Below are 115,343 nucleotides of genomic sequence, written 5' to 3' on the forward strand. Positions count from 1 at the left end.
CATTATAGGAGGATTCTAAAAATGGGTGTACTGAAAAGATTGGTTGATATGTCTAGAGCCGCGGCGAATGAAGCGTTGGACAAATGGGAGCAGCCGGTGATGATGCTGAATCAATATCTCCGCGATATGGAGGAGGAGATTCATTCATTGGAGCAGGCGCTTGTTAAGCAGACGGTTACTGAGCGGAGACTGGAGCAGCAAAGAACCGAAAGCGAGCGAGGGGCCGAGCTCAGCGAGCAAAAAGCGGCCGAAGCCATAGCGGCTGACCGTTCAGTGGAGGCGCGGCAAGCGGTAGAGGCTAAACTGGCCTATCTGGATAAAGCTGCACAGTATGCGGAAGCCTACGAGGCTTCGAGACAGCATTCTGCTGAACTAGCCCACCAGCTGGCTCAAGCCAAAGAGGAATACGCGAACATGCAGGCCAAACGCAATGACCTGGCTGCCCGTGCCAGGAAGGTGGAGGCTAGAACCCCGAGCCCTGTATTCAGCAGCGGAGTCCAGACGGGAAGTGCAGCAAGAGGCTTCCAACGAATCGAAGAAACCATCCTTCAAAAGGAAGCTTTTGTGGAGCTGGCGAGCTTGAAAAAGGCGGAGGCTGCTGCTTCCAGAGAAGCTCTGATTGAAGAGCAGCTGAACCGGATCAAGAGCACCGTTGTTCCATCCTAATAGGAAAACGAACTGGTTGCGCATATCCAATAACGAACGGCCTGGAATGATTTCCGGGCCTTTTTGGGTTTCCGGGGCAAAAGGCTTAACCAAACTTGATACATTCATCCACAGAGTTATTCACACAGTACACAGCCTATTATGATATACTGTGCATAAGTTTACCGCTCGCTATTAACATATCCACAGAGTGAGATGTCCACATGGCTTCATCAGATGGGGCTCATTTTGCAGCCATTGAATGGTTCGCCTGCAAGAGCGAGCAATCATTCTTAGTTAAGAAGATGTAAAGTTGCTTATTGACTAAGTTTTTTGTATTTTGTATGATGTATACATAGAACCAAATTGAATTGTCGACTTGATGAAAGGTGTAGGTTGAAATGGCTCCATCCAAGTTTAATTTGAAACCGATTGATAAACCAACAACCACAAAAGAGAGAGCGTACAACGAAATCAAACATGTCATTTTAAGCGGTTACATCACATCGGAGGAAATATTTACGGAGGTTAAGCTGGCTGAGCTGCTGAATACGTCCCGCACTCCGGTGAGAGAAGCTTTGGCCGATCTGATCAAAGAGGGGCTTATCGTATCCATTCCGCGCAAGGGCATGGCTGTTCGCAAGGTCACGGAAAACGAAATGGAGCAGATCTTTTTGCTTCGCGCCTCGATTGAGACCAAGGTCATCCAGAAGCTGGCCGAGACGATCACACCAGAGCAGCTGGAGGAATTAAAGGCCATTTGCAAAGAGCAGGAAGAAGCTATGTCGAACAATGATGACATCGCTTTCATAAAGCTGGATCAGACGTTTCATATTACGCTCACCCGGTTTGTGGAATATGAGCTGATTGAACAAATGCTGCTGAATTTGCATAATCTTTCCCAACTGATCGGGCTTCGAGCCATTAAGAAGATCAACCGGATGAAAGAGGTGCTCGAAGAGCATCTGGACATTATCTCGGCGATTGAAAGAAAGGATGCGGAGCAATCGGCGGAAATGATGGCAAGGCATCTGAATAAAACGAAGGAGTCCGTCATTTTAAAATAACCATGCCGGTTTCCGTAATTGGGAAGACCTCAAATGAGGTTTTTTTCAAGACGAAAAGCAAACGCTTACAACAACGCTGCAAAATCAGACCAAAAGCAGAAACCCTTAGTTTATGTAAGATTTTATAACATCATTCGACAATTTTCAACTAAACTATTGACTCCGATGGCAAAAAGACGTAATATCAAGTCAGTTAATCTAACATGTAAGAAGAAAAGCCGACGCAGAGAATCACCTTTTTTTTGAGAGTTTAATGTATACACAACACATAATACGTAATACAAAACCAAATGAAACATGGAAGGATGATCAGCGATGGTACGTAACGGCAAACAGTATGTAGAGTCTTTGAAGGATAACCGCTGCATTTATATTAACGGAGAAAAAGTGAATGATGTCACGACGCATCCGGCTTTCGCGGGGATTACCGGTTCGTTCGCCAAGCTGTACGATCTGGCCGCAGATCCGAAGAACGATATGACCTATACGACCGAAGACGGAACAGTCGCCAATAAGGTGTTTATGATTCCGCGCAGCCGGGAGGATCTGGCCGTTCGCCGTCGTGCTATCACGCAATGGGCGGAAGCAACCTGCGGCTTTGCAGGACGCAGCCCGGATCACGTGGCAGGGTTTTTGGCCGGCTTTGCCAGCTACCCCGAGGTGTTCGGCGAGTATAAGCAAAACGTACTGGACTTTTACAAATATGCCCGTGATGAAGACTTGTTTGTTACGTATGTCATCATTCCTCCCCAAGTGGACCGCAGCAAGGCGGCTCATGAGCAGGAGGAGAAGTACTTGCCGGTAGGTGTTCTGGAAGAGCGTGAGGACGGAATCGTCGTACGCGGCTCCCAAATGCTCGGGACCAGCTCGGCGGTCTCCAACTACCTATTCGTCAGCTGCATCACGCCGCTCAGACCGGGCGATGAAGACTACGCGATCTCCTTCGTCGTACCTATGAATGCACCGGGCCTGAAGCTGTACCCTCGTCCAAGCTACGCTATGGGCAAGGAAAGCGTCTATGACTATCCGTTATCCACCCAATTCGACGAAAGCGACTCTTTGATGGTGTTCGACGATGTGTTCATTCCTTGGAAGCATGTCTTCGTATACAAGAACATTGAAGCGACAAGAGATCAATTCCACAAAACACCGGCTCACGTGCTGGGGAACAACCAGGCGCAAATCCGGTTGTGTACTAAGGTGAAGTTCCTGATCGGCATTGCCCGCAAAATTACCCAAATGGGCGGAACGGACAAATTCCCGCAGGTGCAAGAACGTTTGGGCGAGCTGGCTTCTTTGGCGGCCACAGTGGAAGGGATGCTGCTGGCCAGCGAATATGAATGTATCATCGACGTCAATGGAGCGGCTCGTCCGCACCACCGCTACTTGTACGGCATTGTAGGGATGCAGGACAAAATCTACGCGAATGTCATCAGCATCCTCCGGGAGCTAGTAGGCGGGGGCGTACTGCAAATGCCATCCTCATATCACGAGATGGTCAATCCTGAGACGAGAGACGATATTCGTCAATACATCCGTGCCACCGGCGTCGACTCCGAAGCAAGAATTCAATTGTACCGGTTGGCCTGGGACGTGATCGGCTCTGAGTTCGCCGGGCGTCATCAGCAGTATGAGATGTTCTATAACGGAGCGCCTTTCGTCGTAAGAGGCCACGCATTCCGCAATTACGGCTATCAGGAGCCGTTAGCTTTGGTCGATCAATTCCTGAGCAGCTATTCCTTGCCGAAGACGGTGACGCAAGAGGTATAAAGCCGGCTTGAATCATACCGGCGAGTTATAAGTAAGGCGGGAGCCATATTTCGATATTCGTTATTCCCAAAGGGAGGAACTCATACCATGTCCAAAGTCATAACAGAGCTTTCAGCGGAAATGATAGAGCAATTACAGGGTCAAACGATCGTTCTTCTGAACGTCGTGAACAAAGAAACCGGAGATATATATTCCACCGCTCTATCCTGGGTCTATGCAATCGATTCTGGAACGATCCGCTTCGCCATCGATGCGAAATCGGATTTTGTACGCATCGTCCAGGAGGATCCGAGAGTACTGCTGAACTTTGTCAGCAAGGAGACGGTTTACTCCGTGAAGGGTGCGGCTTCCGTGAAAGTGGCCCGCACGGAGGAGCTGACGCTTAAGATGGCGCTTATCGAGGTTCAGGTTCAAGAAATTCGCGACATCATCTTCTACGGTGGCAAAATCGTCGCTCAGCCGGCTTTTGTCAAAACCTACAATGCAGATTTGATCAAAAAGCTGGATGACGAGATGAAGCAGGCTCTGACAAGCCTTTGAGTCTACCAGAATCCAGTCATTCAGAAGGAGGGGTTTCCGACCTATGAAGGTTGCATCGATACAGCTAGAAATAAAAGCGCATGAAAGCAAGGCACAGCGGGTGGAGAGAGCGTCGGTCATGGTCGATAAGGCCGCCCAGGATGCGGATTTGATTCTGCTTCCGGAAATTTGGGCGACGGGCTACTTTTCCTTCGATAAATATGTGGAAGAAGCGGAGACGATTGACGGCCCATTGGTCCGGTTATTCTCCGAGAAAGCCCGGCGGCACGGCGTGTACTTGTTCGCGGGCAGCTTCGTGGAGCTGAAGGACGGCAAGTATTACAATACGAGCATTTTATTCGACCGCCAGGGCAAGCTGATAGGCACCTACGCCAAAACCCATCTGTTCCGTTACGGCTCCCAGGAAGGCGAGCTGCTTACGGCGGGGGACGGGGCCAAGGTGTTCGATACCGAATTCGGCAAGGTCGGATTGACGACCTGCTACGATCTAAGGTTCCCGGAGCTGTACCGGCAGCAGGTTGATCTCGGAGCAGAGCTGCTGCTTGTCACGTCGGCTTGGCCGCATCAGCGGCTGGAGCATTGGAAGCTGTTTAACGCGGCCCGTGCTTTGGAGAATCAATGCTTCCTTATTTCATGCAACTGTGTGGGCACTACTCGCAATGTATTGTTAGGAGGTCACAGCTCTATTGTCGATCCATGGGGAGTTACGGTTGCATCCGGAGGCGAGCATGAGACGATTGTCAAAGCGGAAATCGATCCGTCCGAGGTTCAACGGATTCGGGATGTATTTCCCAGCTTGAAGCATCGCGTACTATAGACACCATACGGAAAGGACGTAATCGACTATGGAATTTATATGCAATGGAGAGACTATCCAATGGGTGCCCGAGCGGCTTGTCATCGCCGGATATACGGGAAAGGACCAGGATGCCGTCAAGAAACATATCGATGAACTGAAAGAATTGGGAGTGCCTGCCCCTCCGCAGGTCCCTATGCTGTATGATCTTTCCCCAGAGCTCCTGCAAACGGCCGAAGAGATTACGGTGGTAGGGAACGACGGCAGCGGCGAGGCGGAGGTTGTACTGCTGGATGTAGGAGGACGCTGGTATGTAGGACTCGGCAGCGACCATACGGATAGGGTGCTTGAAGCGATCTCGATACAGAAATCGAAGCAGGTATGTGCGAAGCCGATGACCCGGGAAGTATGGACGCTGGAATCCATTCTCCATCGCTGGGATGACATCGAGATGAACAGCTGGGTGCTGGTCGATGGGGAAGAGAAGCTGTATCAGTCCGGCAAGCTGGGTGAGTTCATGCATCCGAACGATCTGATGCGCCTGGTGAAGGATCGGGGTTACGCTGGCTCCAATATGGCGCTGTACTGCGGAACGCTGCCGCTTCACGGTGGCTTTGTCTTTGGAGGACCCTTCCGGGCGGAGCTCGTGGATAGACAGGAAGGACGCAGGCTGGAGCTTCGATATAGCACTCATATTTTGAAAAATGCCGAGGAGGAATAACACAATGGCTAAACCGGAATTGGAATTTACAGACTACCGTCAATTTGAAGAGGTACCGTTCAGCAAAGTAGAGGGCTTGACTGAAAGAGTCATCGCCAAAGACCCGGAATCGGGGGTAGCTACCCGCATTCTGATCTTCGCTCCCGGAGTGGACACGACGCCTAATGGAGTACAGATCCACGACTTCTGGGAAGAGCTGTACATTATTGAAGGCTCGCTGATCGATTTGACGCTGAATCAGGAATTTACGGCGGGGATGGTTGCTTGCCGCCCTCCGGGCATGAAGCATGGCCCATGGGTTTCTCCGACCGGCTGTAAAACGTTTGAAGTTCGTTACTATTCCAAATAATCCAAAAAGGCGAAATAAAGACTGAACTTTAAGGGGTGGAGTTTATGAAGCATTTGAAAAAAGGTATGGGTTTGCTGTTGTCGTCGTTATTTATGGTATCCGCATTGGCAGGCTGTGGTAACGCCAATGGAGGCGCGGACGGGAAGACTGCTGGAGGAACGGCATCAGGAGATAAGAAAATCGTCTTAAAAATGGCCAACATTACAAAGGCGGACAGCCAGCTGAGCTTAACGCTCAAAAATATCGGCGAAGAGCTGAAGGCCAAAACCAACGGCCGTATTTCGCCCCAATATTTCCCCGGCGGCGAGCTTGGCAATGAAACGGATATGATGCAGCAGCTCAATACCGGCAGCATTCAAATGGCCGTCATTACGACGGCGCAGCTAAGTAACTCCTCCCCTGCGTTCGGTGCCTGGCTCATGCCGTATTTGGTCGATACGCACGAACAAGCCTATAAGCTGTGGACCAGCGATGAGTCGATGAAGCTGTTCGATACGCTGAAGAATGAAAATGTCGTTGGTTTGGGCTATGCTTCCTCCGGTTTCCGTTACATTCTTGGAACGAAGCCGGTGCAAAGCGTGAAGGATTTGGAGGGCTACAAGCTGCGTACCACGCCGAGCCCGACGATTCTCGACTATTGGAACGGCCTGAAGGCAGGTCCAACGCCAATGCCTCTGACCGATGTGTATACGTCCCTGCAAACCGGTGTCATCAAAGGGGTGGACATTGATTCCGAGTCGTTGGCGTCGGAGAAATTGACGGAAATCGCCAAATATTTGAACGCTGACAAGCACATGTACTGGGCCGGAGGTATTCTGATCAATAAAGATTTGTGGAACAGCCTGTCTCCGGAAGACCAGAAGCTGATTAAAGACACGGTACTCGAGAAAACGAAGCAAAACAGTGTAGATATTCAGAAGAATGAAGACAAACTGTTAAGCGAAGCGAAAACGAAAATGGGCTTGACGCTGAACGAGGTTAAGCGCGAGGAGTATGATCCGGTCGTCAAATCGGTTAGAGAAACGTGGAGCAAGAAATCGCCTGAAATTGCAAAATTCCTGGAAAAGGCAGACAAAATCAAACAAGAGAAGTAGGTGCTTGGCATGAGCGACAGACCTTCAGGAAGCAGCCCCCTCTCGTTAATCACCCTCGCGCTGGATAAGTTCTTGGTATGGGTTAGTATTGCGGTTGGAGCTGTATTGGCCATCAATATGATCGTAGCTGTGTTTTTCCGATATGTGCTGAGTTCGCCCATTTTTTGGGCGGACGAACTTTCCTTGTATTTATTTTGCTGGGCTACTTTTCTGGGAGCCTCTCTTGCCGTCAAGCGGTCGGATATGGCTGCGGTCACGTTCCTGCTCAACCGTCTTCCCGAACGGGGGCGAATTCTTGGATCGCTGGTTATCCAGCTCAGCATTCTATTCTTTGCCGTCGTGATGGGATATTACTCCACGGTTTGGATTATGAGCCCCAGTGTGATGAACCTGCTATCACCGGCATTGTCTATGAAAATGTGGAAGCTGTACCTCATCGTACCGATCTCTATGCTCTGCATGGCAATATTTACGGTCGAGCATATGGTTCACCTGCTTCAAGCCTTCTTTAGTGGTAAAAAGGGAGGTGCTGCACAATGAGCTCCGCGGCAGGCTTTGTCATTTTGCTCTTCATCGGCGTACCCGTAGCCTTCGTGCTTGGGATCACGACCCTGATTTACGTTTTTTCCACCGGTAATATCGCTTCGCTGCAGTCCTTGCCCTCGAAGCTGTTCAACGGCCTGCAAAATTTCGGCTTTGTGGCGATTCCGATGTTCGTCCTGCTAGGTGAAATCATGAACCGCGGGGGCATTACGAACCGCTTGATTCACTTTGCCACCGTAATCTTCGGCCATCTTCGCGGAGGGCTTGCCTACGTTAACGTCGTAGCCAATATGTTCCTGGCAGCTATCGTCGGCTCCTCCAATGTGCAAACCGCCATTATGAGTAAAGTGATCGTTCCGGAGATGGAGAAGCAGGGCTACAACAAGGAATTCAGTACGGCGCTTACCGCAAGTGCCTCCATTATGGGGCCGTTGATTCCTCCAAGCATGCCGTTCATTATATACGGGGTAACTTCAGGCGTATCCATCGGGAGCCTGTTCTTCGCCGGGATTATTCCCGGCATCCTGTTCGCCCTTGGCTTTGGCATCATTATTTATGTCACCTTCAGAAAAACAGGCAGCAGCAAGCTGGAGAGAAGCTCGGCCAAAGAAATCGTACAGAGCTTGTTCGGTGTAGTTCCGGCGCTTCTCATTCCCGTTCTGATCATGGTCGGGATTACGACAGGGATTTTTACGGCTACAGAGTCTGCGGCGGTGGCAGTCTTCGTCGCCATCCTGGTCGGTGCATTTCTGTATAAGGAATTGAAGCTTAAGGATATTCCGGGAATTCTCGTCCGTACGATTATTACGACGTCGTCCGTATCGTTCTTGCTTGCGACAACGAATATTTTCGGATGGGTCCTGCATCTTCAAGGCATTCCGCATATGATTGCGGAGGTGTTCCTGAATCTTGCCGGTAATACGTTCATGTTTCTTATTCTGCTTAACATTCTGCTCATTGTTATCGGCACGTTCCTCGAAGGAGTGGCAGGCATCATCTTCCTGACGCCGATTCTGCTTCCGATTGCAGCGCAATTCGGGGTCGATCCGATCCACTTGGGAGCCATTATCGTCATCAACCTGACCATCGGCTTGATGCATCCGCCTTTCGGTACCGTATTGTTTATCGCATCGGCAACGACCGGGGTTAGCGTAGAAAGGCTTACGATCCGGCTGATTCCATTCCTGATCGTCATGTTCGCTATTTTGCTGCTCATTACTTATGTTCCGTGGACGACTACGTTCATTCCAAGCGTGTTTGCCCCTAAGTAAAAAGGATGTTGCTCTGTATGAAGAGAGGCTTAAGCGGTAAAGGCATCCGCAAGTCTGATGAGCAAGTCTATCATTCACTTATGTAACAAGAGGCGAGAGAGCGGGTGATTTCCCTGCCTTCCCGTCTCGATCGTCTCCCTGGCGGATGATTAGCCGCCTGTACGAACACGGATAACGCCCAGCTCGTTAGCGTTGATAGCGAATGCATTGCCTCCCTGATTCACACTAGCGTTAGCCGATTGTTCGGCTTTGAACTTGACTCTGCTTTTATCGACTTGAACGTTATTGATGTTTTTTTGCTTTTTTCTGCCCATCGCAGCCACCTCCCCTGTTTACCTTTGCTATGAATCTAGCAGGGGAGTCGGCGAATGCAGACGGAGGGAAAGTCTATTTTTGTTTCCGATCTGCTTTTTTCAGTCTGATTATGAAAGGGGAAGCTTTACTTTCATGAAGAAAGCAGGTAAGATCGAATTATATCTTCATATGCGGAATTTTAGGAGGAGCCTGTCACCCAAGGGCTCTTTTTGTATTTTTTTATCCATTCACGCAAATTTTGGCGAAAATAATGCAAAATAAAGAGGAGGAAGTATGGAGCATCAAGCGATTTTGGCCATTGCCATCTTTTTAATCATTTATGCACTGATTATTTCTGAGAAAATTCATCGCACCATCCTCGCTATTCTAGGCGCCGTTCTGATGATCGTCCTGGGCATCGTGAATCAAGAGACGGCCATACATCATATCGATTTCAACACGATCGGCTTGCTCGTAGGCATGATGATTATCGTAGGGATAACGGCGGAGACCGGACTCTTCAAATATGTTGCCCTGAAGGCGGCCAAGCTGGCCAAAGGAAAGCCGACCCGAATTTTGATAGCCCTGGTAGCTCTGACAGCCGGGGGCTCCGCATTTCTGGATAATGTGACGACCGTCCTGCTCATGGTTCCGGTCACTTTAAGCATCACAAGGCAGCTTAGAATCAACCCGATCCCGTTTTTGTTCACACAAATTATTGCATCAAATGTGGGGGGGACGGCCACTCTAATCGGCGACCCACCGAACATCATGATCGGCAGCGCAGTCAAGGAACTGACGTTTATGGAATTTATCTATAACCTGACGCCGATTGCCGTTATTATTATGCTGGTGTATACACCTATATTTCTCTTGATGTTCCGTAAACAGATACAGTCGACTCCCGAGCTCCAGCAGAGCATTATGGAAATGGATGAAAACTCGATGATCACCGACAGCAGATTGCTGAGGAAGTGTCTGATTGTCCTTGGAGTTACGATCCTTGGCTTCTTCCTTCACCAAACGCTTCATATGGAATCGGCAACGGTTGCGCTGGCAGGTGCGTTTCTTCTCCTGCTTCTGACGGGAGAACGGATGCTGGAAAAAGCGTTTCACAGCGTGGAATGGGTTACGTTATTTTTCTTCGTGGGGTTGTTCGTTCTCGTCGCGGGCCTGGTAGAAACCGGAGTTATCGCTATGCTGGCTAAGAAGGCGGTTGAGATTACCGGGGGGGACCTGTTTGCCTCGTCCATGCTCATCCTGTGGCTTAGTGCGATAGCCTCTGCCTTTCTCGACAATATCCCGTTCGTAGCTACGATGATTCCTATGATTCAGGAGATGGGGACGATGGGTGTCGATAACCTCGAGCCGTTATGGTGGAGTCTCGCTTTGGGCGCTTGCCTGGGCGGCAACGGAACGCTGATCGGGGCCAGCGCGAATCTGGTCGTCGCCGGGTTGGCCAGCAAGGAAGGGTATCCTATTACCTTCATGAAATATTTGAAATACGGATTTCCTTTAATGATATTATCCATCGTGTTATCCAGCGCGTACATTTACTTGAGGTACTTACTATGAACGAGGGCAGGTGAGGAAGGATGAAGCTGACTTACACCTATGATGAGCAAAATATCGAGCTTAGTGAAACGGCCAATGGGCAAGATGTGGAATTCCGTATTCGAGTCATCGGAGGCGGATCGATAGAGGAGCAGCTGAAGGCGGTCCAGAACGGGTTTGAGCATAATGAAGTATTGACCGACGTGTTTTTCTATGCATTCAAGAATCAAGCGTATCAGTTTATTGTGAGACATGATTTTTATACCGACTTTATTTTATCCTTGATGAAGCACCGAGTCCTTCAAAGGGTGGAGTGGAAGTAAGGGAAGGAGACCGTCCGGAAGCACCGGGCGGTCTTTTGCTGTGCAGATTTATCATTCGGCGTCCTGACAAAGCTTTCGAAACGTTCCGTTCCGCTCAATCAGCTCCTCCCAGGTGCCGGCTTCCGCCAAGGCGCCGTCTTGAAGGACAACAATTTGGTCCGACAGCTTGGCGGCCGACAGGCGATGCGTGATAAAAATAACCGTGGAGTCTTTGAGAACTGCGGTTAAACGGCTCAGAAGCCGCTGTTCCGTTCCCAAATCCAATGCGGAGGTAGATTCATCGAGAATCAGAATGGCCGGTTTTCGCAGCAGGGCACGGGCAATACCGATTCGCTGACGCTCTCCTCCGGATAAGGAGAAGCCCTGCTCGCCTACCTGGGTGTTCAGGCCATCCGGCAGAACGGCCAGCCAATCGCCCAGCTCGGCGAGCTCGACGGCTTCCCGGACTTGATCGGGAGAAGCGTTCTCGCAGCCGTACACGATGTTATCCAGAATCGTGCCGCTTCGGAGCGAGGCGTCTTGGGTTACGCAGAGCAGATGCCGGCGCAGCCAATCCTTGTCCAGCTCGTCCGTCAGGACGCCCCCGATACGCAGCGTTCCTGCGGCAGGCTCGGCAAGGCCGAGCAGCAGATCGGCTAAAGTCGATTTACCGGACCCGCGATGTCCCGCAATGGAAACCACCGAGCCGGAAGGAATATGGAGGCTGATGCCCCGCAAGACAGGGCGCTCTCCGTAGGAATAAGAAAGCTGCTCGGCCCGAATAGAGAAATCACTGACAGGCGCAGCGCAGGTATTTGCTTGTTCCGGGAGGGAGAAGGCTATTTCGGCAACCCGGTCCGCAGCTGACGCTGCTTTTTTGCCGATGACATAAGTGTCCAGCAAAGTGATGGCAAACGGGCGTATCCAATTGTACACAGCAATGAAAGCAACGAGAGAACCAAGCGTAATTTCACCTTGAATGACGGCTCTTCCACCCCCGTAGTACATGACCACAAGGAAGAGGGAGGAAAGGAACATGTTGAACAGCTGCGCCAGATGCTCGTAGAGCATGGTGCGGTTCGTATGACTCCATTCCTCCTGTAAGCAGGAGGCGACGGTACCGAGCGCCTTGGCCTCAATTCCGGCCGACTTAATGAAATGTGCGCCGGTGATGATTTCTCTCATAGATTCAGTTAAGCGGGATGTTTGCTTTGCTGCATCGGCGGTTTTCTGTTTGATATGCTGCCCGATCCGGGTTACCAGCACCGCATGGCCGATCCAGAGGATGAGGATGATAAGAGCCAGCTTCCAGTAAAGGTACAGCATGACGGCGGCCCCGGCCGATATGCTGGCCGTTAATAAGCACATCCATAGGAAGCTGCCTGAGACAAAGTTGGTTATGCTCTGCGTATCATCCAGGCTACGGGTAATAAGATCGCCATGCGACTGCCAGCGAAGCCAGGACAGCGGCTGATGCTGAAGGCCGTTGAACAAATCGGCGCGCCCCAGACCGGCCAGGCGCAGCAGCGCTTTGTCGGCGAACACCTCAAGCACGATCATGGCGCTGCCAACGATAGGTACCAGAGCAATGCCCATGCTGACCCACAGCAGCAGATTCCAGTCCCTTTGGGGGAGCAATTGCTCCAGCACATACTTGGTCATGACCGGAGGGACGAGAAATAAAAGGCTTCGGACGACGACGTTACCTAGATTAAGGGCCAGCATCCACCGGTGAGAGTAGAGCTGCCGTCGAAGATAGGTCCGAATCGCTCTGCGTTTGTTGTCGGTTAGTAGGACTTGCATATCAGACATAGGAAAGGTCACCTCGTTCCTTGGCGGCATCCTGCGTTTCCCGCAATACCTCCTGCCGCTGCTCGCTGTACCATAGCCGGGCATATACGCCGTCTTGATCTGTGAGCAGCTCGTTATGAGTCCCCGCTTGCACGAGCCGGCCCTGATCGATGACAAAGATACGATCCGCCAGCTGCGCTCCCCTCAGGCGATGAGTTACGCTGATGCGTGTGATACCCCGCATATGCCGTTCCAGCGATTGCAGCACCATGGCTTCGCTCGTCTGGTCGAGGGAAGAGGTGGCCTCGTCAAGCAGCAGCAGGTCGGGCTTCTTCAGCAAAATGCGGATCAAACCGACCAGCTGCCGCTGTCCGCCGGATAGCTGGAAGCTGCCATCTCCGACAACAGTGTTATAGCCGTCGGGAAGCATCGCCGCGATATCTTCGGCGTCCAGCGCTTGCATCCATGTCCTGACCTCTGCTTGATCCGCCTGCCTGAGCAGTGTCAGGTTGTTCAGCAGCGTGTCGCGGAACAGAACCGGCTCCTGCGTCATATAACCGGTCCTACTCCTAAGCTGCGTAGCATCGAGCTCGTTCAGCGGGATGTTACCGAACCGTATCTCTCCCTCGGTCGGCTCCTGAAGCCTGGTGAGCAGCTTGAGCAGCGTGCTCTTGCCGGCTCCGCTCGGCCCGACAATAGCGATATGCTCGCCCGGCTGGATCGTGAAGGAAACGCCGCTCAGGCTTGCGCCTCGATCCGTCCGTACCGTTACATTATGAAAGGAGATCGGCAACCCCCGGTAATCTGGCAGCTGACGGAGCCCGTTCCTCTTCCCTGGCTCGACAGGGAGCTCCACATATTCCAGCAGCCCCTGCACACGGAGACGGATATCTGCGAAGACGACGAACAAGCCGAAGAACGTCCGTACCGGGGCATTGAGGGCCGGGATAAACGCAATGACGGTCATCAGCTGACCGAAGGTTACCGTCCCCATCATGACCTGCCAGCCGACGAACATGAAGACGAGCGCAGGAGCCAGCGCATCGGGGATTCGTTGGAGGCCCTTGTAGGTCGCATTGACGATCCCTTCTTGCTGGGATAGCTCGGCCCAGCGCTGCTGTTCTGAATGAAACTGGCGGTATTCGTGCTTCTCGGTTCCGAATATTTTGATTTGCTTGATGGACTCTAATCGTTCCAGCAGGCTTTGCCGCAGGACGGCGTTGTGCACCATAAACTGCTTTCGGGACTGGGTCCGCCGCTTAGCGAAGAAGTAGACCGGCAGGAACAATACGATATAACAGAGGATGATCATGACGGTGATAGGCCAATAGATGTTTGAAATGATGATCGCAGCGGTGCAGGCAAGCAGCCATTCCTGAACGAACCCGGGCAAGGTAAACAGCCCGAATTTCTGAATTGTTCGGATGTCCTGGATGCATCTCTGCAGCATTTCGCCCCTGGGAGTCCGGGTGAAGAAATCGGCCGACGTATTCAAGATAGCGGCTAAAGCATCATGGATCCATTCGTAGGTCAGCCTGATCATAACCTTGGTCGAAACATACTTCCGTAGTACCGAGAGCAGCTCGGTTAGCAGCAGGGAGGCGAGCAGGAGAGCTGTCAGCCTTAGAAGCCCCGGGCTCTGCTGCTTCGTGAGCTCATCAATGACCTGTCCTATATAGACGGGAGTCAGTGCGCTGCATATCGCAACCGCTAGCGTCAGAAGCGATACGAGCAGGAGAGCTCCCTTGGCACGGAGCAGCTGCTTGGTAAAAAAAGTAATCCATTCCGGAAAACGAGCTATAATTAGTATCCACTCCCATTTATTTGAAATGACATTATCTTATCAGGGCTTCTTCAGAAGGGGCAAACTTTAAAAACAAGTGTTCGTACAAAAAGGGAAATGGAGCTCATCAATAGGGATGGCGGATGCGGGGATTTTCAGAAAATGAAAGCTCTTATTTTCTCCTGTTCGCTTATTTTTTCTAGAAATGCGAACAAAAGCATGCTAAAAAGCCCCCAAATGCAGGCTTGCAGGCCGCAATGGAGGCTTAAATTTTTATGGAGCGAAGCCACTTATTAATAGCTCATCTTAACGGTACGTGTTGCATCGATATAGTCTACTTTGGCACCCAATACTTCGGCAAGGAGCCGGACGGGTACCATCGTATTTTCGCCGATCAGACGGGCCGGCGTGTCCGTTTGCTTCAGCTGCCCATTCACTTCATAGGCGTTTTGGGTTGTATACAGCGTCACTTTCATATTGCCCTTCGTATAGACGGCCGCCCGCTTGGAGTTATCCCAATCCACGTCGGCCCCTAGTGCGGCCGCGAGGTCGCGGATGTACAAATAGGAGAAGCCGTCGACAATGGCAGGCTGTCTTTTCATAGGGAAGCTGATGCCGTCAACGGAGTAGCTGCTGTCGTCCAGCCCGAAGCTGGCCGTACGTAAGAACGGAGCCACGGTAACGGCGGCAGTCTTATACTTGCCGGAGTCTTGGTGCAGCTTGGTTTTACCGATTCCAGCCACCGGTTCCGTGGTGAAATCCCACTCCTTGCTGTCATTCACCGTGCTGCCGTCACTTTTGGTGACTTGAACGCTCAGCTTCACACGATACGTTTGGTTGGCCTGCAGCGGCTTGCTGGGCAAGAGGATGAAGGCGTTCGTCAGCTTGTCGTCGTTATCCGGTGTGTTGACGAGCATATCCACCTTTTGCTTAGCGTTATCGGTCAGTTCGGCGCTGACAAGCTTCACCTTGTCGGTCCCTGTTCCGTAATATTGGGCCATGATGGGATAGCCGACCGGATAATTGGCGCTTGAATGAATACGGAGCGGGTCGGGGTCCTCGTTGCCGTTAAAGGTGGTAGGAACATAGCGGTCTCCCGGTACGGGAGATACGACGAGCTGGTTCGTTACCGTAGATGCATAACCGAACTCAATGATCGTATAGTCGCCGACCCTGCCGACACCGATCTCACTCACGTTAGGATCAAGATACGGATTTCTGTGATACGGCGCATCGAATAACAAATCCATTGCTTCGTTGGTACTTCCGGATACATAAGCGGCATCTTCTCCGACCTTGGACGTGTAACCGTAGTAAGCGGCGCGTTCCAGCGGAGTCGCTCCGATGAATTGCTTTTTGCCCGCCTCCTGCAGATGAAGGCTCTCCTGGCTGCTGTTCGTTTGCTTAACCTCGTTAACATTCAAGTAGCTCGCATGCGCGGTGGCGCTGGCATTCAGCCGTTCATTCAGTTTGACCGGAGGAAGCCCGTATAGCGTACGGTAATCATTAAGGGCATTAAATGCCGCCAGCTGCTCCGGTCCTGCGGCCGCGAATTGGCTTTGGGCATTCTGGGCAACCGTGAACGTCCAGGATTCCTCCAGAGGCTGATAGCCCTTGAAGGTTACGGACATGCGGACCGTATAGCTGCCGGGTGTCAAATCCTTGTCCGGGGTATACGTGAAGGCTCCTTGCTCCCTGTCGTAGGATGCGGGAACACTCGTGCCGTTCAAGAACATGGAATAAGCGATCGGCATCAAGTCCGTGTCCGTCTTTAAATAAAAGGTCAGCGTGGGGCGGGTAACCCCGACCGTATTTTGCGGAGCTCCTTGATAGCCGTATTTGAACGCAAACGCGCGGTCTGCGGGCAGTGCCAGACTGCTGAATAAGATAAGAAAGGCCAGAGCCGTCAGCATCATATACTTGCCTAGTCTTTGTGTTGTTAAAACCAATGGAATGCCTCCTTTTCTTGCTGATCTGTTGAAATCCAACTTCCGCTGTTCTAACATTTCGGCAGCTATCCGCCAAACCCTTTAATAAAATGTTTCCAGCTGGCTTGTCCCTATAGTTTCAGCTCATAAGTATAAACGAGGCAGAGGCGAATAAGTTACGGTATGTATGAAGAAAATGCGTTGTCTGCATAGGGAGCGCCATAGGCTTCGCTTTCAGGATTTGGTCCGCGTGAAGCCAAGCCTGGCACATCCGGAAACCCTTGCTGCTGCGGGATGTAGCAAATTTCGCATATCCCCGGAAAGAAACGGCTTATGTACAATCGCCCGGGTTGTTGCTTAAACTTGTTTATTATTTATAGGGTTAAACCAGGGGGAGCGACAAGCGTTGGACGTACAGAAGCAGATGATTTATTACAATCCTCTCGCTGCGGAGAAAGATGTAAGCGGTTTTCGTCTGGAGGGAGAGGCATCCGTATCGTTTCCGAACGGGGCCATGCGCATGGAGAATATGCTGGACCCCGAGGAGGGGCAGGCCTCCAATTTTGTATTTTGGTGTCCGGAGACGTTTCCGGCGGACATTGCCGTTGCCTGGGATTTTCGGCCGATAAGGGAGCCGGGGCTTTGTATGCTGTTCTTTGCCGCAACCGGCCGTCAAGGGGAGGATTTGTTTGCTCCTCATCTGGCCGAGCGGACAGGGCCGTATGAGCATTACCACAGCGGGGATATCAACGCTCTGCATGTGTCGTACTTCCGCCGCAGGTATCCGGAGGAGCGGGCGTTCCACACGTGCAACCTGCGCAAAAGCCGCGGGGCTCATCTCGTCTGCCAGGGAGCGGATCCGATACCGGACGTGGAGGATGCGCAGGGCGTCTACCGGATGGAGCTGATCAAGCAGGGAGCGGACATCGCTTTCTCGGTCAACGGATTGACCGTCCTCCGATGGACGGATGACGGCCACACTTACGGCCCGCGGCTGGGCGGAGGGAAGATCGGCTTCCGGCAGATGGCCCCGCTGGTAGGGGAATATGCGAATTTGACCGTTTATGCGTTGAAATAAAACGTCTATAAGGGTCCGTATGGGCGGATACCAAGGATGGAAGGGAGTAGGATGACAGTGATATACAGCTTTGAGGATGGTGTTCCCGGGAGCTTCGTACCGGACGGACAGTCACGGCTTGCAATCAGCAATCGGCGGTATAAGGACGGAACCCATAGCCTGCAATGGGATTATTCGGGCCAAGCGGTGCTGAAGGTCAGGGGGCCTATCGGGTATCGGCCGTTTCAGGAGGGCTCCAGGAGCCAGGCGAGAGCCTCCTTCGCGGTATGGATTTATAATCCCCGCCCGATACAGGATAAGCTGACCTTCCAGTTTGGCCGCAAGGATGGAGAGCAGGTGGATTGCGGGTTTGATTTTCGGCTTAATTTTCTGGGGTGGCGCACAGCCTGGGTAGCATACGAGCGGGATATGCAGGGAACGCCTCATCCCGAGATGGATTGTCTCATCATCAAGGGGCCGAAATCGGCCGGGGCAGGCACCTTGTACATGGATCAAATGCTGCTGTGCACCCCTATTGATCCCCGGTTTCATACGCGGGATGTTCAGGTCCCGTTCGTCAATCTTCGTGCGGACACGGCAGCGAACGCTCATTGGCTCGGCTTGTATGCCTTCAAACAGCTGGAGCGGAGACTTCCCGTCCCGGAGGAGATAACGCCAGCACAGCTCGACAGCCATCGGAGGATGGAGGACCGGTTCGAGGCATACTTCCTGAAGAAAAGGCCCGTGACAGCGGAGGATATGCAGCGAATCGAAGGCAAATTCGCATCGTATGATATTTCATTTTCCGCTGACGGTATCTCGGGACGGCCGGTGGAGCTTCCCTTCTTCGATCATTTTCCGGAGCCTGAGAAGGACCGTTTGAAGAGGCTTGCAAACAGCGTGCAGCTGCAGGAATACACGAGGCTCATGATGGATATCGCGGTCTGCTACCGTTCTACAGATCATGGGGAGTGGAAGCAACGGCTAAAAGAGATGTTCATGGATTTGACCGACTATCTGGAGGACCAGGGCTGGGCATATGGGAGCTCACAGGGAACGGTGCATCACTTCGGCTATAATTTCCGCTATTTTTACCCGGCCGCTTTTTTAATGAGGCGCGTTTTACGTGAGGAGGAGCGTCTTGACCGGACTCAGCGCACGATGTATTGGTTCAGCGGAGCGGGACGCATTCATACGCCGCTCGAAGAAGTGGAGGGCAATGTCGATATCTTCAATACGACCTTGCACGGAATGCTCGCCAGCCTGCTGATCATGGACGATACGCCGTACAAGGTTCGCGAGCTGACGGCGTTCAAGCTGTGGCTGAGCCAGTCGCTTCTTCCGGCAAGAGGCTTGCGCGCGGCTTATAAGATCGACGGGTCAGCCTATCATCACGTCAATCATTATCCCGCTTATGCCGTCGGAGGGTTTCTGGGCGTGACGCCGGTTATGTACTTTACCAGCGGTACGGAATACCGGGTGACGCCGGAGGCGCACGAGACGGTTCGCAAAGCGCTGCTGGCGATGAGACTCTATTCGAACAAATACGAATGGCTGATCAGCTTGTCGGCGCGACATCCTACCGGCAAATGGGCCCTCGAGCTCGAGCCGTTCGAATATATGACGTTAGCCGGCACGCCGGACGGCACGAAGGAAATTGATGAGGAGGCGGCCGCCGCCTATTTGCGGCTGCTGAAGCCCGGTCAACCGACGGCGACAGGGGAGCGTCTGAAGGCTATGGGTCTGACGCCGGAGCCGGATCCGAACGGCCATTGGACGATGAACTATGCGGCGCTCTCGATTCATCGCAGAGGCTCGTGGCTGGCGGGAGTCCGCGGGCACAGCCGGTACCTGTGGGCTAACGAGACTTATGTCAGCGCCAATTTGTACGGAAGATACATTTCGCACGGGCATTTGCAAATTATGAGTCATGGGGATCCTATTAATCATGAGGACAGCGGCTATCACCATGACGGCTGGGACTGGAACCGCTGGCCGGGAACGACGACGATTTACAAGCCTATCGCCGAGCTGCGTTCCGATGTACGCAACGTGGATACGTTCAGCGGGTTCGAGGAGATGCTGATTTCCGATGAAACCTACGCCGGCGGCTTGCATCTGGAAGGGTGCAACGGGATGTTCGGGATGAAGCTGCATGAGCATCCCAAGTATGAGGGGTCGCATCGGGCAAGAAAATCCTTTTTCTTCTTCGATAACCGGATTATCTGCCTCGGGAGCGATATCGAGAACGAGAATGATGTGCATCCTACCGGGACTACACTGTTTCAAAACCATCTGGCCGATCCTAACGAAGCCCTATGGCTGAATGCGGATAAGGCTGTCCACAGGTTCCCTTATGGCAGGGAATTGGAATTAGACAACCCGGCATGGATGTTAGATAATAAGGGCAATGGATACTACATTCCGGCAGGTCAAACCTTGGGCGTATCGAAGTCGCTTCAGCATTCGAAGCACCTGGCGACGGATGCCGATACGGAGGGCCGGTTTGCGGCTGCGTGGCTTCATCATGGAACGGCTCCCAAAGGCGCAGGCTATGAATACGCGATGCTCGTGCAGACGGATCACGAGGGGATCAAGCGGTTTTACGACGCCATGCTTGTACCGGATCAGGCGGCATATACCGTGCTCCGCAAGGACCGTTCAGTGCATGCAGTGTATGACCGGGAGAGCCGGACGACGGCCTATGCCTGGTTCGAGGCGAATGAAAGCGCAAACATAGGCCCTGTATCCGCCGTGGATACCCCTTGCATGGTGATGGTTCGGGAGGACGGTGACCGATTGATTGTCAGCGCAGTAGATCCGGATCTCCGGTTATACGAGGGTACGGAGCCCGATCAGTATGACGAGAACGGCAGGCAGGTGGAGGTCAGCTTATATTCCCGTGCATGGGTTCATGCCGAGAGCAGGCCGCATATGCTGCGGATAACGCTCAAAGGGAGCTGGACCGGGCAAGGAGAGGACAGCCGCATCCGCGTCGTCGAAGGCGGTACCGATTGCACTATTGTAGAGCTGACGTGCCAGGATGCGATGCCTCAGCAGCTGACGCTTACGAGGCTCCATCATTAAATGCACGGTGAACAAGAAGCGGGAGAGGAAGCCTGCCGGGCGGCCGGGAGAGCGGACCGTCAGCTTCACCGGGCTTACATCGAGAACCATACGGAGGGGATGATGGGATGAAATCAGCGATTAACCGGCTGCCGGTCTTTTATCGGTACCTTTTGTCCTACATAGTATTGCTCCTGCTTCCGTTGCTTTTTTTGGGGACGACCGGGTATCTGCGTTTGGCCGATATTGTAGGCAATGAAGTGGAGAGGAATAATCAGGCGCTGCTCGATAAGCTGCAGGACGAAGTGGATCAGAAGCTGATCCAGATGAACAAAATAGCCGGGCAAATTACCCAGACGCCGGAGCTCTCCCCTTATGTTCTTACTCATGATACGCTCAGCATGTATGAAGGCAAAAAAGTGCTGGAAAGCAAGGTCGTGGACGATAGCATCCGCGAAATTCTGCTTAACATTCGAGGGACGGATTACCTGTACTCTTCACTGAGCGTGTATAAAGTGAAAGACTTCGTGACGGATTTTTATCATTATTCCGATTGGAACGGTAAGCAATTCTCGGAGGATTTGAACAGTCTGTCCGCGCCGCTGCTGCGGCCTGCCGAGGATGTGAAGATTGAGGGGCTTCCGTTCCAGCGGTTCATAACGTATCTGGTCCCGATACCGATCAATAGCCAGCGTCCCTATGGAACCGTCATGTTCATGCTGAAGGAGGACATGCTGCTGAAGGGGCTGAATCCGGAGCTGACGCTGCCGCAGGGCAATGCCGTCGTATTCGACTCCAAGGGGCAGGTGCTGTCCGCATACAAGCAGGAGGACTATTTGAAGGATCCTGCCTTCTACAAGCAGCTGACGGAGGAAAGAGGAAGCTCGCAGCTCGATATTATGAATAAACCGTATGCCGTTACGTATCAAAAATCAGCCAAGAGCGGACTGCTCTACGTCACGATGCAGCCTCAATCCTCCGTCATGGCCCCGGTCAACCGGGTTATTGTCGAATGGATCAACAGTCTGCTGATTATCTTTCTTGCCGGATCGCTGCTGGTCTATCTCGTCATGCTGTTTAACTACAAGCCGGTCAAGCGGCTGGCTTCGCTGGTGGAGACGGTTCGCGGACAGTCGATTCGCAAAGCGAATGAATTTGAAGCCATCGGCAGCGTCATTCATGATATGGTCAATTCGAACCGTCTGCTGGGCCGCAAGCTGGAGGAGAACCGGTACGCCGTCAAGGAGCATCTATTAGGGAGCCTCTTGAAAGGCGAGATGAAGACGCTGGAGGACATGAATGAGCGGGGCAAGGAAGTGGGCATCGTCTTTCCGAATCCGCTTGCCGCGGTGATGATTCTGGAGTATCCGTCCTCCTTGGTCCCTTATAAGGACAGACTGATTCAGGAGGTGGATCAGAAGCTCGGAGGCCGCTACATCGGCTATTCCAAGGACAGCCTGGAGGACAAGCGGGCGATGTTCATCCTGTCTGTCGAAGGCCCGCCGGAGGAGTGGAAGGCATGGCTTTTGCAGCTGCATGAGCATTTAAGCACGGTGTTCGAGGCTCCCATTACTATGGGGGTCGGAAACGTATACGCCGAGCTGACCCAGGTCGGCCGGTCTTATCTGGAGGCTTCGACCGCCATCGATTACAAGCTGATCCGGGGCAGCCAGAGAGCCTTGTTCTTCGATGAAATGATGGCACATCATTATGAGGATGTGTTTAATCCGAGACGGGTGCTTGATGATCTGGATATCGTGCTGCAGCACGGCAGTCCGGACCGGATCTCGGAGGAGGTTCAGCAGATCGCCGTCCGCATGAAGCAAAGCGGGCTGACGCTGTTCATCGCCAGAGAGCTCTGCTACGATATGATCCGCAAATTCATAGCGGTGGTTGAGAAAAAGCAGCCGGGGAGCTCCAACGGAAGCTTTCCCGATGTTATGGCATTGACCGATTTCACCACGCTGGATGAAATAGCCGATTTGTTCACTACCGCCTGCGCTACGCTCTGCGAGTCGCTCAAGGAGCATAAGCCGGCGTCCCCGACGGCACTGATTGATCAAATAACGCAGTATATTCAGAATCATTACAATGAGCCGGACTTTTCCGTGCAAAAGATTGCGGACCATTTCTCGCTGTCCTTGTCCTATTTAAGCCGTTATTTTAAAGAGCAGACAGGTCGTACCGTGATGGATTATTTGAATGAAATCCGCATCGATCAGGCGAAGCTGCTTCTCCGTACGGACGATCGTTCCGTTAAAGAAATTGTACTGCAGGTCGGATATTACGACGTGTCCAGCTTTATACGCAAGTTCAAGCAATCCGTCGGAGTCACTCCCGGAGAATACCGCAAGCAGCAGCGCGCTTGATCAGCCCCATGATATTGAACAGCCCTGACGTAAGTCGAAGCAGCCGTACAACCGGACTTCGCCTGCGGCGGGGCTTCTTTGTTGTAAACGCATGCAAAATCGGCATATGTGCAGGTACATTTTGACCTATTGGCCCCTGAAACCCTCGCCAGATCAAGTTTCGCATAGTGCGTGGGCAGATCTCGCTTATATACAGAGAGGACCGGACCGGTGTTAAATAAACCTATAAAAGCGATTACATGCATGGCATAGACAACATGGAGGTGAACGATCAGGATGGCGCAACAAACCGATACAGTGCAGCCGGGTATAATAAAAGGAGAGAGCCGGTCCAAGTCACAAGCAGCCAAAAAACTCCGCAGCATCATAATCAACTATGATTTATACCTGCTGCTGCTGCCGACACTTGCATACTTTATTATTTTTCATTACGTACCGATGTACGGATTGCAGATAGCGTTCCAGAACTTCAATCCCATCAAAGGCTACAGCGGAAGTCCATGGGTAGGCTTCGATAACTTCACCCGATTTTTTGAATCGTATCAATTCGGCACCATTATCAAAAATACGATCGGGATCAGCGTATACGAGCTGCTGGTTGCTTTTCCGGCACCGATTCTATTGGCGCTGATGATCAATCAGCTGACCAGCGAACGTTTTAAGAAAGTCGTGCAAACGGTTACTTATGCGCCTCATTTTATTTCGACGGTGGTTGTCGTAGGAATTGTCTCCTTGCTGCTTTCTCCGAAAACAGGAGCGGTTAATACGTTTCTGGGCATGTTCGGAATCAAGCCGATCTTCTTTATGGGGGAAGCGGCCTGGTTCAAATCGGTCTTCGTCTTTTCCGGCGTGTGGCAAAGCGTAGGCTGGGGAACCATCATCTACCTGGCCGCACTGACGGCGGTCAACCCGGACTTGCACGAGGCGGCGGTGGTGGATGGAGCAACCAAGCTGCAGCGCGTGCTTCACATCGACGTTCCGTCCATCATGCCTACCGTTATTATTATGCTGATCATGAATATGGGGCATATGATGAGCGTCGGGTTCGAAAAGGTATATTTGATGCAAAACTCGTTGAATGTCGACGCTTCCGAGACGATTCAGACTTATGTGTACAAGGCGGGTCTGGTGCAGGCTCAGTACAGCTACGCCTCGGCGATCGGGCTATTTAATACCGTGATTAACTTTATTCTATTAATTACAGTCAACAAAATCGCGAAATCGCTTAAACAGACGAGCCTATGGTAAAGGGGTGACAGGATGAAGCTTCCAAAAACAAAAGGCGATGTCGCATTCGACTTGGTCAATTATTCGTTAATAACCATTTTACTGATTCTGGTCATTTATCCGCTCTATTTCGTCGTCATGGCCTCGGTCACCGACCCGGATCTGATTTACTCGGGCAAGCTGCTGTTTTTCCCCGATCACTTGACCTGGGACGGCTATAAAAAGGTGCTGACTGAACCGTCCATTTGGCTCGGGTTTCGCAATTCGCTGCTGTATACTGTATTAGGGACGTCGATTAATGTCGTATTGACGATTTCGGCCGGCTATGCGCTCTCCAGAACCGATCTGGTTGGGAGAAACGTGTTCATGTTCCTGCTTGTCTTTACGATGTTCTTCGGCGGCGGCTTGATCCCGACCTACTTGTTGATCAAAGACCTGGGGATGCTGAACACGGTATGGGCGATGGTCATTCCGAACGCCGTATCCGTCTTCAATGTGATCATTACACGGACATTCTTCCAGTCGAACATTCCGGGTGAGGTACTGGAATCCGCCATGATCGACGGCTGTACGAATATGAAATTTTTCTTGAAAATAGCGATTCCCTTAGCGCTTCCGATTTGTGCCGTCATGGTGCTGTTCTACGCGGTAGGACATTGGAATTCGTATTTTCAGGCGCTCATCTATTTGAAGAGCAATGCGATGCAGCCGCTTCAGGTGATACTAAGAAACATTCTGATCATGAACGAAGGCTCCGATTTGCAAAACCTGCAGGACGGCTCGCAGGAGCAGCAGAAGCGGTTGGAGCTTATGAAATACGCGATCATTATCGTATCCAGCTTGCCGGTGCTTATCCTGTATCCGTTCCTTCAACGGTTTTTCGTAAAAGGGGCATTGGTAGGTTCATTAAAAGGGTAAACCGCGGGCAACCGCTGCTGAATATAACCATGGGAAGAACATGAGGGGGACGATGTCGATGAACAAGAACAAATGGCCGATTGCAGCAACCGCCTTAACGCTATCGCTTGCACTAGGTTTGACGGGCTGCGGAGGAGACAAGAGCGGCGCCGCGGGCGGAGATGAGAAGAAGACCGGCGAGCTGCCGGGCAACATTAATGCAACCGATTTCCCGATCGCCAAGGAGAAGCTGACCCTGAACTTCGCGGGCTTCAAGCCGCCTTCAGGCAAAGACTTGAACGATTACAAGCTGTTCCAGGATATCGAGGCCAAAACGAACATTCACATCAACTGGAACTTGACCCCGGGCAGCAGCTGGGCGGATAAGAAGAACCTGCTGTTCGCCGGCGGCGAGCTGCCTGACGCTTTTTACGGACATGGCATCCTGAGCGAGGACACCGATATCGTCAAGTACGGATCGCAAGGCATTCTTATCCCGCTGGATGGGCTGATCGACAAATACGCCCCGAATATCAAAAAGCTGCTGGATGAAAATCCTGCTTACAAAAAGCAGCTGACGGCGCCGGACGGCCATATATATTCGCTGCCGACGATTAACGAGACGTATCCGAGAACGAAGTCGACGATGTTCATTAATAAGAAGTGGCTGGACGAATTGAAGCTGCCGATGCCGACAACGATCGATGAGCTGTACACGACCTTGAAGGCGTTTAAGGAGAACGATCTGGGCGGCAATAACAAGAAGGACCAAATTCCGCTTTCCTTTGTACAGAACAACGGCAGCAACACGGATATCAACGCCCTCTTCGGAGCGTTCGGCGTAATTGACCGCGATATTCACAAGGTCGGTCATAACCACTTGTACGTGGAGAACAACAAGGTGATGTATACGGCGGTACAGCCGCAGTATAAGGAAGCGATCCAGTTCGTTAACAAGCTGTTCGCCGAGGGCTTGGCAGATCAGGAGAGCTTCACCCAGGATGCCAAGGTGTTCAACGCCAAGACAAGCAAAGGCATCGTAGGCGTCGCTATGGACTGGAATCCGAGCAATCAGGATTACGTATCGGTTCCTCCGCTGAAAGGACCGAACGGACAAAAGGCCGCGTGGGCCGATTATCCTGCCGGGATTCTGCTCAGAGGCTCCTTCTCGATTACCAACGTGAACAAAAACCCGGAAGCGACGATCCGCTGGATCGACTACTCGTTTGATCCGAAAATTTCGCTGCAATTCAGCAGCGGCGTCATAGGCGGAGACAGCCTGAAGGAGCGTCCGGACGGCAAATACGAAGAGATTACGCTTCCTGCCGGCGCCAATGAGGATGAGTTCAAGAAGGTTCCGCCTACCGCATACTCGGTGTGGGCTTTGACGAATAAAGTGAACGAAATGAAAGTCGTCACCCCTAGCGGCAAACGCAGTAAAGTCGACGTGGATAACGTGTATGCTCCGTCCCTTGTGAACAACGGCTTCCCGAAAACGTACTTTACCGCGGAGGAAAGCGACCAAATCTCACGGTACTTAACGGATATCGACGGCTATGTCGGCAAAATGAGCGCGAAGTGGATGATGTCCGGCGGCATCGATAAAGAGTGGGACGATTACGTGAAAAAGCTTAACGACATGGGACTCGATAAAATGATGAAAATATATCAAGGCGTCTACGATCGCTATAACAGCTCCAAATAAGCGACGGCTTGTAGGCTGTCCTAAGCAAGAAAAAGCTGTCTCTCCGCTTCTGCGGGAGGCAGCTTTTTGTGTCATTCAACGAAAGAGGAAGCAAGCTGATTCGGATACGAGCGCTCCCTATTGAATAGACCTGCGTCCAGCCGAGAGAGCATTCCGCCATGGGAAGCCGAATAGAACAATCAGGCTGTAGGCCCACAATAGCCATGCGGCAAGAACCGGTATGCGTTCCTCGGGAATGGCGGGGAACACCTGTCCAGGAAGGAGCAGGCTCGCTATATCGAGCAGCATGCCCGGAAGCGCGATGCAGCAGGAGCAGAGGAGGCAGTCTGAGGCCGGAACGTTTCTCCATCGGTATATCAGAGCGGTACACATGTAAATGAGCGGGACCGCCGCAGCAAAAAGAACCCAGGACATCCACGTACCCAGCAGCAGATGCCCTAAGTAGCGAAACAGAAGCGTGGCGCCGAGCCACAGTACAATACCCCATAGGACATAATTACGGAACATGCAGATTCCCTCCAGTCTTATTCGGTCTGATTTCGTTCCTGCAGAGCGAGCAGAAGCTGTTCCAGCTCCGTGTAAATGCGGTCTGCGGGAAAGTCCTTAGATAATAAAGCCTGAACTGCCAGCCCGTCGATCAGCGCATTGAGCAGGATCCCCCACCCATCCAAGGAGATGCCCGGTATCGGCGACTGGTGCCATCGGGCGGACAGCAGCTCCGTAAGGTGAGCATTTTCCTGTCCGATCAGCTGGCTTAGCTGTTCGCGGATCGAATCGTTTTGCAGCCCGGCAGCAAGGGAAGAGAAGAACAGCTGATGGTAAAAGGAATCGTAGCTGCACCGCTCCTTCGCGGCTTCGAGCAACTCGGCCGGCGTGGTGGCCGGACCCGTGCCGGCCGCTTCCTTCATCGACTTCCACGACGCCTTGCACATATGCTTGACGACCTCGACGAAGAGCTGCTCCTTCGTTTTGAAATGATAAAAGACGGTCCCTTGGGTTACGTTGGCATTATCGGCCACCGCCTTCAAGGTGGTTTTATCAAAGCCTTTCTCTACGATGCAGCGCTGAGCGGACTGCACAAGCTCTTCCTTGGATACGACATTCGGTTTGGCCATTAGGTTAGAGCCTCCTTTATTAGTGAGTTATCCAGATAACTAACTTTATCTTAAGGAAATCATTGACAATTGTCAATGGCATTACGCGAACGAAAAAAGCCGTCACGACGGCGGCAGGTTGTTGAAAAACCCATTCATATAGAAAAATGCGAAATGTGGTAGGTGGGGTATCCTTTGTAGGAGCGATAGTGTCCGCCTTTGTTCTCGGGAAATCACCGCTATATAACGAATATAATCAACATTTCCTGAGAACAACAGCGGCCGGAGGGGGATACCCTACTGAGGTACCAATGCCATTTTTCAAGCTTTACAGGTTTTTCTACAGACCAAGCCGTCTACGACGGCTGAATCTCGCTTTCGTAGACGGCTAGTTTGAGTACGTTGTTAATGAGCGGCTCCTGCTGCGGCGAGACTGCCGCGCCGGCGCTGGTACAGGTTGTTGCTGACGAGAGCGGCAATGATAAGCAGAGTGCCGCTGATATCATAAACGGTCATTGCATGACCTTGAAGAACCGTGATAATAAAGGTTGTGACAGGGACAAAGTTAATGAACAGGATACCGTTCACCGGAGATAGCAGCTTAATGCCCGTATTCCAGCTGATGAGCGCGAACAGACCAGCGATTAGAATCATGAAGCTGAGCTCGAAGCCAGCGGAATATACCATATGGAAGGTTGGAGCGTGCAAAATGCCGAGTGCCGTTAAGAGCAGAACGATGGCCGCCGACGTTGCTGTACCCAGTACGCAGGTTAGCGTGGAATAGCGAAGCACCGACCAATCCTTGAATTGGCTGCCGCCGATCGTGTAGACGACCCAGCCGATGACGCCGAGAAGCACGAGCAGAACAGGAAATATGCTGTCTTGAACGAAAAACGCGCTCATATCCCCTTTGGTAATGACCATGAAGCATCCGATCAAAGCGACCGCGATACAGATGATCGTCGGCGGCTCCGGCTTCCGCTGCTTGAATATCCAGAGAAGCAGGACGGAAAGCATAGGCATGAGAGCTTCCATGACGGAGGCGAGAATGACACCGGAGGTTCCCAGTTGATTTTGCCCCCAAAATACGAGCAGATTATATACCGTAAAAGCCATCGTTCCGAACATCCACAGCGATTTGGCACGGCCGCCGAAGCTTAGCGCCTTTCTGCCTTCTTTGATCCAAAGCAGAACCACCAAAATAACGGAGACGGCGGAATAACGAATAACGGAAAAATAAAAAGGATCCAGGTGGGTAAACGCGCTTTCCGCTACCGGAAACATCGCACCCCAGGCAACGCTTGCCAGCAAGCACATCAAAATCCCCTTAATGATGTGGTCTTTTCTCATCGGTCCATATCCTACTTTCTTCCTGTAAATATCGATTCACACGATGTCTATCTTATTCCCAAAAACATATCATGTAAAATGATTGAAAATGATTATAAACATCATTATTATTGATATTATAAAAGGAAAAAGAGAGGAGCCTGGCAGGAAGTGGACATTAACGATTTGAAAATATTCCAAACGGTTGCAGAGCAAGGCAGCGTCAGCAAGGCGGCCAAGGAGCTGAGCTACGTGCAGTCCAATGTGACGGCAAGAATCCAGCAGCTCGAGCATGAGCTCGGAACGACGCTGTTCAGCAGACACCGCAAAGGCGTAGCGCTGAATGCGGACGGACGAAAGCTGCTCGAATATACGCAAAAAATATTGAAGCTGATGGACGATATGAAGCAGGCCTTCCATGATCAGGAGGACCCGTCAGGTCCGCTGCTCATTGGCACCGTAGAAACCGTATCCAGCCTGCCGGCTCTCTTATCCGCGTATTGCAAGCAGTATCCCCGGGTTGACTTGTCGCTGGTGACAGGCGTTACGGAGCATTTGATGAACGAGGTGCTGCAGTATCAGCTGGACGGGGCGTTCGTGACAGGACCGATTCAGCATGCGGAGATGGAGCAGGACTACCTGATTGAAGAAGACCTCGTCTTGATTGCCAAAAAGGACGAAGCCTTCAGCTCTTTGGAGCAGTGTCTGGATAAGCCGCTGCTTGTCTTCCGCGCAGGCTGCGGGTATCGAGCAAGGCTGGTGCAGTGGCTCGGCCAGCAGGGCGTAGCACCCGCCAAAATTATGGAATTCGGGACGCTTGAAACGATTCTGGCTATGGTCAGTTCAGGGCTCGGCATATCCCTGGTTCCAAAATCGACCATAAGGCATTTGGAAGCGGCCGGAGGGCTTCGCTGCTTCACATTGCCTGAGCAGTTCAGCCGGATTACGACCGTCTTTATCCGCCGCCGCGATTCCTTGCTAGGGGCTACCATGCAAAAGTTTCTGGACAATGTCTCCGAGTTCCACCGGATGAACAAGGCTGCGGCAGCGGCAGTGCAAGGCGCGGAGGAACATTTGGATGCTTCCGGCAGGCTTTCTGCCGGTTAAACGATTCCTCGCTTAAATGAATAATAAAATGCGCCTTCCCAGGAGCTTCTCATCCCCAGTGTTAACCGCTGTGTGAGAAGGGCCGGGTAGGCGCTTTTTTGTCTTGTAGCACTTTGAGGGGGGAGCATATCCCGCCGGAATATATTGGAGGCGTGGTTTTTCAACCTGGCCCAGCTTTGTGGGGCTGGAATCAGGCGTGAACGCACTGTTGCATTCCGGTTATATAGCGGCGGATCGGAACAGATGCTCCTTGAACTGATCCAGGACGGCCGATTGCCGCCGGTCGATATTGTACGCGTAATATACGTACCTTTTGTAGTCGTTTTGGGGAATAGGACGGCTGATCAGCTCCCCGCGTTCTACTTCCTTGCGAACAGCCAGGCGGGAGACGAACGAGACGCTCTCCCCAAGCATGACCGTCTGCTTGATAGCTTCCAGCGAATCGAGCTCCATATGCGCATTCAGCTCGATGCCGTTATGCTCCGCCCATTTGACGGTCAGCTGCCGCGTGCTCGATTCCGGACTATGCAGCAGGAACGGGACTTTTCCCAGCTGTTCGGCATCCAGCTCCATATTCTCTGCCAAGGGATGCTGCGGGGAAGCGATCAGCACCAGCTCATCCTCACACAGGGTCTGCGCGGCAAGGTAAGGCGCTTGGAAAGGCTCGCAGGATAGAATGCCAAGATCAATCTCGTGGTTCAGCAGCATCTCCTTGATGACCGGAGCGGTCTTGACCATCAGCGTTAAGCTGATTCTCGGATACGCTTTGGCGAAGCCGCTCAAGATTCGCGGCAGCATGTATGTACCGGGCACATAGCTGGCCCCGATACGTAACGAGCCTCTGCCCAATTGGTCGTATTCCTTGACGACGCGCTCAGCCTCCTGAGCCAGCGAGTTGATTTTGGCCGAATAGTGGCAGAGCGATTGGCCGGCTTCGGTCAGCAGTATTTTGCCTGATCGGGCTTCGAACAGCTGAACGCCGAGCTCCTGCTCCAGGCTCTTCATGTGAAAGGTGACGGTCGGCTGCTTTAAGCCGAGCGCATCGGCAACAGGAGTAATCTTCTTATGCTTCTCCAACAATTCGACAATTTGCAGCTTCAGCAGATTCATGACTCACCTTCCTCTGGGTTATTAATCAGTCTGCAATCAGTATAGAAAAAATCTATGGGAATGAATAGATCCCATTGATAAATTTAACAGAAGCTTTACGCAGAGATAATACATCCCTGCATTTGGGCCTGTACACTGAGGTTAGCTTGACAGATAGGAAGGGAATTTCATGGATGTCATCATTCGAGGCTTACAAAAATCGTTCGATCAGGTTCAGGCGCTGCAGCCGACCGATCTGCGAATTCGACAAGGCCGCTTTACGACGCTGCTAGGCCCGTCAGGCTGCGGCAAAACGACGCTGCTGCGCATGATTGCGGGTCTGGAGACACCAGACCGCGGCGAGCTGTTCGTGGGTGGCGAGTGCTTGTTCTCCAGCGATCGGAAGGTCGATAAGCCCGCACACCGCAGAAGCTTCGGGATGGTGTTTCAGGACTTCGCGCTATGGCCGCATATGACGGTGTTCGAGAACGTCGCTTTCGGACTGCGGGCCAAAGGCAGCACGAAGGATTTGAAGCGGCAGGTGCAGGAGGCCATCGACAAGGTCCGGCTAAGCGGATTGGAGGGGCGCTATCCGCACCAGCTGTCCGGGGGACAGCAGCAGCGGGTGGCCTTCGCCCGGGCAGTCGTGACGCGTCCGCAGCTCGTCCTGTTCGACGAGCCGCTCAGTGCGCTCGATGCGATGCTGCGCGACGAGATGAGGCTGGAGCTGATCAGCCTTGTGCGGGATATCGGGCTGACGGCGCTCTACGTAACGCATGATCAGACGGAAGCGATGTCCATGTCCGACGAGATTATCGTAATGAAGGAAGGACGCATTCTCCAGAGCGGCCAGCCGGAGCAAATTTACAAACTGCCGGCGCATCCTTTCGTCGCGCAGTTTATCGGCAAATCGAATTGGCTGGAGAAGGACAAGCGGATGGTTCGGCCGGAGCACGTTCTCTGGCAGCCGTCAGGTGACGGTGCGGAGCATGAGCAGGAAACCTTTACAGGCACGATCCGCAGCGTCAGCTATTTAGGCGACCGCTATGAGGTACAGCTGGACATGGGGGCAATGGGCTTATGGACCGCGTACCATCAGGTACGACTGCAGATCGGGCAGCCGATCGACGTTTACGTATCACAACGGCATATTCATCACATTTTGTAATCCAATGGGGAGGCTTATATCAATGAAAATGAGAACCGGATGGAAGAGCGGGGCGCTTCTTTTACTAGCGGCTGTGGTTGGATTCGGAGCATCAGGCTGCGGCACCTCGCAGCAGCAGACGGCAGCGAACGGAGCGGCGCCCAAGGCCGACCCGTCTGCGCAGCAAACGGTGAAAAGCGAGGAGAAAAAAGAGGAGAAGAAGCTGAGCGGCAAGCTGGTGGTATACAGCGCAGGTCCCAAGGAGCTGGCCGAAAGCATTCAAAAGGGCTATGAAGCGAAAACCGGCGTGAAAATCGAAATGTTCCAGGGCACGACAGGGAAAATTTTATCCCGTATGGAGGCCGAAAAGGCAAATCCGGTTGTCGACGTCGTCGTACTGGCATCTCTGCCATCGGCTCAAGGCTTGAAGAAGAGCGGCCTGACCCTGGAATACAAGGAAGCGAAAAATGCGGATAAGCTGATCCCCGAGTGGTCCGATAAGGAAGGCAACTTCTTCGGATACAGCGCATCGGCGCTTGGTATCGGCTATAACACGAAGCTGGTCAAAACTCCTCCGAAGGAATGGGCGGACCTGGCGAAGGAGGAGTGGAAGGGTAAAGTGAACATCCCTGATCCAGCCTTGTCCGGCTCTGCACTTGATTTTGTCACCGGTTATTTGAGCATGAAGGGCGATTCCGGCTGGGATCTGCTTGAGCAGTACAAGAAAAACGGCGCAGCGATGGCAGGGGCCAACCAAGAGGCGCTGGATCCGGTCATTACCGGGTCCAAAAGCATCGTAGCTGCGGGCGTCGATTACATGACGTATCAAGCCAAAGCGAAGGGCGAGCCGATCGACATGATCTACCCGGCTAGCGGTACCGTGATCAGCCCGCGTCCTGCCGCGATCATCAAGTCCAGCAAAAACGTGGACAACGCCAAAGCGTTCATCGACTACTTGCTGTCGGATGAGGCGCAAAAAATGGTAGCCGAAACGTACCTGCTGCCGGGCCGCAAAGACGTTCCGGTTAAAGACCGCCCCGGTGTGGAGCAAATTCCGCAAATGAAGGTCGACTGGGCTTGGATGGATACCAATGGCGACGCCGTAACGAAAAAATTTACGCAGCTATTTAAATAAGAGGCGGCTATGCACAGCACAAACACGGGTTCTTTCAAAACATGGGGGATAACACTGGCGCTGCTGATCCTGGCTTTGCTGGTGGTCGTCCCGCTTTTTTTCATCTTTTTGACAAGCGTTCACTCCGGTGAACAATGGGACTGGACGGCACCGGTCCGTACCATTCTGGCCAACGAGCTGGGCGAGGTGTTCTGGAATTCCGTCTGGCTCGGCTTATGCGTCGTTGCAGGGACGACGGTGCTAGCTCTGCCGTTGGCGTGGGTCTTATCCAGAACCGATTTGAAGCGCCATACCTGGCTCGATATCGTGCTGCTGATTCCTTTCATGACACCGCCTTACATCGGTTCGATGGGCTGGATTTTGTTCATGCAGACGAACGGCTATCTGGAGCAGCTGCTGCCGGCGGCCTCTGACATCACGCCGATGTTTTTCAGCACCTTCGGAATGATCGCGATTATGAGCCTGCACTTATTCCCGTTTCTGTACTTGATTTTGCGCAATGCGCTTGTACAGATCGGCGGCAGTAAGGAGGAAGCGGCCAGCGTGCATGGAGGAGGCTTTCTGTACAGCTTTCGCCGCGTCGTGCTGCCGCTGCTGTTGTCCAGCTATGCGATGGGAGCGCTGCTGATTTTCGTCAAGACGATTGCGGAGTTCGGCACTCCAGCTACCTTCGGCCGCAAGATCGGATTTTACGTGCTGACATCGGAAATTCACAAGTACATCTCCAGTTGGCCGATCGACTTCGGCAAAGCGACGTCGCTCGCTTCGATCTTGTTAACCACATGCCTCCTCATCTGGTATGTGCAATCGGTAATCAGCCGGAGATTCACCTACTCGCTGGTTGGAGGCAAGGGCTCCCGAGGGAAGCTGTACCGGATGAACGGCTGGGTGCGTACTCTTGCGTGGCTCTACGTAGCAGGCTTGCTAGTGGTCTCCATCGGTATTCCGTACTTCTCCATTATTGCAGCCTCTTTGATGAAGCTGCGCGGCGTTGGCCTTGCCTGGAGCAACCTGACGCTTCAGCATTACGCGGAGCTTCTCACCTGGGGCTCCAAGAGCATGCAGGCGCTGATGAACAGTGTCAGCCTATCGATAACTTCGGCGACGATTTCCGTCATTCTCGGAACGTATTTCGCCCTGATGGTCGGCAGAGTCCGGACATGGCCCCAGAAGCTTACCGACTTGTTCAGCCTGCTGCCCAATACGGTGCCGGGTATCGTCATTGTGGTCGGCCTGATTCTACTGTGGAACGCGCCGTGGAATCCGGTTCCGCTGTATAACACTTACGGCATGGTGGTGCTGACGTATGTCGTCTTTTTCCTGCCGTATACGGTTCAATATGTCAAGGCGAATTTCGCTCAGCTGGACGATTCGCTGGTTCAGGCAGGGCGGGTATTTGGCGGCAGTGCGCCGTATATTTTCCGCCGCATCCTGCTGCCGCTTATCCTTCCGGGGATGCTGGCCGGCTGGATGATGACCTTCACGATCTCGGTTCGCGAGCTCGTCGCATCGCTTATGATTTTGCCGCCTTCTATGGAAACGTCGGCAACGTATATTTTTTCCCAATTCGAACAGGGCAAGGTGTCGCTCGGGATGGCGATGGCGGTGGTCTCCGTCGGTCTGACGACACTGCTGCTCCTTGCCGTTAACAAGTTAAGTGCAAACAAAAAGTGGAGTGTGGACTAATGCAAGTAACTGTATGGGGCGGTGCGGGGGAACATGGACGTTCTTGCTACCTCGTTGAACACCGCCAAACCCGCGTGTTGCTGGATTGCGGGGTGAAGAAGGAAGGAGCAGGGGAATACCCTCTGCTGGAGGAGCGGACCGTATCCGAATTGGATGCGGTGTTTCTTTCCCATGCCCACGAAGACCATTCCATGGCCTTGCCGCTGCTCTATAAGCTGGGCTATGAGGGAATCGTATGGACGACACGAGCGACCTCGCGGCAGCTTCCCTCCTATTTCGATGCATGGAGGCGATATGTGGCGGGGCAGGGCAGGGAGCTGCCATACGAAGAGAGACATATCCGGGAAATCCGCTATGGATTCCTGGAAGAGTTTGCTCTCGCTGGCAAATGGCTCGTCCTGTCAGATAAGCTAAGCGTCTGCTGGGGGAGAAGCGGTCATCTGCCGGGATCCCTATGGCTGCTGCTGGATCTGGAAGGGAGCCTGGTCTTCTTCTCGGGAGATTATACGTCCGAATCGGCTCTGCTGGCCGCGGAAATGCCTTGCCTGCCGGACCTTACCATACGAGCCAATGGGGAGAGGAGCCGAAGAAGCGGGCAGCAGGCAGGCGACGGCACTCCTATGCAATCCGCTGTCGATTTATCGATTGTGGAAGCGGCTTACGGAATTGAGGAGGATTCCCAGGAACGAAAGCTGGACCAATTGAAGGAAGTCATCGGTTCCGCGCTGGGTCGGGAGGAGACGGTGCTGCTTCCGGTGCCGACCTATGGGAGAGGGCAGGAGCTGCTATTATGGGCGCTCGATACGTTCCCTCAGACGAGGATCGTGGTTGAGCGGGAGCTTATGGACGGCCTCAGACAAATGCTGGAATGGCCGGAGTGGCTGCAAGAAGATGCGGCAGAGCGCATTGTAAGATGCCTCTCGGATGAACGCCTGCTTGTAGTAGAGCTAGAGACGGAGCGTGCACAAGCCCTCACAGACAGTGTCGGGGTCGGTACGATCGTGTTCGCGAACGACGGCATGATGCAATCGGCCAAATGCCGATGGTACTATGAAGAGCTTCGTGCAAGAGGAAGCTACCGTATCGTATTGACCGGGCATTTGGCCCGTGGCAGTCTGGGGCAGCGGCTGCTCAGCGGGGAAGAGCCGGGAGTAGACGGGAGCCGGATTCATTTTGTTCGGTACAAGGTACACCAAGGCATGCCTGACGTAAAGGCGATGCTGGATGCTGTTCCTGCCAAGCGGACGGTGCTTGTTCATGCAGGACAAGCAGCCACGGACGCCCTGATCAGCCGTCTAAGCGGGCAAGGATATGCAGGGCTCCATTCCATGAAGCCCGGAGAAGTACTGGCCGACCAGCCAGGCTAAGTCGTGCAATGAGAAATCCCCGGAAGCCATTCGCGGCGGCCGGGGAATTTTTGTAGGCTTCACGGGGAGGACAATAATGGAAGGATCTGTTTTTCCCTGCTTGGTGTCTTATGTATCTCGAAACCGTCAAACAAGCTCCCCGTGGCGGTGTATGATTCGTATTTCATTACATCTCCGTCCACTCGGATGAGTTGGTACAGCTGAGTGTTCGCTATGGAGTGATCCACTTGAGCTCCATTGTCTTTCCAATTTTTATCGGAAAGCTCCTTCATATGAGTACCGGCAAAAGAGACGACAAATACGGTGCCGCTCTTTGAACTCTTATCGTTCGTTCCCGCCGGGAGGCTGCTGATCTGGCCGCGTGCGTAGCTGTGATCATGGCCTTGAAGCACTAAATCCACATTATATTTTTCGATAAGAGGAAGCAGCTTTTCACGGACCTCCGCATTGTCTCGATCGGGAGAGTTAGCGAAGATCGGATGATGGAACGTCATGACCGTCCATTGATTCGGGTTGTTGGCCAGCACTTGTTCGAGCCAGGCTACCTGCGCGTCCAATTTCACAAACTTCGTATTGGTATTGAGAGAGATGATGCGCATGCCTTGATGGTCTGTATAGTAGACGGTTTCCTCTAAACCTGCAGGCCCGTTCTCCGGCAGGGCAAATTGCGGACGCCAGTACTGCGAGAGGCCTTTTTTCGCGCCGGGTACGATCTTCTCGTATTCATGGTTTCCGGGGGTCATAATACTGGGAACCATACCGTTCAGCCAGCCGCCGGCCTTGAACCATTCGCCCCACTGTTCATCCGCATCCCCCCGATCGACCAAATCACCGGCATGGAGAATGAATTTTGCCTCGGGGTGGTTGGAGTAAGCTTTGCGGATCACACGGGACCAATGCTCAAGAAGATCATGCTGAGCATCGCCAAGGTAAAGGAAAGCAAACGGTTCAGCCTTGTCAGAGGCTGTGGCGAACTCGAACCATTCGCTCCAGTTAGCGCCATCGCCCACGCGGTAAAGGTATTTTGTTTTCGGGAGAAGGTTTTCGAATTTGACCGTATGGAATTGTGCGGTGTACGGCTGATTTCCCTGGACTTCACTGCTGCTGCTGGCCATAACCGATATTGCCTTGTCCTTGAAAACGGTTGCATCTTCAGCAACAGCAATTTGGGCTTGGGGGGTGAGGACACTGGTATCTGTACGCCAAGTTACAGCTTGGGTTGTAGCGGGGTCATCATTCCAGTTCAGGATAATCCGATCCGGGACAGGTGTGGGCTTATACATATCGGCATCCGGAACCTTGGCTGCAGGCTGATTAGCCGATACGATATTCATACAAGGTAACGCGGCCACTAGCAGGAACATGAGAAGAACTGTACGGGCTTTAAAGCACCCCATTAACTTTTTTACTTCCATCAGCTTCTTTCCCCTCCATTACATAGGTTTTGTTAGCAAGTGTCTGAATTCATCATTTCTTTTACCTCCTATTCATTGTATCAATTCCACCATTTGGGTTAAGGGGCAAATGCATTACTTGTGTAGGGGGATTTTACATACATTGAGATGCGAGACATCACGGTCAGCTCCCCTCAGGTAGAAGCTTGTTCCCCGTCTTTTGTTGGTACAAACTATCCATGAATCGATCAAGCTCTGCTTTTTGTGAAGAAGGAGATACAAATTTAGCACGATTCAAGATTAAGGTAGCGCTGAATCTTACTACCTTGTCACCGTCATAAATATCCAGGTAGTAAAGATAACCCGAAGGAAGCTCCTGGCTTCTAGCTTCTGTAACGACCATATCTTTTAATAGGGAAGTGATTTTTTGGAGAGACTCTTGGTCTTCTACGACTTGCAATATACCGTTTCCGTATCGGATGTCGATCTTGGACACATGATTAAAGTCAGTTTTCAATATGGTTGGGACTGGAATATCTTTTTTATAAAGATTAGGCACCTCATATATTGTGGAACCATTGATACTGTACGTATAAAGCTGGACGTAAGCGTACTGGCTGATGTCTTGGTCCGTATAGGTTTCGAAGCTGTGAGGCGTGCTGCTGAACTTATCGCCCTTGATATCGGCTGCTCCGATGATCTCTCCCTTTTTACCGAAGAAATATAAAGTCGCCTCCAACTGATTCCACTTTTGCCGGTGAGAGTCATAGAAATATTGACCCGTCCTGCCGTAAACCAGCTGGCCCGTAATCTTGGTCCGCTTTCCTTCCTTCGTGAAAATGAGGTTACCTGCAGCAATGCCTTTTGTCACGGAATCGGGTATGTTTAACTCTCCGCTTCGAAAGAGCACCTTGTCTTCCTTCTCATCGTACACTACAGTTGCACCCAAATTATCGGCCACATAGCGAACCGGAACATAAAGGTGCCCTTTATAGTTCAAAGTATCATATTCGCTGTCCATCGCGCGGGGTTCTCCATTAAATTCAAATTTGACAGGGGATAAGAGTGCCTGAATGGCATCCGCGGCAAAAGCGACCGAGGATAACGACAGGGCAATTCCTATAAATATTCCTGACAATAGGTTCTTCATTCAAAACCACCTTCCAATATATGTTGTTTGTTCTTATTTCTTAGACGTCTCCATTGTTTTTTAGTTTCGATTCTGAACGAAGAACATTAAAGTGCTGCTGGGGACCCTAGTGGAAAGGCTTCAGGACCAAATCCTTCATGAACGTATCGAAAACATCCCAGGATAGTAAAATATAGGAGAGCCTTGTCGAATGAGCATGGAACCACGTCAGAAAATGGGAAATTTTATCATTGATCTTTATCTTCAGCACATCTATTCTATATTAGGCGACATATCGTCTTATCGGGAGCGATAGGACTGGATATAAGGCTCGTGCGGCGGTCGATTTGTGCCGGGCGGGCCCGGTTTGTTTTGTAAGAAAGGGCACGAAGGCACAGGGACGAACGATAAGGGAGTGTTCTTTTTTGAAGGAAGAAAAACTGAAAAGAGGGCTGAAGGCCCGCCATATGGCTATGATTTCGCTGGGCGGGTCGATCGGAACCGGATTGTTCTTGGCGAGCGGAGGGGCCATACATACGGCAGGTCCGGGGGGCGCTCTGTTTGCTTATTTGACCATTGGTATAATGGTGTATTTCCTGGTTACGAGTCTTGGGGAGATGGCCACCTACATGCCGGTATCCGGAACGTTCAGCACCTATGCGACAAAATTCGTTGATCCGGCACTTGGCTTTGCGCTTGGGTGGAATTATTGGTACAACTGGGCCATCACGATTGCGGCGGAATTGACGGCTGCGACGGTCATTATGAAATTCTGGTTTCCTGACAGCTCTTCGTTTTTATGGTCGGCGCTGTTTCTTGCTCTGATGACATTATTAAATCTGCTCTCGGTTAAAGGGTACGGGGAGACGGAGTTTTGGTTCGCTCTAATCAAGGTCATCACCGTTATCGTCTTTATTGGTGTTGGTCTTTTGATGATTGCCGGCATCTGGTCCCAGTCGTCGGTGGGCTTTCAAAACTGGAAGATCGGCGATGCTCCTTTTCATGGAGGCTTCCTGGCTGCGTTAAGCGTGTTCATGGCAGCGGGCTTTTCTTTTCAAGGAACGGAGCTGGTCGGTGTCGCGGCAGGGGAAAGCGAGAACCCCAGAGAAAATGTGCCGCGTGCCATCCGCACTGTGTTCTGGCGCATCTTGCTGTTTTATTTGCTGGCCATTCTCGTTATCGGTCTGATCATTCCTTATACGAGTGAAGCGTTATCGAGCGACAACATTCGAATGAGTCCTTTTACGATCGTGTTTGAAAAAGCCGGCTTAAGCATGGCCGCCTCAGTGATGAATGCGGTCATTCTGACCTCGGTATTGTCTGCGGGGAACTCCGGGATGTACGCATCGACTCGGATGCTGTGGGTGCTGGCCCAGGAAGGCAAAGCGCCGCGCTTCTTAAATAAGCTGACCCGCCATGGCGTGCCGGTATTTGCTTTGCTGGTAACCGCTGCGCTCGGGATGTTCGCCTTCCTGTCTTCCTTTTATGGAGACGGTCTGGTGTACACCTGGCTGTTGAATGCGTCCGGTATGTCTGGCTTTATTGCTTGGCTGGGGATTGCGATAAGCCATTACTATTTCCGCCGGGCCTACATGGCTCAAGGCAAGTCGCTTAAGGATCTGCCGTATCGAGCCAAATGGTTCCCGTTCGGGCCGATCTTGGCCGGGGTGCTTTGCGTGATCGTTATTATCGGACAAGCGATGGGGGCATACTCGGACGGCAAAATCGATTGGGCGTACATGTTCGCATCTTATATCGGAATTCCGCTGTTCCTGGCTATCTGGCTCGGATACAAATGGAAGTTTAAGACTAAGGTGCTGAAGCCTGAGGAATGCGTATTCGACGAAGAGGACATAGAAAAAAGCCGCTGAGGAGCGGCTTTTTTGTTGGGTAAGAAGCAGTAGTAAGTTGGAAAAATGACAGGTCTCCCGGTGGAATATCCCCCTCCGGCCGCTGTTGTTCTCTGGAAACTTGGATTATATTTTCTTAGCGGGTGTTTCCCGAGAACAAAGGCGAACGCTTTCGCTCCTCCAAGGGATATTCCACCTTCCGACCAAACATTTTTCATACCCTAGAGCCTCAAACCAAACCAAAAACCGCCGAAGAGGGCGGCTTTTTTCTACTAAGGGAAGGGGAAGAAGCAAGCCGTTAAGCCGTATGAAGCTTTTTCTTGCTGCGCAAAGCTTTAGGCTTGGAGTTCACCAGCACGATGCTGAGCAAAATAAGAATCAGTCCGGCGACCAGCGTTAACGTGATCTTTTCGCCCAAGAAGAGAACGCTGCAACTAATAGAGATAAGCGGGATAAGGAACGTAAACGAGCCTACCTTGCTGGCCTCACCTGAGCCGACCAGCTTGAAGAAGACAAGCCAGCCGAGGGCAATGACGAAAATGGAAATGAACAACAGGCAGACTACGAAGGGAAGGCTCCAATGAATATCGGACCAGCTTTCAAAGGCGGAGCCTGCACCCGTCAGGACGAGCCCGCCGATCAAAATTTGCAGGGCGACGACCCAGATGGCATCGACCTGTCCTGTTGTTTTTTTCATGTACAGCGTGCCCAGAGCCCAGCTAACGGCGCTTCCGATCGCAAGCCATATGCCTACGGTTGAGATAGGACCGGTAAAGCCTCCGCTGCTGATGGCGGCTACCCCGAGAAATCCAAGCACCAAGCCGAGCATTTTCATCCCGAACATCGACTCTCCGAGCCACAGCCACGAACCGAGCCCGAGCAGCACCGGCTGGAAGAAAACCAGAGCCGAGAACAGACCTGCCGGTAGATAGTTCAGCCCTACGGTCTGAAGCCCGTAATATAGAATGATGTTCAGAACGGAAGAGATAAGGTAGATGTGCCATGTCTGCTTCAAGCGCAGCAGCTTATATCTCGGCAAGCAAACGAGAACGAGGATAACGCCTCCGATCAGTGTTCGCACGCCTGCAAACAGCAGCGGGGGTGTATATAAAAGCGCGTATTTAGACAGCGGCCAGTTGATTCCCCATATGATAACGAGGAACGCCAAATAAACAGCAGCACGTGTACGTGAAAGCTGTGGCATGCAGATCACTCCTTGTTGTTTTCTCTGTTCAACATGATACAATGATTCTACTAATAAATAAAATGAATGTTAATCATAAGGGGTATACCATAAACGTTATGACTCATTCCCAGCTAAAATTATTTGTAAAAATTGTCGATACCGGAAGCTTCACCAGAGCCGGTCAAGAGCTGAATATGACACAGCCCGCGGTAAGCCGCGCCATCTCTACATTGGAGTCGGAGTTGGGCGTGACCCTTCTGATTCGGGACCGGCGCAAGGGAATCGTTCTTACGGAGGTAGGCAAACGTATTCTTGTGCTTTTTCGCGATATATTGAAGGGCTTCGATAAAGTCGATCAGGAAGTGGCGGCGGAGAAAGGCTTCGAGGTCGGACTGATTCGTATCGGTTCTTTTCCTGCGGCTTCGGCTCACTTCCTGCCCAAGATCTTCCGTGCCATCAGCGAAAAATACCCGCGTATCCGATTCGAGCTTCACGAGGGAAGCATCGACGAGATTAAGGAGTGGCTTGCTGCGAGAACGATCGATGTCGGATGGATTATTCCGCCGAACGAAGAGTTCGAAGCGGTCACCTTACTGAAGGAACAGATGTTTTTGTTTATGCGGGAGGACCACCCTTTGCATCAGCATGACCGCATTCATGTCAAGCATCTGGATCAGGAGCCGATGATCATTTGCAAGGGCGGCTATGAAGCTCCGCTTTATGAGCTTTTCGAGCAGGGAGGCTCGCGGCTGCAGGCCCAATTCATCGTTCACAACGCCAATACGGCTCTGAACATGATTGAAGAAGGTCTTGGCATGGCGATCATGTCCAATGTCTCTTTATCCTTGTCCGCCTTGCCGCCGCATGTTGTCATCCGGCCGTTGGAGCCGCAGCCCTACAGGGAAATTTTGCTGGCTGTTCCTTCCTTGGAGGAGTCCTCCTTAGCCGTCAAGCTGTTTATTCAAACGGCGAGGGAGTTATTCTCCATTTAGTAAAATTTTCAAAATATTAACATTGCCCATACATTCCGTTAACATTGGTCCCCTATACTCGACATGCCGAGTGAAAAAACTCGAAAATAATGTACCGGGGGATCAAGATGAAACAAAGAAAAGCTTGGATTGCATCTGCCATGATCGCAGGGATGATGCTGCAAACGTTGAATGTCAGTGCGGCTGCAGCCGATTATGTGCCGCTGCGGGCGCAGCTGGAGAAGCTAGGGGCGAAAGTGAGCTGGGACGCCAAAGATCGTACCGCAATGTTCAAGCTGAAGAACGGTATCGCCGGGATCGTCACGATCAATGAAGGGACATACCGTCTTGCAGGGAAGGAAGGCAAGCTGTCAAGCCCAGTGCAATTGGTTAACGAGCAGACGATGATTCCTGCGGCGCTGCTGCAAAGCATTTTGGCCGAAAACGCCAAATATCAGGATCCGAAGGATGCTGTCCCTATGTTCTCGGTTAAGGCACGGGGAGAGACGGAAGCGGTGGATTCGGGTGAGGATGCGGCGGATGATCCGGCCATTTGGGTAGATCCAGTCGACCCTTCCAAGAGCAAGCTGATTGCCACGAACAAAGCCGGGGGCATACTGGTGTATGACTTGAGCGGAAAGCAGCTGCAATCGTACAACGTCGGCAAAATGAACAATATCGATCTTCGTTACGACTTCCCGCTGGGAGGCAAAAAGGTGGATATCGTAGCGGCAACAAATCGTACGACCAATACCATAGATGTATTCTCTGTCTCCGGAGAAAACGGCGAGTTAACCCCGATTGTAGGCGAACCTATTAAATCGGCTATGGGCGAGGTGTACGGCTTCAGCTTGTATCACAGCCTGAGAACGGGAGCGTTCTATGCATTGGTATTGGGGAAAAAGGGTGAATTCGAGCAATATGAGCTGAAGGACGACGGCACCGGAAAGGTAGCGGGCAAGCTGGTTCGCGAATTCCGTCTCGGTACCCAATCGGAGGGGCTCGTTGCAGACGATGAGTACGGGACGATGTATATTGCCGAAGAGGATGTTGCGATCTGGAAGTACAATGCCGAGCCTGATGGCGGCAAGGAGCCGTTGGCACAAGTCGATATCGCGGACGGACGCCGTTTGCAGGATGACATTGAAGGCTTGACGATGTACTACGGTAAGGACGGCACCGGATATTTAATCGCTTCGAGCCAGGGCAGCAACAGCTACGCGATTTATGACCGCCAAAACGACAACAAATACATTTCCAATTTCAACATTGTGGATGGCGACCGCATCGACGGTACGAGCGAAACCGATGGCATCGATGTGCTTGGTTTTGGGCTCGGAGATCAATACCCGTACGGTATTTTCGTATCCCAGGATGACGCCAATTATGAGAATGGCAAGAAGATTAATCAGAACTTTAAAATTGTAGGCTGGGATCAGATCGCCAACTCGGCGAAACCAAATCTTCGTATGGATAACACGGTGAACCCGCGCGAATTGGTCAAAAGATAAGCCCTGAACGATACTATCTAGGGAAGCCGCTTTGTTTTCTCGCTTTAGAGGGAATGAGGCGGCTTCTTTCGTGATAGCGATTATCATTGTCATAATTTGGGAAATGCTATAACATAATACGATTAATAGTTCTCATTTAGAGAATCCAATTGCAGGGGGTAATCTTTGTTCGGAAAAGAGGCCATGCTGTATGTCAATGAATCGGATGCAGCCGCTTGCTGCGGGGATGTTTGGCTGGCGAGGCGCTGTGCGGTGTTCCGGCTTGCAAAGTATGGTCGATTCGCTGTATCACGGCGTCCTGTGCAGCACCGGGGATGGAGCTTATCCGGGCCGGGCGGGCCGCGGTACGGACGGGATGGCGGTCTCTTTTTCAAGCCTGTGAAGGTCCGGTTGACCATATTTCCCTTAAATTGAAGCTTGCGCCGTCATAGGGGGGAGCAGCTCCGCTTACCTTCCGCCATGATGAAAAAGAACATGGACAAACCATCGGGTTCGGGCTTACTATTAAGCAGAGCATGGTAAATTCAACCCAAAGGCAGGGGAGCCCCTAATGACGCAAAGCTGTATTTATTGTACGAAGGATGAACGGATTGAGAACCTGATGATCGAAATCGGTCAGCTGCGGGTGTCTACGCTGTATCTGTTCAGAGAGCAGACCTATCGCGGACGATGTATCGTAGCTTTGAACGAGCATGAGACGGAGTTTTTCCACCTCTCCCAAGAGAAACAGGACGCTTACATGCGGGACGTAGCCCAGACGGCGCGTGCCATCGAGCAGGCCTTCGCTCCGGACAAAATTAACTATGGCGCCTTCGGGGACACGATGCCGCACGTTCATTTCCACATCGTTCCGAAGTATGAAAATGAATATACCTGGGGCAAAATGTTCGAAATGAACCCGGCTCCGAACCAACAGCTTAGCGATGCCGAATATGAAGAGATTATCGCTCTGATCAAGAAGCATCTGTAAAAGGATCAGCTGCCAATCACCAACACACTCGGCAGAGTGTCCGGATTGTCTGAATTCCAAGGACTTGCCTTCTTTTAAAGAGGGTGAGTCTTTTTTTGTATAGTTGAATTTATAAGACTCCGAGGTCATCGGATGTGAAAGTTTTTATTTGGTGATAAAACTTCCTCTAAACGCGGCCGCATGTCTTTCAAAGGCCTTGCTAGAGGGATTCTCATTTACTCATTCTTCTGATTCCCGGGTAGGATAAGCACGCGTTCTGCTTGGGACGGAAGCTGCGAAATCTGTCGATACTCAAAGGCCCTTCTATACCTTTTTGCCTGTTTTTCCTCCCGGCCTAGTCCTAAGCTCCTGTCTTCATAAAATATTATCAAATCTTTCAATCGTTTCGTGATAGAATGCAATTGCAGTTCTATTATTCAAATAATGGAGGTATATGATGAGCAAATCCATGCATTGGAAGGCAACGCTGTTAAAGACGACACTCGCTCTTAGCCTCGCATTTCCGCTGCAATCTTTCTTTATGGATGGAGGGCAGCAGGCTTTTGCCGAAGGACCTAACGATCCGGCTCCTTTCATCAACGCTAAAGTAGTCAATGAGAACGCAGGTAAAAAGATTTTGTTCGATAACACCCACGGTCAAACGGCAGGCGCGGCGGATTGGGTTATTGACGGCGGTTTTTCCGATTTTGGCAACGCCTTGGCGGATAACGGCTATTATGTGAAGGAGCTTCGGAAGTCCAGCCCTATTACGCTTAAGGACCTGCAAGGCTATGATGTATTTGTTATAGGGGAAGCCAATGTTCCGTACAAGCAGACGGAGCAAGCAGCCATGAAGCAGTATGTTCAAAACGGCGGCAGCATTTTCTTCATCGCTGACCATTACAATGCAGACCGGAATAAAAACCGGTGGGACGGATCCGAGGTTATGAACGGCTATCGCCGCGGTGCTTGGGAAGATCCTGCCAAAGGCATGAGCACGGAGGAACGGAATTCCGCTGCTATGCAGGGTGTAGCCAGCTCCGATTGGCTGAATGAAAATTTCGGTGTGAGATTCCGCTATAACGCGCTTGGCGATATCATCACTGATAAGGTAGTCGCACCGGATCAGGCACTCGGTATTACAAAAGGGGTATCTACCGTTGCAATGCATGCAGGCTCAACGATTGAAATTATTGACCCTACGCGGGCCAAAGGGATCGTCTATCTGCCGCAAACCAAGGAAGCATGGCCTAATGCGGTGGATCAGGGCGTATATGCCGGAGGCGGTATCGCCGAAGGTCCGTATGTCGCCATTTCCAAGTCCGGCCTCGGTAAAGCCGCATTTATCGGCGACTCCTCTCCTGTAGAGGATGCTACGCCGAAATATTTGCGGGAGGAAAACGGTCAAAGAAAGACGACCTATGACGGCTTTAAAGAACAAAATGACGGCACTCTGCTCGTGAATATTATCAATTGGCTGAGCAAGAAGGAGAGCTATACGAAGCTGAGCGACGTGAGCGGGCTTCAGCTCGACCAGCCGACGCCATTGCTGCCGTTCGAGGCTCCGGAAGCATCCACTGAGCCTCAGAAGGAGCCATGGGCCGCACCTGATGCCGGATACAAATGGTGGGACCCTTCCACGTTTAAGCCGGGCTCCTACGGCGGTGCAACAGCCGCTCCAACTGCAGCGTACAGCTTCGTGCATCAGCCACAGCTGCCGAATGCACAGCAGTTCCAAATCCGTGTCGTTGCGGATAACCTGCCGGCTTACGGAACGGTATCCGGCTTCAGCGCAGGCATTTATTTAACCGGGGGCACCCAGGTCGCCCAGATTCAAAATGCCGACGGCACTTGGCCGACCGCATATGGCTACAGCTCTGCTTTCAGCATGACAGCCGATGGCTTGGGCCATGCCTACAAGGATCTCACGGTTCGCATTAAGCCGGACACTACAGGCGCGGCAAGTCTGCGTTTAAGACAAAACGGCAATAACCTCAAGACCGAATCGGTTACCTTGGCGAATGTGCCGGCCGAGCCGCTTCCCGAGGACAAGCCGCCTCTACCTGACCAAATTTCGATAGCGGATGCGCGGAGCAAGGCGGACAATACCCTTGTTACCGTAGAAGGTATCGTGACTACAGAGCCCGGGGCTTTCGGCGGGCAAGCGTTCTATCTTCAGGATGATTCCGCCGGAATCTATGTATTCCAAAGCCAAAGCGGCTTCCATCAAGGAGATAAGGTGAAGGTTACCGCTTCGCTTACTCACTATAACTCGGAGCTTGAGCTGGCCTCGCCTGTAGCTATCGCGAAGACCGGTACAGCCGAGCTTCCTGCGGTGAAGGCCGCTTCATCCGTCAACGAGAATAACCAGGGCCAGCTTATTGAGCTGTCCAACGTTACCATTCATAATGTAGTCGCTGCCACACCGGCGGGTTCCTTTGAATTCGACGCGACGTCCGGCTCAACTACCAACCATGTGCGCGTTGACGGCCGTACGGGGCTCACGCTGGATAAGTTCCCTTATCAGGAGGGGCAAGTTGTAACCGTCCGTGGAGTTGCGGCCATTTTCAAGGATAACTATCAGCTGAAGCCTCGCGGTTTAAGCGATTTTACAGCTGTTGATTCGTCTGCTCCTGTCACAACGGCTGACTTGTCCGGAACGCCGAACAGCAGCGGCTGGTACCGCGAGGATGTGACAGTGACGTTATCCGCAACGGATACCGGAACAGGTGTTGCATCGACCTTGTACAACACGAACGGTGGAGAATGGACGGGCTATACGGCTCCGGTGACCGTTTCCTCCGAAGGTGACACCCGTCTGCAATATTATTCCGTCGATAACGCCGGAAACAAGGAAGAGGTGCAATCACTCCTCATTCGTCTCGATAAAACGGCACCGACCGTGCGTCTGACGCAATCGGGCCAAAGCGTTCATAGCATCACCTATGATGAAGCCTTTACCTTCGAGCTGGCTGCAACGGACGGATTGTCCGGCGTCGCTTCCCAAAAGCTCCTTTTGGATGGCAAAGAGATTGCCTCCGGTCAATCGCTTCAGGCGAAGCAAGTGGGACTCGGTTCCCATACGGTACAGTACCGCGTTGAGGATGCTGCCGGAAATACGGCCGAGCAGAGCTTCAGCTTCGAGATCACGTTCAGCACCAGCTTCTCCGCTGTGCAAGCCTTAATTGATCAGCTGGATAAGAACGGCCAGTTCAAAAATAACGGGGAAGCCAATTCCCTGAAGGCCAAGCTGTCCAACGCGGAAAAACAGTTGGAGAAAGGCCATAAGGACCAAGCCATCAAGCATTTGAACGATCTTCAGGATACGGTGGAGAAGGATGCGGCCAAGGGCAAAATGACGGCTTTCGCCCGCGAGCAGCTGGCTCAGCATCTTGCTTATTTGCTGCAAAGCATTTCCCGTTAACCGATTCCTAGCTAAAGCTATGTATAGCTGCGGCAGCCGGAACAGCGTCTCTGTTCTGGCTGCCGTTTTTTGCTGGTTTCGGGGCTCCCCGCAGTCCTGAATCGGCTTTGAGGAAGGCCTTACAATGTGGGGCTATTTTCATTTAGAGGCACTGTCGCTTAATCTTGCGCCTCCTATCGCAATGCCGGCCAGCAAGCTGACGGTAACAAACAGCGCACCCAGCAGGAACATATCGCTGAGAGCGCCGCTGAACGCCCGCTCAAGCTCCAGCAGCACCGAGTCCGGCATTCCGGAACGTACTTCTTGGTTTAATAATAGCTCCGGGTCGGCGAACTGCTGCAGCTGCCCGGACGTCATGATGCTTCCATGCTCCAATCTGGCCACAGTCCCTCTCGTAAGAATCCCGCCCATGATGCTGATGCCAAAGGTGCCTCCGACAGACCGGAAAAACTGGTTGGAGGACGTCGCTGCCCCTCGCCGCTCCCAGCTCACCGCGTGCTGCGCCGCCGTCCCCAAAGCAGGGAAGATCGCGCCAAGCCCCAGTCCGGTAACCACCATATACATCACGAGCTGCATTAGGGTTGTATCGATGCTCATCCGGGAGAACAGCAAGAAGCCGATCAAGGTTAGGGTCAAGCTCGCTGCAAGAACCGTTCGGTACGAAACCATCGTCAGCCATCTTCTGGAGCCCATAGTAGTCACTACGGTTGCAAGCATCAGGGGAACCAAAACGTACCCGGTAGCGGAAGGGGGTACTCCGATGACTCCCTGTGCGAATAACGGGATGTAAGCGATGGCTCCGAATAAGGCGGCGCTGACGAAAAATCCGGCAATATTGCTGCAGGAGATCGTACGAATTCGAAACAGCTGCAGCGGAATCAACGGCTCCGGAGCCTTGAGCTCCACCCACAGAAAGGCTGCAAGGAGTAAAGTGCCGACTCCAAATAACCCTAGAATGGCATCGCTGCGCCAAGCGTAAGTATTGCCCCCCATGACAAGCGCCAGCAGCAAGGAAACTACAGCGCCGGTAAAGGTTAATGCTCCAAGCCAATCGATCCTTGGTTTGCCCGCTGTGCGCGGCGGTTCTGCAAGAGCCCAAGCCAACATAATCCATGCGGCCAATCCGAACGGGAGGTTGATGAGAAAAATCCAGCTCCACTTCCACTGGACGAGCATTCCTCCTATCACAGGTCCGCCTATGCTTGATGCGGCGAACAGCGTACTGAATAATCCCATGAATCGGACCCTCTGCTCGGGAGAGTAAATATCCGCGATGATCGTGAAGGAAATCGGCATTAGTGCCCCGGCGCCGAGCCCTTGTATTCCTCGAAAGATAATCAGCTGGGGCATCGTCGAAGCGAAGCCGCACCATAGCGACCCTGTCAGAAACAGCAGCAGGCCGAATAAAAAAATACGTTTGCGGCCGAACAGATCGGCCAGCTTCCCGTAGATCGGCATGATGGCTGTTGATGCCAGCATATAGACGGTAAATACCCAGCTATACAGCGAGAGACCGCCTAACTGCCTGGTAATCGTGGGCATTGCAGCTGCCACGATGGTTTGGTCAAGGGAAGACAAGATCAGTCCGATGAGCAGCCCCGCCATGACCCATTTTGAATTCTTTTCCTTCATAGACATCGTTCTCTACCTCCGTTATAATCAACACTGTGTTGTATTTACAATGATGTGTCGATTATATTACCTCTCAAACCGGAAACCGGCAACCAACAATAACAGCCGGGATGCAGCATTTGTAACACTAATCCGGTGAAGTGTTGTATAAAATGATCATGTTAGACAGAAGGAGGATATCATGTCGATGAAGGAAACGACGGATCTTCGGGTTCAGCGTACGCTGCTATGTATTCGGGATGCGCTGATCTCGCTGATGAAGGAGCAGGGCTTTGATCGGACGACGGTTCGGGATATCACGTCTCGTGCGATGATTAACCGGGCTACGTTTTATTTGCATTATGAGGACAAATACGCTTTGTTGAGGAGTCTGGTGGATGGGATGCTGGAGGAGCTGAAGCAGACGATGCAGCTGCCCGACCATTTTTCGGCCCAACAATTGCAGATGAGCACAGAGGTTCCTCCCGTATCCTTTGTCCGGCAGTTTGAGCATTTGGCTGCCCACGCCCCGTTCTATAAAGTAATGCTGGGGCCGAACGGGGTTCCCGGCTTTGCCGGTCGCATGGAGCAAGTGATTCAAGAAGCGCTGTTTGCAAGACAGGCGCTGGCACAGCCTGATGAACGCAGGCTCTCTCTCCCGAGGGAGCTCATAATCCGTTATGCGACGTCAGCTCATATCGGAATTATGAAGCATTGGCTGGAGCATGACATGCCTTATTCGGCCGATTATATGGCTAAGCAATTGAATCGGCTTCATATGCTGGGGCCAACGCAGTTGTCGCTTCCATCGGAGTAGCGAAACATCGGGAAGCAGCAAGAAGACGAGCCAACGGATGGCTCGTCTTGGAATCAAAGCGGTAATGGATCGCTGCCGCTTAACCTGCCGGACATGCTATTTCAACGCTGGTAAATGAACTCCGTCTATTAGTTGACGGTGGGCGTTTCAGGTTTCTTCAGCAGCTGAGTGAACCCTTTGTCCTGAAGATTTCGCAAAAATTGCAGCGCTTCGGCTCTGGTTAACGGATCGCTGCCGCCATACCCCTCCACCGTCGCTCCCGTCTTACCCTCAGAATAGCCGCTGCTGAGCAGGAAACGAATGGCATCCTGGTCATCCGCATAATGCTTACCATCCAAGCCCCCGATAATCCGGGCGACTTGAACCCGCTGAATCGCTTGGTCGCGTGAGTCTCCACTAAGGCCTAGCCGGAAATACCGTGCGTACTCATAGAACTTATCGCTCCAGCTGCTGGAATCCGCCTGAGCCTGCAAGTCTTGAACGCTGCCCGGATACATCCGGAACAGCATAGCCAGAAACTCGGCCTCGGTCACTTGTCCGTCGGGGCGGAACGTTCCATCGGAATAGCCGTCGACGACTTGGTACTGCCGGGCCCATTCAATCGAGGCTTTCGCCCAATGCGAGCCGATATCCCGGAAGGAATCCCGGGACTGCACAGGCGGTGAAACCTGGACGACACTGTCTACAGCTGCGGCGGACTTTTCTTTGATATGCACCGTATAGCTGAAATCCTTGCCTCCGAAGCTCGCCGTAATCTTGGCAGAGCCGGCTTTTATCCCTTGAATGATGCCGTTTTGGATCACGACATGATCTGAATCCGACGTGAATTGTACGGATGAGGACACGTCGGTTTTCGTTCCGCTCATGTAGTTGGCCGAAAAGCCGGGAACCTTGATCGTGCCGCCTACTTCGACGGAGGTAGGATAGGAGCCGTTCGGAACCAATGAATCTATGGCATCGCCTTGAGTCGTAAAGCTCCAGGTTTGCTGTTCCTCCGTTGAAGCAGAGCTCTCCATAAGGTTGCTCGCTTGATAACGGACCGTTACCGTATAGGCGGTATTCGGCTTAAGAGGCTCTTTGGGGATGTACAAAATCGCATTCTCATTGCCCGAGTGCTTGGAATCCACCAAATAATAGTCGACCTGATTGCCGGAGGCATCGCTAATTTGTGCGCTCAAGTGACTAAGCTTGCCTCCCGACGTGGTGCTGACGGAGATCGGATAGCCGACCTTGGCCCCGTTTTTGCCGTAATATTGCAGCGGATTAGGGGTTTCATAAGCATGCCAGTAGGAGGGGACCCCGGTCTGGCCGTTGTAAGGATAGTACACAGGCTTATAGTTCTGGGCGTTGTACGTGTACTCCTTGGTACCCGGATTAATAACGGTATAGCCGTTAGAGACGCCTATCCCAACCTCGCGGAACGATGGCATCAGCAAAATGATCCGGTGAAACGGAGCGTCGATCAGCACCTGGGCCGCTCCTGACGGAGATGTGCCGGTGGAGGCTACGGTCTCGCCGACCCCGCCTGCGGACGCATATCCGAAGGCTTTGGCGCGATCCCAGGGACCGGCGCCGGAGAAGCCCGGTTTGCCCTGTTCCTCGGTGTGCCCCATCTTTTTATCGATCTCCTGATAATTGGCATGGGCCTGCGATGCCTTGTTCAAATTCTCGTTAATAGAAACCGCCGGTACGCCTACGGCCCGTCTAAGCTTATTTATGAGCTCCAGCGAGGCTTGACGATGTGTGGAAAGCCGGGACATATCGATTCCGGAGTACACGTCGAGGGTAGAGGTAGGTACGATAGGCTCGTTGACCACCGGGTTGCTGACCGTTGTCTGCTGCTGTTGCTTCTGCTCCTGCGGCGTGATGTTCTCGACTGTAACCGGAATGGAGGCGGTCAAATCGTTGTAACGGATCGTCAACACGGTGGTCCCTGGACCTACTGCCGTGACGACTCCGCGGGAATTGACGGTGGCCACCTTCGTATCGGCTATCGAATAGGTGCATAATGCCGACACTTCGGCGGATACGCCCGGCTCGCCGAGCGCATAGTAGTAGGTTGTATAGACTGTATTTAACGTCATGGTCATCTCGGAGACTCCGGGCGAGAGCCGGGTATATTTAGGCGTTTGATAGGTTGCCCCTGTTACCGATGAGGCTTCTGCTATGTAAGCACCGCCGGGAAGAGCCGGCAGAGGAATCTGTGACAGCAATACGGCAGCCACAAGCGGTTTGACAAAAGGCTTCAGCATGACATAATCCTCCAGTTATTGAATGTTGTCCTACTACTATTCGCTACTGGAGAACTAATCCCTTCCAAAATTCGACAGATACTTCGCAAAATTTGGTTATAAGGTCCTAGTTAGGATCAGGAGGATCTGCGATATTCGCTGGGAGACTGCTTTTTCAGCTTTTTGAACATTTTGGAAAATAACAGCTGGTCCTTATAGCCTACGGAATAAGCGATCTCACCGATGGACAGCGAAGGATTGCTCATTAACTCGCATGCTTTGCTGATTCGAAAATGGATCAGGTAATCTTGCGGAGTCAGCCCTGTGGCGGCCTTAAACAGCTTGGACATGTATTTGCGCTCCAGTCCGATCCAATCCGCTATTTCACCGATCGTGATAGCTTGGGAATAATTGTTGTGAACGAATTCGATGGCTTTTTTGACATACAAGTCCTGCGTGTTGTCCTGCTTGGCTTCAGGGTGCTTGCACTCGGCCTCTTCAATCAGTACGGATAAAAAGCCGTATAAAGCGCTTAACATTCGGGTATCGCGGGTGCTGCTCATTTTGCTGGCTTCGTAAACCTGCTGAAAGCAGGCTTCAAGCGCTTCCCTCCGGGTGCAATGGAAGACGGGATGCTCCACAGATAAATGGGCCCGGCGTAAGTACAGCTCGGCGTTCAGCCCGTTAAAGGCGATCCAGGAGTAGGTCCACGGGTCCTGATCATCGGCGCGGTAGTAGGCTATGGCATCAGGAGTCAGCAGGAAGACGTCTCCCGAGCCCAAACGGTAGGTATGGTCACCGGCACGGTAAATACCTTGGCCGCTATGGACATACAATATTTTGTAATGGTCCTTCAGCGCCGGTCCCCAGGAGTGCCCCGGCGAGCAGTGCTCGAATCCGGAATAAAAAAGCTTTAATTCTATAGTGCGGATCGAGCGGTCGGAATGAAATCTGTAGTCGTGATAGCCCATATGCAGCCTCCGTCGTAAGGTACGATGTTTACTGTGAGACATTATACCATATAAAGAACTCATGCTGACATATGGAATGCTTGTCCCCCGATATAGAATGGAAGTAGGCTGGACGATTGTATGAAGGGAACTGTCTCTTCGTCAGACAGGCTGTGAACGATGAGTTTTTTGACACAAGATAAGATATCCTGCGGTTAAGGAGTCCCCCGATCAAGGAACAAGCATTTCTCATAGAACTCTCAAGGAGGAGAAACAATGAGCTATATCCCTAGCAATGAAAGATACGATACGATGGTATACAACCGATGCGGCACATCCGGACTCATGCTTCCGGCCGTATCCCTGGGTCTTTGGCATAACTTCGGAGGCCACGATTCTTATGAGAACGGCAGAGCTATGGTACGACGTGCGTTCGACCTGGGCATCACGCACTTTGACCTGGCGAACAACTACGGGCCGCCTCCGGGAAGCGCGGAGGAAAACTTCGGCAAAATGCTGCAGGCCGACTTTGCCGGCTACCGCGATGAAATGATTATTTCCACTAAAGCGGGCTACCGCATGTGGCCTGGACCTTACGGAGATTTCGGATCGAAGAAATACATCGTGTCCAGTCTTGATCAAAGCTTGAAGCGGATGAATCTGGATTATGTCGATATCTTCTATCATCACCGTCCGGATGCCAACACGCCGTTGGAAGAGACGATGGGAGCGCTGGATCTGCTGGTGCGTCAAGGGAAGGCGCTGTATGTCGGGATCTCCAATTACAGGGCGGACCGTGCGAAGGAAGCAATCGCGATTCTGAAGAGCATGGGAACTCCGGTGGTCATCCATCAGCCTAGATATTCCATGCTGGATCGCTGGGTCGAGGATGGCCTGCTGGATGTGCTGGAGGAGCAAGGAGTGGGCAGCATCGCGTATTCGCCTCTGTTCAAAGGTATCTTGACGGACCGCTATTTGAACGGCATTCCGCAGGATTCCCGTGCCGCAGGCTCCAGCGTATTCCTCAAGCCGGAGGAATTAACGGATGAAATGCTAGGCAAAGTCCGTCGTCTTGACGAGCTGGCTAAGCAGCGCGGGCAAAAGCTGTCGCAAATGGCTATTGCGTGGGTATTGAGGGGCGGTCGAGTGACCTCCGCATTGATCGGCGCGAGCAAGGTGAGCCAGATTGAAGATGCGGTGGCGGGCTTAAGCAACCTGAGCTTCAGCGAAGAGGAGCTTGCCGCTATCGAGAGCATCCTGAAAGGGTAGCTGGCGAATATTTGTAATGATTTTACAAATCGAGTGTGCTATACTGAATCAAATGAATAGTTCACGATGATGAAGAAGAGTAGACGAAGCTAAAGACTTCAGAGAGCGGATGGGTGGTGCGAATCCGTGTCGGTGCAGCGTTGAATGGGCTTCGGAGTGCGGATCTGAAGGCTTCGGCCGGTAGGTGAAGCGGATGTCTCACCGTTACAAGAGACAGGGTATCGAGGAAGAGCTCTCGAAAAAGGGCTGCTGCGCCTCCGTACCTGTAGAGCGAGTCTGCTTAGAGGCAGGCTAATGAAGGTGGTACCGCGAATTCAACTTCGTCCTTTTTAGGACGAAGTTTTTTTGTTGTTCTCACTGTTTCAGAAACGGGCAGCATCGATGCGATGCCGGTTCATCTATATTTTTTAAAGGGGGTGATGGCCATGGAAGACGGCTGGTGGTGGCGAAGTAACGATCAATTATTAAACAACTACCATTATGTAACTTTGAGGAGGATGTTCCATGAAACAACGTGTATTAACAGGAGATCGCATTACCGGCAAGCTGCACCTTGGCCATTACGTCGGAAGCTTGAAAAATCGGGTGGAGCTGCAGCATCAATATGAAACCTTTATTTTGCTTGCGGATGTGCAGGCATTGACGACACATTTTGACAACCCGCAGCTGATCCGGGATAACCTGAGGAATGTAGCGATGGATTATCTCGCCGTAGGCATTGATCCGGAGAAGGCGACCCTGTTCGTTCAATCGATGATTCCGGAAATCGCCGAGCTGACCGTCTACTTCTCGATGTTCGTCACAGTCAACTCGCTGCGGCATAATCCCACGATTAAGACGGAGGCGAACGAACGCGGGTACAAGGATATGTATTACGGCTTTCTGGGTTATCCGGTCAGCCAGTCGGCGGATATCGCGTTTTGTAAAGCGACATTAATTCCTGTCGGCGAAGACCAAATCCCGCACATCGAGCAGACGCGCAAAATTGTACGGCGCTTTAACGATTTGTACGCCCCGGTGCTTGTCGAGCCGAGAGCCCTCGTAGGGGAGCGGCTGGATGGCTTGGACGGAAACAGCAAGATGAGCAAGAGTCTTGGCAACGCAATCTATCTCGATTCGTCGAAGGCGGAGCTGACGGACAAGATCAAGAAGGCGAAAACCGACCCGAGCCGCATCCACAAGCAGGACCCGGGGCATCCGGAGATTTGCCCGATGTATGGCTATCATGCCGCATTCCGTCCGGACGGCAAGGAGGAGATCCGCGAGAGCTGCTCCAAGGGCCGCATCGGCTGCGCCGATTGCAAGAAGCTGATCATCTCTGCGATGAACGAGCTCTTGGAGCCGATTCGGGAGCGCAGGCAGCAGGCGGCCGCCAAGCCGGGCTTCATAGATGAGATGCTGATGGCGGGAACGGAGAAGGCGCGGGCTGTAGCTAAGGAAACGATGCTGGAGGTCCGTGAGGCGATGGGTATCCAGTATTTCAAATGATTGCCAAATATAGATAGATGGGATTATAATCAAACCTACAATTGAACACTTCTCTTATCCAGAGTTCGGCGGAGGGACTGGCCCGATGAAGCCGCGGCAACCGGCTTGTCAACGGCAAGCACGGTGCAAATTCCTGCGAGGCGATGACTGCCTCGATAGATGAGAGGGAAGGAAACCGTCAAATCGACATTAGCCCCCTTTCATTGGAAGGGGGTTCTTCGGGTCCCTGATTATTACAGAGCGATGATAGCCCGCAGCTTGACCGATACCGGTGTTTTTAATGCGACGATAGAATGGCTACAGCCGGACGGGCGATTCCGATGCACGCTTCCATGAGCGGGTTTTCTCCAATTCCTGGTTGAAGCCTTCTCCAGCCACATCATCGGCTTCGGTAAAGACGATAAAAGCATGGGGGTCCAGGGCCTGTACAAGCATCTTTAGCTTGCGCGCTTTATCGGCCGCCAGTACGACCATCATGATCACGCGGTGATCGTCGGTGTATCCTCCGGTGCCGGACAGCTTAGTCATGCCGCGGTCCAAATCCTCTAGCACGGCCTTGCTGAGCGCCTGTTCGTACTCCCGGGACGTAATGATATAGGCGACCTTGGAGCTTTTTTGCAGCTTCAGCACCATGTCCATGGCCTTGCGTGTCACGAATACGCTGACCAGCGCGTACAAAGCCTTCTCCGGGGCCAGCAGTATTCCTGCGGAGATGACGACCACGGAGTCCATCGCCATGATGGCCTGACTAGGCTTGACGCCAAGCCACTTGTGAAGCATCTGCGCCAGCAGCGTAAAGCCTCCCGTATTGCCATGGGCGCGAAAGACGATGCCGAGTCCCACTCCCGTCATTACGCCGCCATAGATGGCGGCCAGCAGGGGGTTATCGGTCAGCGGTCGCAAGGAATGCGTGAGCAGCACGAAGAATGGCATCAGGATCGAGCCGGTCACGGAGGCGGCAAGGGAACGAAGGCCCAGAATGAACGCGCTGAGCAGCAGAAGGATAACGCTGCCTGCCCACAAAATAATCATAGAGTCCGTATTCCACAGGCTTCCCAGCAGAATGGAGGCGCCCGACAAGCCGCCGGAGGCGATATGGTTCGGGCTCAGGAACCAGTTGAAGCCGAGCGCGACGACGAGCGTACCCGCCGCTATCATGCTGTATCGTTGAAGCTTGCGCATCATCCTATCCTCCTTTATTCCGTTTTTTGAGGATTATAAGACGGAATAGAAATCCGCGCAAGAATTCCCATTAATGCTAAAATGCTAAGCTGCATCGGCGCTTTCACGATGGATTCCTTTATCGCAGCGGGGCGGCGGAGCGGGTTCGTCCCTGGGCGTCCAACTCGCATGAGGCCGAGGCGGGCACCACTGCGCCGCCAGGCGGCCGATCGAGTTCGGCGGTCCGCAGCAAGGTTCGAGCCAGAGGCTATACAGGCACCTCTTTACTCCCCCGTTCCATCGGAGACTGGCATAACGGGCAAGCCTTGCTCTCGAGCTTGCCTTCCTTAGCGCTGCTGATCCGCGCCCAAGCGGGGCAGCTGCCGCTGGTGCAGATCCACGCAGGGACCGTGTGAAGCTTCCTCGGAGCGGAGGCATGCTCCGCCTTCGGCTTCGGCGCATAGCTGCGGCTCGTAACGTCGGCACCGGAGGCCGACTGTGCCGTCGAAGAGGAGGCTCCCGCCGTCCGCACGGCAACGCCAGGGGCCGATGAAGCCTCTGTGAACGGCGCCAATATAAAGCGCGACACGTTCGCCTTCTTGCCGCGGTAATACGCAGGGGAGCTCACGATGAGCTCCTCCTTGGCCCGGGTTATCGCTACATAGGCAAGCCGCCGTTCTTCCTCCAGGGCGGCCAAGGCTTCCTCTTGGATTTGCTGCCTCGTTCTCTTGTCCCCCTTCGTTACGGCGCCTGCCTCCACCGCCGAGCTGTGGGGCAGTATGCCCTCGGATAACCCTATGGCAAAGACGACGGGGAATTCGAGCCCCTTGGCCTTATGGATGGTCATTAAGGTGACCGTATCGGCGCCGGGATTGCCGCGCATCTGCTCCATGGCCTGATGCATCTCGGTCATGTGATCGATATGCTTCACGAATTCTTCAACCGTGTTGAATCGTTTGGCCGATGCCTCCAGCTCATCCAGCGTCTCCTTCAGCAGCTCCTTATGCGGAGTCAACGTCCGCCCGTCGGCGGTCTCCAGGAAAACATCGTAGAACCTGCGGCGAATTTCCTGAATGGCCTCCAGAGGCTTCATATCGGCAAGGACCCGGATCAGCTCGATGCGATCCTTGACCTTTTCCTTCTGATAATCCTTCAAATCAGGGAAGGTCATCAGATGAATCATCGGTCCCTTCTTGGGCTGGATGCCTTCGCGATGAAGAATATAATCCATGCATTTGTCGCGGCTCAAATACAGCGTCTGCAGAATGCCTGCCAGTGCCTCAAAGTCGCGGCGGTTCAAGCCGAGCCGCAAATGATCAATGACCGGTCTGACCATCCACTGGTCGTAGAACACATCGACGCTTCCGTAGTGAACGAACGGAATGCCTTGAATCACGAGCTCCTCCAGCATCGCCCGGCTGCTGCTTGCCGTTCGGTACAGGATGGCAAAGTCGCTGTAGGTGCGGATTCCTTGCTCCACGTCCTGCCGGATACGGCTCAGTACGGCCTGAGCCTCCTCATCCGTGTCTCCCGGCCGGATATATTGGGGAAGCGTCGGGCTTTGCCTCGTTGCCTGCAGCGTCTTGCTCTTGCGCCGCGTATTGTGCCGAATCACTTCATTGCCTAATCCGACGATGCTCGAGGTCGAACGGTAATTGATATCGAGCGTGATCGTTCTGGCTCCCGGATATTCCTTATGAAATTGAAGGATGAATTCGTGGTTCGCGCCCTGGAACGTGTAGATCGTCTGGTCGTCGTCTCCGACCACCATCAGATGGTTGTGCGGAGCCGCGATCATGCGAACGAGCTCGTACTGCAGCTTGTTGGTGTCCTGAAATTCGTCGTTCATGATGTATCGGAAACGATTTTGCAGCGACGACAGAAGGGAGGGAGATTCCTTCAGCAGCTGATGCGCATAAACCAAAATATCATCGAAATCCATCTTGTTATTAGAGACCTTCCACTGCTCATATTGCAGAAAGATGCGCTTCAGGTTGGCTTCGTCGGGTGTGAGCTCAGGCAAATCGTTCAGGTCGGTCATATTCATTTTGTACGCAGAGAGCGCGGAGAGCACGGTCTCGGGCTCATAATCGTCTTGAAGCCCGCGTTCGCGCAGCAATCGCTTCAATACAATATGCTGGTAGCGCGTCTCGCTGAATATCTCCTGCGTGTAGCCCTGCTTGCGCAGCAGCAGCAGGAAGAAGGAATGGAACGTACGCGCCTGTACCTCCTGGGCCATTCGGCTTGTGATCCCCGGCAGCTGTGCAATCCGCTGCTTCATCTCCGCAGCCGCTTTACTCGAGAAGGTAACAAGCAGAATGTGAGCCGGCTGCACATGGCGGACGGAGAGCAGGTAGCCTGTGCGCGCCACCAGCACGGAGGTTTTACCCGATCCGGCGCCGGCGAGCGTCAGGATGGGGCCTTCAAAATGCCGCACCGCCTGAATTTGCCGGGCGTTCAGGGCGATGCCGCGGCTCTCCAGAGCGCGGAAATAAAAAGCATCCGACTCATCATCGGATACCAGGTCCTTGCTTGTCTTGGCCGGAGCGATAGCGGCAAAAGGGACTTTCTTACTGTTTGCGCCGAACGGCCTTTTATAGTAAACGGGGTTCATCATTTAGAATCGTATCCTTTATGTATCGTCATTTTTGCATCGTCCATGTCCGGTTATACCAAACATACGTACTTATGTGAGTGTACATGAAATGAGCAGAAAGAACAATTCACTATGAAGGATTTTCCTGAATAAGGAACCTGGAAGAAGGGCTTCAAGACTAGTATTCTATGGTGATAGCCGGAATGCCGATAGTAATCCGGTTCTGATGCGTTATGGAGCTGCGGTGGACGGCGACCTGAAGATTCATCTCCTGCTTGCCGTTGTTAATATGCTCCTTAAACCTGGGGGAATAATAAGTTACGCTGGTGCTGCCTGCATCTTCGTACTGCTCTACCTTGTGAGCCTCGAGCCGCTTCTGTACCCAATCCTGCAAAGGGGAAGCGTCGATAGAGTATTCCTCTGATGCATTGCCTTGGATCATGACGTTCCATTGCGGCTTGATATGCAGGGAAGCTAGGTTGTCTGCCAGCCTTTGCTGTACTGACTGGATGACGGTAAAGCCTTCAGGTTGTGTCGTCTGGGCCGATACCACCAGCTCGGACGTGCCGTCCGGAAAACCGATCCATAGCAAGGTCTCCTCTACGCCGTTCGCAGCATCCTGAGAAGCTGTTTTATATAGCAGGTGGTCCGTCTCCTTGGTGATGTCTGAAGTTACGGGAAGCCCTAAAAGCTGGCTGATCTGCTGACCGATTTGTACAAATTGCATTTCGCTAGAATAGGATTGATAAGGCCCTGCATGCTTAACGATCATTTTTTGCTCCGACCCCATAAACTTCTCCGATAAAGGCATCAGCAGCTCAAAGCTGTTATCCGCCTTCCCGGCGGCCCCTGCACCCCAAGCACCCGCTATGCAGCTTACGGCAACCAGACAACCTATTACATAACCCAGCCATCGACGAATCATTCCGCGCACCTCTTTCCTGCAATCTATCAATCTAGCAGCTCTACTAGAAAGGATGCACCAAAACAGCCGGTTTTAAACCTGAGCGGCATCGGGCTTGCTCCAATTTGTTCCACCGGGGTCATTTTCAGCTGATTTTAAGTTTAGACCTTTACAATATGTTCATAATCTAGGTACACGGTACTTGGTGGAAAAAAATAAAGGAGTGAAGGAAAGGTGAAGCTTAAACGAAAAGCCCGGAGCCAAACCAAAGCGACAGTCATCCGTAACCGGACTCTACAGTACGGCCTAATCCTGACTATGCTCGCGATCATACCGATACTGCTTGTTTTTGGGGTGGAGCTTCTTCAGAGGGGTTCCTTTCAGGAAACATGGGCCTGGATGGTGCAAAATGATAAGCTGGTGCTGATGAACGCCCTGATCAATCTGTTCGTGCTGGTTTTCTTTTACAGCCTGTTCGGAGCTATGATGCCGGGGGCCACGGTGACCGCGCTGCTGCTGTTTATTATGGCTCTGATTACTTATTTTAAAACGAAGCTGATCGGGGAGCCGTTCTTCCCTTGGGATATATTCCTGAAAAAAGAAAGCATGAATATCCTTCCGCTGGTTACCGGACCGGCGGCAATCAAGCGTCTGTCTCTGGTAGGGGGCATCGTCGTCTTGATGATCACTCTATGCTTCGTATGGCCGCGGCTCAAATTACGCAGCGGAAGCCGCATCGTCCTGGGCCTGCTGTCCCTGTTTGCGCTGTATTCCTTCGGTGTAAGAACGCAGTGGGCCAGCCACATGATGGATAAGATGGGTGTTAGCGAAATCGTCTGGAATCAGCAGGAAAATTACAGCAACAACGGGATGGCGCTGGCCTTTACCATGAATGTGAAAAATGCCATTGTCCCTAAACCCGAGGGATACGGGGAACCGGCTATGGCTGCGTTGGCCCAAAATTTGGCGAGCCAAAGCCAGGTGAAGACGGCATCCGCCAAGAAAGCGACGGCAGATCCGTTTAACGGCAAGCAGCCGAACGTTATTTTTATTATGAACGAAGCGTTCTGGGACCCGACCCTGCTTCCCAATGTAACTTACAGCGAAGATCCGGTTCCAACAATTCATAAGCTGCAAAAGGAATCGACCTCCGGTTACTTGTTGTCGCCGCAATTCGGCGGGGGAACGAGCAATGTAGAGTACGAGGTGCTGACAGGACAATCCATGAGCTTCCTTCCCGACGGCTCGGTGCCTTATCAGCAGTACATTAATAAACCGGTGCCCAGCTTGGCCAGCTATTTTGAATCCAATGGCTACAAAAGCATGGGGATCCACTCGTACGAGGGATGGTTCTGGAACCGCGAGAATGTATACAAGCAGCTCGGATTCGAGAGCTTTATGAGCAAGGATCAATTCCAAAATCCCGAGTACAAGGGCCTGTTTATTTCGGATGATGAGGTGTCCCGGAATATTATCAAGCAGGTGGATGAGACCGATAAGCCTATGTTCATTTATGCGGTGACCATGCAAAACCACGGCCCTTATGACGATAACCGGTATGGGGAAACATCGATTAAGGCGGAAGGCAATTTGACCGATTCTGCGCGTTCTATACTGGAAACTTATACCCAAGGCGCACATGATGCCGATCAAAGCTTGCAAATGCTCATCGACCACTTCCAGCAATCCGATGAACCGACCGTCATTGTGTTCTATGGCGATCATCTGCCGATGCTCGGAATGGATTACGATGTGTATAAGCAGGGCGGAATGATTGGCAACGGCTCATGGTCGTTGGAGGATAACAAAAAAATGCACAGCGTTCCGTTCGTAATGTGGTCTAACGTCGATTTGCCGAAGGAGCAGGTGCCTGTCTTGAGCGATTCCTTCCTGGGGACGTACGTATTAGATAAATTGGGGATGGAAAAGCCGGCTACTCTTGCTTTGAATGAAAGCTTGATGGGGCAAACGCCGGGTCTGCTTCGCAACCTGGTTGTCGATGCCAACGGAGGTCTGCATCAAAATGTGCCGGACGAAGCTCAGGCAACCGTCAATGAGTACCGGGATTTTCAATATGATCAATTGTTCGGTAAGCAATATTTGGCCAAATATATCGATCAGGATTACTTGACCAAAGAGGCCCTGCCGAATTACAACGAAGAGTTTGCGATTCCTTCCGACGCGGAGGACCCGAGCAGCAAAAAAGGCTACTAGCCTAAAATAAAAAGCACTAACCTCTGCGGTTAGTGCTTTTTTTGGCGTTATTTCGCCAAGAAAAGTCCGGCGGCTAACGGCACAAGGTTAATAGGTTTTATGGTGATTCACTAAAGTGGGGAGCATCTTGGTATTCTTGACCATTCCCGAATGGCAAATTGGGCAGGAAGGGACCTCTTCCAAAGCAAAATTTTCCCTCATCCAGCAGGAGCATCCTTCGTTACTGCACATCCACACAGATGTCTGTTCTTCTTGAACTGGTTCCATAGCTTTCTTCGAGAAATACAATGTAACCCCTCCTTTGGTTTGTGCGTTTGAGCGTTCCTCATGTGAATGACCGGATGGTCTTGGAACGGGGAGGAAACACCGGAATCGTCACAGAAAGCCGACGGGACCGAATTTCCGTATGTACCGTAGAGATGCTTGCAGCGGTTCAAGGCTGTGTTACTGAAAAAGAACTGCCCGCTTGCGGGGGCAGTTCTCCCTTCCAAGTTGCAAACCTTACAGTTTTACAACATTCTCAGCTTGTGGTCCGCGGTTGCCTTGAACAACATTGAATTGTACACGTTGTCCTTCGTCAAGGGATTTGTATCCATCCCCAGTAATTGCGCTAAAGTGTACGAATACATCTTTACCGCCTTCAACCTCGATGAAGCCAAATCCTTTTTCCGCGTTAAACCATTTCACTGTTCCTGTTTCCATCTTCTAAAACCCTCCAATAAATTGTAACTAATATTTGTATGAATAAAAAAATTCACACATTAGAAAGAGCACCCTATAGTGGAAGTGATAACCTTTCTAATATGTGAATTATTGTCTCCTTTTATTCCAATAATTTATTATACCATATTCTTATGCAGAACAACAGTCCTTTAGAATAGGTATCGAAAGAATATTTTCCATCCATATGCCTTTAGCAAGCGCAAGCTTCTATTTTGGGCGGTCTCCCGTCCTTTTTTTCAATGAACGAAGTTTCAAGCGCCAGGACTCCATAGCGCTCCGTTGCCTATTGTAACCAGAAAGCGGGGTTTTAATTCTTATTGGGGTAAAAAGGACTGAGTGAACGCAGCGATGGATTGTTGAGAAGCTGTAAAGCTTGAAAAATGGTGAGGCTTTTCAACAAGCCTAGGGGCGTGCATCCGCAGTCCTTTTTGTATGGGAGGCGGTCATAAAAACATAGGGATTCGTCCAAGCATACGGAACATAGGATAGTATTAGGTTATCCATAGGCCCTCTTGGTCATAAGCGGTCTAAGAAAGGCGGGTGAAGGGGCGATGATAGTTCTTGTCAGCGGCACGCCGGACGTGGAGTCGTTAACCGATGCGGAAAGAATGATTTATCGGGAAAAGGACAGGAGCAGACGCACGTATACGTATGATTCATGGAATTCATTATTGTTCGAGCTGCAGGTAAGAGCCGCCATCATGGAGGCTGCCGCGGCTATGAACAGCAGCGAGGTATCGTTTTCCTCCTTTAAGCAGTCGCGCTGCAACGAGCGATTCTGGGAACGTAAGGAGAACGGAGCGTTTCTGCAAAGAAATGACGTCCGATCAAGTGCGGCGATTCGGGATATTTTTGAGAACGGGAGCTTGTATGCATTTGAATGTGCAACTGCCATTATTATCTTGTTATATAAAGCGGTGCTGGATATTATCGGCGATGAGAAATTCGATAGGCTGTTCAATCATTTGTATTTGTATTCGTGGAACTATGACCATGATCTGCGGTTGATTACGCTGGAGCATGGTGCGGAAGCGTTCGGAGGGGATATCCAGTATTTCAAGAATCCCGACGTCAACCCGGAATGGATAGAATGGCAGGGGGAAAATGTGATCAAGATGGGGGCGGGGCTTTATTACGGTCACGGAATCGGGATCAGAACGGGCAGGGAGATTATCGAAAAGCTGAACAGGGTTCGAATTCCCGGCAGCACGGTTTCTGCCTATTTGATGGATGAGGTTACGTTCCCGGACTTTGCTTATTTGCAGAAAATCGTAATGGGCAGTAACCCGGTGAACCCGTCGGCATCCACTTTATCGACGATACCGACGGTATTCGGACAGGTGGTTGCGACCATTGGAGGACGCAGCTTTGTTAAGAAGATGCAGGCTTGAATGAGGATAGCTGCTCTTCATACCATGCCCAGCCTGTGCCAACATGCTCCGGCTTATGGGAGTCCGACCCGTAAATACAAGGAATGCCCTGCTTCAAGCACTCCTGAATAAACCACTCGGGCGCATAAGGCTTGCCGCAAGTAGCAACGCGCAGTCCGGCTGTGTTCACGTCAATGCCGACGCCTGCCTTGGCCAGCTTCGGAATGATGGATCGCAATCGGCGCTCGATCTGGCTTGGATCGATTTCGGGGAGCGCTTGGCTGAATTTCTCGATAAGGTTGATATGCCCAAGCCGCTTGCGCATAGGAAGGCGTGCTGCCCACTCAATTGCCTCTTCCACATGATTGTAGTACTCATCCACTACGCTTTCCATTGAACCGTAATAAGCCAACAGGCCGCTGCGAAAATCATCGGCTGTAAAGTCTATGCAGCGGATGCCCCCGATGCCGGGCAAATAATGAACGGAATAAACAACATCCTCCAGCTCCGACTGCCATCGATCGACCATACGCTCCGTATAGGACAGCTGACCGGGTAAATAATCGATTTCAAGCCCTACGGCAATCTCGATTTTCCCGTTGTACAGCTGTTTTATTTGTTGGGCATAGGCGATATACAGAGGCAGCTCCTCTTCAGGCATAGCCAGCTCCCGGAATAAGGTTTCATCGGCAATCCACCCCTGCGGCAGCGGCGGATGCTCGCTGATCGTGTAGCGCTCGAAGCCGAGCTCGATGGCTCTATCGATATATTCTTCCTGCGGTGCGCTGCTGCCATGATAGCAAAAGCGCGTATGGGTATGACCGTCCCATTTTAAGATGCTCATTCTAATTTCGGCTCCTTCCCGCTTATCAAGTTTAAGCATAACCCCAAAGTAACACTACTAGGTATTTATTGTAAAGAGCGGCTTCAACCTTATAGCATCCTCGAAATTGTTAGGCAACTATTAGACTTTCTCATACAAAGCACAAAGGTTTTCAACAATAATTCTAAACATTCTATGGTATATTCCTTCACAAGAGATGATGTCTATTATTTCAGGGGGTTTCGTATGAGAATGACCATAGGCAAAAAACTGATGATTTCATATGCGGTCATTTTACTTATTATGGGTGTAATGGGAGCTATGGATTTGTCCAACATGCGGGTATTGCAAAACAATACGAGAGAGATTGCCCAAAACTGGCTGGTCGGAACACAAATAGCTAATAAGGTAAGCTATACCAAGGAGCATATTTTTGTCCTTTATTATCAAATGCTTACGGAGCCGGATCCGGCTAAAAAAGCAGAGATCAATAACCAGATCGCGGAAACGTTCAAAGACATCGACCAAGGGCTGATCGATTATGAAGCATCCATTGCCGACGAGCAGGACCGGGCCAATCTGAATGAATTGAAGGCTCGTTGGGATGCGTTCAAGGAGCTTAACAATCGCCAAAAGGCCGGGGGAAAAGGGATGGAGCAAGCCTCAGCCGAAGTATCCAAGGCATTTTCGGATGTGCAGGACAGCATTTCCGTCATTGTAAGCTATAACCAAAAAGGCGCGGACCAGGCTCAGCAGGAAAGCGAGGCTTTGTACCGGAGAAGCGTTATCGAGTTTGCAGCGCTTATTGTACTTGCGTTCTTCCTGGTTGGCTTGATCGGTTATCTGGCGACACGAATCATCTCCAGGCCGATGGCGGAAGCATCGGAGGCATTGGTCCGTATATCCGGTGGGGATTTAACGGGACAAGAGCTCATCAGTAAATCCAAGGATGAACTGGGGACATTAATTGGCGCTGTGAATACCGTGTCGAACTCTTTGAAGGAATCCGTGCTTCAAATGCAGCAAACCTCTCACCTTGTCGCCGCTTCAGCCCAACAGCTGTCGGCCAGCTCGGAGGAGAATGCCGCTGCATCGGAGCATGTCGCGCAATCGGTTCAGAATGTGGCCTCCGGTTCAGAAAATCAGGCGCAAAGCGCTTCGGAATGTGCAAGAGCAATGGACGAGATGTCCATTGGCATCCAGAGAATAGCGGAATCCACTTCGGAAATATCGGAGATTACTATGGAAGCGTCTCATGAGGCTGAGCAGGGAGCTGCCGTCCTCCAGGAGGCTTCGTCCAAAATCCATTCCATCAGCACGGCTGTGAACCAAACCGGGGAAGTCATCCGGAAGCTGGAGGAGCAATCCCACAGCATTAATCGCATTTCGCTGTTCATAGGCGAGATTGCCAGACAGACGAATCTGCTGTCCCTCAATGCGGCTATTGAAGCCGCAAGGGCGGGGGAGCATGGCCGGGGCTTTGCCGTGGTTGCCGATGAAATCCGCAAGCTGGCAGCCCAAACGGCGGAGTCCATCGACGAGATCAACCTCGTGATCGACGGCATCAGAGAAGGCACCGGACAGGCTGTTGTCAGTATGAATTCCGGGATGGCGGAGGTGGAGGGTGGACTGCAAGCGATGTCTCAAGCAGAGGAAACCTTCGCCCGGATCGTCCACTCAGCCTTGGAAGTAAACCGCCGCGTTCAAGAGACGGCGGCGGCCGCGGAGCAAATGTCCGCAAGCACCGAGGAGGTAACCGCCGCTATAACGAATATGGGCCATATCGCCGGGCAGACCTCGGGTCTCGCTCAAACCGTAGCTGCAACAACCGAGGAGCAGCTGGCCTCCATTCAGGAAATAACATCGTCCGCGACGATGCTGTCCGGCATCTCGGATGATCTGCATCAGCTTGTCATTAAATTCCGTGTGAATCCTTGATCGAAGCGGCTTCCCTTGGTAAAAGGGAGGCTGTTTCTTTTTGTCCAAAAGCTGTACGAAGGGAATCCGTATGAATGGAAGGCATCGTGGCGACCCTATGGAGGATTGCGAACGCTGCAAGACGTTGAGGCTATTTTACGCTTATACCTTCATAACCTTAGGAGTGAACAACGCATGAGTCATACTGAACAACACATGACGGCGGAAGAGACGATCCAAAGCCGACGGTCCGTTCGGCAATTTCAACCGGGTGTTTCAATTCCCGAAGCGGAGTTAAATGAAATCCTGTCGCTTGCCGCCAGTGCCCCCTCTTCATGGAACCTGCAGCACTGGCGTTTTCTGGTGGTTACCGAGCAAGCCAACAAAGAACGATTGCTTCCGATTACTTATAACCAAAAACAAACCGTAGATGCTTCCGTTGTAGTCGTGGTGTTGGGGGATCTTCAGGCCAATCTGGTTGCTCCTACCGTGTACGGGCAGGCGACCGAGCAAATCCGTGATTTGATGCTCGGACAAATTAACAGTGCTTATGAGAACAATCCTGTCCTGGCCCGTGACGAAGCGATACGCAATGCATCGCTGGCCGCTATGCAGCTGATGCTCGCAGCCAAAGCCAAAGGCTACGATACGGTACCGATGGGCGGATATGACCGGGATGCTCTGATAAAAGAACTGAACATTCCGGATCGCTACGTTCCGGTGATGGTGATTCCAATTGGGAAAGCAGCCGTTCCAGGCCGTCCGACCGATCGGCTCCCTCTGGAGCAGCAAGTGATTCGCGAAAGCTTCTAATATTGAGTTGAGGAGGGGCCCTTTATGCAAAAAGGGCTCTTTTTTTCATTTCACATACCGGTGCGTCGAATGAAGAAAATTGATATGACAAATGGCAGTAAGCACTGTCCCTCGCGGAACAGTGCTCCTTGAACCTCATTGATCAGAACGATTTGGCCAGTGCGACAGCTTTATCGATTGCTTCCTGCTTTATGGCTGCTGCGCGGTCTGGATATTGGTTGTGTCCTTCAATAAATAAACCTTGAAAATCCTTAATTCCGAAAAATTGCATGATAGCGGCCAGATGGCGATGTCCCATCTCTATATCCGACATCGGAGGAGTGGAATACACGCCGCCGCGCGCTTGGATATGCAGCGCTTTTTTCGTTGGAAGCAGCCCTACCGGCCCCTCTGGCGTGTACTTGAATGTCTTCCCTGCCACACAAACGGCATCGATGTAAGCTTTCATGATCGGCGGGTAAGAGAAGTTCCACATAGGCGTAATGAATACATATTTATCCGCGGCGACAAATTGGTCAACAAGCTCATTTAACCGGCTGACCTTGGACTTCTCTTCCGCAGACAAGGTGCTCAGCTCCTTGCCGGAACGGAGCTTGCCCCAGCCGCTGAATACGTCGGCGTCAATGTGAGGGATATGGGCCTTATACAAATCCAGATGAATGACTTCATCTTGCGGGTTGGCTTCGCGGTAGGCTTGAACGAAAGCATTCCCGGCCGCCATGCTGAAGGACTGGGTCTCATCGTTAGGGTGCGCGATAATATGAAGTAAAGTAGCCATAATGTCATCTCGTCCTTTTCTAAGCTTTTTATGCGAGGCAGATCTCCGTCCAATCGCACACATACAATTTGCCCATTCCGCATAGCGAATATGTTGAATAAGGGTTGGAGAATCAAGCCATGAAGCACGACGTCCCCCTCTATATAATGACGAACCGAAACCGTTCTATTAAGGAACATCATGAGCCAAAAAATGAAGCTAGCGGGACAAAAACGCTTTCGGGTGTCATACTTTTCCCATTTGGGTAATAACTTGTAAATACCTGTTGCTCTCCGTATAAGGGAGTAACGTTATATTGGTGTAAGGAAAACTACCTCAATGGCAGGAGGTGACCTATGATTGAATTTCGCAATGTCAACAAGCACTATGGGCCGTTTCATGTACTGAAGGATATTAACTTATCGATTCAACAGGGCGAAGTGGTCGTCATTATAGGTCCGTCCGGCTCCGGTAAAAGCACCCTCCTTCGCTGCATCAACCGTCTGGAGGCAATAACGGACGGGGAGCTGCACGTTGCCGGCGTCAAGCTCCATGACAAGAAAACAGATGTCAACCGATTAAGGCGAAATATCGGGATGGTGTTCCAGCACTTCAATCTGTACCCTCACAAAACAGTGATGGACAATATTACGCTTGCCCCGATCAAGGTGCTTAAGCTCAGCAGGGATGAAGCGGAACGCACCGCCATGCTGTATCTCGAGAAGGTAGGCATCCCCGATAAAGCGAAGGCCTATCCCTCCGAGCTGTCCGGGGGACAGCAGCAGCGGGTGGCTATTGCCCGAGGACTTGCCATGAAGCCCCAGATCATGCTGTTCGATGAGCCGACCTCGGCTCTGGACCCCGAGATGATCGGAGAAGTGCTGGATGTCATTAAAGCCTTGGCGCATGAGGGGATGACGATGGTAGTGGTCACTCATGAAATGGGCTTTGCCCGCGAGGCGGCCGACCGGATCGTATTTATGGATCAGGGGCAGATTGTCGAGGAGTCGGAGCCTAACGCCTTTTTTTCCAAGCCTCGTGAAGAAAGGGCACAGTTGTTCCTTAAACGGTTGTTACAACAAGGATCATAGAGAGGAGACGGGTCAATGCGGATGAGGAGAAAGAAGCTGGGATTCACTATGCTGGTGCTGCTAACGATGCTGGCACTGGTAGCGGCGGGATGCGGAGCGAAGGAGCAGGGGGGCGGACCGGCCCCGAATTCGGCCAACACAGCCGGGAAAACGTTGGATGAGATTAAGAAGCGCGGCAAGCTGGTCGTAGGGGTAAAGTATGACACCAAGCTGTTCGGGCTGAAGGATCCGGGAACAGGCGTCGTGGAAGGCTTCGATATCGATATTGCAAAGGCTTTGGCCAAGAAGGTGCTCGGGGACGAAAACAAGCTGGATCTGAAGGAGGTTACCTCAAAGACACGGATCCCGATGCTGAAAAACGGGGATATCGATATGATCATCGCCACGATGACCATTACCGAGGAACGAAAGCAGGAGGTCGATTTTTCGGATGTTTACTTTAAAGCCGGCCAATCACTGCTGGTCAAGAAAGGCAGTCCGATCAAGTCGATAGCCGATATTAAGAAAGGCATGAAGGTGCTGACAGCCAAGGGCTCTACGTCGGCGCAAAATATTCGCGAGAAGGCTCCGGACGCTACGGTATTAGAGTTTGAAAATTACCAGGAAGCGTTCACGGCGTTAAAAGCGGGTCAAGGCGATGCCCTGACAACCGATAATGCCATCCTGTACGGGATGACCAAGCAGGACCCGAATTACCAGGTTACGGAAGGAACCTTCACCGATGAGCCCTACGGAATAGCGATCCGGAAGGGCGATACGGAATTTGTGACCTACGTCAATGATTTCCTTAAGGCGATGAAATCCAGCGGCGAGTACGACAAGCTGTATGAAAAATGGATTGGAGAGAAGCCGGCCAAATAGGCATTTGAATTTGGAAAGGGTGGATGGTCTTCCAGGCTGTTCATCCTTTTCATTCAACGACCGGTAAGAAAGGAGGAGACAGCGATGGATGCCATCCAATTCCATATTTTATGGAAGTACTGGGATTTGTACCTGGAAGGCTTCCTCAACACCTTGCAGGCAAGCGTGATCGCGCTGGTCGGAAGCTTTCTGCTGGGGACCCTGATAGCCGTGATGCGGATTTCTCCCGTCAAGCCTCTTAACTGGCTCGGTACCGCGTATGTCGAATTTATCCGCAACCTCCCGATTCTGCTGATCGTCTTCCTGTTCTTCCTCGGTCCTTCGGCGCTGGGCTTAAGCTTAAGTGGATTTGCCGCGGGGACGCTGGGCTTGACGATTTATACGGCAGCTTTCATAGCGGAAGCGGTACGGGCGGGCATTCAAGCGGTGCCCAAGGGGCAGACCGAGGCGGCCCGTTCTTCCGGACTTACCTACGGCCAAACGATGGGACATATCGTCCTGCCTCAAGCCATGAAAATGGTCATTCCAGCGCTGGGAAACCAGTTTCTGAACCTGGTGAAAAATTCATCCGTGCTTAGCGTCGTCGCGGGCTTGGACTTGATGTACTACGCGGACCTGATTTCTACCAAGTCGTTCGTTACGTTCAGTGTGTATATTTTTGTGGCGGTGTTTTATTTGCTGATTACGATCCCGCTCAGCTTCGGGGTCGCTTATTTGGAGCGCAGGATGGCGAGAGCTCATTAACCGGGGACAAAAGGAGGTGAGAGAGCATGGATTTTGCGGGGGCCTATACGTGGGATCATATCCGGTTTTTGCTTGAAGGACTGGGAGTGACGATAAGAGTCGCTTTTATCGCCATCGTGCTCAGCTTCATCATCGGATGTCTCCTTGGCACGATCCGTTATACGAGGCTGCCGGTCGCTTCGCAGCTGACCGCGGTTTGCGTGGAAGTGATCCGCAATCTGCCGCTGCTGCTGATTATTTTCTTCACCTACTTTGCTCTCCCGGAGGTAGGGTTGAAGCTAAGCATCGAGCATGCGGCTATAGCCGCACTAACCGTCTTCGAGGCGGCCATGATTTCGGAGATTGTGCGCGGCGGGCTGAATTCCATCGATAAAGGGCAGATCGAGGCGGCCCGTTCCTCGGGCATGAGCTATACCCAGACGCTATGGAACATCGTGCTGCCGCAGGCGCTGCGCCGGATGATGCCGCCGATGGTCAGCCAGTTTATCTCGCTGCTGAAGGACACTTCGCTTGCGGTTGTGATTTCTTTGGCCGAGCTGATGCATAATGCGCAGATCATTAACGGGCAAAATGTGAATTTCGTTATTCCGACCCTGCTGATGACAGCATTGATGTACTTCGTGGTCAATTATGCGCTGTCCGTGGTGGCCCGGCGTCTGGAGGCCCGGCAAGTATAAGGCACCCGGGCCTGCCCGGATGCCTTTTCATGTTTATTCCTTGTAGCTCTTCAGGACAATGACGGCATTATGGCCGCCGAAGCCGAAAGAATTGGATATCCCGATAGTCAGATCCGCCCGGCGTGACACATTCGGCACATAGTCCAAGTCGCATATAGGGTCAGGCTGCTCCTGGTTGATCGTCGGAGGAATAATGCCTTCCTGCAGGCTCTTAACCAGAGCGATCGCCTCGACGCCGCCGGCGGCTCCGAGCATATGGCCAAGCATGGATTTATTGGCCGTGACAGGAACGCGAGCCGCATCGCCGAACAGCCTCTTGATGGCGAGAGTTTCCGATTTATCGCCGGCCTCGGTGCTGGTGGCATGTGCGCTGATGACATCCACGTCCCCCGGCTCCACGCCGGCCTCGCGCAGTGCCGATTTCATCGCTTGGTAAGCGCCTATGCCTTCTGGATGAGTCGCCACCCGATGATAGGCGTCGGAGCTTGCTCCATAGCCGATAACCTCCGCATAAATGCGGGCATTTCGGCTGAGCGCATGGCTTAAGCTTTCCAGCACGAGAATGCCTGCTCCTTCGGCCATAACGAATCCGTCCCGTCCCGCGTCGAAAGGACGGCTCGCGCGCGCCGGTTCCTCATTGCGCGTGGACACGGCGGTGGCATTGCCGAAGCTGGCGAGCGATATCTCCGTAATAGCAGCCTCTGTGCCGCCTGCCAATATCACATCCGCTCCCCCGTACCGAATCAGGCGCATCGCTTCCCCGATGGCGGTATTGCCAATAGAGCATGCGGTCACAGGAGATAAAGTGGGACCCAATGCGTTGAATTTCATGCTGATCATGGCGGCAGCCATATTCGAAATCATCATCGGCACCAGAGAAGGGCTTACCCGTTCAGGACCGCGTTCCTTCAAAATGGCGTCCTGGTCAAGCAGCGTCTGAATGCCGCCGATTCCCGAGCCGACATACACTCCGAATCGTTCATGATCCACTTGGTCAAGCGGAAGCGCCGCATCGTTCAAGGCTTGCTCGGCTGCCGCCAGGGCAAATTGGCAGAAGCGGTCCATCTGCCTGGCCTCCTTGCGCCCGAAGCGGGCTTCGGCGTCAAAATCGCGGACGAGCCCGGCGATTTTGGCCTTTTGCCTGGAGCAATCGAATGTGTCAATAAGGGAAATGCCCGACTCGCCCCGGATCAGACGGCCCCAGAACTGGTCAACATCATTCCCGAGCGGAGAAATCACTCCCATTCCCGTAATCACTACTCGTTCCATTGTCATTCACCCTTTCGATAGATTGTGATGTCCCCTATGATGTCATATGATTTATCCTATTACAAGTTGTAGTTTATACTAGTATAATAGGTACCATGATAACAGCTAGTTCATGGGAAAGGGCGGACATTGTATGAATCATCAGACCAGGCTTCAAGCGTTGTCGGCTTTCTTGAAGGCCCAACGTGCCAAAATCACACCGGAATCCGCAGGCTTGGTATCGGGAAGCCGAAGAAGGACGCCGGGGCTGCGAAGAGAAGAGGTTGCTCAGCTGGCAGGGGTCAGTGCGACCTGGTACACCTGGTTGGAGCAGGGAAGGGATATTAAAGTATCCGCCTCGGTTCTGGATTGTGTAGCCACGGCTTTAAGATTGACGGTAGACGAGCGCAAATATTTGTTTTCTCTGGCTCTGGATACCGGATCCGGAGCCAGTTTCCTTCAAGAGGATCAGCCGAGAATCAGCCCGTCGCTGCAGACGATCTTGCAGGAGCTGCGCAATTGTCCCACCATCATATCGGACAGGCGGTTCCAGATAGTGGGGTGGAACCAGGCGGCCTCCCACGTTTTTCTGGACTTTGACCAAGTGCCGGTGGAGCAGCGCAATATCATCCGCCTGCTGTTTACCCGCAAGGAATTTCGCAGCCTGGCCGTCAACTGGGAGCATTTTGCGAGCGGCTTTCTCTCCATATTCCGCTCCTATTACGGCCAGTATGTCGATGACGAGTGGTATGAGCAATTTCTCGAGGAAATGAAGTCGCTGCATCCCGAGTTTCATTCCTTGTGGGAGCGGAGCACAGTGAGCTCGGCCCCCGAGGTATTGATCGAATTCCGCCATGCCAAAGCGGGCAAGATGCTGTTCCATCTGACCTCCCTGCAGGTGCAGGGGGACGCCGATTTGCGCTGCAGCATTTACACTCCTGCGCCGGATACGTCCACAGAAGCCAAAATCAAACGATTAATGGAACGCAAAGCCGTCTTGAGCGGCCCCTAAAGAATGAAGCATAGCCGTGCAGTACGAGCCTTTAAGGCGGTACCGTCCGGCATATTTTTTTTGTAACCGGCCTCATTTTTATAGCGGTGGCTGCAGCGGGGAAGGTTCTTAATCAAGATCCCCGTCGTAAGATGGTAATACAGACCCTCGATAAGCTCAGTACATTCCTCCGAATTGCGCTGCTGTTTCTGGCATTTTAGGAAAACTTGACAAAATAGTTTTTTGAAAAAATATTCTTGACAGTTGTATTCGATGGAAGTATTATTCTTGTATCGCATAAATCCTACTAAAATAGTAGGGAATTGAAGGGGATGGGTCGCGTGAATAACAACTTGGTTACCGCGTTTCAAACGAACTGGGTAAGCTTGCTTGTTTCATTAGTCATTATCGGTATTCTTTACTTCTTGGGGAAAAAGCGCGTAGGGTTCGGTAACCGGGTACTTCTCGCCCTTGCCCTGGGACTTATCGCAGGGATTTTCTTCAACACTTACAAGCTTAGTGCGGTAAGCGTAAGCACGATCGGTACGATTTACGTCAATCTTGTCAAAATGCTGGTAATTCCGCTGGTTGTCGTACTCGTCATCAATAGTATTACATCGATTTCAAGCCTGGGCCATTTGCGAAAAATCGGCTTGAAGACGATCTCCTTGTTCTTTATCACGACAGGGATTGCCGCTCTTATCGGTTTGATTGTAGCTTTGATTTTCGATCCGGGCTCAGGTATCGCCCAAGAGGTTCCTAAGACGTTCAAGCCTCGTGATATCCCGACGTTCTCGCAGGTTATTCTGGACTTAGTTCCGACCAATCCTATCGGTGATATGGCCGGAGGTAAGGTAGTTCCGGTCCTTGTATTCTCGATCTTCGTAGCTATTGCTATGGTGCAGGTGGGAGGCAAGAAGCCTGAAATCGTTCAGCCTGTAAAACAGTTTATCGAATCTTTTGCACAAGTGATGCATCAGGTTACCAAATACATTATTCGTCTAACTCCTTACGGCGTGTACGCTTTGATCGGTGCCATGGCGGCCAAATACGGCCTCGAAACGCTGGCTCCGCTTGTAAAAGTTATTGCAGCCACTTATGTAGCGCTGCTGCTTCACTTCATTATTACATTCGGCGGCATGGTTTCTTTTATCGCGAAGGTGAATCCAATCAAGTTTTTCCGCAAAGCGTATCCTACGATTGCTGTAGCTTTCACAACACGCAGCAGCTACGTTACTTTGCCGGTAAATATGGAAGTTATTACGAAGAGACTTCGCGTATCTCCGCGTATTGCAAGCTTCGTCGCCCCATTGGGAGCAACGATGAACATGAACGGCTGCGGCGGCGTATGGCCTGCTGTAGTAGCTATTTTCGTAGCGCGTGTATATAACATTCCACTCGGTATTTCCGAGTATATCCTTATCGTATTGGTAAGCATGATTTCTTCTATCGGTGTTGCCGGGGTGCCAGGACCAGCTGCCATCTCGACTACAGTCGTATTGACCGCATTAGGCTTGCCGGTTGAAGGCTTGGGTCTTGTATTGGCTATCGATGCTGTGGTAGATATGGGCCGTACGGCGGTCAACGCAACAGGTACAACCGTATGCTCCCTGGTTATCGCCAACTCCGAAGGGGAGTTCGACCGAGAGTCGTTCAACCGGGACGAGGAAGATCAAATGGAATTGAACACAGTGTAATTTATCTTTATAGATAAAATGAAGATGCAGCTTGGGTTCCCTGTCAGGGAAACGGGCTGCATTTTTTTGGGTTAGAGCTTGAAAATTTCATGGCTACCCGTAAAGGCTTGAATCAGCCGCGAAGCCGAGGCCCCGTATTGGGGGATGAAAAAAGCAGCGATTGATTTAGAGCGTCTTCAAAGGTAACATAAAAAGGGAAACCAGTAAGGAGGAGGTAGCACCTTTGAAGCTTGACCGTTTATTGGCTATCACGATGCTGCTGCTCAATCGCAAAAGAGTCGGGGCCCAAGAGCTTGCCGAACGCTTTGAGGTATCTCTGCGCACGATTTATCGTGATTTGGAGGCGCTGAATCAGGCGGGCATTCCGATTGTGTCCTTTGCAGGAGCATCCGGAGGCTACGAGATCATGGATCAATACCGGCTGGACCGGCAATTCCTGTCTTTAGATGAGCTTCAATCGATTATTATAGCGCTGAAAGGGGTTGGCTCTTCCTTCGGCGATCAGGATACCAGCATCTTGTTGGACAAGGTGGGCGCATTAATGGCCAGGTCCGAGCGGCATGAGATGGACCATTGGAGCCAGCAGGTCATGATTGACCTGAATCCATGGCATGGCGGCCAAGCGGAGAAGGAAAAGCTCGGGGTACTTCGTGCTGCTGCTCGAGATGCCAAGGTGATTCGCTTCTCCTATACGAGCTCGCAGGGGGATTCGTCCGAAAGGATGTGCGAACCGATGGGGGTCGTATTAAAGGGTTACGTATGGTATTTGTATGGATACTGCAGGCTTCGTGAGGATTACCGGATATTTCGGCTTACGCGGATCGAGCATTTGACGGTCTTGGATGAAGCCTTCACACGCCGTTCCAAAACCATGGATCAGCTCGATTTTCGCTGGTCTCGTCAGGAGGAGCCTCCCCGCCTGGTAAGCCTGGTGCTCCGGTTCCAGCCTCGTGCGAAAGCGCGGCTTCAGGATTATTTCTGCTTCGGGGACATGGTGACAGAGCCCGATGGAACCATTCTTGTGACCGCCAAGCAGCCCGATGAGCCCTGGCTGTACGGGATGCTGCTGAGCCACGGGGCTGATGTGAAAGTGATTGAGCCGGAATCGGTAGCGAGAAAGGTGCAGGAGATGGCACAAAAAATAGTGGACCAGTACCAACTAATCTTGACATAGAGTTGTCAGGGTTAGGAGGGTATACTTTAGATATTCAAGCAAGAATACAGTCATAGGTAGAGATCAAAGGAGGATGATGAATTATGTTTACTTCTGTTGAACAATTTACGGCAAGCTGGAGCCATGAATCCGCTTCTACGCAGCGCGTTATGGATGCATTAACGGATGCTTCGCTCAGTCAAAAGATCACTCCCGATCACCGCAGTCTAGGGCAGCTCGCCTGGCATTTGACGACCACGGTTCATGAGATGATGTCCCGTACAGGCCTTGAGTTTCAGCCGGTTGAGGGAGGCGAGCATGCTCCCGCGCCTGCTTCGGCCCAGGCTATCGCCGATGCGTACCGGAGCCAGCGCAATGCCCTGCTGGAGGCGGTTCAGGCCCAGTGGAAGGATGCGGATTTAACGCGTACCAGCTCTATGTACGGAGAGGAATGGCCTAATGGACTGACTCTCCGTGTACTCATTCAGCATGAGGTTCACCACCGTGGGCAAATGACGGTGCTCATGCGCCAGGCGGGACTTCGTGTACCTGATATTTATGGCCCGACCCGCGAGGACTGGATCGAACGCGGAATGACGCCGCTAGTATAAAATGAAGAGGCCTTCCCTTAATAAGGGGAGGCCTCTTTATTTCACGTCTCTGACGGCCCATTATACCTTCGTCGCAAGCTTCAGATTAAAATGCGGCTTGGTGGCATAGTCCATATAATGGACCTTGCCGTCAAAGTCGAGGTAAGCCTGATACCGGGTGCGGATCGCCGGTGCCGTAATCAGCTCAAGCACTTGATCCCTCGGTACCCATCGGCTGTCGGAGGTTTCGTCTGAAGTGGACAGCTCCCCGCCCAGAGGCTGGCAAATAAAGTCCATCATCACCTTCGTGGGTACATCGGTAACCCCGTCATGCCATTTGTAGGCGGAGGTATTGGAATAGATCCCGACCAATTGGACGGGCACGGCGTCAATTCCGCTTTCCTCCTTTATTTCCCGGCTCAGTGCCTCAAGCAGATTTTCCCCGTTTTCCACTTGGCCGCCAGGATAGACCCAGCCTTCATGATGGGTTTTCACCAACAGAACCTTCCCCTGCTCATTGACCACGAAGCCTCCTACGGCTACGATATGTGTCGGCATGCCCATGCTTTGCCCTCCCATAATTTGATGGTTGCTGCAGGACCATCTTACCATATCCTTCCTTGTTTTCTTCTGATTTTCCACTGACAGATCACGTAGGATGGAATGATGTTTGGCCTCTCGCTTTGTCTGACGACTATACGTCCCATTGCTCTCCCGCAGCTTACACGCTTCACTAGGATTATGTGCAAAGTAAAACCCACGTTCACTATCACGAACGAGCAGAAATCGGTAACGGTCTCCTATCATCGAACGCAACGGCTGCAGGTCCTAAGCGATCCAGCGAATCCATATAAACCAAGTCTCCCTCCCGTAGCATTATCCGCATAACCTGTTATCGTGGCCGTTCAAAATCCTTGCCAATCTGCTAATCTACAAATATATATCAGTCATCAACACCTAACTGCCGGAACTGAATAAGTTGCCGTTCCGGATTTTGTTAGAGGGGTAACCAGGAAGACGCGCAAAATGTACGCTAAGGAAAGATAAAGTCTTCAGTTTCAGAGTCTAATGTGCTGCAACCCTTTTTACCTTTGTACCTGTACCTTTATGTAAAGATATCTTTACGTAGAGGGATGACTAGGTTATAATGAATGTAAAGATATCTTTACTTCAGAAGATGGTGAATATGATAGTCCACAATAGGATCCGCGATCTAAGAATTAAAAACAATGTTACTCAACTACAATTGGCACAGGACTTGCAGGTAACCAGGCAAACAATAATTGCGATCGAAAACAACCACTACAATCCAAGTTTAGAATTATCGCTAAAAATTGCACGTTATTTTAAAGTAAGCGTTGAAGATGTATTTACTCTCGATCATGAGGAGGAATCTTTGTGAACAAGCGAAAGACAGTCATTAGTTTCTGGCATTTACTTCTTGGGTTTTTGATCGCATTTGTTATCATTTCTATTATTGAACAAACCATTAAATGGGAGCTATTTATAGCGATAGTGATTGGTTCTGGGATGGCTGAAATGGTGCGGAGAAGAAAGCAAAAAAAAGAGGGTACGCCCGAAGTTGATGAGAGAGTTAAATTTCTGATGCAAAAATACATGAATATCGTTTTTATATTCGCTTTAATTGTCTTAAATGGGTATTTGTTAATTAATCAATATTTGGGTAATACAACTATCCCAATCAACCAGCTTTTCATCTTTAACTTGCTGGTATTATTCGCGCTTTCTACTACTGCCATTATTGCGAAACGTTAGTTCTAACCATGCTGTTGTAGATGTTATTGAGCTACCCCGAGAATTTCACATGAAACTAAGCCCCTGCTTTTGTGTTTTTTTTAAAACTGTGCGCTATAGAATTTATGTGAAATCAAGATGGTTACGAGGCTGTCGAGGTGGTGAGAGCCACTTGAAAACCAAGATTCTCAAGCCTTCGAACTGCCTGCTTCCTATGGCCTCTTGCTGTCGTTTTTCGAAATAGCTACCGGCTAAATCTTTATAATCTTTGCCGCGCGTGAGGAGATGATAAACAATAGTCATGATGGAATGGGCGGCCGCCAATGCCGCTCGGTGTCTGCCTTTGCGGCTTGCGATGCGTCGGTACTGAGCTCCGAGATAATTGTTGGATCTGCAGACGGAGTGGGCGCAACTTCAATGAGTGCCGATCGAAGGTACTTATTTCCTTGCGAGTTTTCGAGGATTTTCACTTGCCGGCACTTTAGAATGAAATTAAGGAGCTAAGCGGTTTGTTCTCGCTTAGTTCCTTGGTTTGTACGCCCAGCAGGGGCGTCATCTTTAGGGTGAAAGTCCCGAACGGGGGCTGGCGAACGCCTACCGTTAGCCAAGAGCAAGAGGGTGTCCTCGGCAAAGAGAACCGGTGAAGCCGTATGGGTATGTCGGAGCGCCGAGTTCTTCATCGGCACAAGTCGCCCTTTCCTCTCGCGAAGCCCAGAACGACTTGCTGGAGCGAATGCTCGAAGGGGAGAACCTTCGGCTCGCATACAAGCGAGTGATCCAAAACGGAGGAGCACCCGGCGTGGACGGTGTAACGATAGCCGAGCTACAAGCTTATAAAAAAGCCCCTTGGAAAGCATCCCAAGGGGCTTCGTGGACCTCTATGCAGTATAGATTTGCTTTCTTATTGTTGTGTCAAAGGGGCCCATACAGTTGTGTTAACCCAGTTGCCATTAAGTTTATATTTGAAATCTGCCCCCATAGATAATCCAACGGTTACTATTAACCCTGGTTCAGACTCATTAAAATTGAAAGTAGTCAGTGTACCCCAATCTGAAGCTTTATAGTTGTATGTGTTGTAAATAATTGTGTCACCACCAACTATGCCATATGCTACTGCTTTAACTCGTGGTTGTCCTGCTTGTTCAGTGATATCATAGCCTGATTTCCCTGTAATATTTTGAATAACTGTTCCATTAGTTCTGAAACCGGCAAAACCCGCCCAATTTACACTAATCGTTCCAGTTGCATATACACAAGCTTGTATATAACTATTATTCTCGCAACCATTTCCACCATAGGTTATACTGGAACCTGCAACTTTAGAATTTCGATTTGCAGGAATAATAAATTCGCCAGTTGCTTTTGCATTTTGAATAAGTCTTTCTAGTTCTGCAGCACCACCTTTTAATTCCTGTCTAGTAATCGTTAGCTCAACACCATCTTTTTTGACTACTTGTTCGAAAGTGTTTAGCACTTCCAACCCGAGAACTTTTTGCTTACTGGTACCTTCCTGCGCTAAAGCAGATCCAGCAAAGAGGGTAAAAGCAAATACACAAGCCAAAGATAACCTACCAATTCTACGAATAATACCTGCTACCATAATAATTACCTCCTTTATCAATATATGGTAATTATATCCTATTAAATTTACAATATCTACCTAAAATTATAATATTTATTATATTTTGTTGTATAATAGATTAATCCTTTAATCTTAACAAGTGAAAGGTGGGTATTAATATGTATTATTTAATAACCCCAGCTGGAATAATTTTGTCAATATTTTTTTTACTTGTGGTATTATTAATCATTAGGTTATTAATCAACATCAACAATCGATCCAAATAAGATAATAATCACGAAAATAAAAAACGTTGAGTTGATCCTTCTATCTGGAAGATGTAGCCAGGCGTGACTACAGCTCGCTCTTCCGGTTTTCCGATTGAAGCCCAACTCGTCGGGCATTGCTGGAAAAGGCTGCAGGCAGCCGTGGCAGCAACCCGGCTTCTTCTGGACGAAGTAAGGCCTGATGATTGTCCGGTGGCGGCGGCTGTAGGAAGAAAATATAAAGTAATAAAAAAACAGCGGCAGTCTAGATGATAGCCGCTGTTTCGATTTATGGAATAATCTCTGAATGCTAGAAGGATCAACAAAACAGTTAAAATTACTATAATCGTTTAAATATCTCCATTTCTTTTTGAACCTGGGGTACGTGGGACTGATCTGCCCATGGTGAAGAATGTAACTTCTTACACCAGGGGATTCTGGAAGGGGCACTTTTCTTGTTACGACCACTCTTTTCTTCCCCGTACCAACAATGACCATAGAACGTTTTTACCGACAAACCAAAACTCGCCATCGTTTTATGACGGGAAGACGAAGTTGGAATGAATTATATTCTTCGCAACGGCGAGTATATCGTTCTGGTTGAATCTTTCCGCTCGGTTTGGCTCGGATCCATATGAAAGATATAAAGAACAATGTACTCAATGGAATGCACGTCTCAACGAAAGTGTAATGCGCCGGCGCTTTCGCCGAAATCCAGAAAGTTACTTAAAGCAACTTGAGGAAAAATATAGTGCGTTGGTTATTCCGTCGTAGTTTTTTTGAGGGAGGGAGATCGATCTGAAATGGTTGCACTTCTCTTCCTCTCTCTTCTTGGTTTGATACGCTTAATAATTAGCCAATTTTTCAAGAAGCTCCATTAAGTAACTTTCAAATTGTATTTGGAAGTATTTTTTTTATAAAGCAATCCCTTATAGTTCATAGAATCTTCTTTAGCTTTTACACTATACGAAATAAATCCTTCACAGTAAGAGTTCCCTTCTTAATAACCGGAGGGAACTATCCCCTTTTTTCAATAAAGAAAGCAATTTGATAAAAAACGATGCGAGATGCACGGCTGTAGAAATGTATGCGCTATTTTGACTAAAGGAGAACAGAAATTGGTTTATTTATCGGGACGCGTCACATTTACAACGGAATCATTAGAAAGTAATATTCAATCGTTGCTTGAATAATTTCATAAAGCTTAATCTTCGAAAGAAGAGCGGGGGACCCATCATTAAGGGGTGAATCCTATTGCGTAGAGCAAAGGAAGGGCATGCTTCTCACAGCCCTAATCCGACAGCTAACCTCGTCAGCGGAAGTGAGAAGGAGAGATGAACACAGGACTCTTGCCTTGTGTTTTTTGTGTTGTTACAGGACATATTAAACACTAAGATGGTTTATTACGCCAATTCTTTTGTTATCGGGGTGCACGCAGTGTGACAACAGATTCATTAAAAAGAGTTATTTTCGGCAGGCCGCTGAAATCCAATGAGCTGGAGCAAGAAAAGATGCCGGTTTGGAAGGCGCTTCCGATATTATCGTCGGACGCCTTGTCGTCAGTGGCTTATGGAACGGAACAGATTCTGATTGCGCTGGCCGCAGTTGGATCGGTTGCAGCCTTTGCTTATTCCCTGCCGATAGCGATCGCTATTATTTTGCTAATCACGATCCTGGTTATCAGCTACAGACAGGTCATCGACGCTTATCCTCAAGGCGGCGGAGCGTATATGGTTTCCAAGGAAAACCTGGGGATGGCGTTCGGAAGATTAACCGGTGTGTCGTTGTTGATTGACTATACGCTGACGGTTGCGGTTTCCGTATCCGCCGGAGTGCAGGCTATTACGTCCGCCTTTCCTGCTGCGATCCCTTATATTGTACCGATCGCCCTGTTCCTGGTTTGGCTCATGGTATGGTTAAACCTGAGAGGGACCTCCGAATCCGGAACGGTATTTGCCTTCCCGACGTATTTCTTTATTCTCTGTGTGCTGGTATTGATCGGCAAAGGGATATTTGATTTGATCACGGGCGCCAGTCATGCGAATGCCATTCATGTTATTCCGGGAGCAGCACCGGCGGGACTGACGATGTTCGTTTTGTTAAAGGCTTTCTCCTCCGGTTGTTCTGCGGTTACCGGGATTGAGGCGATTTCGGATGCGGTGCCGCATTTTAAAACTCCTTCCAAGGACAATGCCAAGAAGACCTTGCTGTCGCTGGGGATTTTGCTGGCCATTATCTTCGGCGGGGTTACCATCCTGACCATGGCATATGGCGTAACGCCGGATCCGAGAGGGCATACCTCCGTGCTGTCCATGGTAACGGAGAGTGCATTTGGCCGCGGTGCCATGTACTATGGGACGCAAATCGCGACGATGATGATTTTGACACTCGCTGCAAATACGAGCTTTAACGGCTTTCCCATTCTGGCATCGATCATGGCTCAAGACAAGAACTTCCCGAGAATGTTCGCTAACCGTGGAGACCGCTTGTCCTTCCATTTTGGGATTGTTACCTTGGGCGTCTTGGCCAGCCTTCTGCTGATCGCCTTCAGAGGAAAGACCGATGCACTGATTCCTTTATACGCCATCGGTGTCTTCTTGTCCTTCACGCTGGCTCAGAGCGGCCTGGTCCGCAAATGGTTCCGGGAGAAGCAAAAGGGTTGGCAGGGCCGGCTCTTGATTAACGGCTTGGGGGCTCTGGTCTCGTTCGCTGTTCTCATTATTTTTTGCGTGACCAAATTTGTGGAAGGCGCCTGGATTGTCATTATTTTGACGCCGATTCTCTTATGGTTTATTACCAAAATTTACGACCATTACGAGGATGTCGCGGATCAGCTTCGCATCAACCTGGATGAGCCGCTTCCCCATAGGGAATCGATCATCATTATCCCGATCGCAGGGATTCACCGGGTGGTTGCCGCCACGATTTCTTATGCCAAGACGCTGTCGCCCAACGTAGTCGCTTTCTATATCTCGTTTTCCGATGAAGATGAGGAAAAGATGGAGAAGAAATGGGAGCAATGGAATCCCGGGGTACGGCTGGTCGTATTCCGGTCCCGGTACCGGACGATTGTGAAGCCGCTGGTCGATTTCATCGAGCGGATCGACGCGCACGTCAAAGAAAAGCAGACCATCATGGTGCTGCTTCCCCAATTCGTAGCGAAAAAATGGTGGCACCGCCTGCTCCATAACCAATCCGCTTATCGCATTCGGTCCCGGCTGCTGAAGGAGAAGGACGTTGTCGTAGCTACCGTTCCCTTCCATTTAAGCGAATAAAGAAGAGAGAGCTGTTAGGCTCTCTCTTCTTTAGTGTCTTCCTCTTTATTAGGTTCATTCGGGACGACGATATAGCTATGTTCATTGGTCTTGACGGACCAATCCTCTTGCGAACTGAAGAGCTCGTTTAACAGGGTGTTGATTTCCATGGAGACTCACTCCTTCATTCTGTATCGGCCTATTCAGCATAGTCCCTGCTTCTTAAGTTAACCTTAAAGTTGGAGGACTATTCCATGGTAAAGACAGGAATGAAGGGAGCTGCGGCATTACTGAATGTGCCGGACCAGCTTGTCCGCGATGCCGATATAGCTAGACGGCGTAAGACGAAGCAGCCGTTCTCTCTCGGCGTCAGGCAAGCCTAACCCATGAATGAAATCGGCAATGCGCTGCGGCGTTACTTCTACGCCTCTTGTGAGCTCCTTCAATTTTTCATACGGATTCTCATAACCGACGCGGCGCATAACGGTTTGAATCGCTTCGCCGAGCACTTCCCAGCTTTCGTTCAGATCCTGCTGAATCGCAGGCTCGTTCACCGACAAGCTGGAGAGTCCGCGCAGAGTAGCGGCCATAGCGATATAGGAATGGGCGATCCCGACACCCATATTGCGCAGGGCGGACGAGTCGGTCAAGTCGCGCTGAAGCCGCGAGATCGGCAATTTGTTGGCCAAATGATCGAGCATGGCGTTGCTGACGCCCATATTGGCTTCGGAATTCTCAAAGTTAATAGGGTTCACCTTATGCGGCATAGTGGACGAACCGACTTCGCCGGCGACGACATTTTGCTTGAAATACGCAAGCGAGATATACTGCCATACGTCGCGGTCGAAATCCAGGGTAATATTGTTGAAGCGCATGATCGAATGGAACAGCTCAGCCATGTAGTCGTGGGATTCGATCTGCGTCGTCAACGGGTTGTAGGTCAGCCCCAGGTGCTCGACGAAGGAGCGGGCGATATCTTCCCAAGGCGCGTCCGGATAGGCGATCGAGTGCGCGTTGAAGTTGCCGACCGCACCGTTGAATTTTCCGAGGTATTCCTGTGCTTTGATTTGCTTGAGCTGGCGGTTCCAGCGGTATACGAACACAGCAAGCTCCTTGCCAAGTGTCGTAGGGCTCGCCGTTTGCCCGTGGGTACGGGACAGCATCGAAACATTTTTCGCAGCCTCGGCCATACGGGTGACCTCAGCCGTCATTTTCTCAGCCATCGGCAGCCAGCCGCTTTGCATGCCGTTTTTCAGCATCAGGGCGTGGGACAGGTTATTGATATCTTCCGAGGTGCAGCTGAAGTGAAGGAATTCCTTGACGTCAGCAAGGGTTGTCGGATCCAATGTTTCCTTCAGGAAATATTCGACAGCCTTCACATCATGCTTGGTCGTACGCTCGATTTCTTTGATGCGCAGTGCGGATGCATCGTTGAATTGCTCGGTGATGCCCCTCAGAAACGCGATCTCTTCCGCAGTGAATTCGCGCACTTCTGCAATCTCGGGCCTTTGGGACATATGAATCAGCCATTCGACCTCCACAAACACCCGGTACTTCATCAGAGCCCATTCCGAGAAATGCTCTGCCAATACTTCCGATTGTTCCTTGTATCTCCCGTCCAGGGGGGATATAGCTTTAATTGACATCGTTCAGCCTCTTTCTGTTCATTTGACCGTTTGTAGTTTCCTCCAACATAAAAACCATCATTCCGATTATACAATATGCCCTAAGCCTTTCACTACCCCATCTGTCCGAATCAAGGGGCTGCACGCCGGCAAAGACCTAAAAAAATTACAAATAAATCTAAAATCCATGGCGTACCGTTTCCGCTCCATATTCTTTACAATAGGTTTTGTGACCAAAAATGTAAGTGCTTACATCACATATTTGCAAGCCTGAAGGGGGATGAAAGGTGAAAGCTCTGAAAAAAGCGTTTTTGTGGATCGACAGCTTTTTTGAGACCTTTTCCATGGCGGCGCTGCTGGCGATGATTCTTATCGTAACGACCCAGGTGTTGACCCGGAAGCTGTTTCATTTCGTATTATTTTGGTCGGAGGAGGTGACGCTCCTGCTGTTGGTCTGGTTCTCCTTCCTTGGTATCGCGTACGGTTTTCGCGAGCACCTGCATCTGGCCATCGATTCGTTTACAAGCAAGTTTCCTCCCAAAGTCAATTGGGTACTGGATAAGACGATTTATGCAAGCACGTTCGCCTTCGGTATCTATCTGATCCTATCCGGTACCGAGTTTACCATCCTCATGAACGAGAGCACGCTGGCGGCGACCAAGCTTCCCAACAGCGTCATTTACGTGGTGATGCCGATCACGGGCCTGCTTGTATGCGTGTATTCCTTCCTGCAGTTTATCGGGATCGATACAAGAAGGCATCGAGGCATTGAGGAGGGAGAGCATTAAATGGAAGAAACAACAATCGCCATACTCATTCTTACCGTCAGCTTCGTAGCTCTGATGGTGCTGCGGTTTCCTATCTCGCTGACGCTGGCGCTGTCTACATTGCTGACGGTGATGTATCTGGATATCCCGCTGGCGGTAGTCGGCCAACGGATGATTCAGGGCATCAGCTCGTATTCACTCCTGACGATACCATTTTTTATTCTTGCCGGACATATGATGAGCGAGGGCAAGCTTGCGCTGCGGCTCGTGAATCTCGCCCAGCTGATTGTCGGCGGGATACGGGGCGGACTGGCGATGGTGAACTCGGTCGCCTGCATGTTCTTCGGTAACATATCCGGTTCGGCGGTAGCGGATGTGTCCTCGATCGGCTCCGTCATGATCCCGATGATGAAGAAAAAAGGCTACGATACCGACTATGCGGTAGGAGTTACCGTATCCTCTGCGATTCAAGGGGTGGTCGTTCCTCCGAGCCACAATCTGGTGCTGTACTCCTTGGCGGCGGGGGGCGGCGTCTCCATAGCCAGTCTGTTCCTTGCGGGTATCATCCCCGGACTGATTCTCTGCATCTCCCTGATGGCGACAAGCTACGTGTATGCGATCAAGCGGGGGTATGCCAAAGGAGACCCGGTGGAACGCAAGGATATTCCGAAGATCGTGCTGGATGGCTTAATGTCGCTGATGACAGCGGCTATTATCCTCGGGGGCATCTTCAGCGGCTGGTTTACGGCGACGGAGTCGGGCGCATTGGCCTGCTTGTACGCCTTTATCCTGACGTTTGTCATCTACAGGGACATTCCGGTCAGCCGCATGTGGGTGATTTTGCAAAAGACGTTCCGAACCGTCTCCATGGTGCTGTTCCTTATCGCCGCATCCGATGCGTTCAGCTGGCTTCTGGCTTACCTGAAAATTCCGGCCATGGTGACCGATGCGATGCTGGCCATATCGGACAGCCCGATCATCATCCTGCTTATTATTAATATCGTGCTGCTGATTCTCGGCGCCCCTATGGATATGGCTCCGCTTATTTTGATCATGACGCCGATCCTGCTCCCTGTCGTAACTCATCTCGGAATGGATCCGGTCCATTTCGGCATTATTATGATGCTGAACCTGGGCATCGGGCTGCTGACGCCGCCGGTCGGGACCGTGCTGTTCGTCGGCTGCGCCATCGGGAAAATATCGATCAGCCAAGGAACGAAAGCGATGATGCCCTTCTTCTATGTGATGTGCGTCGTGCTGCTCGTGCTGACGTATGTGCCGGATTTAGTGATGTGGCTGCCTAATATGATGAAGCATTAATAATTCAAATAAAAGGGGAAGTGTACGAATGAAACCGTTCATCCAAGTGGTAAGCGTCCTTTCATGCTTGATTATGGCCGGGGGTGTCCTTGCAGGCTGCAGCACCAAGGACCCTGCTAAGCCGACGACAGCCGGGGGAGATAAGAAGGTCGAAGGGAAGAAGTATACGTTCCGCCTGGCGGACACGCATCCGCCGGATTATCCGACTGTGATCGGGGATAAAAAATTCGCCGACCTGGTCAACGAGCGTACGAACGGCCGCATCAAGATCGACGTCTTCCCTTCATCCCAGCTAGGGGAGGAAAAGGCAGTCATCGAGCAGGTTCAGCTCGGAGCCATCGAATTCACCCGCGTCAGCAGCGGACCGTTGGCGGAGTTCAATAAAAACTTCGGCGTCTTCAGCCTCCCTTATGTGTTCGACAGTGATCAGCATCTGTGGAAGTTTCTGGAGAGCGATAATGGCAACAAGCTGCTGGACAGCCTGGAAAGCTCCAAAATGAAAGGTCTGGCCTATTACAGCTCCGGCGCCCGTAACTTCTACTCCCGCAAGCCGGTAACCAATCTGGCGGAGCTGAAGGGCCAGAAGGTTCGCGTCATTCAGAACAAGATCAACATCGATCTGATGTCCGCACTCGGAGCCAATGCGACGCCTATGGCTTACGGCGAGGTCTTCAGCTCCCTGCAAACCGGCGTAATTGACGCGGCCGAGAACAATTTCCCGAGCTATCAGTCCTCGAACCATTATGAAGTGGCGAAGCATATGATTCTGGATGGGCATCAACGCGTGCCGGAAGTGCTCCTGATCAGCCAATCGGCCTGGAATAAGCTGTCCGAGGAGGACCGCAAGATCGTGAAGCAGGCCGCCATCGATTCTGTCAAAACCCAGCGCGAATCTTGGGATAAGTACGAGAAGGACGCAGAAGCCAAGGTCCGTGCGGCCGGCGTAACCATCACTGAGGTGAAGGACGTTAAGCCTTGGCAGGACGCGGTGAAGCCGGTTATCGAGAAATATCGTCCGGAATATAAAGACGTCTTAGAGCAGATTGATGCGGCCAGGAAAAAATAAGCGAGATGGAAGCGGCAACCCCCTGCACTTGTGTAGGGGGTGATGTTTTTGAGAAGCCGACGGAACTTGAAATATTGCCTATATACTCCGGTGAGGTATGCCCCTCCGGCCAGGCTTCCGAAGCAGGCTTTGCTACGCAAAGCCCATAGCTATTGAAACCCGTGAAAGTCATTAGATTTAGTGGTATTTTCACGGGTTTCAAAGGCGGACGTAAACTCCTACAAGGCATACCCCACCTCCATATTTGCAAATTTCCCGGTACACGAGGTTCACAACAAACCAACCCCCCTGAGCAGATGCACAGGGGGTTGTTGGGTGGTTATTTAAGTTTATAGCGATAGAAGTAATCGTTCTGCATTTGCTTGATGACCGTCTCACGGTCCGTTTTAATATCGTAAGGAAGCCGTTTGGAATCCCCCAGGAGAGTGGTCTTATAGACGCCCTTCTTTTTATTCAGAAGCTGCGTATTGGTAGTCAGAACCGTCTGGTCCTTATTGAGCCTCTCCAGAGTAAACACCGGCTCGCGGTCGAGATCTTGGGAGACCTCATAGACGATCTCGAGGGAGATCGACCCCAGATAATGGGTGCTGTCCAAGGACGTCATCATGTCATATTTGGGTTCGGCCGACACAATCTGTACGCCCTCATTCTTAAGAAGCGGGTAATTGCCTTCCGGCTGCTTGAAGTGGATAGCCTGATTGGCGCCATCCCAGGTCACCTCATAGCCTAATGCTTCGCTTACCAGCCGTAACGGCACGTAAGTTTTTTCGTTATACATGATCGGAGTATCCTCCGACGTGTCAATCAGCTTGCCGTTATCCACCAGCTTGAACTGTGGTACCAGGAGCGCGGCGATTTCTTCGGAAGCTTTGGCGGTAAATGGCAGAAGAACGACGGCTGCAGCCATTAAAGCAATGGTCCATGATTTTTTCAATGTTAGTTTCCCCCTTTGATGAATCATGTTTAATGGTTTAGTCCATTATTTACCAAATGGGGGATGGGGGACAAGGGACGATCGTCTCATTTTGGGCGGGACAAGGAAGCAGGGACTTCTGTCGCCCTTTATGCCAGCGGTTCTCCGTGCAGAAAGCCCTTGTACGGCTCAAGCGAAGACGGATCACCAGGAACGACGATGATTCCCGTTCATTTGCCTCTGTACATAGGTGCGATCAGGTCGATGCGATTGGTCCAGATGCCCCCTGTGTATCCGCGCGGCAGACGCTCTACGTCCTCCGGCGTATCGAATCCATGGGAAAACTCCGAGCCGTCTCCTCCGACCACGATCACTCGGGTGTCGGCCTTCTCCATACGCTCCAGAAAACGATTCGGCCATCCCCACAAGTAAGGAGCATATTTCTCCGGTATATGAATTTGAGTGTGCTCTATGGAGGAAGGAATAAAGCCGGTCCAGCCCAGCGCTTCGTATGTAAGCAAGGAACGGATGAGCGAAGCCTTGGACATCGTTCGCAGGCCGGGCAGCAGCTCCTTCACCGCGGCGACCGGCTGATCACCTCCGTATACGGTCAGCTGCTCAAGCCGGTTGGCCGGCAAGGTTTTAAGATATTGGGCAAGCTGAACCCCTTCATCAGGATCATTGCTCTTCACGTGAATGAGAAAGGAGCGGTCGGGAAAGGTAGAGAGCACCTCGTCGAGGGTCGGCATCAGCCCGATGCCTTTTCCGCGAAAAGGATAGGTTTGTCCCCCGTCAGCCGTATAGCCGTATCCGATATCCAGGGCTTGGAGCTCGTCAGCCGTATGATCTCTGGTCACCCCGGTACCGTTCGTCCGGCAATCCAGCGTCCAGTCGTGAAATACGACGAATCGTCCGTCCTTGGTAGGCTGCACATCAAACTCTACGATATCGGCTCCCTCTCTAAAGGCTGCGTTCATGGAGGCTATCGTATTTTCCAAATAAGGGTGCTCCGGTGCATAGATTCGTTCCGCCGTACAGGTATCATTGGTAATACCCTCCATAGGGAAGGTTTGGGCGAGTCCGCGGTGCGCCAGCAGCAGCGGGGCCCCGTCTCTTGAGGGAGCCAGGCGCGAGCTGTTCGTGATATAAACGATCGCTGCCGCTATTAGTAAGATGACAAGGACTTTTCGCTTGGTGATCCTCATCCTTCAGTGACCTCCTTGAATGGCTTGCTAAGTTCATGGGCATTCTTATAGCCTTTAGTTCAAGCATAAACAATAGAGCTGCACGCCACAATGAAAGGAGGATAATAGATGGATGATACCATGCAAGTCAGAAGGAATTTATAGGTTCATTGTATTCACAATGATGATCACCAATCTGGCTCGCTAAGCCAAAGTCCAGACGGCCCGCGTCCAAGCCAGGTGCAAACCAACCCGCATCATATTGTTCTGGCTGGTGCTGGCAAAGCCGGCTTGAGCGGTGACAAGCTCGCAGTCCTCCTTATAAGCTTCATGCATGCGGCGCTGCAAAAGGGCCGTCTGCAATCCTCTCCTTCTGTATACAGGGAGGGTGGCTGCCAGAGCGCACGAAGCGATCCCCCCGCTGCTATACATGGCGGCTACGGCTGCCGGTTTCCCTTCTACACTTGCGAGAAATAATCTCCATCCGGGCCTGTGCAGCAAGCCGATGTTATTATGGATGAAATGATGCTTGTGTTCTATAGACATGCCGGACGCTGTACAATGCACCTCGGCGTATTGGTCAAATAGGCCGTGATCGGTAACCTCATCAATGTCTACCGTATCCGGAAGCGCAGGCAATTCCCGCAGCGGCAGTCCGTAAAGGACAGAATGAAACCCCTGCTGAATCATTCCATGGTCCGTCAGGGCCTGGAACAGTCCAGGGCTCGAGCCGGCAGGGGAGATATCGACCAGCGGCTTTCTGTCTCTTTCCCTATAAAAGGCGGCGATGTCCCCGACCTTGTCCGTATCTTTGTCAGATAAACCTTTTACGCTGTTAAATACACCCCAAGGCATCGTTCGGATATAATAAGCGGTCGTGCTGCCGAAGCTGCGAACGTCGACGCCCTCGGGATTTCCGGGACGTTCCCCGATCGAGCGGATTCTTGAACTGAAGAAGTCGGTTTCAGCCTGCTGAAGACGCAGGGCAAGCGTTTCGGTTAAAACAGGGTATCGCATGGGCGGCTTCCTCCTGAATAGGGTTTTCTATATAATATATCATGAATAAGCGACAGGAAAATGAAGCCCTTTAATGGAATTAATACTATAGATGTGCAGGACATGGAAGGGAATAAAGAACAGTATCAGTGCGTTTTTCTGCCCTAAAGGAGGGATAACGATGGAACCTGTTTTTTTTGCCTCTCCGGCCGAGTTTCGTGCCTGGCTTGAAGAGAATCATGATAAGGCTCAATCCTTGCAGGTCGGCTTCTATAAAAAAGGCTCCGGCAAGCCGAGCATGACGTGGCCGGAGTCGGTAGATGAGGCGCTGTGCTTCGGGTGGATCGATGGCGTCCGCAAAGGTATTGACGACGTCAGCTATACGATCCGGTTCACTCCCCGCAAACGCGGGAGCATTTGGAGTGCTGTGAACGTTCAGAAGGTGGAGGAGCTGACGAAGCTCGGGAAAATGCGCCCGGAGGGGCTTCGCGCCTTTGCCGAACGGAAGGAGGAGCAAACGGCTGTCTACGCTTACGAGCAGGAGAAGGACGCGGAGCTTGGAGAAGCGTACGAGGCCTTGTTTCGTGCCAATAAGAAGGCATGGGACTACTTTCAGGCGCAATCCCCGTCCTACCAAAAGACAGTCGTTCATTGGGTTGTCAGCGCCAAGAAAGAGGAAACCCGGTTAAAACGGCTTCATGAACTGATCAACGATTCCGAGCAGGGAAGGGTCATCCGTCATCATAGATGGAAGAGCCCATCTAAATAGATCAAGCGGTTAGTGTGGTGCGCACGGGTTTCCTGCGGGACAGCCGGATGAATATCTCGATAAACACCAGATTCCCGATCCAGCACAGCCAAGCGGACAGCCGATAGGGAGGCTCCATCGGACCGCTGAACAGCGGGGTCAGCGCCAGCAGCCAGACGCGAAACGTAACGGCAGCCAAGGTAAGAGCGTAGCTGCGCAGCATCCATTCCTTGTGGGCCTGAAATCGTTTGCTTACGGCCTTTTTGACGGATATCCAGGTTGTTAGCACCCATAGAACATCCAGGGTAAAAAAGCCCAGTCCGGCCATCCACCCTCCGGTAGCGAAGATGGATAAATAAATGCTGATCAGTCCGCTCGCCGTGATGGAGAACACATAGGTATAGCCTAGGATGCGGTGGATCCGAATTCCTTTTCTTTTCGGCCGGATGAACAGCTGAAACGGTCCGATAGCGACAGCCAGACAGGCAGTGATGATGTGCAAATACAGTACATAAATCCAGGGCGCATAGTGAAAGTCCGGCTTTTGCAGCTTTTGAACGATCAGACCCGCCTTATGGGGGTCTGACAATCCGTACTGCATAATAACGTAGGCAAGCAGAATCAAGGCTAACAAGGAAACGACGAACCGTACCGAGATGGTTTTGAGCATTGAAGGCTCACTCCTCTACTTTAGTTTTTATGCTATACAAGACGATGGGGAAAGAAACGCCCCTTCATTTTTTTGGAAAATACTTTTTTGGTAAAATATTGGACAGGCTGAGCATCCAAAAGCATACGACGGGAGGGAGCGTCATGGGGAGAATCCTTTGCTTTATATCCGAGGATTTTGCGGATTTTGAAATTACGCTGGCTTTTCACAAAATCAAAAACGCAGGCAAGAAAGAAGTGCTGTGTGTCGGATACGATCATCAGCCGGTGATCAGCGAATCCGGCTTGACGTACAAGCCGAATGCCACTCTTGCCGAGGCGATGGAGCTGCAGGACGTAGAGGGGCTCATCATTCCCGGCGGACCTATACGAAAGCAGCGGCAGGAGCTGACGGAGCTGATCCGGAAGCTGGACAGGGAGGAGAAGCTTCTGGCTGCAATCTGCAACGGCCCGCAATATTTGGGCAGAGCGGGCATTCTGGCTCACAGGAAGTATACAACCTCCTGCTCGGTTGACCGGATCCGGCAATTGGACGTAGAGGACCCGTTTCCGCGGGAGCGCTACGTGGAGCAGAGAGTAGTAAGAGACGGACATGTGATAACGGCGAAGGGGCGCGCATTTGTCGATTTTTCCTTCGAGCTGTTTGACTATTTACAATTGTACGAAGGGCGGAGAGAGGAGCGGGATCAGCTGTTCCGGGACATTATGAACCGCTGAAGAGTTGAACCGCAGCCATCTCCGAATCTCGAAATGGGGGATTAGTATGATAATCAGAGAGTTAAAGCCGGGCGAACCGTATCCGATGGACCTGCTGCTGCTGGCGGATCCCGAGGAGCCGGTCATTCGGACCTATATAGACCGGTGCCACTGCTATGTAATGGAGCATGAAGGCGTGATTGCAGGGGTCGTAGCGCTTCTGCCCACAAGACCGTTAACGGTCGAAATTATGAACATAGCGGTACTGGAGAACATGCAGGGGCAGGGCTTGGGGAGAAAGCTGCTTACGCACGCCATCCAGGCGGCCAAAGAGCAGGGCTGCCATACGATAGAAATAGGAACGGGAAACTCGAGCGTCGGGCAGCTGCATTTGTACCAAAGATGCGGCTTCCGGATTCACGGTGTGGACATGGACTATTTTGTGCGGAATTATGAGGAGCCGATTTACGAAAACGGACTGCAGTGCAGAGACATGATCCGGCTGAAGCAGGAGCTGTAACCAAGGGGTGATCCACCCGTGAAGATATGGAGCAAGGCCGTCGGCGCGTTCCAGCGGGTTGTGCTGCTTCGGAATCGGACGCTAACGGTCAAAATGTTGTTTTACTCGGCATTGATCGTCGTATTCCCGCTGCTTCTTGTCGGAACGATATCGTACCAAAGGTCGTCCGAGGTGCTCGAGCAGGAGGCGGGGCAGTACAGCTGGCAAATCATCGAGCAGGTGAAAGCTCATGTCGAGTATTACGTGCAGGATTTCGAGATCGATACGCTTCGCATCATTAACCATCCCGATATGAACCGCTTCCTGAAGATGCGGACGATGGAGGAGATGAAGCAGAGCGGGATTCAGACGGACATCGAGCAGGTATTGAAAAACGCCGCCTATTCCCGGTCGGATATCAGCAACATCACCGTCATCGTTCACGATGAACAGGTCATTGACGCCATAGACTACGATAGCCCTTACTCGGCCAAGCAGCTGCGGCAGGAATACTGGTATGCAACGATACCGGAGGACAGCTCGCCCAAGCTGATAAGCCGCGTCATTCGAGGCCGGGATCATCAGGAGCAGGTGATCTCCATTGTGCGCCGCTTGATCAGTCCGAATACGCTTGAGCCGATCGGGATCATGATCATGGACGTCAATTTTAAGCGGATCCAGGAGATAGCCGAGAAGGTGGCGATCGGTCGAACCGGCTTCCTCTACATCATCGATGCCCAGAATCATTATGTGTACCATCCCGATTTGCAGCAGGTCGGAAAGCCTGCCAACGGCAAGAGCTTCGAGAGGATGCTTGCCCAAGAGAGCGGCTCGATGACGGATCAGGACAAGCCGCGCAATTTTCTGACGTTCAGCCTATCGCATTATTTGGGCTGGCGGCTGGTAACCTCTATTCCTTATGCGGAGCTGACGAACGGGACTGCCTATATTGGACGGACGATCCTCTGGACGCTGCTTGGTTCGCTTGCCGCTGCGTATTTGCTGGGAATCGGTTTCGCGGCAAGCCTGGTAAATCCGATCCGCCGGCTGCAGCGGTTTATGAAGAAGGTGGAGGTAGGGGACTTCTCCGGCAAGCTGGAGGTCCGCTCATTGGATGAGATCGGCTTGTTAACGCACGGGTTCAACAAAATGGTCGAGAAGCTCGAGGGGCTGCTGGAGGAAATTTATTTCACCCGCCTGCGCGAGACGGAGGCCTCCTTGCGTCAGAAGGAAACGGAGCTGAAGGTGCTGCAGTCGCAGATGAATCCGCATTTTCTGTATAATTCGCTGGAAACGCTGCGCGGTATGGCGCTCGAGCAGGATATGGACGATATCGCCTCCATGTCAGCTTCCCTGGCCAAGCTGCTGCGGTACAATCTGAAGAGCACCTCCCCTACGGTTATGCTGCAGGAAGAATTGAGCTTCTGCGAGGTGTACCTTCGGATCCAGAAATACCGGTTCGAGGATCGTCTCGAATATGAGCTTGACGTCCCGCCGTGGGCATTAGAGCAGCAGATTGCGAAATTCTCGCTGCAGCCTATCGTCGAGAACAGTATGATTCACGGCATCGAGCCGGGTGTCGGGCTGATGCATATCCGAATTACCGCGGAGCGGGATTCCGGGCATTCCTTCTGCGTCGTCATCCTCGATACCGGCATTGGCATGTCGGAGCAGCAGCTCCGGCGCATCCACCGTGACCTGGAGGGAAAGGATGTGCTCGCCGGGGGAGCGCATATCGGCATTGCCAATGTGCACCGGCGGATCGCCTATTTGTACGGTCCGGAGTTCGGAGTATCGCTGCAGAGCGTAAGCGGTCACGGAACCGTGGTCCGGATCCGGCTTCCTTATGAGGAGAGGAAGGAGCTTCTTGAGGAAGTATAATGGAGCCATGGGAGCGGCAGGCTTACCGCCGCAATCCTTAGAACGGGCCGTCCATCCCAAAAGCAAGGAAAAGGAGGCTGGAGCATCGGTGTACCGCGTGCTGCTGATTGATGACGAACGGTGGGTGCGTATCTCACTGAAGAAAGTGATTGAAAAAACGGGCCTGCCCTTTCATGTCGTTCACGAGGCGTCGGACGGGCTGGAGGCGCTGGACTGGCTTAAGAGCGGCGAGGCGGACCTTATCCTGACGGACGTTAAGATGCCTGTGATGGAAGGTCTTCGTTTCGTTCAGGAGCTGCGGCTTAACGACCGTACCCAGTCTATTATCGTAATAAGCGGCTACGATGACTTCCAATATGTGCAGCAGGCACTTCGTTCGGGTGTGTTCGATTATTTATTGAAGCCGGTGGAGCTTGAGGAGATGCGGGCGTGCTTAACCAAATGGATGAATCAATACCGTCCGCCTTCTGATGAAGCGGCCCGCAGGCCGGCCCCTCTTTCTAAACCACTGGAGCAATCGCCGATCGGGCAGGTGCAGGACTATATACGCGCCCATTTATCGGGGGACATTACGCTAACCAAGGCCGCAGCTCTTGTCCATCTGAATCCGAGCTATTTGAGCCAGCTGTTCAAGCAGCAGCTAAACCGTAATTTCATCGATTATGTGGCGGAGATGCGGATGGAGGAGGCCAAGCGGCTGCTGAGCGCCACCTCGCTACGGATCAGTGAAATTGCCGACCGGGTCGGCTATTCGGATGTTGCGTATTTCAGCAACACGTTCAAGAAATGGAACGGCTGCACGCCCTCGGAGTACCGCAGAGAGCCGGGAAAAGGCTTGAGCGGTCCGGAGAACTAAGCCTGACCTAATGAATATTTGTTTTTCATTCGGAAAATTCCCTGATTTTTGTTAAAAATTAGGACTGGAAGTCTTTTTATAGAAAGAAATCCGAACGATTGCTTGAAAAAATGGCGTGAATTCAGTATTATTAACATAGATTCGAATCCGATGACAGTTTTAGAAGGTGAACCTTGTGTCCCTAACCGATTCTAACGAATTCAAAAAGAAGCTGTGTCACATCTATAACGAGGTGTCAAAGGAATTGTTCGGATTCGGCACTACTTTGCTTAAAGCATCGATTGAGGGGAACATCATCACGTTTCAAGCCAGGCACCGCCGCTCACCGCGGTCTACCGCTTTGGAGGGCGAAGCGCCGACGCTGAAGTACGAGGTTGATTTTTACATGTCATCGATCTATAAGAAGCGAATCCGTGAAAGACTTGAGCAGGAGATGGGGCTTTCCATCGAAGCGGTCCTCCGGGACTATGACCCGCCGACACAGTGGGCTTTCACGAATGTCATTTTGGTCGATAGCGACCGTACAACGTAAATAGACCGGCGTTTCTCCTCGGATCTATCTGAAAAGGAAACCGGGCCCGCGTAAGACAAAACAGATCCGCTGGACATTGTTTACAATGGAAGGTGCTCTTGTTAGAAGCTTTTATTCTATCAGGGGCACTTTCTTTTTTTCTATAAGCAAGAGGGGGCATCGGCTGCGTTATTTAGAGAGCGTAGGATACGTGCATAGATTGCCGAATTTGCAAAATACTACTAAATATTTCATGCAGCCGATTCTTTACGAAATTCCATTAATTAACCTTTGGAGGTCAAACGACGATGCAAAAGAAATGGGTACAAGGCATACTTTCACTTTCTGTTCTGGGACTGGCACTGACCGGATGCGGTGCGCCTAAAGAGCAAGGAGGAGCGGCAGCGGATAATAAAGACGGCAAAGGAGCGCCGACACAGCTGGTGATCTCGACCTGGGGCTTCTCCGAAGACTTTTTCCGTAAAGAAATTTACGAGCCGTTCGAAAAAGCGCATAATGTCAAAATCGTGCTTGAAATCGGCAACAACGCGGACCGCCTGAACAAAGTTAAACAAGGCAGCTCTAACGTGGATGTCATGTACTTATCGGATTACTATGCACAGCAAGCTATTGATGCGGGATTGTTCGAGAAGATCGACCGCAGCCGCCTGACGAACCTGAAGGACATCTATGATGTAGCCAAAGCGCCGCTCGGCGAAGACTACGGTCCTGCTTACACCATTGGCCAGCTGGGTATTGCTTACAACCCGAAAGCGCTTGGCGGCAAAGAAATCAAATCCTGGGCAGACCTGTGGAGTCCGGAGCTCGCCAAAAAGCTGACGATGCCTAACATTACAGCCACCAGCGGCCCGATGATCGTGGATGCGGCTTCTATCGTAGCCGGTAACAGCACGTTTAACGAAGATCAAGCCTTCGCCAAATTGAAGGAGCTGAACAAATCCGTCGTTAAATACTACGGACAAACCTCGGAATACGTTAACATGCTGGCGCAAGGCGAGATTGCAGCAGGACCGATCATGGAGATGTATGTGAAGGATTTGAAAGCCGCTTCCCCTGACGTGAAGTTCGTAACCCCGGCTGAGGGCGGTTACGCGGTTATGAATACCGTTAACGTCGTTAAAGGAAGCAAGAACAAGCAGCTGGCCGAGGATTTCATCAACTGGCACCTGAGCAAGGAAGCACAGGAGAAATCTGCGAAAGCGCATATTGACTCCCCGGTTAACACGACGTTGAACCTGACGCCTGAAGAAGCTCAAGGCATTACTTACGGAGCTGACGTTGTGGCCAAGCTTCGCAAGCTGGACATGAAGTTCGTCAACCAAAACCTGAAAAAATGGATCGACCGTTTCAATAAAGAAGTAACGCAATAATCGCAATAGGGAAGCATTTCATTTGAGGGGTATATGACATGACCATGGCATGTACCCTCATTTTTTCTAAAAGGAGGCTGGATGATGAGGAAAAAAGTCATTCTCGATGTAGATACGGGGGTTGATGACGCTCTTGGCATCCTGTTAGCCGTGCGCAGCGGCCAATTCGACGTGCTTGGCATTACGACGGTGAACGGCAACGTATCGCGGGATCAAGCCACAATCAACACGTGCAAGATTCTCCAGCTGCTCGGCTGCGAGGAATCGATTCCGGTCTACAAGGGAGCGGGCCGTCCGCTGCTTCGGGAGTCGTTCTTCGAGCATCGGGTTCACGGTCAAGACGGGATCGGAGGTGCTCTGAAGGACATGCCCGTGCATAAACAGCCATCGGAGGGCTTTGCACCGGAAGTCATCATCGAGGCTGCGAGGCGATATCCCGGCGAGCTGACGCTGGTCGCGACCGGGCCGCTTACGAATGTGGCGTTGGCGGTACGTCAAGCTCCGGAGCTGGTGCACCTCCTGAAGGAGGTCGTCGTCATGGGCGGGGTTGTCGGAAGCTACGGCAATGTGACCCCGACGGCGGAGTACAACATGTACGTAGACCCGGAGGCGGCCAAGATCGTGTTCCACGCCGGCTTCCCTTCACTTACGCTGGTCGGCCTCGACGTGACCCGCAAGGCGCTTCTGACGGAGGAGCACATGCAGCAGATAGGGGATTCGCCCATCGCCCGCTATATCCGCGAGAGCACAACCGACTATATGCAGCGCTACTATGAGCGCAATGGCATTCGTGCCTGCGTCATGCACGATCCGCTCGCCGTAGGCGTAGCTCTGAATCGCGGCATCGTAACGACACGTCGCTATTATGTGGATGTCGAGACCCGAAGCGACTTGTGCGACGGGCAGACGGTCTGCGATTTTCAAAACCGCTTGTCGAAGCAGGCCAACATGGACGTTTGCGTGGATGTAGATACCGAAGCTTTTCTTCAGCTGTTTACGCAAGCGATGAAAGCCTAGCCTTACAAGAACAGGAGCCATAGCTACATGAAGAAAAAGGTTTACTATGTATTATTGCTGCCGGGATTTTTGTTTCTACTGTTCTTTATGCTGATCCCGATTATCATGACGATAGGGTCCACCTTTTTTCAGGAGGGCCGATTTACGCTCGAAGGCTATCTTCATTTCTTTAAAGACCCGTACTTTCTCAAAATATTGTGGACGACGCTGGAGGTCAGCATTGTAACGACGCTCTTATGCATCCTGCTCGGCTTTCCGGTGGCGTACTACATTTCCAAGCAAAGCCTTAGGAAAAAGGGCATATTGCTCGCGCTCGCGATTTTTCCGCTGCTTACAAGCTCCGTCGTCCGTTCCTTCAGCTGGATGATCGTGCTCGGTAAGAAAGGGCTGCTTAACAACACGCTGCTGGCAATCGGGATCATCCGGGAGCCGCTGGATATTTTGTATACGCCGGTGGCGATGATGATCGGTCTGATTCATTTATTCCTGCCTTTGATTATCATTACGCTGGTAGGCGTTATGGAGAACATCGACCCGGATCTGATCAAAGCAGCGGAAAGTCTTGGCGCGCCCCGCTTTACCGCGTTCCGCAAGGTCATCGTGCCGCTCAGTATTCCCGGCTTGATCATCGGGAGCATCCTGGTGTTCGTCGGCAGCTTGACGGCCTACACGACGCCGGCCTTGCTTGGAGGCAAGCAGAAGGTCATCTCGACCTTCCTGTATCAGAATGCGATTACATTAAACGACTGGTACTTGGCCTCCGTCATCGCTACGATCATGATTGCTATTACCTTTATCATCATCGGGATAATGAATAAAATGGCCAATAAATTCAATCCGAAGGAGTAGAAACGTATGCGGGAGAACAATCGAGGGCTTGGCCTGTTTACGCTTCTGGTCTACGCATTTTTGCTGGGTCCTCTCCTCATTATTGCCGCCGCTTCCTTCGATCCGGGAACGGTATTGAAATTTCCGCCGCAGGGCTTTTCGTTCAAATGGTATGAAAATATTTTCAAAGTCAAAATGTTCATGGAGACGTTCAAAACCTCCATTTTCGTATCGCTGCTAGGCAATGTGTTCGCGCTCCTTCTCGGGGTGCCGGCCGCTTACGCCTTAAGCCGGTTTCAGTTCAAAGGCAAGGATGCGCTGAATGCGGTATTCATCTCGCCCGTGCTCATTCCGGGTATCGTGCTCGGCTTTACGATGCTGAAGTATCTGATCATTACGTATCATCTGCCGATCTACTTGTCCCTGCTGTTCGGACATACGGTCATTATGCTGCCGTTCATTATCCGTGTCATCGCGTCCAGCTTGTCGAACTTTGATTTCTCCGTCGAGGAAGCGGCCTTGAGCTTGGGTGCGGGGCATCTGGCGACCTTCTTCAAGGTGGTGCTGCCGAACATCAAGTCGGGGATTATTGCGGCCGTGCTGATCGCCTTCCTGGAATCGTTCAACAACGTGGATATTTCTGTATTCATGACCGGCCCTGGTGTCAGTACGCTGCCGATCCAAATGCTGACGTATGTGGAGAACCATTTTGACGCGACGATTGCCGCGATTTCGGTGCTGCTTATGATTTTTACGGCGGTCCTTATGTTCATTATTGAACGGATTATGGGCTTGTCCTACTTTACAAAACGATAACGGGGGATTGGATCCATGGCATTGCTATCCTTGGAAAACGTATCGGTTGCCTACGAGCAAAATGTGATATTAAAGGATTTTAATTTGAATATTGAAAAAGGCGAGCTTATCTCGCTGCTGGGCCCGAGCGGCTGCGGCAAAACGACGACGCTGCGTCTTATCGCAGGCTTCCTGGAGGCCAAAGACGGCAAGTTTATGCTCGGCGGCAAGGATTACACACGGGTGCCGGTGAATAAACGGAACTTCGGCTTCGTGTTCCAGAGCTATGCGCTGTTCCCGCATTTGTCCGTATACGATAATGTGGCATTCGGGCTGCGGCTTAGAAAAGTGAACGAGTCGGAAATTAAGAAAAGAGTGCACCACATTCTGGAGGTTGTGAGTCTGACGGGCTTCGAGAAACGGTTCCCCAAAGCGCTGTCCGGCGGACAGAAGCAGCGGGTAGCCATTGCGCGGGCGCTTGTGATTGAGCCGGATCTGCTGCTCTTCGATGAGCCGCTCAGTAACCTGGACGCGAACCTTAGAATTAACATGCGCGTCGAAATCCGCCGCATTCAGCAGGAGCTCGGAATTACCACGGTCTATGTATCCCATGACCAGGAGGAGTGCTTCTCGATCTCCGATCAGGTGGCGATAATGAACAAAGGGATTATCGAGCAGTTGGACAGTCCGGCCGCCATCTTCAAATACCCGAAGACGGAATTCGTCGCACGGTTTATCGGATTTAATAATTTCATTCATTTTGACGAACGGCATGATCAAGGCGCGGAAGTCGAGTTGAAGGTCAAGGACCTGGTATTCCACGTTGCGAAGCATCTCGGGAACAATGCCGGCGGCAGCCTCAAGGGAGCTATCCGTCCGGATGACGTCATTATGGGGACAGTCGAAGAGATTCCTGCCGAGGGAACGAACCGTCTCCCGGGCCGCGTGAAGGTCAGCACCTTCCTGGGCCGAAGCTATCAATATGTAGTGGAAACTGCTCTCGGTGACTTTACGGTCAACAAGGAGATGGAGCTTCCTTATGTCAACGGCAGAGAGGTTCGCCTGCTGTTCCCTGCTGAAAAATTGGTTTTAGTGGAGTAACGTGCTACTTGGGAGGTACCGTCATGCGAGTCGATTTATTCATCAAGAACGTAAACATTTATAACAGTTACTTCAAAACCTTCATTCCAGGCAATGCCGCTATTCTGGACGGCAGATTTCTATACATCGGCGAGCGGGGCGAAGACAGCTTCGACGCCGGTCAAGTCGTCGACGGTCAGGGACGCTATATGATCCCCGGTCTCGTAGACATCCATCTGCACATCGAGAGCACGATGGTTACGCCGGAGACCTTCTCCTATGGCTTGATCCGCAACGGCGTGACGACTATCGTGCCGGAGCCTCACGAAATGGCCAACGTCTTCGGACTCCAGGGCGTTACCGAGATGATTCGGGCGAGCGAGCACTGCGTAGCCGATATGTTCTACGCCATTCCGAGCTCGGTGCCTGCGACGTCCATGGAGACAACGGGCGGTGCGATGGAGATTGAGGACATGGATGCCTTGATGCAGACGGAGACGATCGCCTGCTTGGGCGAGATCATGAACTATGTGGACGTCATTAACGATCCGGATTGCAAGACGAATCGAATCTTGAAGCATATACGTGCGAAGTATCCGAAGCTGGTCATTGAAGGGCATGTGCCGAAGCTGCTGGATTTGGAATTGCAGCAGATCATCTATGCGGGAATCGATTCGGATCATACGCATCAATCGATTGAAGGTATGGAGGCACGGATCGCGGCTGGCATGTTCATCGAGATTCAGGAGAAATCGATGACCGAGGAGGTCATGCAGTATTTGATCGAACGGGATGTCGCCGAGCATTTTTGCTTTGTCACCGATGATGTGATGCCGGATTCGTTCCAGCGCCGGGGCCACCTGAACCATATCGTTCGCAAGGCGATTCAGATGGGAATGCCGCCGGAGAGAGCGATCTACGCGGCGACCTTCACACCGGCCCGCAGAATGAAGCTAAGCGACCGCGGAGCGGTGGCTCCGGGCAAGATTGCCGATTTCTCCCTGGTGTCCGATCTCAAAAAATTGACCATAGGTCAAGTGTATAAAAACGGGCGCAAGGTGTACGATGCGCAGGAGGAATACCTTCCGCAAGGCCATCGCCACCTGTTCCCTTCCCATTTTTACCAAAGTGTGAAGTTGTCTCCCTTGGCGGAATCGGACTTTGCCATCCATACGGATGCCCAGGAAGGGGCCTATAAAGCCAGAGTGATGCTGGTCAAGAACGGCTCGACGTTTACCGAGGAGCATCACGCAGAGGTTGCGGTAAGCGGCGGCGAGGTCCGCTGGGAAGACAGCGGCTATGGCCTGATCGCCACCTTCGACCGCTACGGCAAAACCGGCGGCCGAGCTTATGGCCTGATCGGCGGAGATACGATCAAGCGCGGCGCGATCGCCACGACCTATTCCCACGACAACCATAACCTGCTGGTTGTCGGGCACAGCCGCGCCGACATGATGCTTGCGGCTAATGAAGTGATCCGCAATCAAGGCGGCTTCTGCGTCGTGGAGAACGGGCAGGTGCTGGCGAGCCTGCATCTGCCGGTCGGGGGCATCCTGACCGAGGAGCCGCTTGAGAAGACAGCTGCCGAGGTTCAGCAGCTTCGCGAAGCCATGGAAGCGCTGGGCTACAATCATTACAACCCGATCATGTCGATAAGCACTCATTCCTTGCCGGTCAGCCCGGCTTTGAAAATTACGGATTACGGCCTTATTGATGTCAACCGCGGTAAGGTCGTGCCTCTGCTAGTAGAAGAATAAAAAAAGAACCTGACGGTTTTTCGTCTGGTTCGGAAGCCTGCTTTACATGAGCTATGCTACATATGGAGGTGGGGTATGCCTCGGAGGAGTTTACGTCCGCCTTTGAAACCCGTGAAAATACCGCTAAGTCTAATCTAATTCACGAGTTTCAACAGCGGCTGGAGGGGCATATCCCACCGGAGTATATTAGCAATAGCTCAAGCTCTACAGGTTTCTCAACAGACTCGAACCTGACCGTTTCCGTCAGGTTCTTTTTTCTCCCCCCAAACCATTTGGAAATGCTCCTATTCCATTATATACTAGCCTTATGCTATCAAGATGGGAGTGGATATCATGGAATATCATCGTATTACGAATATAGCGGATCCGTATTTTAAGCAGATGCACGAGCTGATGCAGACGGTATTTCCGCCGGAGGAAGTGTTGGAATTTTCCCTGTGGGAGGAGCCGCTGCAGGACGAGGGCATCCGGGTGTTCGTAGCCATTCATGAAGGGCAAGTCGTTGGAGCTACCGAGTATCGCTATTATGAGGATATGCAAGTGGCCATGACCGACTTTACGATCATCGGACGCGAAGGGCTGGGCATCGGACCCTTCCTGGTCAAACGCCGGATGGAGGATCTGCAGTCGCTCGTCCGCCAGAGCGGCGGCAAGCTGATCGGCATGTTCGCCGAAATTTACAACCCGTACCTGGCCGAAGATCACGGCTTCGGCGGCGTGAAGCCGATGAATCCGTTCGTCCGCCGGGAAGTGCTTGCTCACCTCGGCTACCGCAGGCTCGATCTCGCCTATGTGCATCCGTCGTGGCATAATGACGGGGCCGCAGTGCAGGAGCTGGATCTTGGATTTATGCCTATCGGGGAGGATGCCGATGCGGTGGAAGCGATCCCCGCGAGCTTAATCAGCGGCTTCCTGGAAAGGTACTATACCGTGCTTCCCAATAAACCGGAAGCTTGGTATGAAATGATTGCACAATTAAAGCAGCGTGAGCAAGTCCGCTTGCTCCCTATGTAAGAAAAAAACGGCTCTTGAGCTTGGAAGCTCAGGGGCTGTTTTTTTGTTATGGCACAAAAATAATAATTCCTATATAATAACTATGAATTAATTATTCCAAAATGGAGGGATCCTTGTCATGAAGCAGAAGTATTGTCCCCATTGCTCGGAGCCTTGCTCGGTCTATGAATTCACTTGCGTACATTGTGGAGAGGAACTGGCCGAGAACGGCTATTTCATCGATTCATTAACGTATTGGGACGTACAGAAGCCGGCTCATCCGGCCCGAATTCTGCTTTCCTTGACTCTGGTAAGCGCCTCTGCCATTGCTGCTTCGCTCCTGCATCTGCCTGTCGTTTTTTATGCAGGGCTTGCGGCCGCGGCGCTGTATTACACCACGGCGAAATCTGCATCAGCCGAATCCCGATAGTTTGAATAATACGAATCTGCTCCTCTGCCGCCGGCAGGGGATTTTTTTTCACAAAGTCCTGAAGCAGCTTCAAAGGAGCCATAGATAGCCCAACTCGGCAGGTATGGTTTTTTTTGTGTGCTGCAATAAATTTTCCTGGAACGGTTGGAACCCTATTCCAATTCGCTGCGTCTTATTCATGATGAGAACTCCAATGGCGGGGCGGAGGCTGCAGCGGCTGTATGAACAGGGAACATTTTATTCGTATTTGCAAAGGTGTGCTTTTAGGGTGCTCGATCATTTTTCTTACGGGGACTTCCTACTTATTTCCGCTCGTAGGATCAGGCGAAGTGACTGCCGTTGGCATCGCCGGAGGGCTGCCGTCTGCAGAGAAGCCGGAGCCTTTTAACATTACCAACCCGAAGGAGAAGGCTGTTATATTCAAAATAACGGAATGGCTGAACCAATCGGAAGCCGTAGACGGTCCGATACATTTTGGCAGGCATGGCTATCCGAACGTATTGGAATTTAAGCTGACGAATAATCGAATGGTAATGGTGGAGCCCGCTTATCGCTGCAAGAAGCAGCGCCAGCCGGACGGGAGTCTGTTAAGGCAATGCAACCCGGTCAAAGGCGAAATTATCGTCACCACGCCCAATTACAAACGGGTGCGGTACAAATCGCCGCTTCTCTATCATTGGCTTCAGGAAGGATGGACCCGGGAGGAACGAAGAAATCCGAACCAACCTGTCGGACCCTTGATAGAGAAGGATTTGGAGGAGAACCGAAGCTTTGCCAGGCAGCTCGGGACGGAGGTGCAGGTCGCGGCTCACGAGGGCAAGCTGCCCGGATTTGCCGGCAGCTATATCGATACTGAAGCAGGGCAGCTATTCGTCGGTCTGATCGATGGATATGAGGACACGCGTCAAGGGATCATACGCATGGCTGCGCATCCGGAGCTCCTGCAGTTCTTTGACGCGCAATTTACGGAGGAGGAGCTCAAGGCCCAAATGACCCGTCTGAATGCAGAGCTTCCTTCACTGCAGAAGAAGGGCTTCCAAGTTCATGATTACGGCATCTCCATTCGGTTGAACCGGTTGGAAGTGAATGTGCCGGAGGGAAACGAGAAGACCTTGAGGCTGCTGACACAGGTTATCGCTCCGGAGTATCTTAAGATTAACGTTACGAAGCCGTGGAAATACATGACGGGAAATCATCTATGACCAAGCTATGAAGGACAATAATAAAAGGTCCTCGGGATCTCCCGGGGACCTGTATTTTTTGACGGAGCTACTGAGCCTCCATGAAAGGCTTTTTGTCCTTCAATTCATAAGTCATGCCTGACGTTGGGGTGCTTAGCAGCCACTGGCCTGCAGAATCCTTGTAGACCTGGCATTTGAACTCGTAAACAGCGGACTCCGTAGGCGAGATCGTAATACCGCTGCCGTTTTTCACGGCCTTGGAAATAGTGAATGCGGCATCAAAAGTGACAGTTGCGGAGCTTCCGCTGGCATCCATGGCGATGTTGGCTATAGTGAGTTCATTTTTCTTAATCCCGTCCGCTCCTGTTATCGACATGGCAGTTTGGGTGAAGCTGCTGCTCTGCGCCATGTTGTCTATCAGCTTGCGAATGGTCTGTTCCGTATCGGTCTTCGGAAATGAGATATTGACCGTTCGGGTGTCGCCGTTCCAGGAGACATCCGCGCCGGCGGCTTCACTCACGAACCGCAGCGGAATGTACGTGCTGCCATCCTTTATTTTTGGAGAAACCTCCAGGTTGTGCAAATTTTGATTAACCGCGGCCGTACCTTTGTTGATGGTCAGCGTAAGGCTAAGGTCACCCTTCTTGGCGGTTGCGGTTTGTGTACTCTGATCCCATGAAACCGTGAAGCCAAGCTTTTCGAACAAAGCGCGCATAGGCACCATCGTGTTGCCGTTCTCGATATACGGCTGCTGGTCCCAATTGACTTTATCCTGCTGCAAATAGACTTGAATCGGTGCAGCGTCTTGAGCATTCGCCATAATCGGATAATCGAACGGCAGCAGCATGGAGACGAACAGGGCAAGGTGTGAAAACCGTTTTTTCGTTAACCAAGACATAAGAACATTCCTCCTGGCTCTAGTTGTATTTGTCGACGTTCTATAGGATTCGTGAAATTCAGTGTTTATCGGGCTGCCTATGTCATGATTTGTATGTTTGTGCTACTCCGCATCTAATAGGACTTCCACGTCCGCTGCGGAAATCCTTTTGGCAAATGAGTCCAAAATCGTAAAATGGTAAAAAAGGCTTGAAGGAGAGAAAGCTGGAAAAGGTTATTGCGGCAGTTTCCCTTTAGCTTTTTTTCTGGTATCTTGACAATAGCAGCTTTTGAGCAAAGAAGCACTAGGGAACGTCAGGTAAATGAGGGAGGCAGACCGGGTATGATGGAACAACCGCTCGTTTCGGTCATTATTCCAACCTATAATCGGCTCGATAGTGTATGTGAGCTGTTGGAATCGCTGTACAGGCAGACTTACCGAGCTTTGCAAATTATTATTGTGAATGATGCGGGAGAATCGGTGCGATCCGCTGATGCCTTATACCCGGAGCTCGATGTAACGATCGTGGATCTGGAGCATAACGCCAAGCATGTGCATGCAAGGAATCAGGGACTCGCTTACGCCCGGGGCGAATATATTTTGCTGTGTGACGATGACGATCTGCTGCTGCCGATGCATGTGGAGCGCATGATGGCGGCTATTGCGGATGCGGATATGGTATACTCCGATGTAGAAATATTCGATTATGTGCTCGAAGGGGTAACGCGGCGCGCAACCAAGCGGTTTGTGTTCGCTTATGAGCATGATGAAGCGGCAATGCGGAAATTCTCGACGTTCGTCTCTTCGGGCTGCTTGTACCGCAAAAGCTTGCACGATCGGATCGGGTTATTCGATGCGGATATGTACCATTATTGGGACTGGGATTTTTTCTTAAGGGCATCCGAGAACGGACGGGTTAAACGGGTGCCTGTAGCAAGCGCCCTCTACGCTTTTTCCCAAAGCGGAGGGAATATGTCCGGTGCACACGAGGACATGCGGCCTTATTTGGATCGGCTGTCCGCCAAGCACGGATTGGGTTACCTGCCTACCAAAAATTTCTTCCTCTTGCTGGAGGAGCCTGAAATGCAGAGCCGCAGGGCAGCAACGGAAATCGTATGGGACGGCGAACCGATCGTTTCTCGTAGAGCCGGACAGAGTAAGTTCATAAGTTTAAAAGGGGGAGCGCAGTTTGGCGGGCATGATGGAACGGGCTGAAAGAGTGCTCAAATCATATTACGGCTACGGAGCGTTTAGGGACGGTCAGAAAAAAGTCATTCAAAGCATATTGGACAGGCAGGATACGCTTGGTATTATGCCAACCGGTGGAGGAAAATCGATCTGCTACCAGGTGCCTGCCATGCTGATGCAAGGAACGACGATCGTCATTTCTCCGCTGATCTCTCTAATGAAGGATCAGGTTGACGGACTGGACAGCATAGGGGTCCCGGCAACCTATATTAACAGCTCCTTAACCTATGCGCAGGTGGAGGTTCGGATCCGCAAGGCAAGCCGTGGAGAGTACAAGCTATTGTATGTGGCGCCTGAGCGGCTCGAATCCGAGCGCTTCATCGATTTGATGACGGAGCTGGAAGTGCCTATGATAGCGGTGGACGAGGCTCACTGCGTATCGCAGTGGGGACATGATTTCCGGCCGAGCTATCTTGCTATCAGCAGGCTGGTGGAGCATTTGCCGAATCGGCCGATTGTTGCTGCCTTCACGGCGACGGCAACCGACCAGGTACGAGATGACATTGTCAAGCATTTGCAGCTTCGCGAGCCGGATTTGCACGTAACGGGCTTTGCCCGGGAGAATCTGTCCTTCTCGGTTATCAAGGGCGAGAACAAGCGCGATGTCATGCTGGATTATATTCGTGAGCATAAGGATGAAGTAGGCATTGTGTACGCTGCCACACGCAAGGAAGTGGACAATCTGTATGAGCTGCTTCGCAAACAGAGAGTGCCCGTGGGCAAGTATCATGCCGGCTTGAGCGATACGGAGCGCGCGATGGCGCAGGAGAAGTTTCTATACGACGAGATTCGGGTCATAGTGGCCAGCAACGCGTTCGGTATGGGCATAGACAAATCCAACGTCCGTTATGTGATCCACTACAATATGCCCAAAAACATGGAAGCTTATTATCAGGAAGCAGGGCGGGCAGGCCGGGACGATGAGCCCAGCGAATGCTTGCTGCTGTTCAGTCCTCAGGATATTCATATTCAGAAGTTTCTGATCGAGCAATCTATCAGTGACCCGGGCAGGCAAGCGCAGGAATACCGCCGGCTGCAGCAAATGGCCGATTACTGCCATACGACGCAATGTCTTCAAGGTTATATCGTACGGTATTTTGGCGATGATTGTGAGGATTGCGGGAGATGCAGTAACTGCAGCACGGAAAGGCAGCTGACGGATATTACCGTCGAGGCGCAAAAAATCTTTTCCTGCGTGCGGCGGATGAAGGAACGGTTCGGAGCGACCATGGTGGCCTCCGTGCTTAAGGGCTCCCGCAACAAGAAGGTGCTGGAGCTTGGCTTCAACGAGCTGAGCACGTATGGCTTATTAAAGGACCGTACGGAAAAGGAAATCGTCGATCTGATTCAGCTTCTGGTAGCGGAAGGGTACCTGCTGATCACCGAAGGCAAATATCCGGTGCTAAGGCTTCAGGCCAAAGCCCAGGCTGTATTGTCCGGCGGAGAGCAGGTCATTCAGAAGATGCGCATCCGTACCGAGCCTGCGGCGAAGGATGTGGAGGCGGAGCTGTTCGATCAGCTGCGCAGCCTGCGCACGGAAATTGCCAAGAAGGAGGGCATTCCTCCTTATATTGTGTTTCCCGACAGCACGCTTAGGGAGATGTGCGGCGTGAAGCCGACCAATCCGGCCGCGATGCTCAAGATCAAGGGCGTCGGCGAAGCGAAGTTTTTCAAGTACGGGGCGTATTTCATCGAATTTTTCAAAAACCACAACGGATAGTAGGGGCGATAGCGAGTGGCCAAATCAAAGTATTATGTCGTATGGGAAGGAAAAGTGCCCGGTATTTACACTACATGGGCCGAATGCCAGGCGCAGACGAACGGCTACCCGCAGGCGCGCTTCAAAGCCTACGAGAGCGAGGCGGAAGCCAAAGCCGCCATGGCGCGCGGCTGGAAGGCCTCCTTCGCAGCTGCCAATGGAGCCAAAGGCGGCTCGGCCTCTTCGTCTTCCGCGGGAGCCCGCAAGGCTCTCGGTGGTGGCTCTGCCAAGCCTGAGGCGGATCTGGACAGCCTCTCGGTCGACGTCGGCAGCAGAGGGAATCCCGGCATTGTCGAGTACAAAGGCGTGTACACCCGGACGGGTGAGGTGGTTTTCCAGCATCCTCCTATATCGAAGGGAACGAACAATTTAGGAGAATTTCTTGCGATTGTGCACGCACTGGCTTATTTGAAGCAAAAGGGCAGCAGCATGACGATCTACAGCGACTCGGTGACAGCCATTAGCTGGGTCCGCAAGAAGGAGGTCGCAACCAATCTGCCGCGGGATAAGTCCACGCAGGAGATATGGACGCTGGTGGACCGAGCATTAGCCTGGCTGAAAAGCAATACGTACAGCAACAAGATCCTCAAGTGGGATACCAAAGCATGGGGAGAAATTAAAGCGGACTACGGACGGAAGTAACGGCCGCGTTACATTGGGGAAGGTGCCTCAGCCAAAAAAGGCTGAGGTTTTTTGTTGCAGCAGATATCACTGGTACCTGCACCCACCCATCAGTAGTTACCCTACTCTCTCCGCACTTCATTTTTCCTAAGCCTTCCGTAAAATCGCCACATAATGGGTATTATGATAGTAACCAGATCGAATGAAGTTCGGTGCCATCATAATAACGAAAAAAAGGGTGACTGCCTTTGATACGAATACTCATGTATACGGAAAGCGAAGGAATCGTGGAAAACCATTCCTTGCAGGAGCTCAACCGGGCGGATGTCCGATGGTTTTGGGTCGATTTTGACCGTCCGACCGAGGAGGAGGCGAAGGAGCTGCATGATTTTTTTCATTTTCATCCGCTTGCCATCGAGGACTGCTTTCATCTCCTGCAGCGCCCCAAGCTGGATTATTATGAGAATGTTCAATTTTTCGTGCTTCACGCCATCAATGAGCTGACCTTGGGTGCGGAAGAGGTCGATATGTTCCTGGGCGACCGTTACGTCGTGTCCTTTCATTTCGGACAGCTTAGAGCGGTGGATGAAGCATGGGAGAGAATTAAGGAAACCAAGCAGATGGAGGAGCTCCATCATCTTTACTGCGCATATCTGGTGATGGACCATTTGGTTGACCAATATTTCCCTTGCGTCTACCAGATCGAAGACCAGCTTAACGAGATCGAAAGCAATACGAGCAAGAAATCGATAGAGAGGCTGATGAGCGAGACGTTCGAGGTTCGTTCCAAGCTGTTGAAGCTGCGGCGTACGATCTTTCCTATGCGCGACCTTCTTTATCGAGTCATCAGCTCGGAGAGGATCATGGGGCTGAAGGATCAGGTATTCTTTTTCTCGGATATTTACGATCATTTGCTCAAGCTTTCGGAAATATTGGAATCCAACCGGGATGTAACTGCGGATTTGC

101 protein-coding genes, 1 pseudogene, 2 riboswitches and 1 other annotated feature (1 of these 105 cut by a window edge) are annotated in these 115,343 nt (G+C 51.7%); of the genes and pseudogenes, 71 read left to right on the forward strand and 31 right to left on the reverse strand.

Features of this window, described 5'->3' with window-relative positions:
• Positions 1-21 precede the first annotated feature (21 nt).
• From ABEA66_RS25645 to ABEA66_RS25690, 10 genes are all read left to right on the forward strand, one after another.
• Positions 22-666, forward strand: a complete 645-nt coding sequence (locus ABEA66_RS25645; protein WP_345592016.1) for a PspA/IM30 family protein — start codon at positions 22-24, stop codon at positions 664-666.
• A 380-nt stretch (positions 667-1,046) separates the two neighbouring features.
• Positions 1,047-1,712, forward strand: coding sequence for a GntR family transcriptional regulator (locus ABEA66_RS25650; protein ID WP_079913747.1), 666 nt, complete (start codon positions 1,047-1,049; stop codon positions 1,710-1,712).
• 315 nt (positions 1,713-2,027) lie between these two features.
• Positions 2,028-3,482: a 4-hydroxyphenylacetate 3-hydroxylase family protein gene (locus ABEA66_RS25655; protein ID WP_079913746.1), complete on the forward strand. Its 1,455-nt coding sequence runs from the start codon at positions 2,028-2,030 to the stop codon at positions 3,480-3,482.
• Positions 3,483-3,569: 87 nt separating this feature from the next.
• On the forward strand, positions 3,570-4,022 hold the full coding sequence (locus tag ABEA66_RS25660; protein WP_345592020.1) for a PNPOx family protein: 453 nt from the start codon (positions 3,570-3,572) through the stop codon (positions 4,020-4,022).
• A gap of 43 nt (positions 4,023-4,065) precedes the next feature.
• A complete protein-coding gene (locus ABEA66_RS25665; protein ID WP_345592022.1) occupies positions 4,066-4,839 on the forward strand; it encodes a carbon-nitrogen family hydrolase in 774 nt (257 codons plus the stop codon).
• A gap of 28 nt (positions 4,840-4,867) precedes the next feature.
• The gene (locus ABEA66_RS25670) at positions 4,868-5,539 is read left to right on the forward strand and encodes a DUF2848 family protein (protein ID WP_345592024.1); all 672 of its coding nucleotides are present in this window, start codon (positions 4,868-4,870) and stop codon (positions 5,537-5,539) included.
• 4 nt (positions 5,540-5,543) lie between these two features.
• Positions 5,544-5,888: a cupin domain-containing protein gene (locus ABEA66_RS25675; protein WP_079913742.1), complete on the forward strand. Its 345-nt coding sequence runs from the start codon at positions 5,544-5,546 to the stop codon at positions 5,886-5,888.
• Positions 5,889-5,932: 44 nt separating this feature from the next.
• The gene (locus ABEA66_RS25680) at positions 5,933-6,982 is read left to right on the forward strand and encodes a TRAP transporter substrate-binding protein (protein ID WP_345592026.1); all 1,050 of its coding nucleotides are present in this window, start codon (positions 5,933-5,935) and stop codon (positions 6,980-6,982) included.
• A gap of 9 nt (positions 6,983-6,991) precedes the next feature.
• Positions 6,992-7,522 carry a TRAP transporter small permease gene (locus ABEA66_RS25685; protein WP_144028032.1) on the forward strand — a complete coding sequence of 177 codons (531 nt, stop codon included), beginning with the start codon at positions 6,992-6,994 and terminating at the stop codon, positions 7,520-7,522.
• A complete protein-coding gene (locus tag ABEA66_RS25690) occupies positions 7,519-8,796 on the forward strand; it encodes a TRAP transporter large permease (RefSeq protein WP_345592030.1) in 1,278 nt (425 codons plus the stop codon). The genes ABEA66_RS25685 and ABEA66_RS25690 overlap by 4 nt, the downstream gene beginning before the upstream one ends.
• Before the next feature lie 149 nt (positions 8,797-8,945).
• On the opposite strand, the gene ABEA66_RS25695 is transcribed toward ABEA66_RS25690, so the two are convergent.
• Positions 8,946-9,110: a hypothetical protein gene (locus ABEA66_RS25695; protein ID WP_345592032.1), complete on the reverse strand. Its 165-nt coding sequence runs from the start codon at positions 9,108-9,110 to the stop codon at positions 8,946-8,948.
• Positions 9,111-9,384: 274 nt separating this feature from the next.
• Here ABEA66_RS25695 and ABEA66_RS25700 point away from each other — a divergent pair, with 274 nt between their 5' ends.
• Both ABEA66_RS25700 and ABEA66_RS25705 read left to right on the forward strand, forming a co-directional pair.
• Positions 9,385-10,665 carry an ArsB/NhaD family transporter gene (locus tag ABEA66_RS25700; RefSeq protein WP_345592034.1) on the forward strand — a complete coding sequence of 427 codons (1,281 nt, stop codon included), beginning with the start codon at positions 9,385-9,387 and terminating at the stop codon, positions 10,663-10,665.
• A 20-nt stretch (positions 10,666-10,685) separates the two neighbouring features.
• A complete protein-coding gene (locus tag ABEA66_RS25705; protein ID WP_345592036.1) occupies positions 10,686-10,967 on the forward strand; it encodes a hypothetical protein in 282 nt (93 codons plus the stop codon).
• A gap of 51 nt (positions 10,968-11,018) precedes the next feature.
• Here ABEA66_RS25705 and ABEA66_RS25710 read toward each other — a convergent pair whose 3' ends face one another.
• From ABEA66_RS25710 to ABEA66_RS25720, 3 genes are all read right to left on the reverse strand, one after another.
• The gene (locus tag ABEA66_RS25710) at positions 11,019-12,758 is read right to left on the reverse strand and encodes an ABC transporter ATP-binding protein (RefSeq protein WP_345592038.1); all 1,740 of its coding nucleotides are present in this window, start codon (positions 12,756-12,758) and stop codon (positions 11,019-11,021) included.
• Positions 12,751-14,568: an ABC transporter ATP-binding protein gene (locus ABEA66_RS25715; protein WP_345592310.1), complete on the reverse strand. Its 1,818-nt coding sequence runs from the start codon at positions 14,566-14,568 to the stop codon at positions 12,751-12,753. The genes ABEA66_RS25710 and ABEA66_RS25715 overlap by 8 nt, the downstream gene beginning before the upstream one ends.
• A gap of 245 nt (positions 14,569-14,813) precedes the next feature.
• The gene (locus ABEA66_RS25720; RefSeq protein ID WP_345592040.1) at positions 14,814-16,469 is read right to left on the reverse strand and encodes a stalk domain-containing protein; all 1,656 of its coding nucleotides are present in this window, start codon (positions 16,467-16,469) and stop codon (positions 14,814-14,816) included.
• Between the two features lie 403 nt (positions 16,470-16,872).
• Between ABEA66_RS25720 and ABEA66_RS25725 the strand changes: the two genes are divergently transcribed.
• The 6 genes from ABEA66_RS25725 to ABEA66_RS25750 all read left to right on the forward strand — a co-directional run bounded on the left by ABEA66_RS25725 (position 16,873) and on the right by ABEA66_RS25750 (position 26,769).
• Entirely contained in the window at positions 16,873-17,526 is a 654-nt protein-coding gene (locus tag ABEA66_RS25725) for a YesU family protein (RefSeq protein WP_345592312.1), read from the forward strand.
• A gap of 51 nt (positions 17,527-17,577) precedes the next feature.
• Positions 17,578-20,592 (forward strand): chondroitinase family polysaccharide lyase, encoded by a 3,015-nt coding sequence (locus ABEA66_RS25730; RefSeq protein WP_345592042.1) that lies wholly within the window; start codon positions 17,578-17,580, stop codon positions 20,590-20,592.
• A 107-nt stretch (positions 20,593-20,699) separates the two neighbouring features.
• Positions 20,700-22,940, forward strand: coding sequence for a helix-turn-helix domain-containing protein (locus ABEA66_RS25735; RefSeq protein ID WP_345592044.1), 2,241 nt, complete (start codon positions 20,700-20,702; stop codon positions 22,938-22,940).
• A 276-nt stretch (positions 22,941-23,216) separates the two neighbouring features.
• Positions 23,217-24,188, forward strand: coding sequence for an ABC transporter permease (locus ABEA66_RS25740; protein WP_345592046.1), 972 nt, complete (start codon positions 23,217-23,219; stop codon positions 24,186-24,188).
• 12 nt (positions 24,189-24,200) lie between these two features.
• Positions 24,201-25,085 (forward strand): carbohydrate ABC transporter permease, encoded by an 885-nt coding sequence (locus ABEA66_RS25745; RefSeq protein ID WP_079913730.1) that lies wholly within the window; start codon positions 24,201-24,203, stop codon positions 25,083-25,085.
• Between the two features lie 58 nt (positions 25,086-25,143).
• A complete protein-coding gene (locus ABEA66_RS25750; RefSeq protein WP_345592049.1) occupies positions 25,144-26,769 on the forward strand; it encodes a type 2 periplasmic-binding domain-containing protein in 1,626 nt (541 codons plus the stop codon).
• A gap of 117 nt (positions 26,770-26,886) precedes the next feature.
• Here ABEA66_RS25750 and ABEA66_RS25755 read toward each other — a convergent pair whose 3' ends face one another.
• From ABEA66_RS25755 to ABEA66_RS25765, 3 genes are all read right to left on the reverse strand, one after another.
• The gene (locus ABEA66_RS25755) at positions 26,887-27,276 is read right to left on the reverse strand and encodes a DUF5367 family protein (protein WP_345592052.1); all 390 of its coding nucleotides are present in this window, start codon (positions 27,274-27,276) and stop codon (positions 26,887-26,889) included.
• 17 nt (positions 27,277-27,293) lie between these two features.
• A complete protein-coding gene (locus ABEA66_RS25760; protein WP_345592054.1) occupies positions 27,294-27,884 on the reverse strand; it encodes a TetR/AcrR family transcriptional regulator in 591 nt (196 codons plus the stop codon).
• Positions 27,885-28,268: 384 nt separating this feature from the next.
• The gene (locus tag ABEA66_RS25765) at positions 28,269-29,213 is read right to left on the reverse strand and encodes a DMT family transporter (protein ID WP_345592056.1); all 945 of its coding nucleotides are present in this window, start codon (positions 29,211-29,213) and stop codon (positions 28,269-28,271) included.
• Positions 29,214-29,363: 150 nt separating this feature from the next.
• Between ABEA66_RS25765 and ABEA66_RS25770 the strand changes: the two genes are divergently transcribed.
• Positions 29,364-30,299, forward strand: a complete 936-nt coding sequence (locus ABEA66_RS25770; protein ID WP_345592058.1) for a LysR family transcriptional regulator — start codon at positions 29,364-29,366, stop codon at positions 30,297-30,299.
• 219 nt (positions 30,300-30,518) lie between these two features.
• Here the strand turns inward: ABEA66_RS25770 and ABEA66_RS25775 are convergent, their stop codons facing one another.
• Complete coding sequence (locus ABEA66_RS25775; RefSeq protein WP_345592060.1) at positions 30,519-31,409, reverse strand: LysR substrate-binding domain-containing protein; 891 nt, start codon at positions 31,407-31,409, stop codon at positions 30,519-30,521.
• A 169-nt stretch (positions 31,410-31,578) separates the two neighbouring features.
• Here ABEA66_RS25775 and ABEA66_RS25780 point away from each other — a divergent pair, with 169 nt between their 5' ends.
• From ABEA66_RS25780 to ABEA66_RS25795, 4 genes are read left to right on the forward strand one after another with little or no spacing between them, the layout of a single operon-like run.
• Complete coding sequence (locus ABEA66_RS25780) at positions 31,579-32,556, forward strand: ABC transporter ATP-binding protein (protein WP_345592062.1); 978 nt, start codon at positions 31,579-31,581, stop codon at positions 32,554-32,556.
• A gap of 22 nt (positions 32,557-32,578) precedes the next feature.
• Positions 32,579-33,670: an ABC transporter substrate-binding protein gene (locus tag ABEA66_RS25785; protein WP_345592064.1), complete on the forward strand. Its 1,092-nt coding sequence runs from the start codon at positions 32,579-32,581 to the stop codon at positions 33,668-33,670.
• 9 nt (positions 33,671-33,679) lie between these two features.
• Positions 33,680-35,356, forward strand: a complete 1,677-nt coding sequence (locus ABEA66_RS25790) for an ABC transporter permease (protein WP_345592066.1) — start codon at positions 33,680-33,682, stop codon at positions 35,354-35,356.
• Entirely contained in the window at positions 35,356-36,723 is a 1,368-nt protein-coding gene (locus tag ABEA66_RS25795; protein WP_345592068.1) for an MBL fold metallo-hydrolase, read from the forward strand. The genes ABEA66_RS25790 and ABEA66_RS25795 overlap by 1 nt, the downstream gene beginning before the upstream one ends.
• Before the next feature lie 59 nt (positions 36,724-36,782).
• Here ABEA66_RS25795 and ABEA66_RS25800 read toward each other — a convergent pair whose 3' ends face one another.
• Together ABEA66_RS25800 and ABEA66_RS25805 are read right to left on the reverse strand one after the other, a co-directional pair.
• The gene (locus tag ABEA66_RS25800) at positions 36,783-38,138 is read right to left on the reverse strand and encodes a purple acid phosphatase family protein (RefSeq protein ID WP_345592070.1); all 1,356 of its coding nucleotides are present in this window, start codon (positions 38,136-38,138) and stop codon (positions 36,783-36,785) included.
• 163 nt (positions 38,139-38,301) lie between these two features.
• A complete protein-coding gene (locus ABEA66_RS25805; protein ID WP_345592072.1) occupies positions 38,302-39,267 on the reverse strand; it encodes a stalk domain-containing protein in 966 nt (321 codons plus the stop codon).
• A 446-nt stretch (positions 39,268-39,713) separates the two neighbouring features.
• Here ABEA66_RS25805 and ABEA66_RS25810 point away from each other — a divergent pair, with 446 nt between their 5' ends.
• Positions 39,714-41,117, forward strand: coding sequence for an amino acid permease (locus ABEA66_RS25810; protein ID WP_345592314.1), 1,404 nt, complete (start codon positions 39,714-39,716; stop codon positions 41,115-41,117).
• A 277-nt stretch (positions 41,118-41,394) separates the two neighbouring features.
• Here ABEA66_RS25810 and ABEA66_RS25815 read toward each other — a convergent pair whose 3' ends face one another.
• Entirely contained in the window at positions 41,395-42,300 is a 906-nt protein-coding gene (locus tag ABEA66_RS25815) for a DMT family transporter (RefSeq protein WP_345592074.1), read from the reverse strand.
• Positions 42,301-42,398: 98 nt separating this feature from the next.
• Between ABEA66_RS25815 and ABEA66_RS25820 the strand changes: the two genes are divergently transcribed.
• The 5 genes from ABEA66_RS25820 to ABEA66_RS25840 all read left to right on the forward strand — a co-directional run bounded on the left by ABEA66_RS25820 (position 42,399) and on the right by ABEA66_RS25840 (position 49,137).
• Positions 42,399-43,274, forward strand: a complete 876-nt coding sequence (locus ABEA66_RS25820; RefSeq protein ID WP_345592076.1) for a LysR family transcriptional regulator — start codon at positions 42,399-42,401, stop codon at positions 43,272-43,274.
• A gap of 107 nt (positions 43,275-43,381) precedes the next feature.
• Positions 43,382-44,764 carry a phytase gene (locus ABEA66_RS25825; RefSeq protein WP_345592078.1) on the forward strand — a complete coding sequence of 461 codons (1,383 nt, stop codon included), beginning with the start codon at positions 43,382-43,384 and terminating at the stop codon, positions 44,762-44,764.
• Between the two features lie 190 nt (positions 44,765-44,954).
• Positions 44,955-45,146, forward strand: a complete 192-nt coding sequence (locus ABEA66_RS25830) for a hypothetical protein (RefSeq protein WP_345592080.1) — start codon at positions 44,955-44,957, stop codon at positions 45,144-45,146.
• A gap of 168 nt (positions 45,147-45,314) precedes the next feature.
• On the forward strand, positions 45,315-45,734 hold the full coding sequence (locus tag ABEA66_RS25835; protein ID WP_345592082.1) for an HIT family protein: 420 nt from the start codon (positions 45,315-45,317) through the stop codon (positions 45,732-45,734).
• Positions 45,735-46,170: 436 nt separating this feature from the next.
• Positions 46,171-49,137: an OmpL47-type beta-barrel domain-containing protein gene (locus tag ABEA66_RS25840; RefSeq protein WP_345592084.1), complete on the forward strand. Its 2,967-nt coding sequence runs from the start codon at positions 46,171-46,173 to the stop codon at positions 49,135-49,137.
• A gap of 138 nt (positions 49,138-49,275) precedes the next feature.
• On the opposite strand, the gene ABEA66_RS25845 is transcribed toward ABEA66_RS25840, so the two are convergent.
• Positions 49,276-50,775, reverse strand: coding sequence for an MDR family MFS transporter (locus ABEA66_RS25845; protein ID WP_345592085.1), 1,500 nt, complete (start codon positions 50,773-50,775; stop codon positions 49,276-49,278).
• Positions 50,776-50,950: 175 nt separating this feature from the next.
• Between ABEA66_RS25845 and ABEA66_RS25850 the strand changes: the two genes are divergently transcribed.
• Positions 50,951-51,565 (forward strand): TetR/AcrR family transcriptional regulator, encoded by a 615-nt coding sequence (locus ABEA66_RS25850; RefSeq protein ID WP_345592087.1) that lies wholly within the window; start codon positions 50,951-50,953, stop codon positions 51,563-51,565.
• Between the two features lie 128 nt (positions 51,566-51,693).
• Here ABEA66_RS25850 and ABEA66_RS25855 read toward each other — a convergent pair whose 3' ends face one another.
• The gene (locus ABEA66_RS25855) at positions 51,694-53,817 is read right to left on the reverse strand and encodes an S-layer homology domain-containing protein (protein WP_345592089.1); all 2,124 of its coding nucleotides are present in this window, start codon (positions 53,815-53,817) and stop codon (positions 51,694-51,696) included.
• 116 nt (positions 53,818-53,933) lie between these two features.
• Entirely contained in the window at positions 53,934-54,767 is an 834-nt protein-coding gene (locus tag ABEA66_RS25860; RefSeq protein ID WP_345592091.1) for an AraC family transcriptional regulator, read from the reverse strand.
• A 255-nt stretch (positions 54,768-55,022) separates the two neighbouring features.
• Here ABEA66_RS25860 and mgrA point away from each other — a divergent pair, with 255 nt between their 5' ends.
• Both mgrA and trpS read left to right on the forward strand, forming a co-directional pair.
• Positions 55,023-56,015, forward strand: a complete 993-nt coding sequence (mgrA, locus tag ABEA66_RS25865; RefSeq protein ID WP_345592093.1) for an L-glyceraldehyde 3-phosphate reductase — start codon at positions 55,023-55,025, stop codon at positions 56,013-56,015.
• A 57-nt stretch (positions 56,016-56,072) separates the two neighbouring features.
• Positions 56,073-56,346 (forward strand) — a binding site (T-box leader).
• 173 nt (positions 56,347-56,519) lie between these two features.
• On the forward strand, positions 56,520-57,503 hold the full coding sequence (gene trpS / locus ABEA66_RS25870; protein WP_345592095.1) for a tryptophan--tRNA ligase: 984 nt from the start codon (positions 56,520-56,522) through the stop codon (positions 57,501-57,503).
• Between the two features lie 51 nt (positions 57,504-57,554).
• Positions 57,555-57,669, forward strand: a riboswitch (SAM riboswitch).
• A gap of 131 nt (positions 57,670-57,800) precedes the next feature.
• On the opposite strand, the gene ABEA66_RS25875 is transcribed toward trpS, so the two are convergent.
• From ABEA66_RS25875 to ABEA66_RS25885, 3 genes are all read right to left on the reverse strand, one after another.
• The gene (locus tag ABEA66_RS25875) at positions 57,801-58,688 is read right to left on the reverse strand and encodes a YitT family protein (RefSeq protein ID WP_345592097.1); all 888 of its coding nucleotides are present in this window, start codon (positions 58,686-58,688) and stop codon (positions 57,801-57,803) included.
• Positions 58,689-58,932: 244 nt separating this feature from the next.
• Positions 58,933-61,281: a UvrD-helicase domain-containing protein gene (locus ABEA66_RS25880; RefSeq protein ID WP_345592100.1), complete on the reverse strand. Its 2,349-nt coding sequence runs from the start codon at positions 61,279-61,281 to the stop codon at positions 58,933-58,935.
• Between the two features lie 157 nt (positions 61,282-61,438).
• Complete coding sequence (locus tag ABEA66_RS25885) at positions 61,439-62,185, reverse strand: YwmB family TATA-box binding protein (protein ID WP_345592102.1); 747 nt, start codon at positions 62,183-62,185, stop codon at positions 61,439-61,441.
• A 213-nt stretch (positions 62,186-62,398) separates the two neighbouring features.
• Here ABEA66_RS25885 and ABEA66_RS25890 point away from each other — a divergent pair, with 213 nt between their 5' ends.
• Positions 62,399-64,378 carry an LTA synthase family protein gene (locus ABEA66_RS25890; protein WP_345592104.1) on the forward strand — a complete coding sequence of 660 codons (1,980 nt, stop codon included), beginning with the start codon at positions 62,399-62,401 and terminating at the stop codon, positions 64,376-64,378.
• Between the two features lie 87 nt (positions 64,379-64,465).
• Here ABEA66_RS25890 and ABEA66_RS25895 read toward each other — a convergent pair whose 3' ends face one another.
• Positions 64,466-64,666 (reverse strand): cold-shock protein, encoded by a 201-nt coding sequence (locus tag ABEA66_RS25895; RefSeq protein ID WP_079913703.1) that lies wholly within the window; start codon positions 64,664-64,666, stop codon positions 64,466-64,468.
• 213 nt (positions 64,667-64,879) lie between these two features.
• The gene (locus ABEA66_RS25900; protein WP_028549128.1) at positions 64,880-65,080 is read right to left on the reverse strand and encodes a cold-shock protein; all 201 of its coding nucleotides are present in this window, start codon (positions 65,078-65,080) and stop codon (positions 64,880-64,882) included.
• A 572-nt stretch (positions 65,081-65,652) separates the two neighbouring features.
• On the opposite strand from ABEA66_RS25900, the gene ABEA66_RS25905 reads away from it, so the two are divergent.
• Entirely contained in the window at positions 65,653-66,492 is an 840-nt protein-coding gene (locus tag ABEA66_RS25905) for a protein-glutamine gamma-glutamyltransferase (RefSeq protein WP_345592109.1), read from the forward strand.
• On the opposite strand, the gene hisJ is transcribed toward ABEA66_RS25905, so the two are convergent.
• Entirely contained in the window at positions 66,473-67,315 is an 843-nt protein-coding gene (gene hisJ, locus ABEA66_RS25910; RefSeq protein ID WP_345592111.1) for a histidinol-phosphatase HisJ, read from the reverse strand. The two genes, ABEA66_RS25905 and hisJ, sit on opposite strands and share 20 nt — an antisense overlap.
• Positions 67,316-67,540: 225 nt before the next feature.
• Between hisJ and ABEA66_RS25915 the strand changes: the two genes are divergently transcribed.
• Both ABEA66_RS25915 and ABEA66_RS25920 read left to right on the forward strand, forming a co-directional pair.
• Positions 67,541-69,232 carry a methyl-accepting chemotaxis protein gene (locus ABEA66_RS25915; RefSeq protein ID WP_345592113.1) on the forward strand — a complete coding sequence of 564 codons (1,692 nt, stop codon included), beginning with the start codon at positions 67,541-67,543 and terminating at the stop codon, positions 69,230-69,232.
• Between the two features lie 174 nt (positions 69,233-69,406).
• Positions 69,407-70,024, forward strand: coding sequence for a nitroreductase family protein (locus ABEA66_RS25920; protein ID WP_345592115.1), 618 nt, complete (start codon positions 69,407-69,409; stop codon positions 70,022-70,024).
• Positions 70,025-70,166: 142 nt separating this feature from the next.
• Here the strand turns inward: ABEA66_RS25920 and ABEA66_RS25925 are convergent, their stop codons facing one another.
• Positions 70,167-70,802, reverse strand: a complete 636-nt coding sequence (locus ABEA66_RS25925) for an FMN-dependent NADH-azoreductase (protein WP_079913698.1) — start codon at positions 70,800-70,802, stop codon at positions 70,167-70,169.
• A 335-nt stretch (positions 70,803-71,137) separates the two neighbouring features.
• Between ABEA66_RS25925 and ABEA66_RS25930 the strand changes: the two genes are divergently transcribed.
• The 4 genes from ABEA66_RS25930 (at position 71,138) to ABEA66_RS25945 (ending at position 74,154) form a co-directional block, all read left to right on the forward strand.
• Entirely contained in the window at positions 71,138-71,872 is a 735-nt protein-coding gene (locus tag ABEA66_RS25930) for an amino acid ABC transporter ATP-binding protein (protein ID WP_192703308.1), read from the forward strand.
• A 21-nt stretch (positions 71,873-71,893) separates the two neighbouring features.
• Positions 71,894-72,733, forward strand: coding sequence for an ABC transporter substrate-binding protein (locus tag ABEA66_RS25935; RefSeq protein WP_345592316.1), 840 nt, complete (start codon positions 71,894-71,896; stop codon positions 72,731-72,733).
• Between the two features lie 84 nt (positions 72,734-72,817).
• Positions 72,818-73,477 carry an amino acid ABC transporter permease gene (locus ABEA66_RS25940; protein ID WP_345592119.1) on the forward strand — a complete coding sequence of 220 codons (660 nt, stop codon included), beginning with the start codon at positions 72,818-72,820 and terminating at the stop codon, positions 73,475-73,477.
• Positions 73,478-73,503: 26 nt separating this feature from the next.
• Positions 73,504-74,154, forward strand: a complete 651-nt coding sequence (locus ABEA66_RS25945; protein WP_079913695.1) for an amino acid ABC transporter permease — start codon at positions 73,504-73,506, stop codon at positions 74,152-74,154.
• Between the two features lie 33 nt (positions 74,155-74,187).
• Here ABEA66_RS25945 and fabF read toward each other — a convergent pair whose 3' ends face one another.
• Positions 74,188-75,423, reverse strand: coding sequence for a beta-ketoacyl-ACP synthase II (gene fabF / locus ABEA66_RS25950; protein WP_345592122.1), 1,236 nt, complete (start codon positions 75,421-75,423; stop codon positions 74,188-74,190).
• Between the two features lie 133 nt (positions 75,424-75,556).
• Between fabF and ABEA66_RS25955 the strand changes: the two genes are divergently transcribed.
• The 4 genes from ABEA66_RS25955 (at position 75,557) to ABEA66_RS25970 (ending at position 79,854) form a co-directional block, all read left to right on the forward strand.
• Entirely contained in the window at positions 75,557-76,414 is an 858-nt protein-coding gene (locus ABEA66_RS25955) for a helix-turn-helix transcriptional regulator (RefSeq protein WP_345592124.1), read from the forward strand.
• Positions 76,415-76,734: 320 nt separating this feature from the next.
• Entirely contained in the window at positions 76,735-78,090 is a 1,356-nt protein-coding gene (locus tag ABEA66_RS25960; RefSeq protein ID WP_079913691.1) for a dicarboxylate/amino acid:cation symporter, read from the forward strand.
• A 223-nt stretch (positions 78,091-78,313) separates the two neighbouring features.
• Positions 78,314-79,264: a helix-turn-helix transcriptional regulator gene (locus ABEA66_RS25965; protein ID WP_345592125.1), complete on the forward strand. Its 951-nt coding sequence runs from the start codon at positions 78,314-78,316 to the stop codon at positions 79,262-79,264.
• An 83-nt stretch (positions 79,265-79,347) separates the two neighbouring features.
• The gene (locus tag ABEA66_RS25970; protein ID WP_345592127.1) at positions 79,348-79,854 is read left to right on the forward strand and encodes a DinB family protein; all 507 of its coding nucleotides are present in this window, start codon (positions 79,348-79,350) and stop codon (positions 79,852-79,854) included.
• Positions 79,855-79,914: 60 nt separating this feature from the next.
• On the opposite strand, the gene ABEA66_RS25975 is transcribed toward ABEA66_RS25970, so the two are convergent.
• A complete protein-coding gene (locus tag ABEA66_RS25975; RefSeq protein ID WP_345592129.1) occupies positions 79,915-80,397 on the reverse strand; it encodes an NUDIX hydrolase in 483 nt (160 codons plus the stop codon).
• Positions 80,398-81,019: 622 nt separating this feature from the next.
• On the opposite strand from ABEA66_RS25975, the gene ABEA66_RS25980 reads away from it, so the two are divergent.
• From ABEA66_RS25980 to ABEA66_RS25990, 3 genes and pseudogenes are all read left to right on the forward strand, one after another.
• Positions 81,020-81,235 (forward strand): helix-turn-helix transcriptional regulator, encoded by a 216-nt coding sequence (locus ABEA66_RS25980; RefSeq protein WP_079913781.1) that lies wholly within the window; start codon positions 81,020-81,022, stop codon positions 81,233-81,235.
• Positions 81,232-81,609 (forward strand): hypothetical protein, encoded by a 378-nt coding sequence (locus ABEA66_RS25985; protein WP_079913688.1) that lies wholly within the window; start codon positions 81,232-81,234, stop codon positions 81,607-81,609. The genes ABEA66_RS25980 and ABEA66_RS25985 overlap by 4 nt, the downstream gene beginning before the upstream one ends.
• A 604-nt stretch (positions 81,610-82,213) precedes the next feature.
• A pseudogene (locus ABEA66_RS25990) lies at positions 82,214-82,456 on the forward strand (group II intron reverse transcriptase/maturase); the annotation flags it as partial.
• Positions 82,457-82,489: 33 nt separating this feature from the next.
• Here ABEA66_RS25990 and ABEA66_RS25995 read toward each other — a convergent pair.
• Positions 82,490-83,188 (reverse strand): hypothetical protein, encoded by a 699-nt coding sequence (locus ABEA66_RS25995; protein WP_079913687.1) that lies wholly within the window; start codon positions 83,186-83,188, stop codon positions 82,490-82,492.
• A 311-nt stretch (positions 83,189-83,499) separates the two neighbouring features.
• Here ABEA66_RS25995 and ABEA66_RS26000 point away from each other — a divergent pair, with 311 nt between their 5' ends.
• Positions 83,500-83,688 (forward strand): hypothetical protein, encoded by a 189-nt coding sequence (locus ABEA66_RS26000; RefSeq protein WP_345592132.1) that lies wholly within the window; start codon positions 83,500-83,502, stop codon positions 83,686-83,688.
• Positions 83,689-84,606: 918 nt separating this feature from the next.
• Positions 84,607-84,748: riboswitch (cyclic di-AMP (ydaO/yuaA leader) on the forward strand.
• Positions 84,749-84,854: 106 nt separating this feature from the next.
• Complete coding sequence (locus ABEA66_RS26005) at positions 84,855-86,690, forward strand: APC family permease (protein WP_345592134.1); 1,836 nt, start codon at positions 84,855-84,857, stop codon at positions 86,688-86,690.
• 14 nt (positions 86,691-86,704) lie between these two features.
• Here ABEA66_RS26005 and ABEA66_RS26010 read toward each other — a convergent pair whose 3' ends face one another.
• The gene (locus ABEA66_RS26010) at positions 86,705-86,839 is read right to left on the reverse strand and encodes a hypothetical protein (RefSeq protein ID WP_264082052.1); all 135 of its coding nucleotides are present in this window, start codon (positions 86,837-86,839) and stop codon (positions 86,705-86,707) included.
• A 117-nt stretch (positions 86,840-86,956) separates the two neighbouring features.
• Complete coding sequence (purB, locus tag ABEA66_RS26015) at positions 86,957-88,315, reverse strand: adenylosuccinate lyase (protein ID WP_345592137.1); 1,359 nt, start codon at positions 88,313-88,315, stop codon at positions 86,957-86,959.
• 266 nt (positions 88,316-88,581) lie between these two features.
• Between purB and ABEA66_RS26020 the strand changes: the two genes are divergently transcribed.
• Genes ABEA66_RS26020 through ABEA66_RS26030 form a run of 3 tightly spaced genes read left to right on the forward strand, consistent with a single transcriptional unit; the run spans position 88,582 to position 91,447 of the window.
• The gene (locus tag ABEA66_RS26020) at positions 88,582-89,082 is read left to right on the forward strand and encodes a TRAP transporter small permease (protein WP_345592138.1); all 501 of its coding nucleotides are present in this window, start codon (positions 88,582-88,584) and stop codon (positions 89,080-89,082) included.
• Positions 89,083-90,381, forward strand: coding sequence for a TRAP transporter large permease (locus ABEA66_RS26025; RefSeq protein ID WP_345592140.1), 1,299 nt, complete (start codon positions 89,083-89,085; stop codon positions 90,379-90,381).
• Positions 90,382-90,409: 28 nt separating this feature from the next.
• A complete protein-coding gene (locus ABEA66_RS26030; RefSeq protein WP_345592142.1) occupies positions 90,410-91,447 on the forward strand; it encodes a TRAP transporter substrate-binding protein in 1,038 nt (345 codons plus the stop codon).
• Between the two features lie 319 nt (positions 91,448-91,766).
• Here ABEA66_RS26030 and ABEA66_RS26035 read toward each other — a convergent pair whose 3' ends face one another.
• The 3 genes from ABEA66_RS26035 to ABEA66_RS26045 form a co-directional block, all read right to left on the reverse strand.
• Positions 91,767-92,381 carry a stalk domain-containing protein gene (locus tag ABEA66_RS26035; RefSeq protein ID WP_345592144.1) on the reverse strand — a complete coding sequence of 205 codons (615 nt, stop codon included), beginning with the start codon at positions 92,379-92,381 and terminating at the stop codon, positions 91,767-91,769.
• Between the two features lie 209 nt (positions 92,382-92,590).
• A complete protein-coding gene (locus ABEA66_RS26040) occupies positions 92,591-93,565 on the reverse strand; it encodes a glycerophosphodiester phosphodiesterase family protein (protein WP_345592146.1) in 975 nt (324 codons plus the stop codon).
• Positions 93,566-93,748: 183 nt separating this feature from the next.
• The gene (locus tag ABEA66_RS26045; protein WP_345592148.1) at positions 93,749-94,561 is read right to left on the reverse strand and encodes a GNAT family N-acetyltransferase; all 813 of its coding nucleotides are present in this window, start codon (positions 94,559-94,561) and stop codon (positions 93,749-93,751) included.
• A 160-nt stretch (positions 94,562-94,721) separates the two neighbouring features.
• Between ABEA66_RS26045 and ABEA66_RS26050 the strand changes: the two genes are divergently transcribed.
• Complete coding sequence (locus ABEA66_RS26050) at positions 94,722-95,309, forward strand: YdeI/OmpD-associated family protein (RefSeq protein WP_345592151.1); 588 nt, start codon at positions 94,722-94,724, stop codon at positions 95,307-95,309.
• Position 95,310: 1 nt separating this feature from the next.
• Here the strand turns inward: ABEA66_RS26050 and ABEA66_RS26055 are convergent, their stop codons facing one another.
• Positions 95,311-95,958, reverse strand: coding sequence for a DUF2306 domain-containing protein (locus tag ABEA66_RS26055; RefSeq protein ID WP_345592153.1), 648 nt, complete (start codon positions 95,956-95,958; stop codon positions 95,311-95,313).
• Positions 95,959-96,101: 143 nt separating this feature from the next.
• Between ABEA66_RS26055 and ABEA66_RS26060 the strand changes: the two genes are divergently transcribed.
• The 14 genes from ABEA66_RS26060 (at position 96,102) to ABEA66_RS26125 (ending at position 109,893) form a co-directional block, all read left to right on the forward strand.
• Entirely contained in the window at positions 96,102-96,674 is a 573-nt protein-coding gene (locus tag ABEA66_RS26060) for a DJ-1/PfpI family protein (RefSeq protein ID WP_345592155.1), read from the forward strand.
• A 46-nt stretch (positions 96,675-96,720) separates the two neighbouring features.
• Positions 96,721-97,173: a GNAT family N-acetyltransferase gene (locus ABEA66_RS26065; protein WP_345592157.1), complete on the forward strand. Its 453-nt coding sequence runs from the start codon at positions 96,721-96,723 to the stop codon at positions 97,171-97,173.
• Between the two features lie 18 nt (positions 97,174-97,191).
• Positions 97,192-99,033, forward strand: coding sequence for a sensor histidine kinase (locus ABEA66_RS26070; RefSeq protein WP_345592159.1), 1,842 nt, complete (start codon positions 97,192-97,194; stop codon positions 99,031-99,033).
• Positions 99,020-99,889, forward strand: coding sequence for a response regulator transcription factor (locus tag ABEA66_RS26075; RefSeq protein ID WP_345592161.1), 870 nt, complete (start codon positions 99,020-99,022; stop codon positions 99,887-99,889). Before ABEA66_RS26070 ends, ABEA66_RS26075 begins: the two co-directional genes overlap by 14 nt.
• 175 nt (positions 99,890-100,064) lie before the next feature.
• Positions 100,065-100,421, forward strand: a complete 357-nt coding sequence (locus tag ABEA66_RS26080) for a DUF2294 domain-containing protein (RefSeq protein WP_079913675.1) — start codon at positions 100,065-100,067, stop codon at positions 100,419-100,421.
• Between the two features lie 287 nt (positions 100,422-100,708).
• Positions 100,709-101,791, forward strand: coding sequence for an ABC transporter substrate-binding protein (locus ABEA66_RS26085; RefSeq protein ID WP_192703289.1), 1,083 nt, complete (start codon positions 100,709-100,711; stop codon positions 101,789-101,791).
• An 84-nt stretch (positions 101,792-101,875) separates the two neighbouring features.
• Positions 101,876-102,808, forward strand: coding sequence for a nucleoside hydrolase (locus tag ABEA66_RS26090; RefSeq protein WP_345592318.1), 933 nt, complete (start codon positions 101,876-101,878; stop codon positions 102,806-102,808).
• A 27-nt stretch (positions 102,809-102,835) separates the two neighbouring features.
• The gene (locus ABEA66_RS26095; protein WP_345592165.1) at positions 102,836-103,657 is read left to right on the forward strand and encodes an ABC transporter permease; all 822 of its coding nucleotides are present in this window, start codon (positions 102,836-102,838) and stop codon (positions 103,655-103,657) included.
• Between the two features lie 6 nt (positions 103,658-103,663).
• Positions 103,664-104,452, forward strand: a complete 789-nt coding sequence (locus ABEA66_RS26100; protein WP_345592167.1) for an ABC transporter permease — start codon at positions 103,664-103,666, stop codon at positions 104,450-104,452.
• Between the two features lie 15 nt (positions 104,453-104,467).
• Positions 104,468-105,532, forward strand: a complete 1,065-nt coding sequence (locus ABEA66_RS26105; protein ID WP_079913670.1) for an ABC transporter ATP-binding protein — start codon at positions 104,468-104,470, stop codon at positions 105,530-105,532.
• 23 nt (positions 105,533-105,555) lie between these two features.
• Positions 105,556-107,268: an adenine deaminase gene (locus tag ABEA66_RS26110; RefSeq protein WP_345592171.1), complete on the forward strand. Its 1,713-nt coding sequence runs from the start codon at positions 105,556-105,558 to the stop codon at positions 107,266-107,268.
• A 333-nt stretch (positions 107,269-107,601) separates the two neighbouring features.
• On the forward strand, positions 107,602-108,282 hold the full coding sequence (locus tag ABEA66_RS26115; protein ID WP_192703285.1) for a GNAT family N-acetyltransferase: 681 nt from the start codon (positions 107,602-107,604) through the stop codon (positions 108,280-108,282).
• A gap of 118 nt (positions 108,283-108,400) precedes the next feature.
• Positions 108,401-108,691, forward strand: coding sequence for a hypothetical protein (locus ABEA66_RS26120; protein WP_079913667.1), 291 nt, complete (start codon positions 108,401-108,403; stop codon positions 108,689-108,691).
• Between the two features lie 221 nt (positions 108,692-108,912).
• Positions 108,913-109,893, forward strand: a complete 981-nt coding sequence (locus ABEA66_RS26125; RefSeq protein ID WP_345592174.1) for a hypothetical protein — start codon at positions 108,913-108,915, stop codon at positions 109,891-109,893.
• Between the two features lie 67 nt (positions 109,894-109,960).
• Here ABEA66_RS26125 and ABEA66_RS26130 read toward each other — a convergent pair whose 3' ends face one another.
• Positions 109,961-110,770, reverse strand: coding sequence for a copper amine oxidase N-terminal domain-containing protein (locus ABEA66_RS26130; RefSeq protein ID WP_345592176.1), 810 nt, complete (start codon positions 110,768-110,770; stop codon positions 109,961-109,963).
• 321 nt (positions 110,771-111,091) lie between these two features.
• Between ABEA66_RS26130 and ABEA66_RS26135 the strand changes: the two genes are divergently transcribed.
• From ABEA66_RS26135 to corA, 4 genes are all read left to right on the forward strand, one after another.
• Positions 111,092-111,964, forward strand: a complete 873-nt coding sequence (locus ABEA66_RS26135; protein ID WP_345592178.1) for a glycosyltransferase family 2 protein — start codon at positions 111,092-111,094, stop codon at positions 111,962-111,964.
• A complete protein-coding gene (gene recQ / locus ABEA66_RS26140; protein WP_345592320.1) occupies positions 111,948-113,717 on the forward strand; it encodes a DNA helicase RecQ in 1,770 nt (589 codons plus the stop codon). Before ABEA66_RS26135 ends, recQ begins: the two co-directional genes overlap by 17 nt.
• A gap of 15 nt (positions 113,718-113,732) precedes the next feature.
• A complete protein-coding gene (gene rnhA, locus ABEA66_RS26145) occupies positions 113,733-114,398 on the forward strand; it encodes a ribonuclease H (protein WP_345592180.1) in 666 nt (221 codons plus the stop codon).
• Between the two features lie 227 nt (positions 114,399-114,625).
• A protein-coding gene (corA, locus tag ABEA66_RS26150; RefSeq protein WP_377739611.1) for a magnesium/cobalt transporter CorA crosses the window boundary here: on the forward strand, positions 114,626-115,343 show its 5' portion. It continues 233 nt past the right edge of the window; 718 of the gene's 951 nt are visible here — the first part of the coding sequence; it begins with the start codon at positions 114,626-114,628; the stop codon falls past the right edge of the window.

Source organism: Paenibacillus vulneris (genome assembly GCF_039543185.1).
In the GTDB taxonomy this organism is placed as follows: Bacteria; Bacillota; Bacilli; order Paenibacillales; family NBRC-103111; genus Paenibacillus_S; species Paenibacillus_S vulneris.

Coding starts and splice junctions, on each gene's coding strand:
- ABEA66_RS25930 (WP_192703308.1), top strand. CDS start 71,138: ATGATTGAATTTCGCAATGTCAACAAGCACTATGGGCCGTTTCATGTA.
- ABEA66_RS25775 (WP_345592060.1), bottom strand. CDS start 31,409: ATGAATCTGCTGAAGCTGCAAATTGTCGAATTGTTGGAGAAGCATAAG.
- ABEA66_RS25875 (WP_345592097.1), bottom strand. CDS start 58,688: ATGATGCGCAAGCTTCAACGATACAGCATGATAGCGGCGGGTACGCTC.
- ABEA66_RS25695 (WP_345592032.1), bottom strand. CDS start 9,110: ATGGGCAGAAAAAAGCAAAAAAACATCAATAACGTTCAAGTCGATAAA.
- ABEA66_RS25705 (WP_345592036.1), top strand. CDS start 10,686: ATGAAGCTGACTTACACCTATGATGAGCAAAATATCGAGCTTAGTGAA.
- ABEA66_RS26025 (WP_345592140.1), top strand. CDS start 89,083: ATGGAAGAAACAACAATCGCCATACTCATTCTTACCGTCAGCTTCGTA.
- ABEA66_RS25730 (WP_345592042.1), top strand. CDS start 17,578: ATGACAGTGATATACAGCTTTGAGGATGGTGTTCCCGGGAGCTTCGTA.
- ABEA66_RS25735 (WP_345592044.1), top strand. CDS start 20,700: ATGAAATCAGCGATTAACCGGCTGCCGGTCTTTTATCGGTACCTTTTG.
- ABEA66_RS25945 (WP_079913695.1), top strand. CDS start 73,504: ATGGATTTTGCGGGGGCCTATACGTGGGATCATATCCGGTTTTTGCTT.
- ABEA66_RS25925 (WP_079913698.1), bottom strand. CDS start 70,802: ATGGCTACTTTACTTCATATTATCGCGCACCCTAACGATGAGACCCAG.
- mgrA (WP_345592093.1), top strand. CDS start 55,023: ATGAGCTATATCCCTAGCAATGAAAGATACGATACGATGGTATACAAC.
- ABEA66_RS25765 (WP_345592056.1), bottom strand. CDS start 29,213: ATGAGAAAAGACCACATCATTAAGGGGATTTTGATGTGCTTGCTGGCA.
- ABEA66_RS25970 (WP_345592127.1), top strand. CDS start 79,348: ATGTTTACTTCTGTTGAACAATTTACGGCAAGCTGGAGCCATGAATCC.
- trpS (WP_345592095.1), top strand. CDS start 56,520: ATGAAACAACGTGTATTAACAGGAGATCGCATTACCGGCAAGCTGCAC.
- ABEA66_RS26055 (WP_345592153.1), bottom strand. CDS start 95,958: ATGCTCAAAACCATCTCGGTACGGTTCGTCGTTTCCTTGTTAGCCTTG.
- ABEA66_RS26010 (WP_264082052.1), bottom strand. CDS start 86,839: ATGGAAATCAACACCCTGTTAAACGAGCTCTTCAGTTCGCAAGAGGAT.
- ABEA66_RS25815 (WP_345592074.1), bottom strand. CDS start 42,300: ATGCCACAGCTTTCACGTACACGTGCTGCTGTTTATTTGGCGTTCCTC.
- ABEA66_RS26065 (WP_345592157.1), top strand. CDS start 96,721: ATGATAATCAGAGAGTTAAAGCCGGGCGAACCGTATCCGATGGACCTG.
- ABEA66_RS25650 (WP_079913747.1), top strand. CDS start 1,047: ATGGCTCCATCCAAGTTTAATTTGAAACCGATTGATAAACCAACAACC.
- recQ (WP_345592320.1), top strand. CDS start 111,948: ATGATGGAACGGGCTGAAAGAGTGCTCAAATCATATTACGGCTACGGA.
- fabF (WP_345592122.1), bottom strand. CDS start 75,423: ATGGAACGAGTAGTGATTACGGGAATGGGAGTGATTTCTCCGCTCGGG.
- ABEA66_RS25780 (WP_345592062.1), top strand. CDS start 31,579: ATGGATGTCATCATTCGAGGCTTACAAAAATCGTTCGATCAGGTTCAG.
- ABEA66_RS26105 (WP_079913670.1), top strand. CDS start 104,468: ATGGCATTGCTATCCTTGGAAAACGTATCGGTTGCCTACGAGCAAAAT.
- ABEA66_RS26120 (WP_079913667.1), top strand. CDS start 108,401: ATGAAGCAGAAGTATTGTCCCCATTGCTCGGAGCCTTGCTCGGTCTAT.
- ABEA66_RS25835 (WP_345592082.1), top strand. CDS start 45,315: ATGACGCAAAGCTGTATTTATTGTACGAAGGATGAACGGATTGAGAAC.
- ABEA66_RS26085 (WP_192703289.1), top strand. CDS start 100,709: ATGCAAAAGAAATGGGTACAAGGCATACTTTCACTTTCTGTTCTGGGA.
- ABEA66_RS25685 (WP_144028032.1), top strand. CDS start 6,992: ATGAGCGACAGACCTTCAGGAAGCAGCCCCCTCTCGTTAATCACCCTC.
- ABEA66_RS25935 (WP_345592316.1), top strand. CDS start 71,894: ATGAGGAGAAAGAAGCTGGGATTCACTATGCTGGTGCTGCTAACGATG.
- ABEA66_RS25855 (WP_345592089.1), bottom strand. CDS start 53,817: ATGCTGAAGCCTTTTGTCAAACCGCTTGTGGCTGCCGTATTGCTGTCA.
- ABEA66_RS26115 (WP_192703285.1), top strand. CDS start 107,602: ATGGAATATCATCGTATTACGAATATAGCGGATCCGTATTTTAAGCAG.
- ABEA66_RS25790 (WP_345592066.1), top strand. CDS start 33,680: ATGCACAGCACAAACACGGGTTCTTTCAAAACATGGGGGATAACACTG.
- ABEA66_RS25820 (WP_345592076.1), top strand. CDS start 42,399: ATGACTCATTCCCAGCTAAAATTATTTGTAAAAATTGTCGATACCGGA.
- ABEA66_RS25975 (WP_345592129.1), bottom strand. CDS start 80,397: ATGGGCATGCCGACACATATCGTAGCCGTAGGAGGCTTCGTGGTCAAT.
- ABEA66_RS25655 (WP_079913746.1), top strand. CDS start 2,028: ATGGTACGTAACGGCAAACAGTATGTAGAGTCTTTGAAGGATAACCGC.
- ABEA66_RS25955 (WP_345592124.1), top strand. CDS start 75,557: ATGAATCATCAGACCAGGCTTCAAGCGTTGTCGGCTTTCTTGAAGGCC.
- ABEA66_RS25980 (WP_079913781.1), top strand. CDS start 81,020: ATGATAGTCCACAATAGGATCCGCGATCTAAGAATTAAAAACAATGTT.
- purB (WP_345592137.1), bottom strand. CDS start 88,315: ATGTCAATTAAAGCTATATCCCCCCTGGACGGGAGATACAAGGAACAA.
- ABEA66_RS25745 (WP_079913730.1), top strand. CDS start 24,201: ATGAAGCTTCCAAAAACAAAAGGCGATGTCGCATTCGACTTGGTCAAT.
- ABEA66_RS26110 (WP_345592171.1), top strand. CDS start 105,556: ATGCGAGTCGATTTATTCATCAAGAACGTAAACATTTATAACAGTTAC.
- ABEA66_RS25740 (WP_345592046.1), top strand. CDS start 23,217: ATGGCGCAACAAACCGATACAGTGCAGCCGGGTATAATAAAAGGAGAG.
- ABEA66_RS25675 (WP_079913742.1), top strand. CDS start 5,544: ATGGCTAAACCGGAATTGGAATTTACAGACTACCGTCAATTTGAAGAG.
- ABEA66_RS25880 (WP_345592100.1), bottom strand. CDS start 61,281: ATGATGAACCCCGTTTACTATAAAAGGCCGTTCGGCGCAAACAGTAAG.
- ABEA66_RS26040 (WP_345592146.1), bottom strand. CDS start 93,565: ATGAGGATCACCAAGCGAAAAGTCCTTGTCATCTTACTAATAGCGGCA.
- hisJ (WP_345592111.1), bottom strand. CDS start 67,315: ATGAGCATCTTAAAATGGGACGGTCATACCCATACGCGCTTTTGCTAT.
- ABEA66_RS26060 (WP_345592155.1), top strand. CDS start 96,102: ATGGGGAGAATCCTTTGCTTTATATCCGAGGATTTTGCGGATTTTGAA.
- ABEA66_RS25850 (WP_345592087.1), top strand. CDS start 50,951: ATGTCGATGAAGGAAACGACGGATCTTCGGGTTCAGCGTACGCTGCTA.
- ABEA66_RS25905 (WP_345592109.1), top strand. CDS start 65,653: ATGATAGTTCTTGTCAGCGGCACGCCGGACGTGGAGTCGTTAACCGAT.
- ABEA66_RS25995 (WP_079913687.1), bottom strand. CDS start 83,188: ATGGTAGCAGGTATTATTCGTAGAATTGGTAGGTTATCTTTGGCTTGT.
- ABEA66_RS25750 (WP_345592049.1), top strand. CDS start 25,144: ATGAACAAGAACAAATGGCCGATTGCAGCAACCGCCTTAACGCTATCG.
- ABEA66_RS25755 (WP_345592052.1), bottom strand. CDS start 27,276: ATGTTCCGTAATTATGTCCTATGGGGTATTGTACTGTGGCTCGGCGCC.
- ABEA66_RS26125 (WP_345592174.1), top strand. CDS start 108,913: ATGAACAGGGAACATTTTATTCGTATTTGCAAAGGTGTGCTTTTAGGG.
- ABEA66_RS25795 (WP_345592068.1), top strand. CDS start 35,356: ATGCAAGTAACTGTATGGGGCGGTGCGGGGGAACATGGACGTTCTTGC.
- ABEA66_RS25700 (WP_345592034.1), top strand. CDS start 9,385: ATGGAGCATCAAGCGATTTTGGCCATTGCCATCTTTTTAATCATTTAT.
- ABEA66_RS25940 (WP_345592119.1), top strand. CDS start 72,818: ATGGATGCCATCCAATTCCATATTTTATGGAAGTACTGGGATTTGTAC.
- ABEA66_RS25710 (WP_345592038.1), bottom strand. CDS start 12,758: ATGTCTGATATGCAAGTCCTACTAACCGACAACAAACGCAGAGCGATT.
- ABEA66_RS25920 (WP_345592115.1), top strand. CDS start 69,407: ATGAGTCATACTGAACAACACATGACGGCGGAAGAGACGATCCAAAGC.
- ABEA66_RS26030 (WP_345592142.1), top strand. CDS start 90,410: ATGAAACCGTTCATCCAAGTGGTAAGCGTCCTTTCATGCTTGATTATG.
- ABEA66_RS26050 (WP_345592151.1), top strand. CDS start 94,722: ATGGAACCTGTTTTTTTTGCCTCTCCGGCCGAGTTTCGTGCCTGGCTT.
- ABEA66_RS25660 (WP_345592020.1), top strand. CDS start 3,570: ATGTCCAAAGTCATAACAGAGCTTTCAGCGGAAATGATAGAGCAATTA.
- ABEA66_RS25645 (WP_345592016.1), top strand. CDS start 22: ATGGGTGTACTGAAAAGATTGGTTGATATGTCTAGAGCCGCGGCGAAT.
- ABEA66_RS25800 (WP_345592070.1), bottom strand. CDS start 38,138: ATGGAAGTAAAAAAGTTAATGGGGTGCTTTAAAGCCCGTACAGTTCTT.
- ABEA66_RS25885 (WP_345592102.1), bottom strand. CDS start 62,185: ATGATTCGTCGATGGCTGGGTTATGTAATAGGTTGTCTGGTTGCCGTA.
- ABEA66_RS25725 (WP_345592312.1), top strand. CDS start 16,873: ATGATTTATTACAATCCTCTCGCTGCGGAGAAAGATGTAAGCGGTTTT.
- ABEA66_RS25680 (WP_345592026.1), top strand. CDS start 5,933: ATGAAGCATTTGAAAAAAGGTATGGGTTTGCTGTTGTCGTCGTTATTT.
- ABEA66_RS25830 (WP_345592080.1), top strand. CDS start 44,955: ATGTCAATGAATCGGATGCAGCCGCTTGCTGCGGGGATGTTTGGCTGG.
- ABEA66_RS26100 (WP_345592167.1), top strand. CDS start 103,664: ATGCGGGAGAACAATCGAGGGCTTGGCCTGTTTACGCTTCTGGTCTAC.
- ABEA66_RS26045 (WP_345592148.1), bottom strand. CDS start 94,561: ATGCGATACCCTGTTTTAACCGAAACGCTTGCCCTGCGTCTTCAGCAG.
- ABEA66_RS25840 (WP_345592084.1), top strand. CDS start 46,171: ATGAGCAAATCCATGCATTGGAAGGCAACGCTGTTAAAGACGACACTC.
- ABEA66_RS25915 (WP_345592113.1), top strand. CDS start 67,541: ATGAGAATGACCATAGGCAAAAAACTGATGATTTCATATGCGGTCATT.
- ABEA66_RS26090 (WP_345592318.1), top strand. CDS start 101,876: ATGAGGAAAAAAGTCATTCTCGATGTAGATACGGGGGTTGATGACGCT.
- ABEA66_RS25665 (WP_345592022.1), top strand. CDS start 4,066: ATGAAGGTTGCATCGATACAGCTAGAAATAAAAGCGCATGAAAGCAAG.
- ABEA66_RS25805 (WP_345592072.1), bottom strand. CDS start 39,267: ATGAAGAACCTATTGTCAGGAATATTTATAGGAATTGCCCTGTCGTTA.
- ABEA66_RS25760 (WP_345592054.1), bottom strand. CDS start 27,884: ATGGCCAAACCGAATGTCGTATCCAAGGAAGAGCTTGTGCAGTCCGCT.
- ABEA66_RS25785 (WP_345592064.1), top strand. CDS start 32,579: ATGAAAATGAGAACCGGATGGAAGAGCGGGGCGCTTCTTTTACTAGCG.
- ABEA66_RS26130 (WP_345592176.1), bottom strand. CDS start 110,770: ATGTCTTGGTTAACGAAAAAACGGTTTTCACACCTTGCCCTGTTCGTC.
- ABEA66_RS25825 (WP_345592078.1), top strand. CDS start 43,382: ATGAAACAAAGAAAAGCTTGGATTGCATCTGCCATGATCGCAGGGATG.
- ABEA66_RS25670 (WP_345592024.1), top strand. CDS start 4,868: ATGGAATTTATATGCAATGGAGAGACTATCCAATGGGTGCCCGAGCGG.
- ABEA66_RS25690 (WP_345592030.1), top strand. CDS start 7,519: ATGAGCTCCGCGGCAGGCTTTGTCATTTTGCTCTTCATCGGCGTACCC.
- ABEA66_RS25900 (WP_028549128.1), bottom strand. CDS start 65,080: ATGGAAACAGGAACAGTGAAATGGTTTAACGCGGAAAAAGGATTTGGC.
- ABEA66_RS26135 (WP_345592178.1), top strand. CDS start 111,092: ATGATGGAACAACCGCTCGTTTCGGTCATTATTCCAACCTATAATCGG.
- ABEA66_RS25810 (WP_345592314.1), top strand. CDS start 39,714: ATGGCTATGATTTCGCTGGGCGGGTCGATCGGAACCGGATTGTTCTTG.
- ABEA66_RS25845 (WP_345592085.1), bottom strand. CDS start 50,775: ATGTCTATGAAGGAAAAGAATTCAAAATGGGTCATGGCGGGGCTGCTC.
- ABEA66_RS26095 (WP_345592165.1), top strand. CDS start 102,836: ATGAAGAAAAAGGTTTACTATGTATTATTGCTGCCGGGATTTTTGTTT.
- ABEA66_RS25860 (WP_345592091.1), bottom strand. CDS start 54,767: ATGGGCTATCACGACTACAGATTTCATTCCGACCGCTCGATCCGCACT.